The organism is Limnomicrobium aquaticum (genome assembly GCF_040545545.1).
Classification (GTDB): Bacteria; Pseudomonadota; Alphaproteobacteria; order Rhizobiales; family Rhizobiaceae; genus Ensifer_A; species Ensifer_A aquaticum.
In genome coordinates this window covers 333,147-444,337 of record NZ_JBEPMB010000002.1, presented here as the reverse complement: position 1 = coordinate 444,337, position 111,191 = coordinate 333,147, and the positions used below count along the sequence as shown (strand labels likewise).

At 61.4% G+C, this 111,191-nt stretch carries 111 protein-coding genes, 1 tRNA gene and 1 other RNA gene (2 of these 113 cut by a window edge); 47 read left to right on the top strand and 66 right to left on the bottom strand.

The features are described 5' to 3' along the window. A protein-coding gene (locus ABID16_RS10810) for an ABC transporter permease (protein WP_354556336.1) crosses the window boundary here: on the bottom strand, nt 1-587 show its 5' portion. 541 nt of this gene lie to the left of the window's left edge; only the first 587 of its 1,128 coding nucleotides appear in the window; the start codon lies at nt 585-587; its stop codon lies beyond the left edge, outside the window. Beyond that, nucleotides 584-2,119: an ABC transporter ATP-binding protein gene (locus ABID16_RS10805; RefSeq protein ID WP_354556335.1), complete on the bottom strand. Its 1,536-nt coding sequence runs from the start codon at nt 2,117-2,119 to the stop codon at nt 584-586. The genes ABID16_RS10810 and ABID16_RS10805 overlap by 4 nt, the downstream gene beginning before the upstream one ends. Before the next feature lie 115 nt (nt 2,120-2,234). Here ABID16_RS10805 and ABID16_RS10800 point away from each other — a divergent pair, with 115 nt between their 5' ends. Next, nucleotides 2,235-2,447: a SlyX family protein gene (locus tag ABID16_RS10800; protein WP_230827905.1), complete on the top strand. Its 213-nt coding sequence runs from the start codon at nt 2,235-2,237 to the stop codon at nt 2,445-2,447. Nucleotides 2,448-2,594: 147 nt separating this feature from the next. Here the strand turns inward: ABID16_RS10800 and ABID16_RS10795 are convergent, their stop codons facing one another. The 3 genes from ABID16_RS10795 to ABID16_RS10785 all read right to left on the bottom strand — a co-directional run bounded on the left by ABID16_RS10795 (nt 2,595) and on the right by ABID16_RS10785 (nt 4,876). Further along, the gene (locus ABID16_RS10795; RefSeq protein ID WP_354556334.1) at nt 2,595-3,587 is read right to left on the bottom strand and encodes a BMP family lipoprotein; all 993 of its coding nucleotides are present in this window, start codon (nt 3,585-3,587) and stop codon (nt 2,595-2,597) included. Between the two features lie 220 nt (nt 3,588-3,807). Then, entirely contained in the window at nt 3,808-4,458 is a 651-nt protein-coding gene (gene msrA / locus ABID16_RS10790) for a peptide-methionine (S)-S-oxide reductase MsrA (protein WP_354556333.1), read from the bottom strand. 100 nt (nt 4,459-4,558) lie between these two features. After that, a complete protein-coding gene (locus ABID16_RS10785; protein WP_354556332.1) occupies nt 4,559-4,876 on the bottom strand; it encodes a hypothetical protein in 318 nt (105 codons plus the stop codon). 350 nt (nt 4,877-5,226) lie between these two features. Between ABID16_RS10785 and ABID16_RS10780 the strand changes: the two genes are divergently transcribed. Further along, nucleotides 5,227-5,316, top strand: a tRNA-Ser gene (locus ABID16_RS10780). Between the two features lie 171 nt (nt 5,317-5,487). Here the strand turns inward: ABID16_RS10780 and ABID16_RS10775 are convergent. From ABID16_RS10775 to ABID16_RS10735, 9 genes are all read right to left on the bottom strand, one after another. Then, entirely contained in the window at nt 5,488-6,261 is a 774-nt protein-coding gene (locus ABID16_RS10775; RefSeq protein WP_354556331.1) for an ABC transporter ATP-binding protein, read from the bottom strand. Between the two features lie 61 nt (nt 6,262-6,322). Beyond that, a complete protein-coding gene (locus ABID16_RS10770) occupies nt 6,323-7,330 on the bottom strand; it encodes an ABC transporter substrate-binding protein (RefSeq protein ID WP_354556330.1) in 1,008 nt (335 codons plus the stop codon). Between the two features lie 38 nt (nt 7,331-7,368). After that, nucleotides 7,369-8,247: an ABC transporter permease gene (locus tag ABID16_RS10765; RefSeq protein ID WP_354556329.1), complete on the bottom strand. Its 879-nt coding sequence runs from the start codon at nt 8,245-8,247 to the stop codon at nt 7,369-7,371. Nucleotides 8,248-8,277: 30 nt separating this feature from the next. After that, a complete protein-coding gene (locus ABID16_RS10760; protein ID WP_354556328.1) occupies nt 8,278-9,630 on the bottom strand; it encodes an LLM class flavin-dependent oxidoreductase in 1,353 nt (450 codons plus the stop codon). An 85-nt stretch (nt 9,631-9,715) separates the two neighbouring features. Beyond that, nucleotides 9,716-10,336, bottom strand: a complete 621-nt coding sequence (gene msuE, locus ABID16_RS10755) for an FMN reductase (RefSeq protein ID WP_354556327.1) — start codon at nt 10,334-10,336, stop codon at nt 9,716-9,718. A 230-nt stretch (nt 10,337-10,566) separates the two neighbouring features. Beyond that, entirely contained in the window at nt 10,567-11,922 is a 1,356-nt protein-coding gene (locus ABID16_RS10750) for an FAD/NAD(P)-binding protein (RefSeq protein ID WP_354556326.1), read from the bottom strand. 40 nt (nt 11,923-11,962) lie between these two features. Further along, entirely contained in the window at nt 11,963-12,421 is a 459-nt protein-coding gene (locus ABID16_RS10745) for an RrF2 family transcriptional regulator (RefSeq protein WP_354556325.1), read from the bottom strand. Nucleotides 12,422-12,606: 185 nt separating this feature from the next. Further along, nucleotides 12,607-12,756 carry a hypothetical protein gene (locus ABID16_RS10740; RefSeq protein WP_354556324.1) on the bottom strand — a complete coding sequence of 50 codons (150 nt, stop codon included), beginning with the start codon at nt 12,754-12,756 and terminating at the stop codon, nt 12,607-12,609. Nucleotides 12,757-12,887: 131 nt separating this feature from the next. Further along, on the bottom strand, nt 12,888-13,352 hold the full coding sequence (locus ABID16_RS10735) for an Lrp/AsnC family transcriptional regulator (protein WP_494337801.1): 465 nt from the start codon (nt 13,350-13,352) through the stop codon (nt 12,888-12,890). Between the two features lie 769 nt (nt 13,353-14,121). On the opposite strand from ABID16_RS10735, the gene ABID16_RS10730 reads away from it, so the two are divergent. Then, nucleotides 14,122-14,580 carry a YbaK/EbsC family protein gene (locus tag ABID16_RS10730; RefSeq protein WP_354556322.1) on the top strand — a complete coding sequence of 153 codons (459 nt, stop codon included), beginning with the start codon at nt 14,122-14,124 and terminating at the stop codon, nt 14,578-14,580. A 24-nt stretch (nt 14,581-14,604) separates the two neighbouring features. Here the strand turns inward: ABID16_RS10730 and ABID16_RS10725 are convergent, their stop codons facing one another. From ABID16_RS10725 to ABID16_RS10715, 3 genes are all read right to left on the bottom strand, one after another. Continuing rightward, a complete protein-coding gene (locus tag ABID16_RS10725; protein WP_435532411.1) occupies nt 14,605-15,201 on the bottom strand; it encodes a sugar transferase in 597 nt (198 codons plus the stop codon). Between the two features lie 701 nt (nt 15,202-15,902). After that, nucleotides 15,903-17,729 (bottom strand): translation elongation factor 4, encoded by a 1,827-nt coding sequence (gene lepA, locus ABID16_RS10720; RefSeq protein WP_354556321.1) that lies wholly within the window; start codon nt 17,727-17,729, stop codon nt 15,903-15,905. An 81-nt stretch (nt 17,730-17,810) separates the two neighbouring features. Beyond that, complete coding sequence (locus tag ABID16_RS10715) at nt 17,811-18,197, bottom strand: DoxX family protein (RefSeq protein WP_354556320.1); 387 nt, start codon at nt 18,195-18,197, stop codon at nt 17,811-17,813. A 203-nt stretch (nt 18,198-18,400) separates the two neighbouring features. Between ABID16_RS10715 and ABID16_RS10710 the strand changes: the two genes are divergently transcribed. After that, nucleotides 18,401-18,766 carry a YciI family protein gene (locus ABID16_RS10710; protein WP_354556319.1) on the top strand — a complete coding sequence of 122 codons (366 nt, stop codon included), beginning with the start codon at nt 18,401-18,403 and terminating at the stop codon, nt 18,764-18,766. 7 nt (nt 18,767-18,773) lie between these two features. After that, nucleotides 18,774-20,006, top strand: a complete 1,233-nt coding sequence (locus tag ABID16_RS10705; protein ID WP_354556318.1) for an RNA polymerase sigma factor — start codon at nt 18,774-18,776, stop codon at nt 20,004-20,006. Here ABID16_RS10705 and ABID16_RS10700 read toward each other — a convergent pair. Both ABID16_RS10700 and ABID16_RS10695 read right to left on the bottom strand, forming a co-directional pair. After that, a complete protein-coding gene (locus tag ABID16_RS10700) occupies nt 19,967-20,872 on the bottom strand; it encodes a carbon-nitrogen hydrolase family protein (protein WP_354556317.1) in 906 nt (301 codons plus the stop codon). The two genes, ABID16_RS10705 and ABID16_RS10700, sit on opposite strands and share 40 nt — an antisense overlap. 4 nt (nt 20,873-20,876) lie before the next feature. Continuing rightward, a complete protein-coding gene (locus tag ABID16_RS10695) occupies nt 20,877-21,467 on the bottom strand; it encodes a GNAT family N-acetyltransferase (protein WP_354556316.1) in 591 nt (196 codons plus the stop codon). Nucleotides 21,468-21,588: 121 nt separating this feature from the next. Here ABID16_RS10695 and ABID16_RS10690 point away from each other — a divergent pair, with 121 nt between their 5' ends. Then, nucleotides 21,589-21,990: a ketosteroid isomerase-related protein gene (locus tag ABID16_RS10690; protein WP_354556315.1), complete on the top strand. Its 402-nt coding sequence runs from the start codon at nt 21,589-21,591 to the stop codon at nt 21,988-21,990. A 260-nt stretch (nt 21,991-22,250) separates the two neighbouring features. Here ABID16_RS10690 and ABID16_RS10685 read toward each other — a convergent pair whose 3' ends face one another. The 3 genes from ABID16_RS10685 to ABID16_RS10675 form a co-directional block, all read right to left on the bottom strand. Then, nucleotides 22,251-23,252: a 4-hydroxyproline epimerase gene (locus tag ABID16_RS10685; RefSeq protein WP_354556314.1), complete on the bottom strand. Its 1,002-nt coding sequence runs from the start codon at nt 23,250-23,252 to the stop codon at nt 22,251-22,253. 17 nt (nt 23,253-23,269) lie between these two features. Then, the gene (locus ABID16_RS10680; RefSeq protein WP_354556313.1) at nt 23,270-24,502 is read right to left on the bottom strand and encodes an NAD(P)/FAD-dependent oxidoreductase; all 1,233 of its coding nucleotides are present in this window, start codon (nt 24,500-24,502) and stop codon (nt 23,270-23,272) included. Nucleotides 24,503-24,606: 104 nt separating this feature from the next. Then, a complete protein-coding gene (locus ABID16_RS10675) occupies nt 24,607-26,013 on the bottom strand; it encodes a helix-turn-helix domain-containing protein (RefSeq protein ID WP_354556312.1) in 1,407 nt (468 codons plus the stop codon). 119 nt (nt 26,014-26,132) lie between these two features. On the opposite strand from ABID16_RS10675, the gene ABID16_RS10670 reads away from it, so the two are divergent. From ABID16_RS10670 to ABID16_RS10620, 11 genes are all read left to right on the top strand, one after another. Then, nucleotides 26,133-27,665 carry an acyl-CoA carboxylase subunit beta gene (locus ABID16_RS10670; protein ID WP_354556311.1) on the top strand — a complete coding sequence of 511 codons (1,533 nt, stop codon included), beginning with the start codon at nt 26,133-26,135 and terminating at the stop codon, nt 27,663-27,665. Between the two features lie 12 nt (nt 27,666-27,677). Next, entirely contained in the window at nt 27,678-28,550 is an 873-nt protein-coding gene (locus tag ABID16_RS10665) for a hypothetical protein (protein WP_354556310.1), read from the top strand. Nucleotides 28,551-28,591: 41 nt separating this feature from the next. Then, nucleotides 28,592-29,506: a glutathione-dependent disulfide-bond oxidoreductase gene (gene yghU / locus ABID16_RS10660; RefSeq protein WP_354556309.1), complete on the top strand. Its 915-nt coding sequence runs from the start codon at nt 28,592-28,594 to the stop codon at nt 29,504-29,506. 6 nt (nt 29,507-29,512) lie between these two features. Further along, nucleotides 29,513-29,890: a hypothetical protein gene (locus tag ABID16_RS10655; RefSeq protein WP_354556308.1), complete on the top strand. Its 378-nt coding sequence runs from the start codon at nt 29,513-29,515 to the stop codon at nt 29,888-29,890. Nucleotides 29,891-29,894: 4 nt separating this feature from the next. After that, nucleotides 29,895-30,599 (top strand): 7-cyano-7-deazaguanine synthase QueC, encoded by a 705-nt coding sequence (queC, locus tag ABID16_RS10650; RefSeq protein WP_354556307.1) that lies wholly within the window; start codon nt 29,895-29,897, stop codon nt 30,597-30,599. Between the two features lie 29 nt (nt 30,600-30,628). Further along, nucleotides 30,629-32,629 (top strand): acetyl-CoA carboxylase biotin carboxylase subunit, encoded by a 2,001-nt coding sequence (locus tag ABID16_RS10645; RefSeq protein WP_354556306.1) that lies wholly within the window; start codon nt 30,629-30,631, stop codon nt 32,627-32,629. Nucleotides 32,630-32,897: 268 nt separating this feature from the next. After that, nucleotides 32,898-35,036 carry a methylmalonyl-CoA mutase gene (gene scpA / locus ABID16_RS10640; RefSeq protein WP_354556305.1) on the top strand — a complete coding sequence of 713 codons (2,139 nt, stop codon included), beginning with the start codon at nt 32,898-32,900 and terminating at the stop codon, nt 35,034-35,036. Between the two features lie 302 nt (nt 35,037-35,338). Further along, nucleotides 35,339-35,914, top strand: a complete 576-nt coding sequence (locus ABID16_RS10635) for a helix-turn-helix domain-containing protein (protein ID WP_435532410.1) — start codon at nt 35,339-35,341, stop codon at nt 35,912-35,914. 2 nt (nt 35,915-35,916) lie between these two features. Then, a complete protein-coding gene (locus ABID16_RS10630; protein ID WP_354556303.1) occupies nt 35,917-36,444 on the top strand; it encodes a GNAT family N-acetyltransferase in 528 nt (175 codons plus the stop codon). A 366-nt stretch (nt 36,445-36,810) separates the two neighbouring features. Next, nucleotides 36,811-38,385, top strand: coding sequence for a Re/Si-specific NAD(P)(+) transhydrogenase subunit alpha (locus ABID16_RS10625; protein WP_354556302.1), 1,575 nt, complete (start codon nt 36,811-36,813; stop codon nt 38,383-38,385). A gap of 17 nt (nt 38,386-38,402) precedes the next feature. Beyond that, nucleotides 38,403-39,836, top strand: coding sequence for an NAD(P)(+) transhydrogenase (Re/Si-specific) subunit beta (locus ABID16_RS10620; protein WP_354556301.1), 1,434 nt, complete (start codon nt 38,403-38,405; stop codon nt 39,834-39,836). 194 nt (nt 39,837-40,030) lie between these two features. Here the strand turns inward: ABID16_RS10620 and ABID16_RS10615 are convergent, their stop codons facing one another. Beyond that, nucleotides 40,031-40,588: an NADPH-dependent FMN reductase gene (locus tag ABID16_RS10615; protein ID WP_354556300.1), complete on the bottom strand. Its 558-nt coding sequence runs from the start codon at nt 40,586-40,588 to the stop codon at nt 40,031-40,033. Nucleotides 40,589-40,720: 132 nt separating this feature from the next. Beyond that, entirely contained in the window at nt 40,721-41,257 is a 537-nt protein-coding gene (infC, locus tag ABID16_RS10610) for a translation initiation factor IF-3 (RefSeq protein WP_354556523.1), read from the bottom strand. 172 nt (nt 41,258-41,429) lie between these two features. Here infC and ABID16_RS10605 point away from each other — a divergent pair, with 172 nt between their 5' ends. Continuing rightward, nucleotides 41,430-42,221, top strand: a complete 792-nt coding sequence (locus ABID16_RS10605; RefSeq protein ID WP_354556299.1) for an alpha/beta hydrolase — start codon at nt 41,430-41,432, stop codon at nt 42,219-42,221. Between the two features lie 116 nt (nt 42,222-42,337). Continuing rightward, entirely contained in the window at nt 42,338-42,943 is a 606-nt protein-coding gene (locus tag ABID16_RS10600; protein WP_435532400.1) for a transglutaminase-like cysteine peptidase, read from the top strand. A gap of 75 nt (nt 42,944-43,018) precedes the next feature. Here the strand turns inward: ABID16_RS10600 and ABID16_RS10595 are convergent, their stop codons facing one another. After that, a complete protein-coding gene (locus tag ABID16_RS10595) occupies nt 43,019-44,407 on the bottom strand; it encodes an aminotransferase-like domain-containing protein (RefSeq protein ID WP_354556298.1) in 1,389 nt (462 codons plus the stop codon). A 118-nt stretch (nt 44,408-44,525) separates the two neighbouring features. Here ABID16_RS10595 and ABID16_RS10590 point away from each other — a divergent pair, with 118 nt between their 5' ends. Next, entirely contained in the window at nt 44,526-45,416 is an 891-nt protein-coding gene (locus tag ABID16_RS10590; protein ID WP_354556297.1) for a DMT family transporter, read from the top strand. Between the two features lie 23 nt (nt 45,417-45,439). Here ABID16_RS10590 and mbfA read toward each other — a convergent pair whose 3' ends face one another. Then, the gene (mbfA, locus tag ABID16_RS10585; RefSeq protein WP_354556296.1) at nt 45,440-46,426 is read right to left on the bottom strand and encodes an iron exporter MbfA; all 987 of its coding nucleotides are present in this window, start codon (nt 46,424-46,426) and stop codon (nt 45,440-45,442) included. A gap of 186 nt (nt 46,427-46,612) precedes the next feature. Between mbfA and ABID16_RS10580 the strand changes: the two genes are divergently transcribed. Continuing rightward, nucleotides 46,613-46,957 (top strand): type II toxin-antitoxin system RelE/ParE family toxin, encoded by a 345-nt coding sequence (locus ABID16_RS10580; RefSeq protein WP_354556295.1) that lies wholly within the window; start codon nt 46,613-46,615, stop codon nt 46,955-46,957. After that, entirely contained in the window at nt 46,954-47,286 is a 333-nt protein-coding gene (locus ABID16_RS10575) for a helix-turn-helix domain-containing protein (RefSeq protein WP_354556294.1), read from the top strand. The genes ABID16_RS10580 and ABID16_RS10575 overlap by 4 nt, the downstream gene beginning before the upstream one ends. 6 nt (nt 47,287-47,292) lie before the next feature. Here the strand turns inward: ABID16_RS10575 and ABID16_RS10570 are convergent, their stop codons facing one another. Both ABID16_RS10570 and recF read right to left on the bottom strand, forming a co-directional pair. Continuing rightward, nucleotides 47,293-48,075: a molybdopterin-synthase adenylyltransferase MoeB gene (locus ABID16_RS10570; protein WP_354556293.1), complete on the bottom strand. Its 783-nt coding sequence runs from the start codon at nt 48,073-48,075 to the stop codon at nt 47,293-47,295. Next, on the bottom strand, nt 48,072-49,214 hold the full coding sequence (gene recF, locus ABID16_RS10565) for a DNA replication/repair protein RecF (protein WP_354556292.1): 1,143 nt from the start codon (nt 49,212-49,214) through the stop codon (nt 48,072-48,074). Before recF ends, ABID16_RS10570 begins: the two co-directional genes overlap by 4 nt. 247 nt (nt 49,215-49,461) lie before the next feature. Between recF and rpmI the strand changes: the two genes are divergently transcribed. The 9 genes from rpmI (at nt 49,462) to ABID16_RS10520 (ending at nt 56,595) form a co-directional block, all read left to right on the top strand. Then, nucleotides 49,462-49,665 carry a 50S ribosomal protein L35 gene (rpmI, locus tag ABID16_RS10560; protein WP_109855865.1) on the top strand — a complete coding sequence of 68 codons (204 nt, stop codon included), beginning with the start codon at nt 49,462-49,464 and terminating at the stop codon, nt 49,663-49,665. A 39-nt stretch (nt 49,666-49,704) separates the two neighbouring features. Next, nucleotides 49,705-50,109, top strand: a complete 405-nt coding sequence (rplT, locus tag ABID16_RS10555) for a 50S ribosomal protein L20 (RefSeq protein ID WP_230827870.1) — start codon at nt 49,705-49,707, stop codon at nt 50,107-50,109. A 149-nt stretch (nt 50,110-50,258) separates the two neighbouring features. After that, nucleotides 50,259-51,341 (top strand): phenylalanine--tRNA ligase subunit alpha, encoded by a 1,083-nt coding sequence (gene pheS, locus ABID16_RS10550; protein WP_354556291.1) that lies wholly within the window; start codon nt 50,259-50,261, stop codon nt 51,339-51,341. Nucleotides 51,342-51,346: 5 nt separating this feature from the next. Continuing rightward, nucleotides 51,347-51,589 (top strand): DUF4160 domain-containing protein, encoded by a 243-nt coding sequence (locus ABID16_RS10545; protein ID WP_354556290.1) that lies wholly within the window; start codon nt 51,347-51,349, stop codon nt 51,587-51,589. Next, nucleotides 51,564-51,839, top strand: coding sequence for a DUF2442 domain-containing protein (locus ABID16_RS10540; RefSeq protein ID WP_354556289.1), 276 nt, complete (start codon nt 51,564-51,566; stop codon nt 51,837-51,839). The genes ABID16_RS10545 and ABID16_RS10540 overlap by 26 nt, the downstream gene beginning before the upstream one ends. 49 nt (nt 51,840-51,888) lie before the next feature. After that, nucleotides 51,889-54,468, top strand: coding sequence for a YtpR family tRNA-binding protein (ytpR, locus tag ABID16_RS10535; protein ID WP_354556288.1), 2,580 nt, complete (start codon nt 51,889-51,891; stop codon nt 54,466-54,468). Nucleotides 54,469-54,558: 90 nt separating this feature from the next. After that, the gene (locus ABID16_RS10530; RefSeq protein WP_354556287.1) at nt 54,559-55,593 is read left to right on the top strand and encodes a histone deacetylase family protein; all 1,035 of its coding nucleotides are present in this window, start codon (nt 54,559-54,561) and stop codon (nt 55,591-55,593) included. A gap of 39 nt (nt 55,594-55,632) precedes the next feature. Further along, on the top strand, nt 55,633-56,046 hold the full coding sequence (locus tag ABID16_RS10525) for an SRPBCC domain-containing protein (RefSeq protein ID WP_354556286.1): 414 nt from the start codon (nt 55,633-55,635) through the stop codon (nt 56,044-56,046). Nucleotides 56,047-56,178: 132 nt separating this feature from the next. Then, a complete protein-coding gene (locus tag ABID16_RS10520; protein WP_354556285.1) occupies nt 56,179-56,595 on the top strand; it encodes a hypothetical protein in 417 nt (138 codons plus the stop codon). 26 nt (nt 56,596-56,621) lie between these two features. Here ABID16_RS10520 and ABID16_RS10515 read toward each other — a convergent pair whose 3' ends face one another. The 5 genes from ABID16_RS10515 to ffs all read right to left on the bottom strand — a co-directional run bounded on the left by ABID16_RS10515 (nt 56,622) and on the right by ffs (nt 59,889). Next, on the bottom strand, nt 56,622-57,209 hold the full coding sequence (locus ABID16_RS10515) for a YdeI/OmpD-associated family protein (protein ID WP_354556284.1): 588 nt from the start codon (nt 57,207-57,209) through the stop codon (nt 56,622-56,624). Between the two features lie 66 nt (nt 57,210-57,275). Then, nucleotides 57,276-57,485 (bottom strand): ribbon-helix-helix domain-containing protein, encoded by a 210-nt coding sequence (locus tag ABID16_RS10510; RefSeq protein WP_354556283.1) that lies wholly within the window; start codon nt 57,483-57,485, stop codon nt 57,276-57,278. Between the two features lie 19 nt (nt 57,486-57,504). Beyond that, complete coding sequence (locus ABID16_RS10505) at nt 57,505-57,828, bottom strand: YbaB/EbfC family nucleoid-associated protein (RefSeq protein ID WP_354556282.1); 324 nt, start codon at nt 57,826-57,828, stop codon at nt 57,505-57,507. 28 nt (nt 57,829-57,856) lie between these two features. Continuing rightward, a complete protein-coding gene (locus ABID16_RS10500) occupies nt 57,857-59,737 on the bottom strand; it encodes a DNA polymerase III subunit gamma/tau (protein ID WP_435532399.1) in 1,881 nt (626 codons plus the stop codon). A gap of 54 nt (nt 59,738-59,791) precedes the next feature. Continuing rightward, nucleotides 59,792-59,889, bottom strand: an RNA gene (ffs, locus tag ABID16_RS10495) — signal recognition particle sRNA small type. 130 nt (nt 59,890-60,019) lie between these two features. Between ffs and ABID16_RS10490 the strand changes: the two genes are divergently transcribed. Continuing rightward, nucleotides 60,020-60,430, top strand: coding sequence for an HIT family protein (locus tag ABID16_RS10490; RefSeq protein WP_435532398.1), 411 nt, complete (start codon nt 60,020-60,022; stop codon nt 60,428-60,430). Next, nucleotides 60,427-61,389, top strand: coding sequence for an NAD(+) diphosphatase (gene nudC, locus ABID16_RS10485; RefSeq protein ID WP_354556280.1), 963 nt, complete (start codon nt 60,427-60,429; stop codon nt 61,387-61,389). The genes ABID16_RS10490 and nudC overlap by 4 nt, the downstream gene beginning before the upstream one ends. Before the next feature lie 9 nt (nt 61,390-61,398). Here the strand turns inward: nudC and galE are convergent, their stop codons facing one another. Then, on the bottom strand, nt 61,399-62,391 hold the full coding sequence (gene galE / locus ABID16_RS10480) for a UDP-glucose 4-epimerase GalE (protein WP_354556279.1): 993 nt from the start codon (nt 62,389-62,391) through the stop codon (nt 61,399-61,401). Nucleotides 62,392-62,675: 284 nt separating this feature from the next. Here galE and ABID16_RS10475 point away from each other — a divergent pair, with 284 nt between their 5' ends. After that, complete coding sequence (locus ABID16_RS10475; RefSeq protein ID WP_354556278.1) at nt 62,676-62,996, top strand: protein tyrosine phosphatase family protein; 321 nt, start codon at nt 62,676-62,678, stop codon at nt 62,994-62,996. A gap of 177 nt (nt 62,997-63,173) precedes the next feature. Continuing rightward, on the top strand, nt 63,174-64,271 hold the full coding sequence (locus ABID16_RS10470) for a hypothetical protein (protein WP_354556277.1): 1,098 nt from the start codon (nt 63,174-63,176) through the stop codon (nt 64,269-64,271). A 104-nt stretch (nt 64,272-64,375) separates the two neighbouring features. Here ABID16_RS10470 and ABID16_RS10465 read toward each other — a convergent pair whose 3' ends face one another. The 6 genes from ABID16_RS10465 to ABID16_RS10440 form a co-directional block, all read right to left on the bottom strand. Then, nucleotides 64,376-65,218, bottom strand: a complete 843-nt coding sequence (locus ABID16_RS10465; protein WP_354556276.1) for an NAD-dependent epimerase/dehydratase family protein — start codon at nt 65,216-65,218, stop codon at nt 64,376-64,378. Between the two features lie 184 nt (nt 65,219-65,402). Beyond that, nucleotides 65,403-66,569 carry a glycosyltransferase family A protein gene (locus ABID16_RS10460; RefSeq protein WP_354556275.1) on the bottom strand — a complete coding sequence of 389 codons (1,167 nt, stop codon included), beginning with the start codon at nt 66,567-66,569 and terminating at the stop codon, nt 65,403-65,405. Nucleotides 66,570-66,687: 118 nt separating this feature from the next. Next, nucleotides 66,688-67,917, bottom strand: a complete 1,230-nt coding sequence (locus ABID16_RS10455; protein ID WP_354556274.1) for a methyltransferase domain-containing protein — start codon at nt 67,915-67,917, stop codon at nt 66,688-66,690. Next, a complete protein-coding gene (locus ABID16_RS10450) occupies nt 67,914-68,489 on the bottom strand; it encodes a dTDP-4-dehydrorhamnose 3,5-epimerase family protein (protein ID WP_354556273.1) in 576 nt (191 codons plus the stop codon). The genes ABID16_RS10455 and ABID16_RS10450 overlap by 4 nt, the downstream gene beginning before the upstream one ends. Nucleotides 68,490-68,493: 4 nt before the next feature. After that, entirely contained in the window at nt 68,494-69,264 is a 771-nt protein-coding gene (gene rfbF / locus ABID16_RS10445; RefSeq protein WP_354556272.1) for a glucose-1-phosphate cytidylyltransferase, read from the bottom strand. Between the two features lie 134 nt (nt 69,265-69,398). Then, nucleotides 69,399-70,373, bottom strand: coding sequence for a nucleoside recognition domain-containing protein (locus tag ABID16_RS10440; RefSeq protein ID WP_354556271.1), 975 nt, complete (start codon nt 70,371-70,373; stop codon nt 69,399-69,401). A 118-nt stretch (nt 70,374-70,491) separates the two neighbouring features. Between ABID16_RS10440 and ABID16_RS10435 the strand changes: the two genes are divergently transcribed. Further along, nucleotides 70,492-70,944 (top strand): Lrp/AsnC family transcriptional regulator, encoded by a 453-nt coding sequence (locus ABID16_RS10435; protein ID WP_354556520.1) that lies wholly within the window; start codon nt 70,492-70,494, stop codon nt 70,942-70,944. An 89-nt stretch (nt 70,945-71,033) separates the two neighbouring features. After that, nucleotides 71,034-71,522, top strand: a complete 489-nt coding sequence (locus ABID16_RS10430) for a VOC family protein (protein ID WP_354556270.1) — start codon at nt 71,034-71,036, stop codon at nt 71,520-71,522. A gap of 10 nt (nt 71,523-71,532) precedes the next feature. Here the strand turns inward: ABID16_RS10430 and ABID16_RS10425 are convergent, their stop codons facing one another. Next, nucleotides 71,533-71,922: a nuclear transport factor 2 family protein gene (locus ABID16_RS10425; protein ID WP_354556269.1), complete on the bottom strand. Its 390-nt coding sequence runs from the start codon at nt 71,920-71,922 to the stop codon at nt 71,533-71,535. Next, nucleotides 71,919-72,365, bottom strand: a complete 447-nt coding sequence (locus ABID16_RS10420; RefSeq protein ID WP_354556268.1) for a VOC family protein — start codon at nt 72,363-72,365, stop codon at nt 71,919-71,921. Before ABID16_RS10420 ends, ABID16_RS10425 begins: the two co-directional genes overlap by 4 nt. A gap of 71 nt (nt 72,366-72,436) precedes the next feature. Here ABID16_RS10420 and ABID16_RS10415 point away from each other — a divergent pair, with 71 nt between their 5' ends. Further along, a complete protein-coding gene (locus ABID16_RS10415) occupies nt 72,437-73,024 on the top strand; it encodes a TetR-like C-terminal domain-containing protein (RefSeq protein WP_354556267.1) in 588 nt (195 codons plus the stop codon). A gap of 43 nt (nt 73,025-73,067) precedes the next feature. Here the strand turns inward: ABID16_RS10415 and ABID16_RS10410 are convergent, their stop codons facing one another. The 7 genes from ABID16_RS10410 to mscL form a co-directional block, all read right to left on the bottom strand. After that, a complete protein-coding gene (locus tag ABID16_RS10410) occupies nt 73,068-73,829 on the bottom strand; it encodes an ABC transporter ATP-binding protein (RefSeq protein WP_354556519.1) in 762 nt (253 codons plus the stop codon). An 8-nt stretch (nt 73,830-73,837) separates the two neighbouring features. Further along, nucleotides 73,838-74,611, bottom strand: a complete 774-nt coding sequence (locus tag ABID16_RS10405) for an ABC transporter ATP-binding protein (RefSeq protein WP_354556266.1) — start codon at nt 74,609-74,611, stop codon at nt 73,838-73,840. Nucleotides 74,612-74,616: 5 nt separating this feature from the next. Continuing rightward, the gene (locus tag ABID16_RS10400) at nt 74,617-75,768 is read right to left on the bottom strand and encodes a branched-chain amino acid ABC transporter permease (protein ID WP_354556265.1); all 1,152 of its coding nucleotides are present in this window, start codon (nt 75,766-75,768) and stop codon (nt 74,617-74,619) included. 3 nt (nt 75,769-75,771) lie between these two features. Next, nucleotides 75,772-76,797, bottom strand: a complete 1,026-nt coding sequence (locus tag ABID16_RS10395) for a branched-chain amino acid ABC transporter permease (RefSeq protein ID WP_354556264.1) — start codon at nt 76,795-76,797, stop codon at nt 75,772-75,774. A gap of 181 nt (nt 76,798-76,978) precedes the next feature. Continuing rightward, nucleotides 76,979-78,328, bottom strand: a complete 1,350-nt coding sequence (locus tag ABID16_RS10390; RefSeq protein ID WP_435532397.1) for a substrate-binding protein — start codon at nt 78,326-78,328, stop codon at nt 76,979-76,981. A gap of 155 nt (nt 78,329-78,483) precedes the next feature. Beyond that, nucleotides 78,484-79,650 carry a pyridoxal phosphate-dependent aminotransferase gene (locus ABID16_RS10385; protein ID WP_354556263.1) on the bottom strand — a complete coding sequence of 389 codons (1,167 nt, stop codon included), beginning with the start codon at nt 79,648-79,650 and terminating at the stop codon, nt 78,484-78,486. Nucleotides 79,651-79,824: 174 nt separating this feature from the next. After that, the gene (gene mscL, locus ABID16_RS10380; RefSeq protein ID WP_354556262.1) at nt 79,825-80,244 is read right to left on the bottom strand and encodes a large conductance mechanosensitive channel protein MscL; all 420 of its coding nucleotides are present in this window, start codon (nt 80,242-80,244) and stop codon (nt 79,825-79,827) included. Between the two features lie 220 nt (nt 80,245-80,464). On the opposite strand from mscL, the gene ABID16_RS10375 reads away from it, so the two are divergent. Then, entirely contained in the window at nt 80,465-83,959 is a 3,495-nt protein-coding gene (locus ABID16_RS10375; RefSeq protein WP_354556517.1) for a PAS domain-containing hybrid sensor histidine kinase/response regulator, read from the top strand. Nucleotide 83,960: 1 nt separating this feature from the next. Here ABID16_RS10375 and ABID16_RS10370 read toward each other — a convergent pair whose 3' ends face one another. From ABID16_RS10370 to ABID16_RS10345, 6 genes are all read right to left on the bottom strand, one after another. Next, nucleotides 83,961-84,191 (bottom strand): hypothetical protein, encoded by a 231-nt coding sequence (locus tag ABID16_RS10370; RefSeq protein ID WP_354556261.1) that lies wholly within the window; start codon nt 84,189-84,191, stop codon nt 83,961-83,963. A 321-nt stretch (nt 84,192-84,512) separates the two neighbouring features. Next, the gene (locus ABID16_RS10365; protein ID WP_354556260.1) at nt 84,513-84,779 is read right to left on the bottom strand and encodes a hypothetical protein; all 267 of its coding nucleotides are present in this window, start codon (nt 84,777-84,779) and stop codon (nt 84,513-84,515) included. Nucleotides 84,780-85,104: 325 nt separating this feature from the next. Further along, nucleotides 85,105-85,536: a hypothetical protein gene (locus ABID16_RS10360; protein WP_354556259.1), complete on the bottom strand. Its 432-nt coding sequence runs from the start codon at nt 85,534-85,536 to the stop codon at nt 85,105-85,107. A gap of 455 nt (nt 85,537-85,991) precedes the next feature. After that, nucleotides 85,992-88,205: a 3-hydroxyacyl-CoA dehydrogenase NAD-binding domain-containing protein gene (locus ABID16_RS10355; protein WP_354556258.1), complete on the bottom strand. Its 2,214-nt coding sequence runs from the start codon at nt 88,203-88,205 to the stop codon at nt 85,992-85,994. 18 nt (nt 88,206-88,223) lie between these two features. Continuing rightward, nucleotides 88,224-89,432, bottom strand: coding sequence for an acetyl-CoA C-acetyltransferase (locus ABID16_RS10350; protein WP_354556257.1), 1,209 nt, complete (start codon nt 89,430-89,432; stop codon nt 88,224-88,226). Between the two features lie 155 nt (nt 89,433-89,587). Continuing rightward, entirely contained in the window at nt 89,588-91,384 is a 1,797-nt protein-coding gene (locus ABID16_RS10345; protein WP_354556256.1) for an acyl-CoA dehydrogenase C-terminal domain-containing protein, read from the bottom strand. Nucleotides 91,385-91,756: 372 nt separating this feature from the next. Between ABID16_RS10345 and ABID16_RS10340 the strand changes: the two genes are divergently transcribed. The 3 genes from ABID16_RS10340 to ABID16_RS10330 all read left to right on the top strand — a co-directional run bounded on the left by ABID16_RS10340 (nt 91,757) and on the right by ABID16_RS10330 (nt 97,398). Next, nucleotides 91,757-95,440: a peptidoglycan-binding protein gene (locus ABID16_RS10340; protein ID WP_354556255.1), complete on the top strand. Its 3,684-nt coding sequence runs from the start codon at nt 91,757-91,759 to the stop codon at nt 95,438-95,440. A gap of 228 nt (nt 95,441-95,668) precedes the next feature. Beyond that, nucleotides 95,669-96,592 carry a sulfite exporter TauE/SafE family protein gene (locus ABID16_RS10335; protein WP_354556254.1) on the top strand — a complete coding sequence of 308 codons (924 nt, stop codon included), beginning with the start codon at nt 95,669-95,671 and terminating at the stop codon, nt 96,590-96,592. After that, nucleotides 96,589-97,398, top strand: coding sequence for a TIGR02186 family protein (locus ABID16_RS10330; RefSeq protein ID WP_354556253.1), 810 nt, complete (start codon nt 96,589-96,591; stop codon nt 97,396-97,398). The genes ABID16_RS10335 and ABID16_RS10330 overlap by 4 nt, the downstream gene beginning before the upstream one ends. Here ABID16_RS10330 and pdeM read toward each other — a convergent pair whose 3' ends face one another. The 7 genes from pdeM to ABID16_RS10295 all read right to left on the bottom strand — a co-directional run bounded on the left by pdeM (nt 97,399) and on the right by ABID16_RS10295 (nt 103,953). Next, nucleotides 97,399-98,094 (bottom strand): ligase-associated DNA damage response endonuclease PdeM, encoded by a 696-nt coding sequence (gene pdeM, locus ABID16_RS10325; RefSeq protein WP_354556516.1) that lies wholly within the window; start codon nt 98,092-98,094, stop codon nt 97,399-97,401. 48 nt (nt 98,095-98,142) lie between these two features. After that, a complete protein-coding gene (locus ABID16_RS10320; RefSeq protein WP_354556252.1) occupies nt 98,143-100,662 on the bottom strand; it encodes a ligase-associated DNA damage response DEXH box helicase in 2,520 nt (839 codons plus the stop codon). Nucleotides 100,663-100,692: 30 nt separating this feature from the next. Next, nucleotides 100,693-101,106: a tellurite resistance TerB family protein gene (locus ABID16_RS10315; protein WP_354556251.1), complete on the bottom strand. Its 414-nt coding sequence runs from the start codon at nt 101,104-101,106 to the stop codon at nt 100,693-100,695. A 119-nt stretch (nt 101,107-101,225) separates the two neighbouring features. Further along, nucleotides 101,226-101,966: a thermonuclease family protein gene (locus tag ABID16_RS10310; RefSeq protein ID WP_354556250.1), complete on the bottom strand. Its 741-nt coding sequence runs from the start codon at nt 101,964-101,966 to the stop codon at nt 101,226-101,228. Between the two features lie 11 nt (nt 101,967-101,977). Then, nucleotides 101,978-102,640: a S24 family peptidase gene (locus ABID16_RS10305; protein WP_354556249.1), complete on the bottom strand. Its 663-nt coding sequence runs from the start codon at nt 102,638-102,640 to the stop codon at nt 101,978-101,980. A gap of 149 nt (nt 102,641-102,789) precedes the next feature. Then, entirely contained in the window at nt 102,790-103,443 is a 654-nt protein-coding gene (locus ABID16_RS10300; protein ID WP_354556248.1) for a response regulator, read from the bottom strand. Between the two features lie 87 nt (nt 103,444-103,530). After that, a complete protein-coding gene (locus ABID16_RS10295; RefSeq protein ID WP_354556247.1) occupies nt 103,531-103,953 on the bottom strand; it encodes a hypothetical protein in 423 nt (140 codons plus the stop codon). 75 nt (nt 103,954-104,028) lie between these two features. Here ABID16_RS10295 and ABID16_RS10290 point away from each other — a divergent pair, with 75 nt between their 5' ends. Together ABID16_RS10290 and ABID16_RS10285 are read left to right on the top strand one after the other, a co-directional pair. Further along, complete coding sequence (locus ABID16_RS10290) at nt 104,029-104,376, top strand: DUF952 domain-containing protein (RefSeq protein WP_354556246.1); 348 nt, start codon at nt 104,029-104,031, stop codon at nt 104,374-104,376. Beyond that, entirely contained in the window at nt 104,373-105,464 is a 1,092-nt protein-coding gene (locus tag ABID16_RS10285) for a quinone-dependent dihydroorotate dehydrogenase (protein ID WP_354556245.1), read from the top strand. The genes ABID16_RS10290 and ABID16_RS10285 overlap by 4 nt, the downstream gene beginning before the upstream one ends. Before the next feature lie 30 nt (nt 105,465-105,494). On the opposite strand, the gene ABID16_RS10280 is transcribed toward ABID16_RS10285, so the two are convergent. The 3 genes from ABID16_RS10280 to ABID16_RS10270 form a co-directional block, all read right to left on the bottom strand. Next, complete coding sequence (locus ABID16_RS10280; protein ID WP_354556244.1) at nt 105,495-106,829, bottom strand: MATE family efflux transporter; 1,335 nt, start codon at nt 106,827-106,829, stop codon at nt 105,495-105,497. 260 nt (nt 106,830-107,089) lie between these two features. Further along, nucleotides 107,090-107,593 (bottom strand): CAP domain-containing protein, encoded by a 504-nt coding sequence (locus tag ABID16_RS10275; protein WP_354556243.1) that lies wholly within the window; start codon nt 107,591-107,593, stop codon nt 107,090-107,092. After that, on the bottom strand, nt 107,593-107,859 hold the full coding sequence (locus ABID16_RS10270; protein WP_354556242.1) for a DUF6460 domain-containing protein: 267 nt from the start codon (nt 107,857-107,859) through the stop codon (nt 107,593-107,595). Before ABID16_RS10270 ends, ABID16_RS10275 begins: the two co-directional genes overlap by 1 nt. A gap of 159 nt (nt 107,860-108,018) precedes the next feature. Between ABID16_RS10270 and ABID16_RS10265 the strand changes: the two genes are divergently transcribed. The 3 genes from ABID16_RS10265 to ABID16_RS10255 all read left to right on the top strand — a co-directional run bounded on the left by ABID16_RS10265 (nt 108,019) and on the right by ABID16_RS10255 (nt 110,396). After that, complete coding sequence (locus ABID16_RS10265; RefSeq protein WP_354556241.1) at nt 108,019-108,966, top strand: class I SAM-dependent methyltransferase; 948 nt, start codon at nt 108,019-108,021, stop codon at nt 108,964-108,966. Between the two features lie 124 nt (nt 108,967-109,090). Then, nucleotides 109,091-109,729, top strand: a complete 639-nt coding sequence (locus ABID16_RS10260; RefSeq protein WP_354556240.1) for a DUF6198 family protein — start codon at nt 109,091-109,093, stop codon at nt 109,727-109,729. A 22-nt stretch (nt 109,730-109,751) separates the two neighbouring features. Then, a complete protein-coding gene (locus ABID16_RS10255) occupies nt 109,752-110,396 on the top strand; it encodes a YitT family protein (protein ID WP_354556239.1) in 645 nt (214 codons plus the stop codon). A gap of 19 nt (nt 110,397-110,415) precedes the next feature. Here the strand turns inward: ABID16_RS10255 and ABID16_RS10250 are convergent, their stop codons facing one another. Beyond that, on the bottom strand, nt 110,416-111,191 hold the 3' portion of the coding sequence (locus ABID16_RS10250) for a transporter substrate-binding domain-containing protein (protein WP_354556238.1). The gene runs 19 nt beyond the window's last position; only the last 776 of its 795 coding nucleotides appear in the window; its start codon lies off the right edge, out of view — the gene reads right to left on this strand; it ends in the stop codon at nt 110,416-110,418.

Sequence of the window (111,191 nt, the reverse complement as noted above, 5' to 3'; positions counted from 1 at the left end):
ATCGACAGCAACCCGCCGAGCTTTGGCAATTGCCCGCCCTCCTCGAAGGTGCGCGATTGCGCGGCCATCTGGCCGAGGGGCTTGAAGACGTTCAAGAGCATGTAGAGCATCAGGTTCGATGCGATGTAGTTGAACATGATCGTGGTGATCACGATATGGCTGCCGCGATAGGCCTGCAGCCAGGCCGGGATGAGCGCCCAGAGAGCACCGAAAAGCATCGAACCGAGGCTCGCCAGCACGAAGACGAGATACCAGGGCATGGTGTGGTCGAAGGTCAGGCAGGCCGCGGCGACACCGATCCCGCCGACATAGGCCTGACCTTCCGCACCGATATTGAACAGCCCGGCATGAAAGGCGACCGCCACCGAAAGGCCCGTGAGAATGAAATAGGTCGCATAGTAGAGCGTGAAGCCGATGCCCTCGCCCGAGCCGAACGCGCCGGTGACCATGATGCGCGCAGCTTCCAGCGGGTTTTCACCCACGAAGACCACGACGATACCGGCCACGAGGAAGGCGACGGCGAGGTTGACGAGCGGGATCAGGGCGTATTCGACCCAACCGGGAAGTTTGGCGAAAGGGGTGCTCATTCGGCGGCCTCCAGCTTCTGTTCCACACCGGCCATCAACAGGCCGAGTTCGCCTTCGGAGGCATCCGGATTGCGCTCGCCGGCGATGCGGCCGGCAAACATGACGATGATACGGTCGGCGAGCGAGCGGATTTCGTCCAGCTCCACCGAGACGAGCAGGATCGCCTTGCCCTGATCGCGCATTTCGATGATGCGCTTGTGGATGAATTCGATCGCTCCGACGTCCACCCCGCGCGTCGGCTGGCCGATGATCAGCACTTCGGGGTTGCGTTCCATCTCGCGCGCCAGAACGATCTTCTGCTGGTTGCCGCCGGAGAAATTGGCGGTCTTGAGCCGCGGGTTCGGCGGGCGGATGTCGTATTGCTCGATCTTCTCCATCGCGTCCTTGCGGACGGCTTCGACATCGAGAAGGAAGGATTGGCCGAATTTCCGGTCGCCGTGATAGCCGAGCATCGCGTTCTCGGCTTCCTCGAATTTCAGCACGAGGCCGGTGTGGTGGCGGTCTTCCGGGACATGGGCGAGACCGCGACGGCGCATGTCGGCCGGGTCGCCGGGGCCGGTGACATCCACCGGCTGTCCGCTGAGCGTGACTGTGCCGCTCGTGGCCGAGCGCATGCCCGCGATGGCTTCCAGAAGCTCGGACTGGCCGTTGCCTGCGACGCCCGCAATGCCAACGATTTCGCCGGCGCGAACGTCGAAGGAGACGTTGTCGACCATGGTCACGCCGCGGCTGTCACGGACGGTCAGGTTGCGGACCGAAAGCTTGACTTCGCCCGGCTTTGCCTCGCCCTTTTCGACATGCAGGAGAACGCGGCGGCCGACCATCAACTCGGCGAGTTCCTCGACACTGGTCTCCGACGTCTTGCGGGTCGCGACCATTTCGCCGCGGCGCATGACGGAGACTTCGTCGGTGATCGCCATGATTTCCCGCAGCTTGTGGGTGATGAGAATGACCGTCTTTCCCTGCTCCTTCAGCTGCGCGAGGATGCGGAAAAGGTGATCGGCCTCGGCGGGCGTCAGCACACCCGTCGGCTCGTCGAGGATGAGGATATCGGCCTTGCGATAGATGGCTTTCAGGATTTCGACGCGCTGCTGCACGCCGACGGGAAGCTCCTCGATGATCGCATCGGGATCGACTTCCATCTCATACTGCTCTTCGAGCCGCTTCAACTCGGCGCGCGCCTTGGTGATGCCCTTGGTCAGGATCGCGCTTTCCTCGGCACCCAGCATGATGTTTTCCAGCACGGAGAAATTCTCGACGAGCATGAAATGCTGGTGGACCATGCCGATGCCGGCAGAGATCGCAGCCTTGGAATCCTTGATATTGGCCTTCTGGCCGGAAATGAAAATCTCGCCGCTATCGGCCTGATAGAAGCCATAAAGAATGGACATCAACGTCGACTTGCCGGCACCGTTTTCGCCGATAATGCCGTGGATCGTCCCCTTGGCGACCTGGAGATTGATGTTCTTGTTGGCATGGACGGCGCCGAAACGCTTGTCGATGCCCTTGAGTTCTATCGCAAAATCGCTCATGTCAAACCGTTTTCAGATGATGACCGGCCCCAACGGCATTGCTGTCAACGTTGACTGGCAAATTGCCGCTTGTAAAGCCCGGCCCGAAACCCGGGCACTCTGGAGGACGACAAAGATGAGCCAGACAGAAGACGACCGCATTGCCCGACTTGAGGAACATGCGGCACATCAGGCAAGAATGATCGAGGAGCTGTCGGGCGAAGTGGCCCGCCAGTGGAAAATCATCAATGCGATGCAGGTGAAACTCGACCGCCTGGCCGAGCGCTTCATGGCGCTGGAAGAGGCATCCATCGAGGCCCATCCGGTGAGCCGCCCACCGCATTTCTGACCGGATCGAGGCTTCGCCTCACCGCCAATGGCCTTCGCCCGCCGATGAGCGCAAAATCCGCATTCCCCAGCCGTCTTGCTTTTCTTATCCGGCAAAAAAGAGACCGCTCCCGGATGAGCCGGGAGCGGTCCTGATATCGTCAACCGATCAATAGGGGCACTTTTCGTCCGACATGTAGTCGTGGACCTGCACCTTGCCGGATTCGATGTCAGCGCGCGCCTTCTTGACGGCGGCTTCCATTTCCGGGGTCACGAGCTTCTTGTTGTTGTCGTCCATGGCAACATCAACGCCCTTTTCCTTCAGGCCGAGCACGTCGATGCCAGGTTTGAACGTGCCGTCCTTGCCGGCCTTGAACGAGTCATAGACGGCAACGTCCACGCGCTTCATCATCGAGGTCAGAACCTTGCCCGGCTGCAGGCCGTTCTGGTTGCTATCAACACCGATGCCCAGCTTGCCAGCGTCTGCGGCAGCCTGGAGAACGCCAACGCCGGTGCCGCCGGCAGCGTGGTAAACCACGTCAGCGCCCTGCGAGATCTGCGACTTGGTGATTTCGCCGCCCTTGACCGGGTCGTTCCATGCCGACGGGTCAGAACCCGTGTAGGCCTGCAGAACCTTCGCGTCAGCCTTGACCGACTTCACGCCGCCGGCATAGCCGCAGGCGAAACGGTGGATGAGCGGGATGTCCATGCCGCCGACGAAGCCGACGGTGCCGGACTTGGCAGCCATGGCAGCCATGACGCCGGCGAGGTAGGAGCCTTCCTGTTCCTTGAAGAGGATCGACTTGACGTTCGGCGCCTTCACGACGGTGTCGATGACGACGAAGTTGGTCTTCGGGAATTCAGCCGCGACCTTGGTCATGGCTTCCGTCCACATGAAGCCCGCGGTCACGATCGGGTTGTCGCCATCCTTGGCGAATTTGCGCAGCGCCTGTTCGCGCTGGGCTTCATTGGAGATTTCGAATTCGCGGAACTTGGTTCCGGTTTCCTTGGTGAACTTCTCAGCGCCATGGAAGGCAGCTTCGTTGAACGACTTGTCGAACTTGCCGCCAAGGTCGTAGATGATGGCCGGCTTGGCGTCTGCGGCCAGCACGGGAGCGGCCATGGCCGCCGTGGCCAGGAGACTGAGAACGAATTTCTTCATTTTTGAAAGCCCTGTTTTCTGATGTTTTCGGGTCTTTCCGCTGCCCTTCCACTGCAAGGCCGCGGAACGCCGGCCTCCCCTCTAGAAGGACCAAGCTTGAGGCATCCTTGCATGCCGAAAAAGAAAATTCATCAAAAATTTCTCAACCGGTCAAAAAAGATTGGGTACGGATGCGGCCCGCAAAAGCCGCAACCGTACCCATGTTCGAATTAGCAAACCTTCAATCAATAGCGCATGTTACGCCCGTTCCGCGCAGGCCGCAGTAGCCGCCGGGATTCTTCGCCAGATATTGCTGGTGATAGTCCTCCGCCAGATAGACCGGACCGGCCGGCGCAATCTCCGTCGTGATCTCGGCCCGAACACCGCTTTCCTTCAATGCTTTCTGGAAGGCATCGCGTGCTGCAAACGCCGCCTTCAGGTCGGCATCGTCATACGTGTAGATGGTCGAGCGATAGGTCGTACCGACATCATTGCCCTGTCGCATGCCCTGCGTCGGATCATGCGCCTCGAAGAAGGATTTCAGCAGAGCGTTCAGGCTCACGACCTTGGGATCGTAGACCACCAGCACGACTTCCGCATGGCCCGTCAGGCCCGTCACCGTTTCCTGGTAGGTCGGGTTGGGCGTGAAGCCGCCGGCATAGCCGGCCGCCGTAACCCAGACGCCGGGAATCTTCCAGAAGTGGCGTTCTGCGCCCCAGAAGCAGCCCATACCGAGCAGAATGCGCTTCATGCCGTCCGGATAGGGACCGGCCAGCGGGCGTCCGTTGACGAAATGCGTTTCCGAGGTCGGAATCGGTTCAGGACGACCGGGCAGCGCGCGCGCCGGATCGGGCATGACGGTCTTCTTGTTCATCAGATCGGTCAGGAACATGGTCATCTCCTTATACACGAGGGAACGGGATTACGCCTTCCGAAGCATGGCAGATCGGTCGGGCGGCATGCGAGGCGGATCAAAGAGTGTCGCGGTCAGCTCAGGCCGAAAAGCGGCCAGCGGGCTTCTTGCGCTTGTAGCCGAGGACCCAGAAGATCAGGGCCAACCCGAGGAACAGCGCGAAGGCCGGCTGGTTGAACACGCTCAGCAGCATGTTCTGTAGCTGCGCGCCATCCGGCAGGCCGCCGACATAGGCTTCGGCCTTTTCAAGGGCCTTCGGTGCTACAAACTCCACGACGGTCAAACCGGGCGTCATCACCGGCCCATCGGCGGCGAAGGACTGGATCGTGTCTGCCGTGCCGGCAACGACGGCGGCGGCCAAAAAGAACACGCTGAACAAGCGCAGCAGGAAGCGCATGACCCTCTATCTCATTCACTATGGCTGTTGACGAACGATCCCGCCCGAGCGGCCCCAAAACCGGTTTCATGTCCTGCCGGCCACACGCTCAAGTCGGTCCACTTTATCGACTTGTGCCATAAATAGAAAGCCGGGAAGGTGAGAACAATGGTCCCCTCATCACGTCTTCGTCATCAGGCCGTCACAAGCGGCAACTTTTTCGGAAGAAAGCAGTTGATCCTTTCGATTTGATCGGTATATATCCGCCCGGCCTGCCGACAAAAAGCAAATTGACGGCGCAAAGATCAGGGAATTACCAATACGGCAATCTCCCCGCGGCCGCCGATGAAAACCACGGCGGATCAAGGCATGGACAGGTGGCCGAGTGGTTTAAGGCGCACGCCTGGAACGCGTGTGTACGTGAAAGCGTACCGAGGGTTCGAATCCCTCTCTGTCCGCCATTTTTCTCTAAAATTCTACATGTGAACGATTGCACGCTGCCCGGCACGCGTTGCTGGCGCAACCGCTGTATGTACCTGCGCATTGGCTGATCGTCTTTCCAAAAACGCAAAATCCCCGCAAGTGCGGGGATAAGCGCATGCGACGGGGAAGGGTTTCGGAACGTGCTGCCTTCAATGCAGCCCAAACTCCCCCAGCAACTCCTCTCTCAACTTCACGAAGCCGCCCTCGCTGCGGTTGCGGGGCCGCGGGAGGTCCACCTCGATCTCACGGATGCGACCGCCCTTGTCCTTTGGCAGCACCAGCACGCGGTCGGCGAGATAGATGGCTTCTTCCAGATCGTGCGTGACGATGATCATCGTCACCTTTTCCTCGCGCCAGATGCGGGAGAGTTCTTCCTGCATGGTGAGCTTGGTCATGGCATCCAGCGCGCCCAGCGGTTCATCGAGGAGGAGAATTTCAGGCTGGATGGCGAGTGCGCGGGCAATGCCGACACGCTGGGCCATGCCGCCGGAGAGCTGCGACGGATAGGCTTCGACGAAATCGGCGAGCCCGACGAGCTGGACATGGTGGCGGGCGCGCTGGCGGGCTTCGTCGCGGGAGAGGCCGCGCACTTCGAGCGGGAAGGCGACGTTTTCGATCACAGTGCGCCAGGGCAAGAGTCGCGGTTCCTGGAAGATCACCGCACGCTCCGTGCCCACGCCGTGGACAGGCTCGCCGTCAATCAACACGCGGCCTTCGTCGGCCTCCTCCAGCCCCGCAAGCACACGCAGCAGCGTGGTCTTGCCCGAGCCGCTGGCGCCGACGATGGCGAGGCATTCGCCGCCGCGGATATGGAGGTTGACGCCTTTCAGCACGTTCAGCGCGCGGCCGTTGATGTTGAAGGTCTTGGAAAGATCGCGGATCGTGACCTCGCCCCGGAGCGTTTCGGGTGCAGTCGTCGTCATGTCAAACCTCACTTCCTGGGACGGAAGGCCGGGGCCCAATGCACCGGCCTTTCACTGACGGTCAGTTGCTGGCGAAGCGCTCGGGCGTGTAGAGCACGTTCTCGACCTTGATCTGGTCCTTCTTGATCTGCCCGCCGCGCACGAGGATATCGATCCAGAACTGGATGTCGCGGTCGGTTGCCTTGGCGCCGGGACGCAGGCCGTAGCCGGTGAAATATTGGGCGATATCGCCGTTTCCGCCGCGCGCGGTCAGCACTTTGGCGATGATCTTCTTCGTTTCTTCCGGATGGTTCTGGGCGTAGTCGAGCGCGCGCTGCGACTGTTCGACGAAGATCTGCGCGGCCTTGGGATGCGCCTTGATCCAGTCGCGGCGAAGCACCACGAAGCCGCCGGCGATTTCGCCGAGAACATCCGTATCGCCGAAAATCTTCTGGAGGCCGCCATTCTTCAGCGCGGCACCTTCAAACGTCTTCTGCCAGTAGCCGAAGGCAGCCACGTCCACCTGTTTCGAGCGCAGAACCTGCTCCAGCTGCGGGCCGGGCACGGTGACGAGCTTGGCGGCGTTTTCCGGCAGGCCGACGGAGTGCAGCGCCTCGCGCACCGTGTAGTCGAGATGGGCGCCGAGCGTGTTGACGGCAATCGTCTTGCCCGCAAGGTCCTTGATCGACTTGATCGGGCTTCCATCCAGCGAATAGAAGATGCTTTCCGTCTTCTGATTGATGCCGTTGGACGGATAGGCCGCAACGAAATCATTGCCGCCGGCAATCGAGTTGAGCACGGCCGATGTTGCGGCGCTGCCGAGTTCGACATTGCCGGAGGCCAGTGCGAAGAGCGAAGCCGGGCCACCCTGGGCATAGCCGACATTTTCTATTGTGATGCCGGTGCCATCGAAATAGCCGAGTGCGGCGGCAAGTTCATGGCCGGACAGACCGCCCTGATCGGCGAGGTAGCGGATCTTGACCTCTTCGGGACCGGCGGCAAAGGCAAAGCCCATGGGCGTCGAGAGGAAGAGGCTGGCGGACAGGGCCGCGAGCGCATTGAAACGGCGGCGGTTGATGTTGGTGGTCATGGTGTTCTCTCCTTGATTAATGGGTGTGGTGCGACTGTTCAGGGCTTTGCGGGCGCCCAGCGGCACAGTCGTTTCTGAAGGGTTTCGAGAATGGCGTTGGCGACGAGGCCAAGGGCTGCAAGCAGCAGGATCGCGCCGAACATCAGCGGGATCTGGAAATTGTATTGCGCGTTCATCACCTGGAATCCGAGGCCGCTATTGGCGCCGATCATTTCGGCGGCAATGAGCAGCAGGAGCGCGGTGGTGGCGCTGAGGCGCAGGCCGACAAATATCTGCGGCAGGGCGCCCGGCAGCACGACGCTGCGGAAGATATGCGAGCGGCGGGCGCCATAGACGCGGGCCATTTCGATGAGCTTGGGGTCGGCCTGTTTCACACCGCCGATGGTGGCGAGCAGGATCGGGAAGAGCGTGGCCCAGAAGATCACGAAGACCTTCGAGGTTTCACCCAGGCCCAGCAACAGGATGAAGACCGGATAGAGCGCCAGCGCCGAGGTCTGGCGCAGTAGCTGCAGGATCGGATCAAGCGCACGCTCGATGATGCGGATCTCGCCCATGAAGAGGCCGAGCGGAATGCCAAGCGCGACCGCTGCCGCAAAGGCGATGCCGGCGCGCTGGAGGCTGATGGCGACATCGCGCCAGAGCGGGCCGGAGATGAAGCCGTTCGTCACCGCCTCGAAGATACGGTCCAGCGGCGGGATGACCGCCGGATTGACCCACCCGGCGGTTGCCGACACCTGCCAGAGGACGGCGAGCGCGATGATCGAACCGTAGCGGACGACCGCACCCTGAACGCTGCCCCGGACAAGCCGGCCAATCGCGCCCGTGGAGAAGGCGGGGCCGGCCTGTCGGGACCTCAGTCCGCCCGTCTTCGACGGGGCGGAGTTCAGCGGATAGGACTGTTCGATATCGAGCGCCATGGGAATGTCCTCTGATCTGGTGTCTGTCGGTTATTCGGCGGCCTGGACAGCGCCTTGCGCCAGAGTCCAGCGGTTCTGCGGGAACGGCAGGCCGAGATTTTCGCGCAGCGTCCTGCCCTCGTATTCCGTGCGGAACAGGCCGCGGCGCTGCAGTTCCGGAATGACCAGATCGACGAAGTCGTTGAGGCCGGTCGGCAGCCACGGCGGCAGGATGTTGAAGCCATCGGCGGCCTCGTTCTCGAACCATTCCTGCAGCGTGTCGGCAATCGTCGCCGGCGTGCCGACGAGGGTGAAATGGCCGCGAGCAGAGGCTACCCACTGATAGAGCTGGCGGATGGTGAAATTGTTTTCGTCGGCGATCTGGCGGATGAGCGCCTGGCGGCTCTTCATGCCCTCGGTCGGCGGGGCGGGCGGCAACGGGCCGTCGAGATCGGCGCCGGTGAGGTCAAGCTCGCCGCCGGTCAGGCCCTTGATCAGGGCGAGGCCGTCTTCTTCGAGGATGAGGCTCGTCAGGCGCTCGTATTTTTCCTTCGCTTCGTCCAGTGTGTGGCCGACGAAGGGCGAGACGCCGGGCATGATGAGAACATGATCCGGATTGCGGCCTAGACCACGAGCGCGCGCCTTGATGTCGCGGTAGAATTCCTGCGCCGTCTCGATGTGCTGGTGGGCCGTGAAGATGACTTCCGCCGTCTGGGCGGCTAGGCCGCGACCGTCATCCGATTGACCGGCCTGCACGATGACCGGGTGGCCCTGGCGTGAGCGCGAAACATTCAGCGGACCGCGCACCTTGAAATGCTCTCCGCGATGGTTGGTGTAGTGCACCTTCGTGGGATCGAAGAAGCGGCCGGTCTCGCGGTCGCGGATGAAGGCGTCGTCCTCGAAACTGTCCCACAGTTTCTTCACCACTTCGACGAATTCGCCGGCACGGCGATAGCGGAAGGCATGCGGGTGCTGATGGTCGAGGTTGAAGTTCTGCGCGGCGGATTCGGTCGCCGTCGTCACCACGTTCCAGCCGGCGCGACCATCGGAAATGAGATCGAGCGAGGCGAACTTGCGGGCAAGATTGTAGGGCTCCTCATAGGTCGTGGAGGCGGTGGCGATGAAGCCGAGATGGGTGGTGAACGGGGCGAGCGCCGAGAAGAGCGTCACCGGCTCGAAGCCCGCCACCTTGGCATTGCCACCCTCGATGCCGCCGCCAAAGGCAATCGCCAAGCCGTCGGCGAGGAAGTAGGCGTCGAACAGGCCGCGCTCGGCCGTCAGAGCCAGCTGCTTGTGAAATTCGAAGCTGGTTGCGCCGTCTGCCGGCTGGTCGGGGTGACGCCAGGCTGCGATGTGCTGGCCGCCGCCGGGAAGGAATGCACCTAGTCTGATCTTGCGTGTCATGATCGTGATCTCCGTGGAGTTAAGGGTCTCGGCACGCCTCGCCTCTCCGCGCGGACGCCGCTTCTCGGATGTTGTTTTCGGGTGTTCAGAAACCTGCCGCGACCGCTTCCTGATGAAGCCGCAAATGGCTCACCGGCGCCAAGCTTCGCTCCTGTTGGCGGTATTGCGGAAGGTAGGGAGCAAGCTGCTCGACGGCACGATCAAGGCGTTCGAGAACGGCCTTGTTGGCAAGCCTGCCCTCGATGAAATCGCGTTCGGACACATAGACGCCGGTGGCCAGCGTCTGGGCTTCGAAGAAGGCAAAGAGCGGGCGCAGCTGGTGCTCGATGATGAGTGCGTGCTTTTCGCCGCCGCCGGTTGCGGCAAGCAGGATCGGCTTGCCGGCAAGCCAGGTCGGGTCGATGAGATCGAAGAGATGCTTGAAGAGGCCCGGATAGCTGCCCTTGTAGACGGGGCTTGCGATGACGACCGCCTTGGCCTGAACAATGCGATCAACGATGCGGCGGGCTTCCTCGCCGAGATCGTTGAAGCTGCGGGCAAGGCCCAGCTCCGGCCCGAACTGGCCGAGGTCGTAGACTTCGGAAGCGTGGTCAAACCGATCGGCGGCGCGGCGAACAGCTTCCTCAGCCAGCCCGCGGGTCTTGGAGGGAGAGCTGAAGCTGCCGGAAAGGCCGACGATTCCAGGCTTGGACGGGTGGGCGGACATGTGCATCTCCTTCGCGTTATTGTCTATCTTATAAATAGACTAATCTCACGAACGCATTTCCGTCCATTCCATATTGAGGCGCAGAAAGAGATGCGGTGATCTCTCTTGCACGGCCCCAGCGATAGAATTTCTCTCCGCGATTTTCTCAGAGATTTTGCGCAAAGATTTCGGGGCCAGAATCCCGCTCCGGATCCTGACCCCGATGATTTTATGCTCTGTCCGGTGCGGTCTTACGGCAGGCGGGCAACGGAACCGCGAGCAGCCAAACGACCGCCCGAGGCAATGCGTTCGGCGATCTGGCGGGCCTGCTCACGGATATCGGGAACGGCGATCGATTCCCAGAAGGTGCCGAGCGTCACCGGGCCGATGCCGAAGATGCGGGAAGATGGTTCGCCCTGGCCATTGATAAGCGCGCAGCTGCGGTCGAATTCCAGGCCGAGGCCCAGCTTTTCCAGCCGCGCGGCACCGCTTTGAACGAGAGCGCCGGCAAAACCCGGCATATCCTGATCCGCACGGCGACGAACGCCCCGGCAGTCATAGATCACATCGGCCTTGAACGGCCCCGGCTCGTCCCAGCCGGGACGCAGGATTTCGGCAAACAGCCGGTCGCCGCGCCGCTCCGCAGAGAGGAAGCGGCCCTTGACGATCTCGAGCTGACCGCTTTCCAGCACCGCCGAGATGCGCTCGGCCTGGGCCGGCGGCATGCGGTGACGGTGCACGTCCCAGAAGGCGGCGGCATGGCGCAGGAAACGCGCGCGCGATTCCGTCGGCAGATATCGCCAGACCGTCTGGATATGCGGGCGCATGCCGTCCATGACATCGCGCCAGTCGCCGCCGTTGTTGACATGCGCGCGCACCAGATCGGTCAGCCAGCGGCTGAGATAGTGCACGCTGGCACCGAGCGGAATGTCGGCCGTGGAAAGCTGGAGGGGCCGATGCAACGCGTGGCGCTGCGGCAGGAGCCCGCGCCGCGACACGGCAACGATTTTCCCGCGGTGGCCGTTGTCGAGTAGCGACAGAACCGTATCCACCATGGTCAGGCCCGTGCCGACGATCAGCACGCGGGCCTCGCTGTTTTCCGGAGGCAGCGCTGTCCAGGGATTGGACAGAAGTCCTTCACTCTTGTCCTGCACGCCAAAGCCGGTCGCCACGATGGCGAAATGGGCGGGAAGCGATGAGCCATCGGCCAAAGTCACCTCAACGCCATGTTCCAGCTCGCGCATGCCGACGCACGCCTGCGGCAGGATGCGCAACTTGCCCACGGGGGCCGTTTCCCGGAGCGCCGCCTCCAGATACTCTCTATAGACGCCACGCGGAACGAACGGGCCGTTGCGCGTGAACTCCGGATGATGGATCGCCAGCCAGCGATCGAAATGGTCGGGCGTGCCGGAAAAGGCGCTGAGTTGCGCCGAACGGACATTGAAGAGATGCGAGGGATTGGTGGTCGAATAGGCGGGCCCCTTTCCGACCTCGCCGCTCGCCTCGACGAGCGTGACGCGCAGCGCGCCATTGCCAAGCCGGAAGAGATTGGCCGCCATGATGGCTCCACTGGCTCCGCCGCCTGCAATTACGATGTGATGCGTCATCTCCGCCTCCCGGGTTGGAGCGGAAGCCGCTTGGCACCGCTCAGGATATTTCCAGAAACTCGTCTTTCTCGAGGCTCGCTGCCTCGACCATCGACCGCATATCGGCCAGTGATTTCGTATCGAGAACCGAAGCGATAGCCTCGCGCACTTCGAGCATCGAGAGGCGCACCGCGCATGTTGCCTCGTCGGCGCAATCGCTGCAGCGCTGATAGGCCGTCCGGCTGGCGCAGCTGATCGGTGCCAGCGGCCCGTCGAGGACCCGCAAGGCATGGCCGACCATGATCTCTTCGGGACGATGGGCCAGACGGTAGCCGCCGCTCCTGCCCTTGCGCGTTTCGACGAAGCCGCCATTGCGCAGATCGGCAAGGATCGCGTCGAGAAACTTCTTCGACATGCCGTAAGTCTCGGCGATCTCCACCGACTGGGCCACGGTGCCTTCCGGGATGCCCGACAGATAGTGAAGCGCCTTCAAACCATATTTGCCCTTCATCGTGAGCATCGGTCTGCATATCCTCATCACTGAAGGGCCACGGGCGTGATGTACACGTCCGATCATCGCCCTTAGTCACTCTCGTCTCGAACTCGTGCATCGCAGGTCTCCGCCGATTGTCGCGGCCGCCAGGCGATGTTGCGGTTTGCGGAACGATCACGGCCTTCGGAAGCCCTGCGCCCCGCCTCTGCCCGTCAGAAAAACGCTCCGGGCTTCAGAACTAGAACCGCAACCACGCCATAGGCAGCCAGGAATGCAATCCAGCCCAGAGCACGCGTCAACGCGGCTCCGCTGAAAGTCTGACTCATCTTGATATGCGAATTCGTCGTCTGTCTTGTTGTCACGGCAACCTCCCGTTCTGGGCTGAATGCTGACTTGAACACGAGATAGTCTAGTACACTTATAGACTTTGTAAATTCTCTTTCTGCCGCGATTAGGAGAAAATTCATCTCCTTTGAGGCGAAAACGCGGCGGGTCACCTGGTGAGGGTGTCGACCGGATAGGCTGTCGTGCTCTTGATCCGCTCCATGGCGAAGTGCGAGGTCACGTTTTTCAGGGCCACAGCTTCCGTCAACCGACGATAGAAGGCGTCGAAGGATGCCATGTCGGCCACCGCGACTTTCAGCATGTAGTCGATCTCGCCGGCCATGCGGTGAATCTCCATCACCTCCGGCATGGAGCCAATCGTTTCCGAGAAATTGTCGCGCCAGGCGGGGCTGTGATCGGCCGCCTCGATGGCGACAAAGACCGTCAGGCCGAGGCCCACCGCCTCCGGTGACACGAGCGCGACGCGGCGCAGGATAACACCGCTCTGCTCCAGCTTCTGTATCCGCTTCCAGCACGGCGTTTGCGACAGGGCGACCTGCTCGGCAATCTGCGCGACGGAGAGTGTGGCATCGTTCTGAAGTGCGGCGACGATCTTTCGGTCGATCAGGTCCATAGGTGTCATGATGGGCGTCTCCCGGCTTTTCTGACTTGGGGCACCGCCCCCCTTGGCGCAGATCATAAACCTATTGTCTACTGTTTTTGTAGACTAATTTAATTCGGAATTTGCCACCGTGGTGAAATTTCCATCTCCTGAGAGAGGGCATTTTGAGAACACGTCGTTCCTCGGGAGCGAGCGTGGAGGCCGATGAAGAATATGCAAGAGTCGTCGTCGCCTATTCTTCGCAGCCGCAGCAAAGATGGGCGCAACAGTCCCTTCCTTTTGCCATTAACCATTCGTTAACAAGTCAAAAAGGCCCATATCATGGTTATTACCCTTCAGAAGACACGCAAGCTACAGACAAGCGACCCGAAATATTGTCGAAGTGCAAAATGACAATGATGTCATCAAAGGAATGAGCAATGATTGTTCTTGGAATGAGCGCGACGCTTATCGCCACCTTCACCCTGGCAGCGTTCTCCCTACTTGTGTCCCTCGATAGCGACAGAAAGGCACCGGTCGATCCCGTGTTCTGATTGACGCCGAAGAGGAGCGATTGTGGAGAACGGATCGATCCAGACGGGATCGATGCGGCCAGCAATGCACCTCGGTCCACCACTCCTCTCCCGCCGCGAAACGGTCGGAGACGGATCATGAACCGACGCAACTGCGATGCGCCGGTTCAACGATTGGCGCATCGCGTCGCGCCGTTGTCGCATTGACTTGAGAGCCTCTACCCGGAAAGATTGGCGCCGACACTTTCGGCAAGGCAAGTTTCCATCCCATGAGCATTCAGTCCGTCAAAGATTTCTTCGCAGCCCACGCACCCGACATTTCCGTCATAGAACTTGAGACAAGCACCGCGACCGTTGCGCTGGCTGCAGAGGCACACGGCGTCGAGCCGGGCCAGATCGCCAAGACACTTGCCTTCAGAACCGATGACGGCGTGATCCTCATCGTGGCCCGCGGCGATGCCCGCATCGACAACAAGAAGTTCAAGGGGATGTTCAGCGGCAAGCCGCGCATGCTGCCGCTGGACGAGGTGGAGGCCGAAACGTCCCATCCTGTCGGGGGCGTATGCCCTTTTGGACTGCCCCACCCCATCCCGGTCTATTGTGATGTTTCGCTGCAGAGCTTTGCAGAAGTGGTACCCGCCGCCGGGGCCATCAATGCCGCAGTCAGGATTGCGCCTCAACGCATGGCAGACCTCACCGCAGCACAATGGGTCGATGTCTGCCAGTGAACCTGTTTATGGTTATGGGGAGCGTCAGAAGCCGGAGCCACCGAAGGCTTCGTCGCGAAGTGTGCGGTAGAGGATACGGATATCGAGCATGAGAGAATAGTTCTCGACATAAAAGAGATCCGCTGCAACGCGCGCACGCGACTTGCTGGCGAGCAACGTAGGTCCTCTGAGCCCGCGCATCTGCGCAAGCCCGGTAATGCCCGGTCGAACACGATGACGCTTGTGGTACTCGGGCACCAGATCCTCATAAAGCATGCCGGCTGCCTGCATGCCGATGGCATGCGGGCGCGGCCCCACGAGCGACATGTCACCCTTCAGCACATTGATCAGCTGCGGCAGTTCGTCGAGATTGGTTTTGCGAAGCACGGCGCCCAGGGGCGTGATGCGGCTATCGCCGGCCCGCGTCTGAACGACGCCCGTCTGATCCCCGCGATCGGCATACATTGAACGGAACTTGTAGACCTTGATCTTTTCGCAGTTCCGGCCCCAGCGCAACTGGGTGAACAGCGCCGGCCCCGGACTTGTCAGCCGGATCGCAATCGCAATGAGGATCAGGACGGGAAGAAGCACCCAGAGTGCGATCGAGGCAAGGACGATATCCATCGCCCGTTTCAGCCCCATCTGGACGGGCTTTTCATCGACAGATCTGGATGCACAACGCTCGGCCCACACCTCACTCATCGCCCGCGCGGGCGTCATGGACTCAACCGATTCATGACGAGCAAATTCAAGTTCCTTGAACGCCATCTGAAAATTCCTGACTAAAATCAGAACTCATACGCAATCATTCGCAGCCAAATACCGGCCGCATAAAGGAACCATAGCGAAAAGACTGCCCAGCTTGCAATGATTTTTACGGCTGGCTAACCTTATTCTTGGAGAATTGGAAACGAGACCTGCCTGAATTAGAATTCAACTCTCGGAATTCGGACCACTCAAGATAATATATTTTTTGTTTTCGCTTAATATTTCCAAGCCAAACAAATAAAAACAAAAAATACTGGAAAATTATCCAGTTGCTCAGACGCAGAAATCTGTAAATACCGTCTGATACGCATGCTGCGATGCAAAAAGTGACATGCGGTTACAATCGCGCCGCAGACGAGACATAATCAAAGATGCAATTTCAGCGCTTACTTATTGTTGCCTTCTACTGAAGACATCAACGCCTACATTGCGCCGAGGCACGGTCATGGACAGCGCGGGTCGGCACTCGCTGTTTCGTTTTGTCATGGCAGCCGCGCGCTCCGCGCATGGCTCGTCCACGCAACCCTGTCAAAGCTTGCTGTTTCGTTATGCGAGATCGGCTGAGAGAGGGTTTCTCAGTTCTCTTCCATCTTGAGCGCCGCAATAAACGCTTCCTGCGGAATTTCGACCTTGCCGAACTGCCGCATGCGCTTCTTGCCTTCCTTCTGTTTTTCCAGAAGCTTGCGCTTGCGGGTGGCATCGCCGCCGTAGCACTTGGCGGTCACGTCCTTGCGCAGTGCGCGTACCGTTTCACGCGCAATCACCTTGCCGCCGATGGCGGCCTGGATCGGGATCTGGAACATGTGCGGCGGGATGAGTTCCTTGAGCTTCTCGCACATGGCGCGGCCGCGGCGGTCTGCCGCCGAGCGGTGAACGAGGATCGAGAGCGCATCGACCGGGTCGCCGTTGACCAGGATATTGAGCTTGACGAGATCGCCTTCGCGATAGTCCGCGAGATTGTAGTCGAAGGAGGCATAGCCCTTGGAGATCGACTTCAGCCGGTCATAGAAGTCGAAGACGACTTCGTTGAGCGGCAGTTCGTAGGACACCATGGCGCGGCTACCGACATAGGACAGGTCCGTCTGGATGCCACGGCGGTCCTGGCAAAGCTTGAGGATCGAGCCGAGATACTCATCCGGTGTCATGATCGTCGCCTTGATCCAGGGCTCGTGGATTTCGTCGATCTTGACGACATCGGGCATGTCGGCCGGATTGTGCAGCTCGCGCTCGGTGCCGTCCGTGAGCCTGATCTTGTAGACAACCGAGGGGGCGGTTGCGACGAGATCGAGATTGAACTCGCGCTCGAGGCGCTCCTGGATGATTTCCAGATGCAGCAGTCCGAGGAAGCCGCAGCGGAAGCCGAAGCCGAGGGCCGCCGACGATTCCATTTCGAAGGAGAAGGACGCATCGTTGAGGCGCAGCTTGCCCATGGCGGCGCGCAGGTCTTCGAAATCGGCCGCATCGACCGGGAACAGACCGCAGAAGACCACAGGCTGGGCCGGCTTGAAGCCCGGCAGGGCCTTGTCGGTCGGGCGCTTGTCTTCCGTGATCGTATCGCCGACGCGGGTGTCGGCCACTTCCTTGATCGAGGCGGTGATGAAGCCGATCTCGCCGGGGCCGAGTTCTTCGACATTGACCATCTTCGGCGTGATCACGCCGACGCGCTCAATGCCGTATTTCGCATCCGTGCCCATCATGCGGATGGTCATGCCCTTGCGCAGCACGCCGTCGAGAATGCGCACCAGAACGATGACGCCGAGATAGGTGTCGTACCAGCTATCGACCAGCAGGGCCTTGAGCGGCGCGTCTGCGCCCTTCTCGCTCTTCGGCGCGGGCAGCTTGTGCACGATGGCTTCGAGAACGTCGGGAATGCCGAGACCCGTCTTGGCCGAAATCAGCACCGCCTCGGAGGCGTCGATGCCGATCACTTCCTCGATCTGTTCCTTCACACGGTCCGGCTCTGCCGCCGGCAGGTCAACCTTGTTGAGGACGGTGACGATCTCATGGTTGTTGTCGATCGCCTGGTAGACGTTGGCGAGCGTCTGGGCTTCAACGCCCTGAGAGGCATCGACCACCAGAAGCGAGCCTTCGCAGGCCGACAGCGAGCGTGAGACTTCGTAGGTGAAGTCGACATGGCCGGGCGTGTCGATGAGGTTCAGCACGTAATCCTCGCCATTGTTGGCCTTGTAGTTCAGACGCACCGTCTGGGCCTTGATGGTGATGCCGCGCTCCTTCTCGATATCCATGTTATCGAGAACCTGTTCCGACATCTCGCGCAACTCCAGCCCGCCGCAGGTCTGGATCAGGCGGTCGGCCAGCGTCGATTTGCCATGGTCGATATGCGCGACGATGGAGAAGTTGCGGATATGGTCGAGGGGGATGCGGGTCGAATCTGTGCTCATGGTCCGGGCATATAGCAGCGGCACAAGCCCCGGAAAAGCGGAATTATAAGGGTTTGCGTGGTTAATGACCGCGCGGCGCGCTCAATTTTCGCCCGTCATACGCCGAAACGGCAGAATGGAGCGGATGCGGGCATCGCGCAGCCACAGCCCGCCCCACATGAAGGCGGCCAGATAGAAGCTGAAGAGGATATGCGAGAAGAGCGGGCTTTCCGCCCTCACCTGCGTTGCAATCGCGCCGCCGAAGAGGCCGGTCATAATAATCGCGCCGAGCAGACTGGTGGCGGGGATGATGTAGAGCACGGTGCCGGCAAGCTCGATCAAGCCGATCATCAGCGCATAGCCGTGCGGCCAGCCGAGTGCGGCCAACGTCTGCTCCGCCACGGCCATGCCCAGCAGCTTTGGCGCCACGGAGGCGCCCAGCATAAAGAGTACGAAGAAAACGCTCAAAACGCGCCCGGTCCAGATCATCCAAGGTCTATCCTGCAAGCCTAGGTCCCCGCTCTTATATTGTTGACATCAACATTAAGCGGAGATCTCGGGCTTGGACAAGTCCGAGACAGGCGATTGCATTTTTTTCACGGGTGATGTCGATTCCGCTTCGGGCCGTGCGTCTCTTTGTCGACGGTGCCGATGGGCGGGGCCGGAACGAGCCTCAAGGAGGGGCGGAATTCATGCAGTACATGCTTCTGATCTATGAGAACGAAGAGATTTTCGGCGGACCCGAGAAAAGCGGGCCGATCATGGCAGAGGTCGGGCCCAAGCATTTCGCTTTCATCGGCGAGATGGGTGCCGCCCGCCTCGGCGGCGCTGGCCTGAAGGGCACGGCCTTCGCGACGACCGTGCGGACCGAGAACGGCCAGCAGACCATTCATGACGGCCCCTTTGCCGAAACGAAGGAGCAGCTGGGCGGCTACTACCTTATCGAGGCTCCCGATCTCGACGCGGCGATCGCGCTGGCGAAGAAGGTGCCGCTGGGGCGCGACGGCGCGATCGAAATCCGGCCGCTGATCCCGATGCCGCCGGGCATGACGCGGTAAGGTCGCGATGGGCGGCGAAGCTCTTGAGGCTGCGTTTCGGGAGGCGGGCGCGCGGATCGTTGCCGCACTCGCCGCCCGGTTCCGTGACCTCGACATCGCCGAGGAGGCCTTTGCCGAGGCCTGTTCACGGGCGGCAAAGGCTTGGCCGGCGTCCGGCACGCCCGATGCGCCCTCTGCCTGGCTCTACCGCACCTCCGAGCGCGCCGCTCTCGACATGGTCCGGCGACGGAAGGTTCGAAAGACGCTGATCCCTGAGCCGCCGGAGCCGGACGCCACTGCAGAGGATCTGATGAGTTCCGACAGCGCCATCATCCCGGAAGAGCGGCTGCGGCTCATCTTCATCTGCTGCCATCCGGCGGTTGCCCCCGACAGCCGGGCGGCGCTGACGCTCAGGCTGGTTTGCGGACTGGAGGTCGCCGAGATTGCGCGAGTGTTCCTCACGAATGATGTCGCGCTTCAGCAGCGGCTGGTGCGGGCCAAGCGCAAGATCCGCGAGGCCGGCGTGAGCTTCGAGGTGCCGGGGCCGGAGCACTGGCCGGAGCGGCTGAGCGCCGTTCTCTCGACGCTCGAGGTCGCCTATTCGAAGGCGCATGAGGATGCTGCCGGCTCCGGCCGCCACGCCGGCTTCGCTGCCGAGATGATGGCCCTCACAGCGCTTCTGGCTTCAATGATGCCGGACGAGGCGGAGGTGCAGGCGCTGGCCGCCATCATCCGCTTCGCCGAAGCCCGTCGGCCGGCAAGGCTCGCCGCCGATGGCAGCATGATCCCGCTGTCCGAACAGGATCCTGCGCGCTGGTCTGCAGACCTGATTGCCGATGCGCGACGCTATTGCGGAAGGGCGCTGTCGATCGGCTCGCCGGCGCCGCGCATTCTCAACATGATGATCCATGCGCTGTGGTGCGGCCGCAAGAGCCTCGATGACCCACCGCCGTGGAAGGCCGTGCTGGGTGCGTATGACGTGCTGTGCGACTTGCAGGACAACCCCATCGTGACCATCAACCGTGCCGTCGCGTTAGCCGAGGTCGAAGGTCCGGAGCCGGCACTGGCGACAATCGCTAAGTTGGAGCCGGAGCGCTTTGCAAACTTCCTGCCCTTTCACGCGCTTGTGGCTGATCTCTTGGCTCGCACCGGCAATGTGGCAGGGGCGCAAGCGGCCTTCGACCGTGCTCTGGCGCTAGGCCCCGGCGAAGCAGAGCGGCGCTATCTTGCGGCGCGGCGGGCCGCACTTTCCGGCGCGTGATCCAGGAACTGCTCCGGCCAGTCGCGGCGGGTTGCGACCTGCCCTTCCTTGCGAAGCCGGATAACCTCTTCGAGGTCGATCTCCGTCACCAGCCAGCTGGAGCTTGCCACGTCCTCTTTTGGGCTTTCGGCGAAGACGCCGGAGGGCGGCATGCCGTAATCCGGCGGCACATAGAGGGCGGCGCGGCCCTTGTTCTCGTCCATGGCGTGCGACCAGGGCGCACTGCCGGCGGTCGGGGAGGCAAGCACGGCGATCTGGTTTTCGAGCGCTCTTGCCTGAGCCCCGATACGGACGCGGTAGCTGCCGGCGAGCGTGTCGGTACAGGAGGGCGCGAGGATGAGGTCGGCGCCGTCTTCGGCGAGATTGCGGGCGAGGATCGGGAATTCGTTGTCGTAGCAGATGAGAATGCCGAGCTTTCCGATCGGCGTCTCGAAGGTCCTCAAGCCATGAACGCCTGCCGCGATGAACCACTTCTCGCGCTCGAAGCGTGTCATGATCTGCTTGTCCTGCACGCCGATCAGGCCTTGCGGGCCGAAGAGGAAGGCGCGGTTGCGGTATTTGCCGTCTGTATCCAGAACCGGGGCCGAGCCAGGCGAGAACAGGATGTTGTGGTTGGCGGCGATCTCGGCGCAAAGCTCGACCCAGCGCGGGATCAGCGGCTGGATGCTGGCAATGGAGCCATGGAGGTCGGAGCGGCTCCCGGCATCCAGCTGGCCTGCCAGCACCATGGCGGCATATTCCGGCAACAGCGCCAGTTCCGCCCCCTGCCGCGCCGCCTCACCGACGAGTGTCGTCAGGTGGTGGGCGTAGGCGTCCCAGGTCTCGATGAGGTCGATGGCATATTGGCAGGCGGCGAGTTTCACCATTCCGTCAGAGTTCCTTGATCCAGAAGGACATGGGCTTGGGGCTTTCCTGCGTCTCGTCGAGATCCTGCCAGTTGAACGTGGTGCGCAGATCCGGGCGGGGCAGATAGCCGCGATTGCGCCAGAACTCGTCGAGCGGCACATAATCGGCAGGCCGGCGCGGGTGGTCGTCCGGGCGCTCGACGGCACAGAAGGTGCAATGGGTCATGCCGCCGAGGTTCTTCGCATGATCTTCGCGCTCCTCGATGAAGCGCACGCCGATGCCCCTGCCGCGATAGCTGGAGCGGAGAATGGATTCGCCGAAATAGAAGATCGCATCGGTGTTGAAGCCCCCGACGACGAAGGGCGCCTTCACCTCACGGGTTTCGCCTTTCATCGGCGTGCCGGTCGCGGCCCCCACAACTTCGTCACCGTCGAAGGCAAGCACGAAGATGGAGCCGGGCGAGCGGGCATAGGTGGAGAGATATTTCCGCTCGTAGTCCGCCGAGCCCTCGTAGAGATAGGGAAATGCGCGGAAGACCTCGATGCGCAGACGCGCCACGTCATCGAAATACGGCACGGCAGATGGACCGGAGAACGTCTTGATCGTCAGTGTCATGGCATATCCCCTCCAGAACGGTTCAGTCTCTTTTCTTGCCCCATCCCAACGCGAAACCGGTTTTCAGGTTCGCCGAATTTGCTCTATATCGCAACCAGTCTCATGACCCCGGAGTTTATTCATGCCAGCCGCAGACCTCATTGCCGCCTATTACGACGCCTTCAACGCCGGCGACATGGACCGCTTCCTGTCGCTGCTCACCGACGATGTCGCCCATGACATCAACCAGGGCGAACGCCAGACCGGCAGACAAGCCTTCGCCGATTTCATGGCGCACATGAACCGCTGCTACAAGGAACACCTGACGGACATGGTGATCATGACAAGCCCTGATGGCAAGCGGGCATCGGCGGAATTTATCGTCAATGGTCAATATCTTGCCACCGACGAGGGCCTGCCGGAAGCGAACGGCCAGACCTACACGCTTCCCGCCGGGGCCTTCTTCGACATTCGCGACGGCAAGGTGGCGCGGGTGACGAATTACTACAATCTCAACGACTGGATTTCGCAGGTGGGTGGGTGAGGCTTCTCCGTCGCGACAAGCGGTCTAAGACCCCTCCCCAACCCTCCCCACAAGGGGGAGGGAGAGTGACCGTTGTGCCCCCTCACCTTCGGGAGCAGCCAGGTCGAGCTTAGATTGAGCATGTGACATGCGCCACGAGTCGTCTCCCCCCTTGTGGGGGAGATGGCCGGCAGGCCAGAGGGGGAGTCAAGCCCGCAGCGGTTGCCATAGAACACCTCATCCGGCCCTTCGGGCCACCTTCTCCCCTGGGGGAGAAGGGGTCAGATCACCGTGAACCCATGCGCATAGGGGTCGCGATCGTCGATGAAGATCGTGTTGAAACCGGTCTGGCGGGCCCAGCCGCCGACGGAGGGGATGATGCCATCGCGGTTGCCGACTTTGACCGCCGCCTCGACGCGGCCCTTGAAGAGCGAGCCGATGATGCTTTCATGGATGAAATCGTCACCGACCTTGAGCTTGCCTTTGGCGGCCCATTGCGCCATGCGGGCTGACGTGCCGGTGCCGCAGGGCGAGCGGTCGATGGCCTTTTCGCCGTAGAAGACCGCGTTGCGGGCGGTGGCTTCCGGATGCTTCGGCGCGCCTGCCCACAGGATGTGGCGCAGGCCGTTGATCTCCGGGTTTTCCGGATGGACGAACTTGTATTTCTCGTTCAGTGCCTTGCGCAGCTTCGGTGAATAGCCGACCAGTTCGCCGGCCGTATAATCGGCGATATCGCGGAAACACGCTTGAGGATCGACGATGGCGTAGAAATTGCCGCCATAGGCAACGTCCACCTTGACCTCGCCCAGGCCCTCGACTTCGGCGGTGAGGCCCTCTTCATAGAGGAAGGAGGCGACATTGGTGAGGCGCACTTCCTCGACGAAGCGGCCTTCCTGCCTGTAGTTGGCGACCACGAGGCCGGCGGGCGTGTCGAGGCGCAGCACACCCGGCTCCTTCGGCGTCACCAGCCCGTTTTCGATCGCCATCGTCACGGTACCGATCGTGCCGTGGCCGCACATGGGCAGGCAGCCGGACGTCTCGATGAAGAGCACGGCGACATCGCAATCGGGGCGCGTCGGCGGATAGAGGATCGAGCCGGACATCATGTCGTGGCCGCGCGGCTCGAACATGAGGCCGGTGCGGATCCAGTCATATTCAGCGAGGAAATGCGCGCGCTTCTCGATCATGTTGGCGCCTTCGAGGCGCGGGCCGCCCCCTGCCACCAGCCGGACCGGATTGCCGCAGGTGTGGCCGTCGATGCATTGGAACGTGTGGTTGGCCATGATGTCCTCGCGAAAGTTCAGAAGCGCTGGGCGCGGAAGGGTTTCATGTCGATGGCGGGTGCCTTGCCCTCGACCAGATCGGCCGCCAGTTCCGCCGTGCCCGCCGATTGGGTGAGGCCCAGATGGCCGTGGCCGAAGGCGTAGACGATCGCCGGCGTTGCCGACGAGGGCGAGATGACCGGCAGGCTGTCGGGCATGGAGGGGCGGAAACCCATCCACTGCTTCCCGCCCTCGGTCTTCAGAGCCGGCAGGAAGGCTTTTGCCTTCGATAGCAGGAATTCGGCGCGCTTCATATTGGGCGCAAGCTTCAGCCCGCCAAGTTCCACCGCCCCGCCCACACGGACGCCATCGCCGATGCGGCTGACCACGAAGGCGTGGTTCGAGAAGGTGACATGGGTCTTCAGGTCGAAGGCGCCGGCCGGAAGCGTCGTATTGTAACCGCGCTCGGTTTCCAGCGGCACGGCATCGCCGAGTTCGCGGGTGAGCGCTTTCGACCACGCGCCGCCGGCAATAACGGCGCGGTCATAAATCCCGTCAATGCGCCCGCCCTCGATCCAGACACCACCTTCTGCGGGGCGCACGGCCTGCACGGTTGCGATCTCGATGCGGCCGCCGGCAGCACGAAAGCGTGTTGCCAGTTCCTCGACCCAGCATTTCGGATCGGTGACATTCGACCAGTCGGGCGTGAAGCCCGCATGGGTGAAGCGCGGCGCGATGCCCGGCTGGATTTCGGCAATCTCGGCCGGGCTTTTGAGGAAATGGAAGCGCACGCCATGGCGCTCACGCTCCCGCCATTCCGGTTGCGAGGCCTCGAACTGGGCAGCACCCTCATAGAGCTGCAGCTGGCCTTCGCGGCGCAGATGCGCCTCCATGCCGTGCTCCACCGCGAGACGTTCGAGCGCATTGCGCGATTGGCTCATGAGCGCAGATTGCGCGGCCAGCGACGCCTCGTAGCGATCCGTCCGGCTGGCGCGCCAGAAGCGCAGCAGCCAGGGTGCGATATTGAGCGCATAGGCCGGCGGAATGGAGAGCGGCCCCAGCGGATCGAGCAGCCATTTCGGCGCCTTGCGCATGACGCCGGGCGTGGCAAGGGGAATGACATCGGTGAACGCAAAGGCGCCCGCATTTCCTTGAGAGGTGGCGGAGGCAACGCCCTCGCGGTCGAAGATCGTCACATCGTGCCCGCGCACGGCCAGTTGCAGGCCGGTAGAGACCCCGATGACGCCAGCTCCGATGATCGCGATTTTCATGATGGCCTGCTACCGAATGCCTAAGAGACTTCCTGTATATTTTTTGTCGACAACGTTTTCAAGAGGAGAGATAGGCTGCCTGCCAGCGGCTACTTCATTCCCACTCACAGAAAATCATACGGGATAAACCCGCGATCGTTCGGCTCGATGACCAGCTTGCGCTTCAGCGGCGGCACGGCGCGCTGGTGGCAGTCGCGGCGTTCGCAGATGCGGCAGGAGATCCCGATGGGCTCGAAGGCCTCCGCGCGGGCGATGTCGAGATCGTCGGCATAGACGAGTTCGCCGGCATATTCGATCTGGCATCCGAGCGCGAGCGCGTGGCGCTGCACCGGTGCGCGGAAGCCGCCGGAGCGTTTGGAGACGGTCATGGCGAGGCAGAGATAGCGCGCGCCATCCGGTGTTTCGGCCAGTTGCCGGATGATGCGGTCGGGCGTCTCGAAGGCGCGGTGGACGTTCCACAAGGGACAGGCCGAGCCGAAGCGGGCAAATTGCAGGCGCGTGGCGCTGTGGCGCTTGGTGATCGTGCCGGCCTGATCGACGCGGGCGAAGAAGAAAGGCACGCCTTTCGCGCCCGGCCGCTGGAGCGTGGACAAGCGGTGGCAGACCTGTTCAAGGCTCGCGCCGAAGCGGTCGCAGAGGAGTTCGAGATCGTAGCGCAATTCCTTCGCCGCCGCTGCAAATGCACCGTAGGGCAGCATGACCGCGCCGGCGAAATAGTTCGCCAATCCGATGCGACAGATCGCGCCGGCGTCAGCTGAGCGAAATTCCGCCTTGGAAATAATGCCGTCGATGATCTTCTGGTGCTCGATCAGCGCGATCTGGTGGGCGATCTGGAAGGCATTCGTCGCATTGTCGGTGCGCGGGTTGAGCGTCAGGACGCGGCCGACGGGATCGTAGCGGCGCACCGCATTGCCCTGCCCGCCCATGACGACGCGGACGCGATGCTTCTTCTCGATCGTGTCGGCCATCTGGCGCACGCGGTTGCGCGGGCTTTCGCCCATGCCGCTCGCGAGCTTTTCGGCGGCGACGTCCAGTTCGTGGATGTAGTTGTCGATATAGTGGAAGAAATCGCGCACCTCTTCATAGGGCGTCGGCTCGGTGGCGGCGGCCCGCGCAATCGTATCGTCCAGTTCGGCCAGCTGCTCGCCGGCGCGGCGCAGCGCGCGATGCATGGAGAGGAAGGCATGTGCCACGTCCGGCGCGCTCTGGATGACGAGTTTCAGGTCCTGCACGGAGGGCTGCGCGCCGGAAAACAGCGGATCGGCGAAGGCCTCGCCGAGATCGGCGATCAGCCGGTCGCTATCGTCCTGCGAGAGGCTGGCGATATCGAGCGCGAATTGCGAGGCGAGCGCCAGCAGCACCGGCGCGGTGACATGCCGCTGGTTCGTTTCCAGCTGCGACAGGTAGCTCACCGAAATCCCGAGCTTGCCGGCAAAGCCTGCCTGGGTCAGGCCCGCCTCCTGGCGGATATCGCGCAGTTTCCGGCCAATGAAGAGTTTTTGAGCGCGCATGGCTTCACAATTTCGCAATTTGCAGATTTTTAATTTGATACTTTCACAACGCCGCCTTTTCAATCCTTCCGATAGGCGTAATTTACCGCTACCCAAGAGAGACAGATGGAGGAGCAGACATGCAGGACATCCTTGAGAAGCTTGAAGCGCGGCGTGCGGAAGCCCGGCTTGGCGGCGGCCAGAAGCGGATCGATGCGCAGCATGGCAAGGGCAAGCTGACGGCGCGCGAGCGGCTGGATGTGCTGCTGGATGAAGGCTCCTTCGAAGAATACGACATGTACAAGGCGCATCGCTGCACCGATTTCGGCATGGCCGAGCAGCGCTTTCCGGGCGATGGCGTCATCACCGGCTGGGGCACGATCAATGGCCGCCCGGTTTACGTCTTCTCCCAGGACTTCACCGTCTTCGGCGGCTCGCTCTCCGAGACGCATGCCGAAAAGATCTGCAAGATCATGGATCTCGCCGTCCAGAACGGCGCGCCGGTGATCGGCCTCAACGATTCCGGCGGCGCGCGTATCCAGGAAGGTGTCGCCTCGCTGGGCGGCTATGCGGAAGTGTTCTGGCGCAATGTACAGGCCTCCGGCGTCATCCCGCAGATTTCCGTCATCATGGGCCCCTGCGCCGGCGGCGCGGTCTATTCGCCGGCCATGACCGACTTCATTTATATGGTGAAGGACACATCCTACATGTTCGTGACCGGGCCGGATGTGGTGAAGACGGTCACCAACGAGATCGTCTCGGCGGAGGAGCTGGGCGGCGCCTCGACGCATGCGAAGAAGTCCTCCGTTGCGGACGGCGCTTTTGAAAATGACGTCGAGGCGCTTCTTGAAATCCGCCGCATGTTCGACTTCCTGCCGCTGTCGAGCCGCGAGAAGCCGCCTGTGCTGCCGACTGCCGATAAGGCCGATCGTCTGGAAATGGCGCTGGACACGATCATTCCGGACAATCCGAACAAGCCCTACGACATGCACGAGGTGATCGCCCGCATTGCCGACGAGGCGGATTTCTTCGAGGTGCAGAAGGATCACGCCAAGAACATTCTCTGCGGCTTTGTCCGGTTGAACGGTTCGACCGTTGGGGTTGTCGCCAACCAGCCGATGGTGCTGGCCGGCTGCCTCGATATCGACAGCGCCAAGAAGGCCGCCCGCTTCGTGCGCTTCTGCGACGCCTTCAACATCCCGATCCTGACGCTGGTCGATGTTCCGGGCTTCCTGCCCGGCACCGCCCAGGAATATGGCGGCATCATCAAGCATGGCGCGAAGCTGCTCTTCGCCTATGCCGAGGCCACCGTGCCGAAGGTGACCGTCATCACCCGCAAGGCCTATGGCGGGGCCTATGACGTGATGTCGTCCAAGCATATCCGCGCCGACGTCAACTATGCCTGGCCGACCGCCCAGATCGCCGTCATGGGCGCGAAGGGCGCCACCGAAATCCTCTACCGCTCGGAACTGGGCGACGCTGACAAGATCGCCGCCCGCACCAAGGAATACGAAGACAATTTCGCCAATCCGTTCAAGGCAGCGGAGCGCGGCTTCATCGACGAGGTCATCATGCCGCATTCGACGCGGCGGCGCGTGATCCGGGCGTTTGAAATGCTGAAGACCAAAGAAGTGGCGCAGCCGAAGCGGAAGCACGACAATATTCCGCTGTGAGGGAAAGTGGCAATGCAGGATTCGGATCTCAAAAGCCTCTACCAAGATATATACATATATCTTAATTCACACGTCTCAAATCTCCTCTATGTCGCTGTAGCATCGGTTGTTCTTGTTGCTCTAATGCAAGCTTTAGTGGGCCGCATGTATGCAACTCTCCGCCTCAGTGTGCTTTCACCTGTGGAGCGTCGAAAATCGCTGGAAATCGAGGAGGTTGAGGCGCTAAGGCGTAAGATTGAGAACGAAAAAGATAAGGAGAAAAAGCTCGAATTGGAGGCGTTAAGGGCCAGCCTGAAATCGCAGTTTGAAGAAAATCTAAAAGACTCATTGAGATACAAAGATGGCCAGCCAACCAGCAATTGGAAAGAGGTTCTGATTCAATCAAGGTCAAGATTAATTGAAGAAGAAGATCGCCTTTCATCAAGATCGTCTACCAATCTAATTTATGGAATTATTTTCTCTGCATTTTCCTTAATAATTATATTTGTTATATTAGTGATTTTTCCCGCAAGCAAAATTCCAGAGAACTGGTACGAATTTGCAGCATATTACGGTTCTAGATTTACGTTTATAATAATTAGCCAGATTTTGGCCTCATTCTTTCTGAAAATGTATGTCTCCAATGAAAAAGATATATTGAAGAACAAGAATGAAATTACGAATATAGAATTGAGATTGACCGCTGGTCTTATGGCTTCCGATAAAGATAGCCAGTTAAATGCCGTTTCCGCAGCTCTATCTAAAGAGGAGCGAAACTTTATAATTGGAAAAGGCGAAAAAATCGCTCCTGATTTCAATAAAGAAACGACAACAATGGTAATAGAAATTGTCGAAGCGATACTGAAACATCTACCCAACAGCGGTAGAGCAGCAAAGGACGACTAATTTTAGCACCGTCCCCGACTGAGAGAAATGGAAGATGCACCATGACCGACGAAACCAAATTCCCGCCCGAGAAGAACTTTCCCGCCGGCTATCAGCCGCCCAAGGTCTGGACCTGGGAAAAGGGCAATGGCGGCGCGTTTGCCAGCATCAACCGGCCAATTGCCGGTCCCACGCATGAGAAGGAATTGCCGGTCGGCAAGCATCCGCTGCAGCTTTATTCGCTCGGAACGCCGAACGGCGTGAAGGTGACGATCCTGCTGGAAGAATTGCTCGCCGCCGGTCATTCGGGCGCGGAATATGATGCCTGGCTGATCAGGATCAACGATGGCGACCAGTTCGGTTCGGGCTTTGTCGAAGTCAATCCGAATTCCAAGATCCCGGCGATGATGGACCATGCGCCTGTGGACGGCGGTGCGCCGATCCGGCTCTTCGAGTCCGCCTCGATGATGACCTATCTTGCCGACAAGTTCGGCGCGTTTCTGCCGAAGGATGCGCGGAAGCGCGCCGAAGTGATGAACTGGCTGTTCTGGCAGATGGGTTCCGCGCCCTTCCTCGGCGGCGGTTTCGGCCATTTCTACGAATATGCGCCGATCAAGATCCAGTATGCCATCGACCGCTACGCCATGGAGGTGAAGCGCCAGCTCGATGTGCTCAACCGTCAGCTCGCCGACCATGAATTCATCGCCGGCGAAGACTATTCCATCGCCGATATGGCGATCCTGCCCTGGTATGGGCGTCTGGCCGCCAAGGCTGCGTATAGCGATGCCGGCGATTTCCTGTCGGTGGACGAGTACGAGCATGTGCAGCGCTGGCGCAAGCAGCTCTTCGCCCGTCCCGCCGTCGAGCGCGGCTCCATGGTCAATCGCGTCTTCGGCGAACCGTCGATGCAGCTGCATGAGCGCCACGACGCCTCGGATTTCGAGACGAAGACGCAAGACAAGATCGGGAAGGCTTGAGACAACATGGGCAAGCTTCCTGAAATGACCAAGCATCGCGGTTTCCCGTCAGGCCTGACGGGAACCGGCTGGCAATTCACCATCCGCCGCGCCAATCCGCGCGGCGTCACCAAGCTCTTCGAAAAGCCGCGCCCGATGACCGCCGACAAGACGGAGCCCTTAGCGGACGCCGCCTTTCTCCACGCGCTCTGGCACCATTTCGGTGAAGAGCCCTTCGAGCGCGGCAATCTGGATGCCGGCCGCCTCTCGCGCCTTTTCAAGCGCGAGATCGTGCCGGCCGAGCACCCGTTCGACCCGGAATCCTACACCGCCCTTCTCAAGATCAACATGAACGTCGCGCGGGCCAATTTCCCGCAGTCGTTCGACGATGTGTTCGAGGTGTGAGGCGATGATGGAGGGCAAGGCGCTTGTGCTGTTTTCCGGCGGGCAGGATTCCGCGACCTGCCTTGCCTGGGCGCTGGAGACATTCGAGGCCGTCGAGACGATCGGCTTCGACTACCGGCAGAAGCACAGCGTCGAGCTGGAGGTGCGGCTGCACTTCTTGACAGAGCTGAAGGCAAAGTTTCCGCACTGGGCGGCGAAGCTCGGCGAGGACCATATGGTCGATATGGGCCTGCTCGGCGCGATTTCGGAAACCGCGCTGACCCGCGACATGGAAATCGAAATGGACGAGGCGGGCCTGCCGAACACATTCGTTCCGGGCCGCAACCTCCTCTTTTTCACAGCCGCCGCCGCACTCGCCTATCGGCGCAATGCGAAACATCTCGTCGGCGGCATGTGCGAGACGGATTATTCCGGCTATCCGGACTGCCGCGACGACACGCTGAAAAGCCTGCAGGTGACGCTCTCGCTGGGGCTCGACCGACGGCAGGTCATCCACACGCCGCTGATGTGGCTGACCAAGGCTCAGACCTGGCGGATGGCCGAGGCGCTGGGCGGTAAGCCGCTGGTCGATCTCATTCTGGAGGAAAGCCATAGCTGCTATCGCGGCGACCGCTCGACGCGGCAGGCCTGGGGCTATGGCTGCGGAACCTGCCCGGCCTGTGAGCTCAGGCAGGCAGGCTACGAACAATATCGCGCCGAGCGTCTGTGATCGGCGATCAAGGGTAGGAAACAAACGGCATGTTCAAGAAGATCCTCATTGCCAATCGCGGCGAAATCGCCTGCCGCGTCATGAAGTCCGCGAAGAAGATGGGCATTGCGACGGTGGCGGTCTATTCCGACGCCGACCGGGATGCCGAGCATGTGAAGATGGCGGATGAGGCCGTGCATATCGGCGCGCCGCCGGCGGCACAGAGCTACCTTCTGGCCGACAGGATCATCGCGGCCTGCAAGAAGACCGGAGCGGAAGCCGTCCACCCCGGCTATGGCTTCCTCTCCGAACGCGCCTCCTTCTGCGAGGCGCTGGAGAGCCAAGGCATCGTCTTCATCGGCCCGAAGGTGAAGGCCATCGAGGCGATGGGCGACAAGATCACCTCCAAGAAGATCGCGGCCGAAGCCGGCGTTTCGACCGTGCCCGGCTATATGGGCCTGATCGACGATGCCGAACATGCGGTGAAGATTTCCAGAGAAATCGGCTATCCGGCGATGATCAAGGCCTCTGCCGGCGGTGGCGGCAAGGGCATGCGCATTGCCTGGAACGACGACGAGGCCCGCGAGGGCTTCGCCCGCTCGAAGTCGGAAGCGGCCTCCTCCTTCGGCGATGACCGCATCTTCATCGAGAAATTCATCGTCGAGCCGCGCCATATCGAAATCCAGCTGCTCGGCGACGCGCATGGCAATGTGCTTTATCTCAACGAACGCGAATGTTCGGTACAGCGGCGAAACCAGAAGGTCGTGGAAGAGGCCCCCTCGCCCTTCCTCGATGAAAAGACGCGGCGCGCCATGGGTGAGCAGTCGGTGGCACTCGCCAAGGCCGTCGACTACCAGAGCGCCGGCACGGTCGAATTCATCGTCGACAAGGACCGCAATTTCTACTTCCTCGAAATGAACACCCGCCTGCAGGTGGAGCATCCCGTCACCGAACTGATCACCGGGCTCGATCTGGTCGAACTGATGATCCGGGTTGCCGCCGGCGAGGCGCTGCCGATTGGCCAAAAGGATGTGAAGATCAATGGCTGGGCGGTGGAAAGCCGGCTCTATGCCGAAGACCCCTATCGCAACTTCCTGCCCTCCATCGGCCGGCTGACGCGCTACCGTCCGCCGCAGGAAGAGACGAAGGGCGGCATCACCGTGCGCAACGACACGGGCGTCACCGAAGGTTCGGAAATCTCGATGTATTACGACCCGATGATTGCCAAGCTCTGCACCCATGCACCGACGCGGCTTGAGGCCGTGGACGCCATGGCGGATGCGCTGGACCGCTTCGAGGTCGAAGGCATCGGCCATAACCTGCCCTTCCTCTCCGCCCTCATGCAGCATCCGCGCTGGCGCGAGGGGCGGCTTTCGACGGGCTTCATTGCGGAGGAATATCCGGAAGGCTTCGGCCCGGTCGCGCCGGATGAGGCAAGCGCCCACAGCTTTGCGGCGGCGGCCCTCGTGCTCTCGCGGATCGCCAGCGAGCGCAATGCCAAGATCTCCGGCAGCCGCTTTTCGGTCGGCGTCGGCAATGGCCATGAGAAGATCGTGCTGGTCGCGGGTCATACGACCAAGACCGAGATCTCGCATCTTTCCACCGGCTTCGGCGTCAGCCTCGAAGGCGGGCCGGTGCTGCAGGTCGAAACGACATGGCTGCCGGGCCATCCGCTGGCCGAAGTGCTGATCGAGGGCAAGGCAATCGCCTTCAAGGTCCAGCCGGCCCCCGGCGGTTTCCGCATGCGCCGGCGCGGCATGGATGTGAAGGTTCAGGTTCTCTCGCCCCGCGTCGCGGAACTGGCCGCGCTGATGCCCGCAAAGGCCCCGCCGGACACGTCTAATCTCCTCCTCTGCCCCATGCCCGGCCTGATCACCTCCGTGCTGGTGAAGGAGGGTGACGAAGTGCAGGAAGGCCAGGCGCTGGCCATCGTCGAGGCGATGAAGATGGAAAACATGCTGCGGGCGGAAAAGCGGGCACGCGTGTCGAAGGTGCTGGCGAAGCCGGGCGCGAGCCTCGCGGTCGATGATGTGATCATGGAGTTTGCTTGAGGCACCCGTCCTCTCCCCTTGTGGGAGAGGATAGCCTGCCCCAAGAGGCGTAGCCGATTGGCTAGGCAGGCTTGGTGAGGGGTGAATTGCGGCGGTGCCAAGGGGAGAACCCCTCACCTGCGATTTCTAACACTTAGCTGAAGCTAAGATGTTGAAATCGCTTCCTCTCCCACAAGGGGAGAGGAGGGACCGCGGCTTACCTCCCCACAAAGGGGAGATAGGCGGCGCGCGTTGATGAACGAACCCGAGGATCGAGGAGACGCCTCAAATGACGAAGACGATCAATTCCGCATGGCTCCCTCTCGCCTCGAAGGAACTGAAGGGCGCGGACCCTTCGACGCTCAACAAGGACATGCCTGAAGGCATCACCCTGAAGCCGCTCTACACGGCGGACGACCTCCCCGCCGAGGCCGCCACCGCCCTTCCCGGTATTGCCCCGTTCACGCGCGGCGTGCGCGCCACCATGTATGCGGGCCAGCCCTGGACGATCCGGCAATATGCGGGGTTCTCCACGGCGGAAGAGTCCAACGCCTTCTACCGCAAGAACCTCGCGGCCGGGCAGAAGGGCCTGTCGGTTGCCTTCGACCTTGCAACACACCGCGGCTATGACAGCGACCATCCCCGCGTCGTCGGCGATGTCGGCAAGGCGGGCGTGGCGATCGATAGCGTCGAGGACATGAAGATCCTGTTCGACGGGATTCCGCTCGGCGAGATGAGCGTGTCCATGACCATGAACGGCGCGATCATTCCGGTGCTTGCCATGTTCATCGTGGCCGGCGAGGAGCAGGGCGTGCCGCGCGCCAGGCTCACCGGCACGGTCCAGAACGACATTCTCAAGGAGTTCATGGTCCGCAACACCTATATCTATCCTCCGGAACCCTCGATGCGGATCGTGGCCGATATCATCGAGTTTACGGCGAAGGAGATGCCGAAGTTCAATTCCATCTCCATTTCCGGCTATCACATGCAGGAAGCCGGTGCGACGCTCTCCCAGGAACTGGCCTATACGCTGGCCGACGGCATGGAATATGTGCGTGCGGCGATGAAGAAGGGCCTCGATGTCGACGACTTCGCCGGCCGGCTCTCGTTCTTCTTCTGCATCGGCATGAATATCTTCATGGAAGCGGCCAAGCTGCGCGCCGCGCGCCAGCTCTGGTCGAAGATCATGACGGATTTCGGCGCGAAGTCCGAGCGCTCGAAGATGCTGCGCACGCATTGTCAGACGTCAGGCGTGTCGCTGACCGAGCAGGACCCGTATAACAACGTCGTCCGCACGGCCTATGAGGCGCTGGCCGCCGTCCTTGGCGGCACGCAGTCGCTGCACACCAATTCCTTCGATGAGGCGATTGCGCTGCCGACGGAGTTTTCCGCCCGCATTGCCCGCAATACGCAGCTGATCCTGCAACACGAAACGGGTGTGACGAATGTCGTCGATCCGCTCGGCGGCTCCTATTATGTCGAGGCGCTGACGGCGCAGCTCGCGGAAGAGGCCTGGAGCATGATCCAGGAGGTCGAAAGCCTGGGCGGCATGACGAAGGCGGTCGAGCAGGGCCTGCCGAAGATGCGCATCGAGGAGGCGGCCACGCGCAAGCAGGCCCGCATCGACCGGGGTGAAGACGTCATCGTCGGCGTCAACAAGTTCCGGCTGGAAAACGAAGCGCCGGTCGACATTCTCGAAATCGACAATGCCAAGGTGCGCCTGAGCCAGATCGCGCGGCTCACCCGCATGCGCGAAACCCGCGATGGCAAGGCCGTCGATGCAGCCCTGAAGGCACTCGAAAAGGTCGCGGCAACCGGCCAGGGCAATCTTCTGTCGGCTGCCGTGGATGCGGCCCGCGCCCGCGCCTCGCTCGGCGAAATTTCGGACGCGATGGAGCGCGCCTTCTCGCGCCACCATGCCTCAACGCGCGTCATTTCCGGCGTCTATGCCGATGCCTATCAGGAAGATGCGGAATACAAGGCGATCCGCGCCAAGATCGAGGCCTTCAAGGCCGAGCGCGGCACCGATCCCTCCATCCTCGTCGCCAAGATGGGCCAGGACGGCCATGATCGCGGCGCAAAGGTCATTGCCACCGCCTTTGCCGACATGGGCTTTCGCGTGGAACTGACCGACATGTTCGAGACGCCGGCGGAAGTTGCCGACAAGGCGGTGGCCAAAAGGGTCGATGTCATCGGCGTCTCGTCGCTGGCCGCCGGTCACAAGACGCTGATCCCGGAACTCATTGCAAAGCTCAAGGAAAAGGGTGCCGACGACATCATCGTGGTGGCCGGCGGCGTCATCCCGGAGCAGGACTATCAGTTCCTGCGCGATGCCGGCGTGGCCGAAATCTTCGGCCCCGGCTCGAATGTCATGGCGGCGGCCAATGCGGTTCTGGGGGATATCGTGGGCTTACGGCGCAACCGGTGAGGGTTTGCTTGCCGTCACCAAGCCTTCGGTCGTACAGGGTTTATTGCTTGCCGTGCGACGCGGTCCATACGCTGAAAGGATGGAATAGCGAGCAGAGCCTTCCCCACCTCTTTCGCGCTTTGGAGCAATTCCAGCGAAAGTGGAAACCGGCTTCGCGTCCGGAGTTACGTAAGAACAAAGAGATAGATCGATTCAGCGTTTCAAGGAGAGATTAAAACGATCTAGGCGTGCGGCCTTCTTCGCACGCTTAAAATCTCCTCCACGATGCGCTTGACTCCACTATAGGAACTATTCATTCTCCTATAATGGAAGACTCAAACGGCGACCTCGAGAAGAACATCGGCTCATCGCTAAAGGCGCTGCGGATTGCGCGCGCGATGACACTGGACCAGTTGGCCTCCGCATCCGGCGTCAGCCGGGCGATGATCTCCAAGATCGAACGCGGGGAGGCAAGCCCGACGGCAGTGCTGCTGGCACGGCTGCTGACGCCTCTCGACGAGACGCTGTCGGGGTTTTTCTCCAATACGAACGAGACCCTCCGGCCGCTCTCGAGGCGGTCGGAACAGCCGGTCTGGCGTGACCCCGAAACGGGCTATGTCCGCCGAGCGGTATCGCCGCGCGGCCATCCTATCAATGTCGATCTGGTTGAGGTCGACTTGCCGGCGGGCGCGAGGGTTGCCCTGCCGCCCATGCAATTCAATCCGCCGCAGATGCAATATGTGTGGCTGCTGGAAGGTGCGCTGAGCATGGAATGCGACGGCGCGAGCCATGACCTCAATATTGGCGACTGCCTCTTCATGGGGCTCGAAAGCGGCATCACCTTTCACAATCGCTCCTCGCAACCCTGCCGCTATGCGGTCGTTCTCAAGAAGGGCTGATCATGACCACCATTCGCCAATTGACCGAAGACGAGACGCTGACCGCCATTCCGCAACTGACCCGTCTGTTTCGCGATACGGTCGCTGCGGGCGCATCGCTCGGTTACATGTGGCCGTTTCCGCCGGAGGAGGCGGAAGGCTTCTGGCGAGATGTGGCGGGTGCCGTTGGCCGCGGGGATACGATTCTATTGGTTGCGGAGATCGACGGGCTGATCGAGGGGACGGTGCAACTTGGCCTGAAGCTTCCGCCGAACCAGCCGCATCGCGGCGATATCAAGAAGCTGATGGTTCACCCGGATGCGCGCGGGCGCGGCTTGTCGCGGCGTCTCATGGAAGCCGCCGAAGCGGCAGCGCGGGCGCGCGGGCGGAGCCTTCTGGTGCTGGATACGGCGACCGGCGAGCCGGCGGAGGATATCTATCGGCACCTCGGATGGAGGGAAGCGGGCACCATTCCGGGCTACGCCCTCTTCCCGGACGGCCGCCCCTGCGACACAAGCGTCTACTACAAAACGCTTCGGACAGTCTCATAACTGAATTCCGGATAATCGTGATTTATAATCTAAATCGAATTAAAACTTGCCTCCGGAATTCTATCAGAAAATTTTTGGCCGAGCTTGCGACATTTTTTGCTGCATCTGCGGCCTGAAGTGTCGCCGAACATGGCTTCTACTAAATATTTCAAACTTAAAATAAATTCCTGATGGCGGCAAGCCGCTGGCGGTTCAGCGAACGATCTCGCGGTTAGGTTTACGGCGGTCAAGAGTACCGGAATCGCCTCGCGCGCAGTTGCACGAACGCCTGTTCCCTGCTTAAACGAAGACGAACTGCGTTCAAAAATTTAAAGACGGCGGGGGTGCCGTCTCCTAATATGTGCCAACGCAGGCAGGAGGACAAAGATGCTGATCGGTTCGCCACGGGAACGGCTTGAGGGAGAGGCGCGCGTCGCGATGACGCCGGACAGCGCCACCCAGCTGCAGAAACTCGGATATCAATGTGTCATCGAAGCGGGCGCGGGCAAGCTTGCCGGCTTTTCCGATGACCTTTATCGCGCCGCCGGGGTGACGGTGGTGGACACGGTCGATGCGCTCTATGCGCAGGCCGACGTGATCGCCAAGGTGCGCCCGCCGCTGGCAGACGAGGTCTCCAAACTCGCCCCCGGCAAGACGCTGATCTCCTTCTTCTATCCCGCGCAGAACAAGGACCTGCTGGAGCAGGCCAAGGGCACGGGCGCGAATGTGATCGCCATGGACATGGTGCCGCGCATTTCTCGCGCCCAGAAGATGGATGCGCTGTCTTCGATGGCCAACATCGCCGGCTACCGCGCGGTGATCGAGGCCGGCAACAATTTCGGCCGCTTCTTCACCGGCCAGGTGACAGCCGCCGGCAAGATCCCGCCGGCCAAGGTGCTGGTCATTGGCGCTGGCGTCGCGGGCCTTGCCGCTGTCGGCACCTCCGTGTCGCTCGGCGCGATCACCTATGCCTTCGACGTCCGCCCGGAAGTGGCCGAGCAGATCGAATCCATGGGCGCGAATTTCGTGTTCCTCGATTTTGCCGGCCCCGCACAGGATGGCGCGGCGACGGGCGGCTATGCGGCCCCCTCCTCGCCGGAGTTCCGCGAGGCGCAGCTGAAGAAGTTCCGCGAGATCGCCCCCGATATCGACATCGTGATCTCGACCGCGCTGATCCCGGGCCGCGATGCACCGAAGCTCTGGCTTGCCGACATGGTCGCCATGATGAAGCCGGGCTCGGTCATCGTCGACCTCGCCGCCGAACGCGGCGGCAATTGCGATCTCACGGTTCCGGACCAGAAGATCGTCACCGACAATGGCGTGACCATTGTCGGCTACACGGACTTCCCGAGCCGCATGGCCGCGCAGTCCTCGACACTCTATTCGACCAACATCCGCCACATGATGACGGACCTGACGCCGAAGAAGGATGGCGCGCTCTTCCACAACATGGAAGACGACGTGATCCGTGGCGCAACCGTCACCTATCAAGGCGAGATAACCTTCCCGCCGCCGCCGCCGAAGATCCAGGCGATTGCGGCGCAGAAGCCGAAGGAAAAAGCCAAGGAACTGACGCCGGAAGAAAAGCGGGCTGCGGAAGCCGCCGCCTTCAAGGCGCAGACGAAGCAGCAGGTCGGCCTGCTGGTTATCGGCGGGGCGCTGATCCTGCTTGCCGGCTTCTTTGCACCGGCCAGCTTCATGTCGCATTTCATCGTCTTCGTGCTCTCCTGTTTCGTCGGCTTCCAGGTCATCTGGAATGTGTCGCATTCGCTGCACACGCCGCTGATGGCGGTCACGAACGCGATCTCCTCCATCATCATTCTCGGCGCACTGATGCAGATCGGCTCCGGGAGCTTCCTGGTGACGGCGCTCGCCGCTCTCTCCGTCTTCATGGCGGGGATCAATATTTTCGGTGGCTTCATGGTCACCCGGCGCATGCTTGCCATGTTCCAGAAGTCGTGATCGGGGGAGACTGAAACATGGAATATGGATTTACCACGGCGGCCTATGTGGTCGCGGCCGTCCTCTTCATTCAGTCGCTGGGCGGACTTTCGGGCCAGGAAAGCGCCAAGCGCGCGGTCTGGTACGGCATTGTCGGCATGGCGCTCGCGGTCCTTGCGACGCTTTACGGCCCCGGAGCCGGCAACTGGCTGATTTCGCTGGTGATGATCGTCATCGGCGGCGCCATTGGCTGGGTCGTTGCCCAGCGCGTACAGATGACCGAAATGCCGCAGCTTGTTGCCGCCATGCATTCGCTGGTCGGTCTGGCGGCGGTGCTCATCGGCTTCAACACGCATATCGAGATGATCCGGCTTGCCGGCATGGATGAGGCGGCGCGTCATGCGCTGACCGGCTTTGCCGCCGTGATTGCGCACAAGAGCCCGGTCGAGATCAACATCCTGCGCGTCGAGACCTTCCTCGGCATCTTCATCGGGGCCGTGACCTTCACCGGTTCGGTTATTGCCTTCGGCAAGCTGGCCGGCAAGGTGGATGGCAAGGCGAAGAAGCTGCCGGGCGGCCATGTGCTGAACGCAGCCGCCGCGCTCATCTCGCTCGTCTTTCTCTTCGTCTATCTCTCCTCCGGTTCGACGCTTGCCATCGTCATCATGACGCTGGCAGCCCTCTTCATCGGCTACCACCTGATCATGGGCATCGGCGGCGCGGACATGCCGGTCGTGGTCTCCATGCTCAACTCCTATTCGGGCTGGGCAGCGGCGGCCATCGGCTTCTCGCTGTCGAACGACCTGCTGATCGTCGTCGGCGCGCTGGTCGGTTCTTCGGGCGCGATCCTCTCCTACATCATGTGCAAGGCGATGAACCGCTCCTTCGTGTCGGTCATCCTCGGCGGCTTTGGCGGAACGTCAGGTCCGGCGATGGCCGTCGAAGGCGAGCAGATCGCCATCGATACGGAAGGTGTCGCGGCAGCGCTCAATGATGCGGACTCGGTCATCATCGTGCCGGGCTACGGCATGGCGGTGGCGCAGGCGCAAGGGGCGGTGTCGGAACTGACCCGCAAGCTGCGCGCCGCGGGCAAGGAAGTCCGCTTCGCGATCCACCCGGTCGCCGGCCGTCTGCCCGGGCACATGAACGTGCTGCTGGCCGAAGCCAAGGTGCCCTACGACATCGTTCTGGAAATGGACGAGATCAACGAGGACTTCCCGAACACCGACGTCGTCATCGTCATCGGCTCCAACGACATCGTCAACCCGGCAGCGCAGGAAGACCCGAACTCGCCGATTGCCGGCATGCCGGTTCTGGAAGTCTGGAAGGCGAAGCAGGTGTTCGTCTCCAAGCGCGGCCAGGGCACGGGATACTCGGGCATCGAGAACCCGCTGTTCTACAAGGACAATACGCGGATGTATTACGGCGACGCGAAGGACTCGATCAACAAGCTGCTGCCGTTGATAAATTGAGGTGTCACTTCCTCTCCCCTTGTGGGAGAGGAAGTGATTTCAACACCTTAGCTTTAGCTAAGTGTTAGAAATCGCAGGTGAGGGGTCAGCTTTCCCAGACGGCTCCGATACACCCCTCACCAAGCCTGCCAAACCAATCGCCTGCGGCTCTTGGGGCAGGCTATCCTCTCCCACAAGGGGAGAGGACGAGGGTGCTATTTCCGCCCCGCCACATGCTCCGCAAAACCCTTCAGGAACCCGGCGAGCTGTTCCTTCACCTTGTCATCGCCAAGGTTCCCCTCGCCGTCGAACACCTTGTCGGCATGCGACACCATGAGCCGTCCGCCCATCCAGAGGTCGGCGCCGAAGGTGCGCATGATGGGGAGCCAGGCGTTTTGGGAGAGGATCGTGCCGAAGCCGCCGGGCGAGGCGCCGATGATGGCGATGGGCTTGTTGCGGAAGGCGATGCTGGCGCCGCCGGGGCCGCGCGAGAGCCAGTCTATGGCATTCTTGAAAACGCCGGGAATGGAATTGTTGTATTCGGGCGTGACGAGAAGCAGGCCGTCGGCTGCGATGATCTTCTCCTTCAGCACGGTGACGGCTTCGGGAATGCCGCTTTCTGCCTCAACGTCGCCGTCATAAAGCGGGATGCCGCGGATCGTGCCGATCTCCAGTTCAACGCCTTCCGGCACGAGGCCGGCGGCGGCGCGCAGCAGGGCCGAATTGAGCGAGCCCTTGCGCAGGCTTCCCGAAATCCCGATCAGTTTCGTCATCGTTTTTCTCTCTCCTTGGAATGACCGACCGAAGCATAACACGCGAAATGCGTCGATTGCGCCAGTCGCGGACAACAAAAAAGCCGCCCCAACGGACGGCTTCTTTTCATCCACTGACGGATGGGTTCACGCTCACTTCGGCGCGAGGACCATCATCATCTGGCGGCCTTCGAGCTTCGGCTCGGCTTCGACCTTGGCGATGTTGACCGTGTCTTCCTTGACCTGCATGAGCAGTTTCATGCCGAGTTCCATATGCGCCATTTCGCGTCCGCGGAAGCGCAGGGTCACCTTGACCTTGTCGCCTTCTTCGAAGAAGCGGTTCATGGCCTTCATCTTCACCTCATAGTCATGGGTGTCGATATTGGGGCGCATCTTGATTTCCTTGATCTCGACGATCTTCTGCTTCTTGCGCGCTTCGGCCGCCTTCTTCTGGTTGGCGTATTTCAGCTTGCCGAGGTCGAGGATCTTGCAGACCGGCGGTTCGGAATTCGGCGAGATTTCGACGAGATCGAGCCCCGCCTCTTCCGCCATCTTCATTGCCTCGTCCGTGGGCACGATGCCCAGGTTCTCGCCTTCTTCATTGATGAGCTGAATGCGGGGCAGGCGAATTTCCCGGTTGGCGCGAGGCCCGTCCTTTACGGGGGCGTCGGCTTTGAATGGTCTGCGAATGGTCGTATTCTCCTCAAATTGTTTCCGAGAACGTGTGCGGGGATTTGTTTCCGCTGCAATGTGTGCTTTCACGCGTGCGAGTCAATAGCATGGTTCGCGGGAAAAATCACCATCTGTGCTTATTTCGTCGAATCTGTTGTAAGTCCGTCATAAATCCGACAGGAGAGGCGCAATGGCAGACGAAAAACCGCAATTCCTGACCGTGGGAACAGGCGCTGACACCCGCGACATCGCCTGGCGTCTCAGCCAAGGACCGAAGGACAGGCCGCTTCTCGTCTGGCTCGGCGGCTACCGATCCGACATGAAGGGGACGAAGGCACTGGAGCTGGAAGGCTTTGCCCACGACAAGGGGCTCGCCTGTCTCCGGCTCGACTATTCCGGCCATGGCGAGTCGGGCGGAGAATTTCGCGACGGCAGCATTTCGCGCTGGCTGGAAGAGGCGCTGGCGGTCATCGCGCATACGGCCTTCCAGCGGCTGATCCTCGTCGGCTCTTCGATGGGCGGCTGGATTGCGCTGCGCGCAGTGGCTGAACTGCGGAAGGCGAAGACAGCCGGCGTCGAGGGCATGGTGCTGATCGCACCCGCGCCGGACTTCACCATGGACCTGATCGAGCCATCGCTCGGCGAGACCGAGCGCAAGAGCCTCGCCGACAAGGGCTATTTCGAGGAACATTCGGAGTACTCACCAGAGCCGAACATCTTCACCGCCAAGCTGATGGACGACGGGCGGGCAAACCGGGTGTTGACCGGCATTATCGAAACCGGATGCCCCGTGCACATCCTGCAGGGCATGAACGATCCGGACGTGCCGTGGCGGCATGCGATGAAGCTGGTCGAACATCTGCCGGCCGACGATGTCGTGATCAGTCTCGTCAAGGATGGCGACCATCGCCTGTCGCGGCCGGAGGATCTGGCGCTGATGCGCCGGGCGCTGGCGGCGCTTCTACCGGGCGATCATGGTTAACAATTCGTTGCAATTTTAACCATGTCCGGAAGAATGCCGGGAGCGGCCAAGCCTTGTAATTGACTCTTCGTGCCCCAGGTTCTTAACTGTTTGTTAAGAATTGAAGGGTTCCCGTGATGGCATTCAGGCTTGGTTTTGCGTTTTTCGCCCTGGCAATGACAGTTGCGACGGCTGCCGATGCAGTTGGCGTTGCGCCCGCCGTCATGCGCACGGGCGCCGTCACGTCGCAGCCGATCGGCCATTACGAATTCTGCCAGAGCCATCAGGACGAGTGCAGCGTGAAGTCTTCCGACCAGACCGCCCCGAAGCTGACCAGCTTCGGCTGGCAGACAATCCGCGACATCAACTATCACGTCAATTCGACCATCGTGCCGATGACCGACATGGAACTCTACGGTCGCGACGAGGTCTGGGCCTATCCGGTCGATGCGGGCGACTGCGAGGATTTCGTTCTTCTCAAGCGCAAGATGCTGATCGAGAAGGGCTTCCCGGTCAACACGCTGCTGATCACCGTCGTTCGCAAGCCGGATGGCGAAGGCCACGCCGTGCTGACCGTGCGCACCGCGCAGGGCGATTATATTCTCGACAATCTGGACAACGAAGTGAAGCTCTGGACGGACACGCCCTACCACTACCTCAAGCGTCAATCGACGGCCAATTCCGGCCAGTGGGTGACGATCGAGAATGGCGGCGACGTCCTCGTCGGTTCGCTTCGGAAGTAACCGCAAATCGTAGCGTCCTTTTCTGGAGGGGGAAGGACGTGATGGAGGGCCGCCTGTGGGGACATGGCGGCCCTTTCACATTTCGCGAGCCTCAGACAGCGTTTGCCTCAACAGCCTGAAAACCTGACCGTTATCGGATTGCGCGACGTTGAAGCGCATGAGGCCGGCTGCATTGCCGGAATGGCTGAAGACATTGCCCGGAGCCAGCACGAGGCCATTGTCGAGCGCGACCTTTGACAGGGCTGCCGCATCCTGCCCACCCGGCAGGCGACACCAGAGAAAGAAGCCGCCCAGCGCCGGATTGAGAAGCTCGAAACCGAGCCCCTCAAGTTCGCGCGCCACGGCGTCGCCGCTTGCCATCAGCCGGTTGCGCAGGCCGTCGAGATGCCGGCGATAGGCGCTGTCCGAGAGCACCGCATGCACCAGCGCCTCCGCCATCTGGTTGCCGCCGAAACGGCTGGCGATGCGGAAATCGGTAAAATCCTCCACCCAGTCGGGCCTCATGGCGACATAGCCGGTGCGGAAGGCGGCCGAGAGCGTCTTGGAAAAGCTGCCGATGACGATGACCCGTTCCAGCCCGTCCATGGCCGCATAGCGCGGGGCAGGCTCGCCTTCGAGATCGCCGAAAATGTCATCCTCGATGATGAGAAGGTCGTGCCGCTCGGCAAGCTTCAGCACCTTGTGCGCGGTGACGGGCGAGAGCTTCCAGCCGGTCGGATTATGCAGGCCGGCATTGGTGAGATAAAGCCGCGGCCGCTCTGTCTCGGCCAGATGCGCGAAGGCCTCGACATCCGGACCGCCGGGGCCGAAAGGGACGGCGATGACCCGCAGCCGGTTTGCCCTGAGACCCGCCAGAAAGTTGAAATAACAGGGATCGTCGACGAGGATCGTGTCGCCGGGCTCGGTGAGAAAGCGCAGCACGAGATCGAGTGCCGCGGAGGCCGAATCGGCCAGCATGATCTCTTCCGCGCCGACGTTTATTTCGCGCGTTGCGAGCCGCCGGGCGATGAGTTGCCGCAGCGGCGCAAAGCCTTTCGGCTCGGAATAATCGGTCAGTTGCGCGCCGCCGCTGCGGGCGACATTGCGCAGTGCACGGGCGATGATCTCTTGCGGCATCCAGCTTTCCGGCAGCCAGCCGCAGCCGGGCGAGAGCATGCCGGGGCGCGGCTCCAGCGCCTGGCGCGACATCCAGAGCGGATCGACCGCACGCTCGACCGGCCGCGCTGTGGTCTTCAGAGAATGCGGAACCGGCTGGCTCCCAACATAGAAGCCAGCACCCCGACGCGGCTCGATGAGGCCGCTCGCCGCCAGCCTGTCATAGGCCTCGACCACGGTGGATTTGGAAATGCCGGTGGTCGCGGCGAGGCTGCGCACGGAGGGCAGCTTTTCGCCCGGCAGGAGCGCGCGGGCGGAGATACGCTCGCGGATCAGCGTCATGACCTTCTCGCATTGTCCGGACGCCATGGGCCTCGTCTCTCTCTGTATCGGATATCGTATCAGTACAGTTTTTCAAAACTGTCTTCAACTGTGTCTGTTCGTCATCTCAGCTTTCGGGCATTTCGGACAGACAAGGAGACAGACCATGACCGACATCGCCCTCACCGCCCCGCCCATCAGCGACAAGACAAAGGGCCTGATCTACGGCTTTCTGGGTGTCCTGGTCTTTTCCGGCTCATTGCCGGCAACGCGGGCAGCGGTCGCGGATTTCGACCCCATCTTCGTCACGGGCGCGCGGGCGGTGATTGCGGGCGTTCTGGGTGCTGCGATGCTTTTTGCGCTCAAGGCGAAGCGGCCGGAGAAACGCGATCTCCTGCCACTCATCGGCGTGACGCTGGGCGTTGTGGTCATCTGGCCCCTGATGATCGCCTTTTCGCTGAAGGTCGTGCCCTCGGCGCATGGGACGATGTTCATCGGGCTTTTGCCGCTGATGACCGCAATCTTCGGCGTGCTTCGTGGCGGTGAACGGCCGAAGCTGCGCTTCTGGCTCTTTGCGGTGGCCGGAAGCGCGCTGGTGGTCGGCTATGCGTTCTTCTCCAATGGCTTGTCGCTTTCCACACCGGATCTCTTCATGCTGATCGGCGTGACGGTGTGCGGCTATGGCTATGCCGAGGGAGCTCAACTGACGCGGCGGCTGGGCGGCTGGCAGGCGATTTCGTGGGCGCTGGTGTTCGGCATGCCGCTGATGCTGACGCTGTCGTTCTTCTATGCGCCAGCCGATTTTCATGCGGTGCATGCGGCATCGTGGCTCGGGCTGATCTATGCCGGGCTGATGGCCATGCTGGTCGGCTTCATCTTCTGGTATCGCGGGCTGGCGCTGGGCGGCACGGCCTCGGTCGGGCTGCTGCAACTGACGCAGCCATTCTTTTCCTTCGTCATCGCCTTCCTGTTTCTCGGCGAAGCGATCTCCGGCGCGATGATTGCCATCACCGTGGCCGTGGTGGCTTGTGTTGTGGCCGCGAGACGCAGCGCCTGAGAGCAGGCGCTGCGTAGTCCGCGTCAGGCGTTGCCAATGAGGATACCGGCTGCCAGAACCAACCCGCCGCCAACGACGACCTGAAGGGCGGCGCGCAGGAAGGGGGTGTCCATGTATTTGTTCTGGATGAAGGCAATGGCCCAGAGTTCGATGAACACGATGGCAATCGCGGTGACCGTCGCCGTCAGGAAGTTCGGGATCAGGTAAGGCAGCGTGTGGCCGAGACCACCGAGCGCCGTCATGATGCCCGAGGCGAGACCTCGCTTGATCGGCGAACCGCGACCCGACAGCTTGCCATCGTCATGGGCGGCTTCCGTGAAGCCCATGGAGATGCCCGCACCGACCGAGGCCGACAGGCCGACGAGGAAGGTCTGTGTCGTATCCTGCGTGGCAAAGGCGGCGGCGAAGATCGGGGCGAGCGTGGAGACGGAGCCGTCCATCAGGCCGGCAAGGCCCGGCTGGACATAGGTCAGCACGAATTGCCGGCGGGCAGTTTCATCCTCCTCCGAGCGGGCGTCGTCCGGCAGGTGCTTTTCTTCCAGCATGGAGGCGACATCGCTGTGGCCCTGTTCGGCAAGCGCCAGATCGCCCAGCAGCTTGCGGATGCCGGTGTCCTGCGCCTGCTTCTGCGCCTCGAGATAGAAGCGATAGGCGCCCTGTTCCATGCGCTCTGCCTCCTCGCGCATGTCGTCCAGCGTCTTCGTTTCCATCAACCAGTCCGGCGAGCGCTCATAAAAGCCGCGCACATGATCGCGTCGGATCAGCGGGATGCGCGTGCCGAAACGGCTCTCAAACATGTCGATCAGCATGCGGCGATGGGTGTTTTCCACCTCCGCCATGTCATCGAACACCTTGGCCGACTGCGGATACTGCGCCCGCAGCTTGTCGGCATAGGCGAGATAGATGCGCGCGTCGTCCTCTTCGGACGAGATGGCGAGCGCGAGGATTTCGGCTTCGCTCAGGCTGGAGAAGTCACGCTTCTTGGAGCGGTCAAAAAGTCGGGCAATCATGGGAGGTGTCCTTTTTAGAATGATTCTAAGTTAGACAGTCACGCAGACACAGTCAACCCGCTCGCGCGCCACGAAAGGTTTGGTTTCCAATTTTCCCAAACAGCCGCCAAGACCTTGCATTGCCAAACGGAATGTAGTCAAATATGACAAAATTCTCTTGTCGTCCGCTGTTGAACGTGAACCCGCATGGCCATCTTGAGAAAAATTTCATGGATCAAGGCAGCGCAGAAAGACTTTGAGAAGTTTCCGCGTGAAGCCCAGGAGCGCATGGCCGATGCGCTGGCGCTGGCGGCGCGGGGTGCCAAGGCCGAGATCGCCAAGCCCATGAAAGGGCTGGGAACCGGCGTCATGGAAATCGCCCTGCCTTTTCGAGGGGATGCCTTTCGTGTCGTCTATGCCGTGCAGATTGGCGATGACCTATGGGTGATCCACGCTTTTCAGAAGAAATCGACAAAGGGTATCGCCACCCCACAAAAAGACATCGAGCTGGTTCAAACCCGGCTAAAGCGCCTGAAGGAGATGCTGTCATGATGGAAGAAGACCTTGAAGTCGTTCGAGGCAGCGACAATGTCTTCGCCGATCTCGGATTTGCCGACGCCGAGACGCGCCAGATGAAGGCCCAGCTCGCGGCCGAAATCATCATCGCCCTCGACCGACGCAAGCTGACCGTCCGCGAGGCCGGAGAGCTGACGGGCATTGCTGCAGCTGACATATCGCGAATCCGCAACGCAGACCTTGGCAGATTTACGATCGACCGGCTGGTGAGAGTGCTGAGCCACCTCGACAGGAAGGTCGAACTGCGGGTGGTGAACGCGCAACGGGATCATGCCCCCGCGACGCTCAAGCGTGCGACGGCGTAGCCTCCCCTAGGCCTCGGTCGAGGCCGGTCGCTTGTAGCGCACGGTGTCGAACCGCGCTGACAGCCCGTCATAAAGCAGCAGCCGCCCGATCAAGGGCTCGCCCGCGCCGGTGACGAGCTTGATTACTTCCATCGCCATCAGCGTGCCGATGACGCCGGTGACAGCGCCGAGGACGCCGGCTTCGGCGCAGGTCGGCACCATGCCTTCCGGCGGCGGCTCCGGAAAGAGGTCACGATAGCCGGGTAACAAACGGCCATCAGCGCCCTTTTCATAGGGCTTCAAGACCGTCACAGAGCCGTCGAAGCGACCGACCGCGCCGGTCACGAGCGGGATGCGCGCCTTTTCCGCCATATCGGCGCAGAGGTAGCGGGTGGCGAAATTGTCGGAGCCGTCGGCCATGAGATCGTAGCCGGCCAGCAGGTCTGGCGCGTTTTCGGCGCTGAGGCGCAGGTTGTGGCGGATGACGTTGACATGCGGGTTCAGCGCAGCGACGGCAGCGGCGGCACTTTCCGTCTTCGGTACGCCGATGCGGTCCGTCGTGTGGATGATCTGGCGCTGGAGATTGGAGAGCGAGACGGCGTCGTCATCGCAGATGCCGATCGTGCCGATGCCGGCGGCGGCGAGATATTGAATGAGCGGCGCACCGAGGCCGCCGGCACCAATGACCAGCACGCGTGCGGCTTTCAGCTTCTGCTGGCCGGGGCCGCCGATTTCCGACAGCACGATATGGCGCGCATAGCGGCCAATCTCATCCCTTGAAAGGGGCTCTGTGCCCTCGCCTGTTGTCATGGCGCATCCTCCCGCGTGACCGTGCCGTTGCTGACGCGGAAGAATTCCGCGCGCTCGCCAAGGCTCTTGAACATTGCCGCATCCGTGCCGGTCATGAAAGCCTGCCCGCCGATATCGTGGACGAGATCGAACAGCGTGGCGCGGCGGTTTTCATCGAGATGCGCGGCGATTTCATCGAGCAGCAGGATGGGCGCGAAGCCGGTCATGCGGGCGGCAAGGCGCGCATGGGCCAGAACGAGGCCGACCAGCAGCGCCTTCTGTTCGCCGGTCGAGCAACGCTCGGCCTCGATATCCTTGGCGCGGTGGCGCACGAGAAGGTCGGTCTTGTGCGGACCTTCGAGTGTGCGGCCGGCGCTCGCATCGCGTGGACGGTCGCGGCCAAGCGCCAGGCGGTAATCGTCTTCGAGGTCGGCGGCCACGCGGCCTTCGCCATCCTCATCCATGAAACCGGCGAGCGACAGGGCGGGGACCGGGAAGGCCGTTTCGGGCGCGCCCTCTTCCACCAGACGCGCCAAAAGCCCCAGCATTTCGCGGCGCGCCAGCATGATGGCGACGCCCAGCCCCGCCATCTGCTCTTCAAGCCCGTCGAGCCAGGTCGTGTCCCAGCGGTTTTCCGTCAGCAGCCGGTTGCGGCTCTTCATGGCGCGCTCGAAATCGCTGGCGCGACGGCCATGCGTCGGGTCGATGGAGAGAACGAGACGGTCGAGGAAACGGCGGCGGTCGGAAGAACCGCCGGTGAAGAGGCCATCCATGGACGGCGTCAGCCAGAGAATGCGCAGGTGATCGAGCAGATCGTCTATGGCCGGCGCCGTGACACCATTGACGCGCAGCCGGCGCGAGACGCCCCCCTCCTGCCCCGCTTCCGTGCCCGTACCGATATCGGCCTCGCCATTCATGCCTTCGACGGCGGCAAAGACGGTGAAGCCGGCCTCCGCCCCGTTGCGCACGACATCCGGATAGGCCGCGCGGCGAAAGCCGCGGCCGGGCGAGAGAAAGGACACAGCTTCCATGAGATTAGTCTTGCCCGAACCATTATCGCCGGTCAGCACGACATGGCGGCCATCGAAACGCAGCGACGCGGCCGCATAGTTTCGAAAGTCGGTCAGCGCGAGGCGTTGGATGGCAGTCTTTTCGGGCATCTCTGTCAGGCGTTGTGTTAATGAGGAGCGACGGATATCAGGTGGACGCGGCCAAGGCAAAGGCCGCCGGGGACATAGAATCCGCCCCGCACAGAAGATTCCTTGCGCGACCGGTTGCGTATTTCGAGGACCGCGGTTATAAGCCCCCGTCCGAACGGTCCGGCAGGGCATGCCGTGGCCGTTCTAAATGCTTGTGAAAAGGCCTCATCAGCCATTTCCGAAAACACACCAAGAACGGAGTAGCAAAATGCCCAAGATGAAGACGAAATCGTCTGCCAAGAAGCGGTTCAAGATCACCGCGACGGGCAAGGTCAAGGCGGCTGCCGCCGGCAAGCGCCATGGCATGATCAAGCGGACCAACAAGTTCATTCGCGACGCACGCGGCACGATGGTGCTGGCCGAGCCGGATGGCAAGAAGGTCGTCAAGAATTACCTGCCCAACGGTCTCTGAGACTGAGCAGCGTTTTCAAAGCTTTAAGGAGATCATGACATGGCACGTGTAAAGAGAGGCGTCACCTCGCACGCCAAGCACAAAAAAGTACTCAAGCAGGCCAAGGGCTTCTACGGCCGCCGCAAGAATACGATCCGCACCGCAAAGGCTGCCGTCGATCGTTCCAAGCAGTGGGCCTACAAGGACCGCAAGATCAACAAGCGCAATTTCCGCGCTCTGTGGATTCAGCGTATCAACGCCGCTGTCCGCGAACAGGGTCTGACCTATGGCCGCTTCATGGACGGCCTGCACAAGGCTGGCATTGAAGTTGACCGCAAGGTTCTGTCCGACATGGCAATCCATGAGCCGGAAGCTTTTGCCGCTCTCGTTGCCGCCTCGAAGAAGGCCCTCGAATATCTCAAGACTGCCGGCACGACCGGTGAGTTTGAAGGCGCGGTACGTTAAGTTCCAGCGCTTCCCAAGCTTATTTGAGACAAATATTGGGAAACCCGCGCTGGCAGGGCTAGCGCGGGTTTTTCTTGTTTCAGGCGTCATGAAGCCGGGATATCCCCCGACACAATGAATTGATGCAAATATCAAAGACGGTGAGATGCATGTCCGATCTTGAAAGTCTGAAATCCACGCTGCTTGGCGAAATCGAAGCGGCGTCCGACGAAGCGGCAATCGAAGCCGTCCGCGTCAATGCGCTGGGCAAGAAGGGCTCGGTCTCCGAGCTTCTGAAGACGCTAGGCGCGATGAGCCCGGAAGAGCGCCAGACGCGCGGCGCTGCCATCAACCTGCTCAAGAACGAGGTCACCGAGCGGATCGCCGAGCGGAAATCGGCTCTCAAGGACGCCGCGATTGCCGCGCGCCTTGCCGCCGAAAGCGTCGACGTGTCGCTGCCGGTACGCACATCTCCCGCAGAGCTTGGCCGCATCCATCCGATCACGCAGATCGTCGACGAGATCAGCGCCATCTTCGGCGACATGGGCTTCTCGATTGCCGAAGGTCCGGATGTCGAGACGGACTATTATAATTTCACCGCACTGAATTTCCCCGTCGGCCATCCGGCGCGCGAAATGCACGACACATTCTTCTTCCCGCCGGATGAGAATGGCGAGCGCAAGGTGCTGCGCACGCATACATCGCCCGTGCAGATCCGCACGATGGAAGCGCAGAAGCCGCCAATCCGCATCATCATTCCCGGCAAGACCTATCGCCAGGATTCAGACGCGACGCATTCGCCGATGTTCCATCAGGTCGAAGGCCTTGTCATCGACAAGAAGGCTAATGTCGCCAATCTCCGCTGGGTGCTGGAAGAGTTCTGCAAGAGCTTCTTCGAAGTCGACAGCGTGACGATGCGTTTCCGCCCGTCCTTCTTCCCCTTCACGGAGCCGTCCTTCGAGGTGGATATCCAGTGCGACCGTTCGGGTCCCGTCGTGAAATTCGGCGAAGGCAAGGACTGGATGGAGATCCTCGGCTGCGGCATGGTGCATCCCAACGTGCTCCGCTTCGGCGGCATCGATCCGGACGAGTACCAGGGCTTCGCCTGGGGCATGGGCCTCGACCGCATCGCCATGCTGAAATACGGCATGCCGGACCTGCGCGACTTCTTCAACGCCGATATCCGCTGGATCAACCACTACGGGTTTAGACCGCTGGATATGCCGACGCTGTTCGGGGGCTTGAGCGCGTAAAGGCGATGCCGACGGTTCTGAGGAAATATGGGTTTCGTTTCCATTTCTACGGTTCGGACATGCACGAACCGGCCCATATTCATGTGACCGGAAATGGCGGCAAAGCGAAGATCTGGCTGAACCCAACTGACGTGGCCGAACAGCAAGGCTTCAAAACAAACGATCTGAAGCGTATTCTTGACGTGACGAGCGAAAACCGGGACCTTTTTCTGGAGGCGTGGAATGAATTCTTCAAATCCGTATCCTGAAAACGAGCGCCCCGTGGAAGCGTGGTGCGATCCGGTCAGCCTGCATGTCAAACTGGCGGACGGGCGTGAAGTGGTAACACCGCTCTGGTGGTATCCTCGCCTGTTCAAGGCATCGGCTTCCGAACGCAACAATGTGGAATTAATGCTGGACGGCGTTCATTGGCCGGACTTGGACGAAGATCTTTCCATCCGCGGGATGCTGAAGGGATGGAAATACCCCGATGCAGTTGCCCCGCGTGCCGTGGCCTGAAGCCTGCGGCGGCGCGACAAAACAGACATTGAATTGAAAGAACATAGTCATGAAATTCACACTCTCCTGGCTCAAGGATCACCTTGAAACCGACGCGACGCTGGAACAGATCTGCGAGAAGCTGACGGCCATCGGCCTTGAGGTCGAGGATGTCGACGATCGCGCGGTGTTCAAGCCGTTCACCATTGCCAAGATCGTGACGGCGGAAAAGCATCCGGAGGCCGACCGGCTGAAGGTGCTTTCCGTCGACAAGGGCGATGGCAAGCTGATCCAGATCGTCTGCGGCGCGCCCAATGCGCGGACGGGCCTGATCGGCGCGCTTGCGGAACCCGGCACTTACGTTCCGGGCATCGATGTCACGCTCGGCGTCGGCAAGATCCGGGGTGTCGAGAGCCACGGCATGATGTGCTCCGAGAAGGAACTGATGGTCTCGGAAGACCACAACGGCATTATCGACCTGCCGGCGGATGCGCCGCTCGGCACGTCCTACGCCGCCTATGCGGGTCTTGACGATCCGGTCATCGAGATCAACCTGACGCCGAACCGGCCGGATTGCACCGGCGTTTACGGCATCGCGCGCGATCTGGCGGCCGCCGGTCTCGGCACGCTCAAGGCCGCCAAGGCGCCCGCCTTCAAGGTCGAGGGCAAGACGCCGGTCGAGGTCAAGCTCGACTTTGCGGCTGACGACACGCATCTCTGCCCCGGCTTTGCGCTTCGCCTCGTGCGCGGCGTCAAGAACGGCCCCTCGCCCGCCTGGATGCAGAAGCGACTGAAGGCGATCGGGCTGCGCCCGATCAATGCGCTGGTCGATATCACCAATTACATGACCTTCGATCAGGCTCGCCCGCTGCATGTCTTCGATGCTGCCAAGGTGGCGGGCAATCTCGTCGTTCGCCGCGCGAAGCCTAAGCTTGAATGGGACACTGGACCTATTTCGGATGACCAATACGCTGAATTCACAGCAGCGGGCGGGCCGCCTTTCAGGTTGACTAGCGAATGGCGCATTGATCCAGCCTTAAACATTAAGATTGCGGATGCAGAGATCGGCCGTTGGGAAGAAGAGGTAATCTTAGCTCTCGATGGTCGCGAGTATCCACTAACCCAAAACAACGTTGTCATCGCCGACGACAAGGGCGTCGAATCCATCGCCGGCATCATGGGCGGCGAGCATTCGGGCTGCGACGAAAATACGGTCGATGTTCTCATCGAATCCGCTCTGTGGGACCCGTTGAACATCGCCAAGTCCGGTCGCGAACATGGCATCATCACCGATGCACGCTATCGCTTCGAGCGTGGCGTCGATCCGGATTATATGGTGGCCGGTCTTGAGCGCGCGACCGAACTGGTGCTGGAGCTTTGCGGCGGCGTCGCAGCCGAAGCCAATGTCGTCGGCTATGCCGGCTACAGGGCGAAGGTCGTTGATTTCCCGGTCTCCGAGGTCAAGCGCCTGACGGGCATCGACGTTCCGGCCTCGGAATCGCGTGAGATCCTCGTCAAGCTCGGCTTCGGGGTTGAAGGCTCGGGCGATGTGCTCCAGGTCTCGGTTCCGTCCTGGCGTCCGGATGTGGATGGCAAGGCCGATCTCGTTGAAGAGGTGCTGCGCATCCATGGCGTCGATCAGGTCAAGGCGCAGCCGCTGGACAGCCATGGTGCGGTCAACGGCAAGATCCTCACCACGCTGCAGATCCGCACCCGTGCGGCCAAGCGGGCGCTTGCCTCGCGCGGCATGGGCGAGGCCGTCACCTGGTCGTTCATTCCGAGCGAACATGCCGCCCTCTTCGGCGGCGGCAGTGCGGCGCTGAAGCTCTCGAACCCGATTGCCGCCGACATGTCGGACATGCGCCCCTCGCTGCTGCCCGGCCTGCTGTCTGCCGCCCAGCGCAATGCCGCGCGCGGCTATGGCGATGTCGCGCTGTTCGAAGTCTCAGGCACCTATGAAAGCGACCGGCCGGAAGGCCAGCGTCGCGTGGCGGGCGGCGTGCGCCGCGGGACTGCGACGCTCGCCGGTTCGGGCCGCATGTGGTCGAACGGCAAATCCGGCGGTGGCAAGCCGGCCGACGTGTTCGATGCAAAGGCCGATGCGCTGGCGGTACTCGAAGCCTGCGGCATGCCGATGGGCAATGTGCAGATCGAAAAGGGTGGGCCTGACTGGTATCACCCCGGCCGCTCCGGCACGATCAAGATGGGTCCGAAAGTGATCCTCGGTACGTTCGGCGAGTTCCATCCGAAGGCGCTGGACGCGCTGGACGTTGGCGGCGCGCTCTGCGGCTTCGAGGTCTATATCGACGCGATCCCCGAGCCTAAGAAGAAGGCCACCAAGACCAAGCCGGTTCTGGAGCTCTCGCCCTTCCAGGCTGTGCGCCGCGACTTCGCCTTCGTGGTCGACAAGTCGGTGGAAGCCGGCGCGATCATCCGCGCGGCAGCCTCTGCCGACCGCAAGCTGATCGGCGCGGTCAATGTCTTCGACATTTTCGAAGGCGCATCGCTGGGTGCGGACAAGAAGTCCGTCGCCATCGAAGTGACGATCCAGCCGGCCGAACGGACGCTGACGGACGAGGATTTCGACGGGCTGACCAAGCGCATCATCGCGAATGTCGAGAAGACGACGGGCGGGACGCTGCGGGCTTGATCCGCGCATGACTGTCGTGGTTGATTGGGGCGGCTTCGGCCGCCCTTTTTAATTCGACCGGTCGATATTCAGAGATAAATCGGAGCCGCCATGAAAATCATCTATTCAGAAAAGCACAAGCTGCGCGACGCCAAGACTGAACTGCATGGCGGCGAGCTCGTGAAGCCATTCGAGGGGCCGTTTCGGGCGGAGTGGATTCTGGAAGCGGTTCAGGCGGCTGGATTCAAGGATGTTTCTGCGCCGGCGGATCACGATCTCGACGTGGCGATGAAGGTGCATGATCGCGGCTATCTCGAGTTTTTGTCGACCGCCTGGGATCGCTGGGCGGCGGAAGGGTTTGCCGGCGAAGCCATTCCCGTAACCTTGCCCGTGCGGCGCACACAGATGGCGCGCGTGCCGCGCAATATCGACGGGGCGCTCGGCTACTATGCCAACTCGGTCGAAACCTCGATCAGCAAGGGCTCCTATGAGGCAGCGCTTGCGTCGCAATCCTGCGCGCTCGAGGGGGCGGACTGGCTGAACAAGGGCAACAGGAATGCCTTTGCGCTTTGCCGGCCGCCGGGCCACCATGCCGGCATCGACACCTATGGCGGCTATTGCTTCATCAACAATGCGGCCGTTGCCGCGCAGCGCCTGCTCGACCATGGCGCCAAACGCGTCGCGATCCTCGATGTCGACTTCCACCACGGCAACGGCACGCAGGACATCACCTATCGCCGCGACGACATCTTCTTCGCCTCGCTGCATGGCGATCCGGTGGATGCGTTCCCCTACTTTCTCGGCTATGCGGACGAGACCGGCGAAGGCCCAGGCGAAGGCTTCAATGCGAATTATCCCATGCCGCCGGGCACGCCGTGGAGCATCTGGTCGCAGGCGCTTTCCTATGCGCTTTCCCGCATCAAGGCCTATGGGGCGGAGGCGATCATCGTCTCGCTTGGCGTCGATACGTTCGAGAAGGACCCGATCAGCTTCTTCAAGCTGACAAGCCCGGATTTCATCAAGATGGGTGCAATGATTGCCGACAATGGCGTGCCCGTGCTGACGCTCATGGAAGGCGGCTATGGCGTGCCGGAGATCGGGCTGAATGTCGCGAATTTCCTGAAGGGCGTTGCCGACAAGGCCTAGCTCCTCTAGGTTGATATCAACAAGACGAGGAGAGAGCCGATGACCATCACCGTCGAAACGAAAGTTGCCGCTGACATTGCAACGGTGTGGCACGCCTACACGACGCCTGAGGACATCGTTGCCTGGAATGCGGCCTCCGACGACTGGCACACGACCAGAGCGACCGTCGAGCTGCATGAGGGCGGCCTGTTCTCCTCGCGCATGGAGGCGAAGGACGGCTCACAGGGCTTCGATTTTGCCGGCACCTATACGCGCATCGTGCCTTACGCGGTGATCGAATATGCGTTCGGCGAACGCAAGGCTCGCGTCGATTTTGTCGAGGACGCCGACGGGGTGACGGTCACCGTCGCCTTCGATTCGGATGGCCAGTTTCCGGAAGACATGCAGCGCGCCGGATGGCAGGCGATCCTCGACAATTTCAAGTGGCATGTGGAGTCCAAACGTAAGGGCTGATTGACCGAGGCGAATTTCGATGAGGATTTGTCGGGGCGATGGATCAAATCGCGTGCGAATCTGGTTTACTGTTTAAGAGGATTGGAAACGAACGCTTCCCTTCCCGATTTTCAAGCAGGATTGGAACCGGACATGCCGACACATTTGCTCAGAGCCTCCACTGTTATTGCCTGCGGCGTGCTGCTGGCCGCCTGCCAGACGGCCCAGAGCCCGAAGGCAGAAGGGCATCTCAGCCAGCGCTGGGAGGGAAAGCCGGTCGCGGAATTCGAGAAGCGGTTCGGCAAGCCAGCATCCGGTAGCGCCTCGGGCAAATTGGTCTGGAGTGTAATGCGAAACGACGTCACGCCGGCGCATGAACGCTCATTCGGCATCGGCGTCAGCGGTGTTGCGATCGGCGATCCGCTGAAGACAAAGGTCGAGGCCAGAACGGAGCGCAAGAGCTGCACCATCGAAGTAAGCGCCAGCAATGGCACGATCACACGCATCGATATCGTGAAGGACGACTCGACGCGCGAAGCCGCATCGCTCTGCCTGCAAAGCTTCGGTTGAAGCTCAGCCCGAAGCGGGCGTGAATATCAGTCATCCAGCCCTTTGCCGGCCATGATCTTCGGCCGGCATTTTTCAATGCGACTCTGGCGTGTTGCAGATTGCTTAGCCGACGAAAAATGCAAGAGATAGGCCCGCTGGCGGCCGGGCGTCAGCGCCTCAAAGGCGGACTTCAAGCCCGGATCGCCATCAAGGGCGGCGACGAATTCCTCCGGCATCGCAAATTCGGCCACGGTCTTGCGAACCACATTCAGCCCTGCCCTTTCCACCTCGATCGCATCGTGGATATAGGTCTTGAGCAGGTTCTGCATGCGTTGAATTTCGTCGAGACTGGTGAAACGAATCTGTCGGGCGGACTGCACGTTATCCGTCTGCTGGATAAGGATGCCTTCCGGGTCCTGCATCAGCGCGCCCTTGTGAAAGAGTAGCGCGCAATAGTCCTTGAAACCATGGATGAGCACAACATTCTTGCCGTCGAGCGTGTAGCAGGGCACGCCCCATTTCAGGTCTTCGGTGAGCGGACATTCGAGAAGAATTGCCCGCAGCGCCGCCCATTCCGCCCGCCAGCGATCAATGCGCTGCAGATAGGCATCGACCTTGGGATTTGTCGGATTCATGTTGCCCTCCGCTTACTTTCAGGAGAGCTTATATGGCACACGGACAGCTGGGAAGTTCCAGATTGGCTAATGCCACTCCCGTCGAATCTGCTCTTGAAACTCAAGCCCATCCGGGCTGTCAGGACCCCACACATTGAAGCATTTGGCGAAGCGTTCTTTCGTTCTTGCCTTCAACAAGGTCTCAATTGCCTCAAGCACCAGCGCCTCGCGAGAGACATTTTCCGTCTCCGCAAGGCGGTCCAGCGCTTCAATCTGCGCAGGGTCGAGGTCGAGCATGAACCGCACAGTACCTGCCTCAGAACGGGAACTTCATCCCCGGAGGAAGCGGCATGCCGGCGGTGATTTCGGCGAGCTTGGCCTGAGCCTGAGCCTCGCCCTTGTCTTTCGCAGCCTTGTGCGCGGCGACGATGAGGTCTTCAAGGATTTCGACGTCGTCTTCCTTGAACATGGATGGGTCTATCTTGATCGAGGTCATCACGCCCTTGCCGTCGAGATGGACCGTGACCATGCCGCCGCCGGCCTGACCTTCGATGTCCATGGCGGCAATTTCGGCCTGGACCTTTTCCATCTTGGACTGCATTTCCTTGACCTTGCCCATCATGCCCATGATGTCGCGCATAGCCAGCTCCTTATGTTATTGAATGAGATTAGAATTCCACGTCGTCGCCGGGGAGCACATCACCCTCTTCAGTGACGGCTGCGGCCGGCGCAGGCTGGTTTTCCTCGTCTTCCGTTTCATCCTTGCGGACACGAACGTCCATGATCTTTGCGCCGGGAAAACGCTCAAGAATCGCAACGATATCCGGATCGGAGCGGGCGTCGAGAAGATTGGTTTCCTTCTCCATCGCCTCCTGCTGGACCAGCGTCGGCTCGCCCTCGTCACGCGACAGGATGACCAGCCAGCGGATGCCGGTCCATTTCTCAAGACGGGTCTGCAGATCGTTGACCAGCGAGCGCGGAGCATCCGACCCCAGCCGGATTTCCAGCTTGCCGGGCTCGAGGCGCACCATATGAACGTGCTGGCGGAGCAGCGTCCGCAAGACGGGCTCGCGGTTCTTCGAGCAGAGCTCGACGATGTCCTTCAGCGAGCCGACATTGACCAGCATTTCTGGCGCGGCGCGTTCTTCGGCGCGCGGCGCTTCAGCGGGTTGCGGCTCGGTAACCGATTGCGGCGTGGAGACCGGGTCGGCTTTCGGTACGGCGCGCAGCATAGCAGTTGCGCCACCGTTAGAGCCGCGCGGGCTTGTAGACTGGCCGACCGCATTCACATTGCCGCCTCCTTGCATGGAGGCTCCGCCGCCGCCATTCGGGCGAGGCGCAGAAGGCGCATCGACGGCGCTGCCATTGGCGTAGTCGGCCAGACGTCTTGCGGCCTCCTCCGGCGAGGGAAGGTTGGCGGCATGCGCGATACGGATCAGCACCATTTCGGCAGCGGCCTGCTGGCGGGCGGCGCTTTCGGTTTCCGGGATGCCCTTGAGCAACATCTGCCATATGCGCGAGAGGGTCGAGACGGCAAGCGTCTTGGAGAACTCCGCGCCGCGCGTCCGCTCGGCTTCGCTCAGCGACGGGTCTTCGGCAGAGGCAGGCGCAAACTTGAAGCGCGTGACCAGATGGGTGAAATCGGCGAGATCGTTCAGCACGGCAACCGGGTTGGCGCCCGCCTCATACTGGCCGGCAAATTCCGTAAGCGCTGCGGCTGCGTCACCGCGCGCCAGTGTCTCGAAGAGGTCGACCACACGGGCGCGGTCGGCGAGACCCAGCATGGTGCGGACCTGTTCGGCAATGACGGCGCCGCCGCCATGGGCAATCGCCTGATCCATCAACGAAAGACCGTCGCGCGCCGAGCCTTCGGCCGCGCGCGCGATCATCGCCAGCGCTTCCGGCTCGGCTTCGATGCCTTCCTTGCCCGCAATCGTCGAGAAAAGATGCACGAGATCGGCCGCAGAGATGCGGCGGAGATCGAAGCGCTGGCAGCGCGACAGGACGGTAATCGGAACCTTACGGATTTCGGTCGTCGCGAAGATGAATTTCACATGTTCGGGCGGCTCTTCGAGCGTCTTCAACAAACCGTTGAAGGCCTGCGTGGAGAGCATGTGCACTTCGTCGATGATATAGACCTTGTAGCGTGCGGAAACCGGGCGGTAGCGCACCTGCTCAATGATCTCGCGGATATCGTCGATGCCGGTATGCGAGGCGGCGTCCATTTCAACGACGTCGAGATGGCGGCCTTCCATGATCGCCTGGCAATGGATGCCAAGCTCCTTCAGCTCGATCGTCGGCTTGTCGATCGTGTCGGTCTTGTAGTTGAGCGCGCGGGCGAGAATGCGGGCGGTGGTCGTCTTGCCGACACCGCGAACGCCCGTCAGCATATAGGCCTGCGCAATGCGCCCGCTCTCGAACGCATTCGTCAGCGTCTTGACCATCGGCTCCTGGCCGACCATCAGATCATTGAAATCCTTGGGACGATATTTGCGCGCGAGGACCCGGTAGCCAGTCTGCTCCGCAATGTCCTTTTCGCTGCCGCTCATGGCCCGTTGCCTTTGAATTTCGCCCGGCAACCGGGCTTTCATAGAACGTGAGAGGTGGGAGGCCAGCACGATGACCCGTGCCTGAACTCGTTAGGGCTGCTTCCTTCCGGACCTGACCCGGTTGGCGAGTGGTCCGTCCACCACCAGCCTCCCGACCTCCATATCGGCAATCTTCATGCGAAATGCAAGCAGAATGACGAAAATTCACCGTGTACTCTGCTTGAAGCGGGCGGCAATTCCCGCATACAGTCGCTTAAAAGAAAATCAGATGGGAGAGCAGGCTTGGAGAAATTCGAACCGGATATGCGGCTCACCCGCAATGCGCATCTCATTGCCAATCTGGGCCTTTGCCAATTGCGGCTCGTTGACGACAGCCGCTGGGCCTGGCTGACACTGGTGCCGCAAAGGCCTGATATTTCTGAAGTTTTCGAACTCACGCCGCTTGACCAGACGATGTTGACGTTCGAGACCAATCTGGTGGCCAGCGCCTTGAAAGGCGTGACACGCTGCACCAAGATCAATGTCGCTGCCATCGGCAATATTGTGCGGCAGCTGCATGTGCATGTCGTGGCGCGCAACGAGGGCGATGCCAACTGGCCTAACCCGATCTGGGGCCATGGCGACGCCCATCCCTATACCGAGGAGGCCCGTAAGCGCCTCGTTGAGACCTTGATGAAAGCGCTGCACGCATGAAAAGCCCGATTTTCGATATTGCCGCTCCGCATGCGGAGCCATCGAGCCTCACGGCCTTCTCCGAAAACGCGCTCATCCGCGATACGGAAAATCGCGACGACGACTGTCTGGAAAGGGCCTTCGCGACCGAGGGCGTCCATTGCTACGCAATCGCTGACGGCCGGATGATCCTGAAGCACGACCGGCAGGTGCTCGATCCTCTGTTTGCGCCTTATGAACTGGCCGCCCTCGATCCCGATCCGGACAATGCCGTGCTGCTGGGCCATCGCGAGACCGGCGAGCCGCGCATCGCCATGCCGGTGAAGATCGATCCGGAAAACCTGCCGGAGCTTTACAAGGCGGCGAGCGCGCGCGGCATCTATCGCGAGAACATTCTGGAAGGCGCGATGCTGGGCGAAGCGGCGCAGGCCTTTTCGCTCGTCCACTGGAACATGACGCATCGCTTCTGCGGCAAGTGCGGTAACGCGACACTTGCCAAGGCGGGCGGCTACAAGCGGGTCTGCGAGGCCTGCGGCAACATGCTGTTCCCGCGCACCGATCCCGTCGTCATCATGCTGGTGATCGATGAGGAGAACGACCGCTGCCTGCTCGGCCGCAATGTGCAGTTCCCCGACGGCATGTATTCCTGTCTCGCCGGTTTTGTCGAACCGGGCGAAACGATCGAGAATGCCGTGCGCCGCGAGACGTTCGAGGAAGCCGGCATCACGGTCGGGCAGATCCGCATCTATGCATCCCAGCCTTGGCCGGTGCCGCATTCACTGATGATCGGCTGTTTCGGCCGGGCGGAAAGCCGCGACATCACATTTGACGAGAAAGAGCTGGCGGATTGCCGCTGGTTCACGCGCGAAGAGACCGAGGCGATGCTGAAGCGGACCCTTGGGGAACCTGGCTCCGCACCACCGAAGGGCGCGATTGCACATCGACTGATGCGGGACTGGCTGGATTGGCCGGAGGCGTGAAGCCTCCGATCAATAGGAATTCTTCCGCCGCAGATGCTCTTCCCAGGCAAGCGCCGAGGAAATAATCTCTCCCAGATTGTCATGCACAGGCTGCCAGCCGAGCTCGCGCTTGGCCACAGCGGGATTGGCGACAATCAGCACCGCGTCACCGGCGCGGCGGGGACCGAAGCCTATGTTGAAGTCGCGGCCGACAACCCTCTTCATCGTCTCCAGAACCTCCAGAACCGAGAAGCCCCGGCCGTAGCCACAGTTGGCGACGAGCGAGCCACCTCCCTCGCGCATGCGCTGCAGCGCTTTCAGATGCGCATTCGCCAGATCGGTGACATGGATATAGTCGCGAACACAGGTGCCATCGGGTGTCGGATAGTCGGTGCCGAAGACGTCGATCTTCTCGCGCAGCCCTGTGACGACCTGGCTTGCGACCTTGATGAGGTGCGTGGCACCGGGCGTTGATTGGCCCGTGCGGCCCTTCGGATCGGCGCCGGCAACGTTGAAATAGCGCAGCGCCGTATAGGTGAAATCATGGGCAGCGGCGGTGTCGCGCAGCATGATCTCCGTCATCAGCTTGGAACTGCCGTAAGGCGATTCCGGCGAGAGCCGCGCGGTTTCAGAGACGGGGTCGGAGCCATCCGGCGTGCCATAGACGGCAGCCGTGGACGAGAAGACGAAATGCTTCACCCCCGTCTTCACGGCCCAGGCGATCAGCGCGCGCGACTTGACGGTGTTGTTTTCATAATAGCCAAGCGGGTCGGAAACCGATTCAGGAACAACGATGGAGCCGGCGAAATGAATGATCGCGTCGATCCTGTTCTCAGCCGCGATGCGGTCTAGAACGGCGGTGTCGGCAATGTCGCCCTCGTAGAATTTCGCTTCGGGCGCAATGGCCCAGCGGTGACCGGTCGAAAGACGGTCGATGACGACGACATCTTCATTAGCATCGATCAGCGCCCAGACCATGTGGCTACCGATATAGCCGGCGCCGCCCGTGACCAGAACCGCCATAGATATCTCCGCGTTCGATTCGACTGCGAGGCACGATAGCTTTTGAAATGCCCGGCGCAACTGCAATTTTGGTTCCGCGCCATAGGAACGGCTCGCCCCTGAAACCAGATCGTCCTCTCAAGCTGTCATACTTGAAACATATTTATTATTATATATATTTACCTATGTACTAAATGCCCCGCTTCGAAAGTTCCTACGTGATGACATCCGCCAATTCCCCATTGCAAGCCGGCATTCTCCGCCGGCTTCTTTCCGTTCTTTTTCAGAAAGGTTCGAAGGCATCCATGCGCCAGATCGATAGCAATTACTTCGTCGCCGGACAGATTTCAGCGGAGCAGGTGGCTGAGCTGAAGGCCGCAGGTTTCTCGGCCATCTGCTGCCTTCGCCCTGATGGAGAAGGTTTCGGCCAGCCGGCATTTGCGGAAATCGAGGCTGCGGCAAAGGCCGCGGGGCTTAAGGCCTACTACCTGCCGGTCTCGCCGGGCTCCATGCCGATGCAGCATGCGTCACGCCTGAAGGAGATCCTCCGAGAGGAGGAAGGCAAGATCCTTGGCTACTGCGCTTCGGGCAACCGGGCCACGATGCTTTATCAACTCGCCAAGTAAGCCCGTCGTTAGTTTCGCTCAAGCTAGCAGCCATAGACAGGGGATGTTCAGGCGCGCGCCGGAGCACGGGACAGGACCGCACCCTCCCCGCCATCCTGGCTGCGCGCCTGAACGGTTCGAACGGTTCGAACGGTTCCGGGCCACTTCCCTTTTTCGACGCCCGGCGCGGAGATGCCCATGCCCCGTCTGTCGGTCCTCATTGCGCCTGCACAAGCCTCCGAAAGCGGTCTTGGAACGCTTGTCGGCAGCCTTCTGGCCGACCCCTCGCTCGACCTTGAAATCATTACGACGGAGCAGGCGCACCTGCCCGCAACCGGCGATGCGCGATTGACTATCCTGCCGGCCATAACACCCGGCACGCCGCAACAGGCGATCTGGTCGGCCCTCGTCTCAGCCTCGCGCGGCGACTGGGTCACGCTGGTCAAGCCTGACGACATGCTCGAACCCGAGCTTGCCATAATGGTCGGCTTTCTCGCAGAGGCGAACCCCGCAGCCGATGCGCTGTCGTGGCATTCATTGCAAATCGACGCCAGCGACCCGCCGGAGCGGCGCTTTTCCGTCGGCGTGCCGAGCCAGTACGCCATCATCAATATCGACAAGACGGTGATGCTGAAGGCTTTCTTCATGTGGGAGAACAGCCTGAATGTTCCCCGCATGCCATTCGGCCTCTATCACGGCGCGCTCAAGCGTGAGCTGGCGCTTACGATTGTAGAAAGCCTCGCCGCTTCCGGCCGTGTCTCGCCGCTGCCCGCCAGCGAATGGTCGGCGCGGACCATCTTCATGGCGAATGAGATCGCCTTTTGCGAGCGGCCCATGTCGGTCATCGCCAAGGAACGCTTCACCTTCGATCCGGCCGGTATTCCAACACCGGGTTTTCCGTTTCACGCCGGCATCGGCGAGACCGCAGGCATTGCCGAAGTTCAGAATGCGGTCTTCATGGAAATGGGGGCGCCCTGGGGGCCCGGCGCGGAAGAAGCCTTCGTCCGTGCCGCCACGATCGATTGCCTGCTGGAAATCGACGAAGAGGCCTTTGCAGCGAAATGCGAAGCCTATGACCACGCCTTCCGCCTCTGGGATGGTGGACGCCACGCGCATCTCTTCCAGCCCTATTATGCCGGACCGCAGGTGCCCGACATCCGTCGTGGCCTGCATGGCAACATGCTGATGGTCGATCGCTTCATCGGAAAAGCTCGCACGGCGCAGGATTTCTACCGCGTCATGCGGTCATTCCTCGCGCCTGTTCGCCTCATCTGCGGCGCGGGCGCCGCGATTTAGACCCTCAACGCCTTATCATTGACCTGCCCTTCGCAATCCACTGCCCGGAACGGCACGCGGCATGCGGAGACGTAAGACAAGGCGGACGGCATTGATTGTGCCCATCATTGCGGGGCCTGCCAGTTGCAAACGCCGACGACCGCCGCCGGATCACCCGGCGGGACAGGTTCATTCGAGAAAATCAGGAGATCGCGACGGCCGTACATGTCTGCAATCCGTTCGGCAAAGAGACGAACGGTGGTAGGGCGGCCGGAGCAGATGTTGACCACACCCTGTTGCCCGGTCGCCGCGATCCCGGCAATCATGCGGCCTGCGTCGGCTACGTGGAGGAAATCGCGGAGTTGCGTTCCGCCGGCGAGCCTCACATGTTCGCCCCGGGAGAGGCAATCGTGGATGCGGGGCGCAAGCCGGCCCGGCTGCTCGAACTCTCCGTGGAGATAGAAGAGGCGGGCCCAGGTGAACCGCTGATCGGCCAAAGCGGCATGCCGTCTCAGCGCGAAATAGGCCGCCAGCTTGGCAGCGGAATGGATCGTCGTGGGCCCGAGCGGGGCATCCGGCTGGATGCGTGTCGAGGGCAGACGATATTCCATGCAGGTGCCAAGACCGATGACATGGCCGACGCCGGCCCGTGCTGCCGCGCGCGCCATCACGATGCTGCCCACCGTGCAAATGAAATTGAAGCGGGAGTGCTGGCAGGTTTTCGAATCGGCAAACCAGGCGGCGTGGATCAGTGTGTCATGCCCGCTCAGCGCCCGTGTCCACCAGTCTTCGCGCTCGGCGAAAAGGTCGCGGGTCAGGACAACGTTGATGTCGCTGGTGGACAGCCCCGCACGGAGCATGCTGCCAGGACGCACGGCCACCGTCACCTCGTGCCCGTCGGCGAGCAGATGCTTGAGGATCTGCCGCCCCACAAAGCCGCTTGCACCGGTCAGGAAAACCTTGCTCATGCGCATTTGCCGACCGGATTGAAGGATGCCGGTGACGGCTTGCTCTCGTTGTGGCGCTGCCCCTTCCAGCCCATTCTGCTCCGTTTCCGCAACATGCCGCGCGAGGCGTTTCGCCGGCTTGCCCATCGCGCTCAAATGCGTAGCCGACCTGTCTTGCCCGAGACTGGCAGCCACCGAGCGCGTTTCATAGAGGGACTGGAATCTCCCTGGCTGGCGTCATCATGCCGGCTGCGGCATCGTAAAGCTCGCGCGGTGTCGCCGCCCCCGCGAAGCGCTCGCCCAGATGAACGAGAAGCGGGGTAATGCCCGTGAAGACAGCGCCAGCGGCCTCACCGGGTTCGGTATAGACCGGGCTGAACGCGGACAGAAAGCGACCGTCCTTCCACACCCGGAAGCCGGCCTCGTAGCGCGCCCGGCTTATTTCGAAATCCGCGCGCGATGCTGCCGATTCGCAATCGATCGCGCAGGACCGGGCAAAGTTTTCTTCCCAGCCGTCATGCTTCAATCCGTAAGTCTTTCTGAACCAGTGCTGACTGGCGCCAATGGCGGCCGCTACCCCATAGGCGGAGGGAAAGGGGAAGTCCGCAAGAACCGCGTCCTGATCCATGTTGCGCCCCAGATCGGCCATGAACTCGGCGTGGCGGCGGGCATTGTCGTCAACCCTACCCATCGCCGCCGAATTGCTGGTCGGGCAGGCCCCCAGAACCGAGAAGGGCCGCTCGGAAAAGACGAAGCGCCGGGCCGTCGAGATGATCTTGAACGCGCTGTCCTGATCGACCACAGGATGCTCGAAATAGCGATTGCCGAAACGGGATCGGTTTTCTTCGACCAGGGCGCGTCGAACGGTTGCGTGGTAGGCCGAAAACATGAAGTTCGGCACGCGGCCGGCGCCCTCCCAGCCGAAGGTCTTGCGCATCAGGTCGTCGCGCGCGACTTCCACGATCCTGCAGCCGGTGGGAATTGAGGTCTGCATCTCATGCGGTCGCGCACCGGGCCAGTGAAACGTCAGCCTGTTCCATGCGATGGCATCGACATCGGGCACGCGCGCCTCGATGGCCGCAATGAGATCAGCGAGATCGGGATCCATGTAGTCATCATCGCCGATGAAGGCGACCCAGCGGCCTGTTGCCGCTGCCATGGTGCGTTCCCAGTTGTCGACCATGGAGAGCTGTTTTTCCGGCGAGGCCAGGAAGCGGATGCGCGCATCCGCGGCAAGCCCGGAAACGAAAGCCGGCATGATCGTCGCATCGTCGGAATTGTCGGCGAAGACAAATTCCAGATCGGACCGCGTGGACGCGATCAGCGCGCGGATCGTTTCCTGAAAATAGATCTGCCGGTTGCGCGAGGGCACGCAGATGGAGAGGAAGGGCGCGCTGGTCAGGCCGGAAGCTCCACCGCGATCTCGGTCTGCTGGTCGCGACGCTTTCGCTCGCGCACCGTCACGGGCTTTGCCGGCGCTGCGACCTTCGTCAATCGTGGATCGTCAGTGTGGGGATTGCCGTCACGAATTTCCCACCCCAGTCTCTGATAGAGGAAAGCTGACGCATGATCTCGTCCTTGAGATTCCATGGCAGTATCACAACCCTTTCCGGACGCAACGCCATCAGCGTCTGTTCGTCCACGATGCGGATGCGGCTTCCGGGCATGAAATGCCCCTGCTTAGCCGGATTCTTGTCGGCAACGGCGGCGACAAGGTCCGGTTTCACGCCCGCGAAATTCAGCAGCGTGTTGCCCTTGGCCGCCGCGCCATAGGCCGCCACGCGCAGCCCCTTGCGGCGCGCATCGATGAGGAAGGCGAGGAAGGCGTCACGGACTTCAAGCGCGCCACCCTGCATGGCGGCGTAGGTTTCGGCTCGGTCGAGCCCCGCCGCCTGCTCCTCATCGAGCACGGTCTTTACATTAGCGCTCAAAGCGTGCGCGGCGCTTGCGGCGCGACAGGCAAAGACACGCAGCGAACCACCATGCCAGGGTGTCTTTTCGACATCGAAGACGCGAAGACCATTGGCCGCGAAGATGCGGGCCACGGCCAGAAGCGAGAGATAGGAGAAATGCTCATGATAAGCGGTATCGAACTGGTTCTCGGCGATCATGTTGAGGATATGCGGGAATTCGAATGTCGCCACGCCGTCAGGCTTCAGGAGGCGCGTGAAGCCGCCGACGAAGTCGTTGACGTCGGGCACATGAGCGAGAACATTGTTGGCCGCGATCAGGTCGGCCTGCCTGCCTGCAGCAACCAGTCTTTCGGCCAGCGAAATGCCGAAAAACTCCTCGACGATCTCGATGCCCTTGGCACGCGCCGCCGTTGCCGTGCTCTTCGTCGGCTCGACGCCGAGGCAGGCGATGCCCCGCGCCTTGACATATTGCAGGAGATAGCCGTCATTGGCGGCGATCTCGACCACATGCGACTGCGGCCCCAGGCCAAAGCGCGTGACCATGTCGGCGACGTAACGCTCCGCATGCGAGAGCCAGCTCTGCGAGAAGGAAGAAAAATAAGCATAGCTCTCGGAGAAGAAGGTCTCGCGGCCGGCGAAGTCTTCCGTCTGCACGAGAAGGCATTCGCGACAGACGCGGATGACCAGCGGATACCAGAGTTCGGGCTTGGCCAGCTCGGCCTCAGCCAGATAGGAATTCGACGGCGGGGCCGTTCCGAGGTCGAGGAAGGGGGCAAAATGCGATCCCCCGCAATGCCGGCATTTCATGGAGTCAGTCCTTCAAAACCGGAGGCGATGCGGGGCAGCGCCTCGTCGCGCGGCGAACGGTTGATCACCGGCAGCGGCCAGTGAAGCCTCAGCGCCGGATCGAGCGCATCAATCCCGCCCTCATACGCGGCGGCATAAGGTGCGGTGTGGAGATAGATCATCCGCACATCATCCGTCAGCGCCTGGAAACCATGGGCGCAGCCTTCCGGAATCAGGAGCGCGCGACCGTTTTCGGCTGAAAGTTCCACGGCGGCGGACCGCAAATAGGTTGGCGATAACTTACGTAAATCGACGGCGACGTCATGGATGCTGCCCGCAACGCAGGAAACGAGCTTCATTTCCGCATGGGGCGGTGTCTGATAGTGCAGGCCACGCACCGTGCCGGCACGCGCCGTTCCCGTCTCGTTGATCTGGGCGATGGGGCCGCGCCAGCCTGCCAGCGCCAGTTCTTCGGGCTCGAAGAGGCGCGAGAGGAAACCCCGCTCATCGGCAAGCTTTCGCCGCGTCACGGTATAGACGCCTGCAATTGCGGTCGGCTCAATGAGGAAACGGTTGCCCGAAACAGAGGACATGCGCCTACCATTTCTTCCAGGGCGGGTTGCCGCTTTCCCACATGGCCTCGAGCTGGATCTTGTCGCGCAACGTGTCCATCGGTTGCCAGAAACCGCTGTGGAAAAAGGCCTTGAGCTGACCATCCTGCGCGAGACCGGACAGCGGCTCACCCTCCCATGACGTCTGATCGTCGGCAATGCGGGACAGCACCTTCGTGGAAAGAACGAAAAAGCCGCCATTGATATAGCCGCCCTCGCCCTCCGGCTTTTCTACAAAGCCCTTCACATCGTCGCCTTCGAACTTCAGCGCGCCGAAGCGGGCGGGCGGGCGCACGGCGGTCACGGTTGCATCGCGGCCGTGGGACTTGTGAAAGCGGATCGTTTCGGCGACATCGACATCGGCGACACCGTCACCATAGGTGAAGCAGAAGTCCTTCTCACCCTCGAGATAGGAGGCAACGCGCTTGAGGCGGCCGCCCGTCATCGAGCTCTCTCCGGTGTCGACCAGGGTCACGCGCCAGTTCTCGGCACTCTGGCGGTGGAAGAAGAGGCGGTTTTCCGACAGGTCAAACGTGATGTCGGACATGTGCAGGCCGTAATTGGCGAAATATTCCTTGATCACATAGCCCTTGAAGCCGCAGCAGATGATGAAATCGCGGATGCCGTGAGCGTAATATATCTTCATGATGTGCCAGAGGATCGGCTTGCCGCCGATCTCGATCATCGGCTTCGGCTTCAGATGGGTCTCCTCGGCAATTCGCGAGCCGAGCCCGCCTGCCAAAATCACCGCTTTCATCCGATCCCCCGAGCCAAGGCACTGCATGTCAGGACTGCCAGAGCAGCCTGATTCGCAATCTTGCGCCGAACGCGGGCAAGCGAAACCGCTAAAGCTCGGTTTTGCACTGGTAAAGCGGCGGCGCTCGCGCGCCTTTATTCGGTGGACCCGCCCACCGGCGCCCGATAAAAGCGCGCACGGAACCGTTCATCCGACATGCGGCTCAGGATGGCCGCAATCACCGCCGTTGCAGCAACGGCAAAAACTACACGGCCGACCAGCACACCCCAGGCATTCGCGCCGACCGACATGACAACCAGCGTGTCCTCGATGATGCTATGGGCGAAGCCCATGAAGACACAGGCCAGGAAGACTTGGCGGGGCGAAACCAGCCCCGTCTGTGCTTCGCGGATCAGCAGGCCGCCGCCATAGGAAATGCCGAGGAAGAGGCCAACCGCCGTCAGATGCCCAGCCTCGCCCCTGATGCCGGCAAGTCGAAGCAGCGGCGAAAGCAGTTTCATCATAAGGGCCAGAATGCCGCTCACTTTCAGGAGATCGAGCCCGATGGTCAGCGCGAAGAGGATGACCAGCATCCATAGCATGGTCTCGCCAAGGCCCCAGAGATAGCTCGCCCAATCGGGCGTCGCTGCAATCGGGATCCAGGCAGGATTGACGGGGGCAGACATCCAGCCGGTCACGGTCAGGATATGATGCAGGATGAAGGCATAGAGCAGCCCGCCGCCTACGCGAAGCAGCGTCGTGACCAGCATACCGGGGCCCGCCTTTTCGATGATCTTCTGTTCGATCGGCAAGCCATGGGCAAAAAGGATGAGGGCGGAGAAGATGGTCACATCGGCAACGCTGAGCGACGAGACCGGAACCAGCGTGAAGATCAGGGGCACCGCGCCCCAGATGCCGACCAGCATGGCGGTCAGCCAGGCAAGCCCCAGCTCCGGCGGCAGGCCGACCAGGTGCATCACCGGCGCGAAGACCGGGGCGATCGCCTTGATCAGACCAAGGCGGGAAAGGAGTTCCGTGCCGATTGCAATGGGAACCGTGATCTTCACGAGCACCCAATAGATCGCCAGCGTTTCCTTCATTTTCCGGGTGATGACATCCATGACCTGCATTGCCGGGCTCCGTTTTAGGTGCGGTCTTACTAGCAGGAAGCGCTTCGCATTTTTGGTCAAAGATTGCATCCATATGCAATTTTATTGCAATTTGATGCAGCCCCTCTATCGTCTCCATATGGACAAAATCGACCGCAAACTCTTGAACCTCATGCAGCGCGACGCCTCGCGGACCAATGTCGACATGGCCGACGAGGTGGGCCTGTCGCCTTCCAGCTGCCTGCGCCGCATCCAGCGTCTGCGCGCCTCCGGTATCATCGAGCGCGTGGTGGCGATCCTCAATCCGGCGAGGGCCGGACGCGGGATCAAGGCGTTCGTGACGGTGGAGTTGAAGCTGCATGGCGAGGCGCACATGCGTCGCTTCCTCGATCTCGCCAGCGCCGAAGAGGCCGTGTCCCAGGCCTATGCCGTGACCGGTGAAAGCGACGTCGTACTGATGCTGCGCCTGAAGGACATGGAGGAGTTTGCCGAACTCTGCGACCGGCTTTTCCGCGACCAGACGAATGTGGCGCGGTTCTTCACGATGATGGTGATCAAGACGGCGAAAGAGGAGACGGCGGTGAGGGTCTGAAGCGGAGCAAGTTCGGCACTTGACGCAACCGGGAGTTTCCGCTGAAGCTGCCGCAGAACCAGAAACACACAGCTTCAAGGAACCTCTCCATGACGACGATGCCGGCCATTCTGGGTCTCTACGAGGCGCATCTGACCGTGGCAAATCTGGAAAGGTCAATAGAGTTTTATCGAGACATCGTCGGTCTCGAATTTGCGAAATTGATCCCGGAAAGGGGTATCGCCTTCTTCTGGATCGATGATAAGAAGACCGGAATGCTGGGTCTTTGGTATGCGGGCTCCGGGCCTTTGCGGATACGCCTTCACATCGCCTTGCGTATGAGCCTGGACGGCGTTTTGGCATCCGCTGCCCATTTATCTGCCGCAGGCGTGACGCCGCTGGATTTTTACGGAAACCCTTCCAGCGAACCAGTCGTCATTGGATGGATGCCGGCCGTCTCGCAGTATTTTGCAGATCCTGACGGGCATTCCATCGAGTTTATCTGTGTTCTCGACGAAGCACCCGACGACAACTTTGGTATGCAACCCTATTCGAAATGGCTGGAACGCCATCCGGGCGGCGCGACTGCTCGCGCATAAGGTCCAAGATTCAGCCTGCGGGCCTTGGAGCATAGGCCGGGGTGAGGTGCGTGAGTTCGCACCGCCATTCCCCCTCAATTCGCCGATAGATATCGGTGATCCATTCATCCGCCTCTATCGGGTCGGAGCGAAACCAGCCGGTATTCTGGCCGCGTCCCGTGACATAGGCCAGGTCTTTGCCGACGCGGATCAGCCGCTCCTGTTTGGCCATGGTGTAGTGGCCAAGAACGCCGCTGGAGATCGCGGCAAGCACCGCTTCGGCGCTGATCGGTCCGCGCTCCGGCGTCACCAGCATCCAGTCCTCAGTGATGCAGGCGCGGATTCTGGCGACATCATTGCTGATCATGGCGTCGTTGAACGCCTCTTCCGCTTCGCGGAGCAATTGCGCGTCATCGGTCATGCGCCTGTCTCCTCGTTCCAGCGCCTCTGCATTTCGTCCGGCGTGACCTGCTCGATCGGCTGCGAAAGCATCCAGCGATGGCCGAAAGGATCAATCACGAGCGCATTGCGTTCTCCGAAACTCTGGTTTGCCGGATGGCGCAGCACGGTCGCCCCTGCAAGCCTTGCGCGTTCGAGATCGGCATCGACGCTTCCAGTGGCAAGATGAAATGTCACCGGTGTCCCGCCAATCGTATCCGGGCTTACAGCACCAAAATCCGGATATTCATCGGCGAGCATAACAATCGTCGATCCAAAGCGAAGTTCGGCATGACCGATCCGGCCATCCGCGGGGTCAGTCATGCGAAAGACTTCGCTTGCGCCGAAGGCTTCGCGGTAGAATTTGATCGCCGCCTCTGCGCCTTTGACTATGATGTAGGGTGTTGCTGATGTGATCCCGGACATGGCAGACCTCTTGCCTGAACTCTATATTTACGTTACGAAACGTAAAGTAAATTGTCAAGGAGCGGAATCTGATGAAGGCGCGAGGACGACCGCCGAGCGAGGAGGCGAAGCGCAAGGCATTGCGCGCGGCCTATGAAATCCTGATGAGCGAGGGGTTCGGCCGGCTGACGATCGAGGCGGTGTCGCTGCGCTCCGGCGTTGGCAAGCCGACCATCTACCGCAATTGGGCCAATGCAAGCGAATTGGCGATGGCGGCGTTGTTTGCGGACACGCAAGACGACGCGCCGGCTGCGGCCCCGCGCCTCGGCCCTGCCTTGCGGGCGCATCTGCGCGCACTCGTCACGGCGTTCGCTACCACGCGCGGCCGCCAGATTGCCATGGCGCTTGCCGCCGCAGATCCTGAAAGCGAAATGACCAAGGCGTTCCGAAACCGGATTCTCCTGTCAAGCCGGGAAGTGGGGCGGTCGCTTCTGCAGTCCGCCCAGGATAGAGCGGAGATCGAGCCGCCGGAGACAATCGACCTGATCCTCGACATGATCTACGCGCCGATCTTCTATCGGCTGCTCATAGGCCATCTGCCGCTGGACAGCGACTTTGCAGACGGGATTGCGGATCAGGCGATGAAGCTAATGACGCCTAGCCGGCAGGTCGAACCTTGATCCCGCTAGCGCTCTTGACGCGATCGCATCACTTCTCAGCCTATCAAATCGCCAGATAATCGTGCCTGAGCTGCTCGTTCTCCAGCACTTCCTTGGCCGTACCGCTGAACACGACTTCGCCCGTGTCCATGATCACCGCGCGGTCGGAGAGGCGGAGTGCGGCCACGGCATTCTGCTCGACAATGATCGTGGTGATGCCGAGGTCGCGGATCTGGTGGACGATCTTTTCGATTTCCTGGACGATGACCGGGGCGAGGCCTTCATAGGGTTCGTCGAGGAAGAGGATCTTCAGGTCGCGGGCCAGTGCACGAGCGACGGCGAGCATCTGCTGTTCGCCGCCGGACATGGTGACTGCTTCCTGGTTACGGCGTTCGGCGAGGCGCGGGAAGTGGTCGTAGATCTTCTCGATCGTCCAGCCCTTCTGGCCAGAGACCTGGGCGAGAACCAAGTTCTCCTCGACCGTCAGGCCGCCGATGATGCGGCGGTCTTCCGGCACGAGTTGGATGCCGGCTTGTGCTGCCTGAAACGCCTTCATCTTGTGGACGGGCTGGCCGTCGAGCCAGATTTCGCCGCTCTTCAGGACTGGGTTCGACGCACGGGCCAATGTGCGCAGCGTCGATGTCTTGCCGGCCCCGTTACGGCCGAGAAGGGAGAGAACTTCCCCCTTCTTCACCTCGAAGGAAACGCCCTGGACGATATAGGATTCGCCATACCAGGCATGAATGTCGCGGACGCTGAAAAACGCCTTTTCGCTCGGGTTCACCACGGTATCGATCTCTCCCCTGAATTCCATTTGTCCGGCCATCACGTTCATCAATGCGCCTCCCCAAGATAGGCTTCCTTGACGCGCGGATTGCCCCGAACCTCCTCCGGAAGACCTTCTGCGATAACGGTTCCTTGCGCAAGCACGCTGATCTTGTCGGCGAGCGAAAAGACGACGTGCATGTCATGCTCGATGATGACCTTGGTCATGCCGCGCGCCTTGATGCGTTTCAGCAATTCGATGGTCATGTTGGTGTCGTGGCGGGCCATGCCGGCGGTCGGCTCGTCGAGCAGCAGAAGCTTGGGCTTCTGGATCAGACACATGCCCAGCTCCAGCCGGCGCTTGTCACCGCGCGAGAGCGAGCCTGCGAGATGCGTGCGGCGTTCGTAGAGGCCGACATCGTGCAGGATTTCCTCAGCCTCTTCCCGCAACTCCTTCTCCGCGCTGACGGCACGGATCGCGTTGAAGGTGAAGGCGCCGTCACGCTTGGCGAAGGCCGGGATCATGACGTTTTCGAGCAGGTTCAGGTCGGCGAAGATTTCTGGCGTCTGGAAGACGCGCGAAACGCCGAGCTGGTTGATCTCGTGCGGCTGGTGCCGGTCGAGTGTTTCGCCGTTGAAGACGACATGGCCGTTATCGGGCTTGATGCGGCCGATGCAGACATTGAGCAGCGTCGACTTGCCGGCACCGTTGGGACCGATGATAGCGTGGACCTTGCCCTCCTCCACCTGGAGATTGACGTTGGTCAGCGCGCGAAGCCCGCCGAAGCTCTTGTTGACGCCGGATACGTCGAGAACAATGTTTGGCTTGTTCGTTGCAGTCATGAGCCTCACTCCGCCGGTTGCGCGTGGCCGCTGACGGCCGGTTTGTTGCCATTGCCGCCCTTTTTGAAGAGCGAGGCGATGAGGCGGACGCCTTCCATGATGCCGCCGGGCAGGAAGATGACGATGGCCATGAAGACGAGACCGAGCGTCAGGCTCCAGCCTTCACCCACGAAGAGCGAAAGCAGCTTGACGATGGGTTCGCGCAGCGTGTGGGGCAGGAAGCTGAAAACGCTGTTCAGCGCGGTTTCGTTGAAGCCCGAGAAGATGTTTTCGAAATACTTGATGATGGCAGCACCGATGACCGGGCCAATCAGCGTGCCGACACCGCCCAGGATCGTCATCAGCACCACTTCGCCCGAAGCCGTCCATTGCATGCGCTCAGGCCCGGCCAGCGGATCGACCGCCGCCATCAGCGAGCCGGCGAGCCCGGCATAGATGCCGGAAATGACGAAGGCCGCCATCAGATAGGGCCTTGTGTTGAAGCCGGTGTAGCGCATGCGGTTCTGGTTGGACTTGATCGCCTTCAGCATCAGGCCGAAAGGCGAGCGGAAGATGCGCATGGAGACGTAGAAGCCGATGATGAGGGCGGCGGCCGTGAAATAGAAGCCACCAAGGCCGCCGCCGCTGATTTCCAGGCCGAAGAGCGTGGAGCGCGGCAGGCCGGTGCCGGGCGTGATGAACATGGCGTCGACAATGCGCGGGTCCTTCAGCGTCAGCTGCAGGCCGGTTTCGCCGTTCGTCAGCGGCGTCAGCACGGAATAGGCCATGTTGTAGCTCATCTGCGCGAAGGCGAGCGTCAGGATCGAGAAATAGATGCCCGAGCGACGCAGGCTGACATAGCCGATCACAAAGGCAAAGATGCCGGCGAAGATGATCGACATGGCAATGGCCGGGATGACGTTCATCGTGAAGAGCTTGAACGACCAGACCGCCGCATAGGAGCCTATGCCGAGAAAGGCCGCGTGGCCGAAGGAGAGGTAGCCGGTGAGCCCGAAGAGAATGTTGAAGCCGATGGCGAAGAGCCCGAAAATGCAGAACTTTTCGAGGATCGCCGGATAGGCCGCGCCAATCGGCTGGAAGAGGATGGGGGCGAGCAAGACCACAGCCGAAAAGCCGAGGAACATGACCCAGTCTTGTCTTGAAAGATTGCCGAACATTGATCAGTCCTCCATCACGCCTTTGCGACCCATCAGCCCGCGCGGCATCGTCAGAAGAATGACGACGGCGACGAGATAGATGATGATCTGGTCGATACCCGGGATGATGCTCTTGATTTCATTCATGGATGCGAAGGATTGCAGGATGCCGAGCAGGAAGCCGGCCGCAACCGCGCCGCCCAGCGACCCCATGCCGCCGACGACGACAACGACGAAGGAGAGGACCAGGAAGTCCATGCCCATGTGATAGTCGGGTGGCAGAACCGGCGTGTACATGACGCCGGCAAGGCCAGCGACGACGGCAGCGATGCCGAAGACGACGGTGAAGCGGCGCTCGATGTCGATACCGAGCAGGCCGACCGTTTCACGATCCCGCATCCCGGCGCGCACCACCATGCCGTAAGTGGTGAATTGCAGGAAGGCGAAGACGATGCCGATAATGGCGAGCGAGAAGAGGAGGTAGATCAGCCGCCACCACGGATAGGGAATGGCATCGCCCAGTCCTAAGAGCATGCCGACCTGTGCCGTGCCGGAAAAGGCGGCGGGGGCGGCCTGCGGGATCGGGTTTGCACCATAGAAGTGCTTGATGATTTCCTGCAGCACGATCGCAAGGCCGAAGGTCACGAGGATCTGGTCGGCATGCGGGCGCTTGTAGAAATGGCGGATCAGGCCGCGCTCCATGACGATGCCGATGATCAGCATGACTGGAATGGCCACGATGATCGAAACCGGAACCGAGTAGTTGACCAGAACCTTGCCGAACTCGCCAAGCCAGGCTTCCACCAGCGAGGTCTTGATCTCGGCCGGCGTCCCCCAGGGGGTCAGCTGCGTCGGGTCGACCGTGACCTTCTCGAGCGTCAAGAGCTTGTTGAACGTGACGGCGCAAAAGGCACCGAGCATGAAGAGCGCACCATGCGCAAAGTTCACCACGCCGAGCGTGCCAAAGACGAGCGTGAGACCAAGCGCTATCAGCGCATAGGCGCCGCCCTTGTCCAGCCCGTTCAGGATTTGCAGGATTATCGCATCCATCTGCCGTCACCCTTGTTGCAAGGCGCATGGGTTCGCTGCCGGAACTTAGCCGGCGAAGAACACGAGACGCATTGACTGAGACATTTGTCGCCGAGGGATGCATCCCCGCATCCTCACACGGCCTTTCATCATTCATGAGCGGCGCGGACGCTCTGGCCTCCGCGCCGGAATAAAGCGCGGATCAGCCGCAGGTCTTGGCGTCGGCCGGACCCAGATCGCCGCCGAAAATGGCCGGATCGTAGGTCACGTCCTTGGCAGCGACGGTCTTCTTGACTTCGAGAAGGTCGAACTTATCCTTCGGCTTTTCCTTACCCTGCACGACCAGCACATCCTTGAAGCACTGGTGGTCGCTGCCGCGGTAAAGCGTCTTGCCGTTGCCGAGACCGTCGAATTCGAAGTCTTCCAGCGCCTTGATCACGGCCGGCGCGAAGAAAGTGCCGGCGCGCGCGCAGGCATCCGCATAGAGGATCGCCTGGGCATAAGCCGTCTGAGCGGCCTGCGACGGCGGCGTACCATATTCCTTGCCGAAGGATTTGACGAAGGCTTTGGTGCCGTCGTTGTCCAGTTTCCAGTCCCAGTTCGCGGTGCCGTAAATGCCCTTGATGGCGTCGCCGGCGCCCTGCGCCATGAGTTCGGAGAAGAGTGGAACAACGATTTCGAAGTTCTTGCCGCCCACCTGCTTCTGGCGCATGCCGAACTGCACGGCCTGCGTCAGCGAGTTGACCATGTCCTTGCCGTAGTGGTTGAGGATGAGCACGTCTGCGCCGGAGCTGAGAACCGGCGTCAGGTACTGCGAGAAGTCACCGGCGCCGAGCGGGGTGCGAACGGCGTTGACCGTCTTCCAGCCTTGCGCCTCGGTGGACTTCTTCATGGACTCTTCCTGTGTCCAGCCCCAGGTGTAGTCGGCGGTCAGGTGGTAGGCCTTGCGGTCCTTGCCATAGGCTTCGGCGAGAACCGGGCCGAGAGCGACGCCCGACATGTAGGCGTTGAAGAAGTGGCGGAAGCCATACCGCTTCTTGTCCTTGCCGGTCGTGTCGTTGGAATGCGTCAGGCAGGACATGAAGATCACGCCCATGTCCTGGCAGAGGCTCTGCACCGCGACGGCTTCGGCCGAAGAGGAGCCGCCCGTGATCATGATCGCCTTTTCCTTTTCGATCATGCGCTTGGCGCTGTCACGCGCGGCGTCGGCCTTGGTCTGCGTGTCTCCGCTGACGAAGGTGACCTTCTTGCCGAGAATGCCGTTGCCCTTCAGCGCCTTGGACGAGAAGGTGGAGAGCATGCCGCCATCGCCTTCGCCGTTCAGATGCTTGACGGCGAGCTGATAGGCCTTGAGTTCGTCGGCGCCTTCGTCGGCATAGGGGCCGGAAAGCGGAACGTTGAAGCCGAAGACGACATTTGCGCCGGTCGGCATGTTGCAAGACTGGTCGGCCGCATAAGCGCCGCGGATGAAATGCATCGGCGTCGACAGTGCCAGGCCGCCCACCGCGCCGGCCTTCAAGAGACCACGGCGGTTTATGATTAGTTTAGACATCGGAATCCTCCCAGACGATGTGTCCCAACGTCCCTCCTCCGGAACGTGGAACAGATGCTAGCAGCGAGGCAATTATCCGCAATTGTCCTTAAGTGATAAGACAAAAGTCTTAAAAGCGGCGCAATATTGAAACAGTGCGCCGCAGCATTACACTATCAGAGACTTGCAATGTATTTTGCAAGCCGGTCTGCGGCGACTTCCATCTGCGCCGGATCGCGCAGAAAACAGGCGCGGATGAAGGCGCTGCCGCCGGAGCCGAAGGCGGTGCCGGGCGCGAGCCCCACCAGCGCCTTGTCGACGATGTCGAGTGCGGTCACACGACTATCCTTCACGCCGTCAATCTTCAGGAAGGCATAGAAGGCACCGTCCGGTTTCAGCGTTTCGACGCGGTTCGTGGCAATCAGCGCATCGCAGAGAATATCGCGACTTCTCGCGGCCTTGGCGAAGTTTTCCCTGATGACGCTGTCGCCTTCGTTCAGCGCCACGGTCGCGCCCCGCTGCATAAACTGGGCCACGCCAGAGGTGGAATACTGGATGAGGTTTTCCGTCACCTGCCCCAGTTCTTCAGGGATGACGACCCAGCCGATACGCCAGCCGGTCATCGACCAGTTCTTGGAGAAGGAATTGACGAAGATGATGCGGTCGTCGGCCTGCATGACATCGAGGAAGGAAGCGGCGCGACCGCCGGCATAGTGGAAATGCGCATAGATCTCGTCGGCCATGATCCAGAGGTTCTTGCGCCGCGCGATGTCGAGAATGGCGCGCATATCATCGAGGCTTGCCGTCCAGCCGGTCGGGTTGGAGGGCGTGTTGACGAAGATGCCGCGCGTTTTCGGGCCGATGGCGCTTTCGAGCCTGTTGAGATCGAGCTTCCAGCCGCCGCCGGCGAATTCCAGTTCCAGCGGCGTGGCAATCGCGCCGGAGACTTCGAGTGCTGCGGAAATGTTCGGCCAGGAGGGCGTCAAATAGATCATCTCGTCGCCGGGTGCGGCGATCATCTCGGCGGCGATCTTGATCGCATGCATGCCGGACGCGGTGACGATGAAGTTTTCGGAACTCAGCGAGGTGCCGAAATGGCGGGTATAGTACTCTGCCAGCGCCTGACGCAGCTCCGGGATGCCGCGCTGCCATGTATAGAAGGTCTCACCGGCAAGGAGCGCATCGGCTGCCGCCCGGCTGATGAAATCCGGCGTCGGACTATCGCCCTCGCCTGCCCAGAGTGGGATCAGCCCCTCGCGCCCGCGTCCGTAGTTGAACACCTCGACAATCCCGCTTTCCGGTGCGTTGGCGGAACGGGGGCTCAGGGTTTCGATCAGGCGCATGGGGTTCTCCGGCTGTTATCCGCCGAAGAATAATGGGGATTCGGGTTGAAAGCCCAATGATAAATTATGCGGGCCGATCAAAGGGGATGATGGGTGGGGATCTCACTTGGAGCAAAATCCCCCTCTGGCTGCCGCCATCTCCCCCACAAGGGGGGAGACGGAATGAGGCACCCGTTACCCCCTGCTCTTCAGCAGATCGCGGATTTCCGTCAGCAGCGCGATATCGGCCGGCGGGGCGGCGGGGGCAGAGGGCTTGGCCTCTTCCTTGACGCGCAGGCGGTTGATGGCTTTGACCATGAGGAAGATGATCCAGGCGAGGATCAGGAACTGGATGACGACCGTTATGAAGCTGCCATAGGCGAGCACGGCACCCTGCTTCTTCGCCTCGACCAGGTTCGTCGCCGTGACGGCGGAACTCAGACGAATGAAATAGTTCGAGAAATCGATGCCGCCGGTCAGCGCACCGATGATCGGCATGATGAGGTCATCGACGAGCGACGACACGATCTTTCCGAATGCGCCGCCGATGATGACACCGACCGCCAGATCCATGACATTGCCGCGCGCGATAAACGCCTTGAACTCGTCTAACATGTTTCCCCCTGCTGCAACTGTTGGCACTGAAACCATATTTTAACCTTGTCGCCTGCGGACATTAGCACATTCTTTTTGTGTCGGAAGACTGAAACGGAGGTCGGCCACACAAGTTCCGCAGACCTCGGCGCCTTGGCCTTTCGCCTCACTTCAAATGCGATCTGACTTGACCTATGCTCGTTGAGGGAATGGGAGGACGAGCGAGATGGGGACGCAGGCCATGCTGCCAGGCTGGGTGGTGTTCGCCGCAGCGATCGGTTACCTGCTCACGCTTTTTGCCGTTGCCAGTTTTGGCGACCGCCTGTCGAAACGGCGGAGCCCGGCCAAGGGGCGGCCCGTCGTCTATGCACTCAGTCTCGCCATCTATTGCACGTCCTGGACCTATTTCGGCGGCGTCGGGCTTGCCTCCCAGAGAGGGCTCGAATTTGCGGCGATCTATATCGGGCCGATTCTCATCTTCACGCTTGGACTACCGCTGCTTCGCCGGATCATCACGCTGGCGAAGTCGGAGAAGATCGTTTCCCCCGCCGACTTTGTCGCGGCCCGCTATGGCAAGAACCCCACGGTTGCGGCCTTTGTCGCGCTGATCTCACTCATCGGAGCCATCCCCTACATCGCGCTGCAGCTGAAGGCGATATCCAGTTCTGTCTCAGCCATGGTCGGTACAAGCGCCTTTGCCGGAACCGACGGAGGCTTTTCCTTTGCCTCGCTGCCGCTTCTCGTCACCGCCTTTCTCGCCTTCTTCGCCGTCATCTTCGGCACGCGCCATACAGACGCGACGGAGCATCAGGACGGGCTGATTCTTGCGATTGCAACCGAGTCCGTCGTCAAGCTCGTCGCCTTCTGCACGGCGGGCATTTTCATCACCTTCTTCGTATTCGATGGGCCGACCGCGCTTTTCAAGGCGGCGGAGGCGAGTGTGGAGGCGAAGGCGGCGCTGCACTACCAGACCTCGCTCGGGCGCTGGCTGCTCCTGGTCCTGCTCTCGGCCTTCGCCATCATCATGCTACCGCGACAGTTTCATGTGACAGTCGTTGAAAACCGCACGGCGGGCGAATTGCGCATGGCCGGGGTTCTTTTCCCCGTCTATCTGATCGCCATCAACATCTTCGTCATTCCGATCGCGATTGCCGGCGTCCTGCTGCTCGGCAAGGCGGGCAATCCGGATCTGTATATCCTGAACCTGCCGCTTCAGGCGGGCGCGCATGCCGTATCGCTGATCACGCTCATCGGCGGTTTCTCGGCGGCAACCGCGATGGTGATCGTGGAGACGGTGGCACTCGCGATCATGGTGTCCAACGATATCGTCATGCCGGTCATCCTGCGCCGGCGGCTGGTGACGCCGAGCCTGCAGAACACCGACTATACGCAATTCCTGCTCAGGGTTCGGCGCACGGCGATCTTCGCTGTACTTTTGGCCGGCTATGCCTATTACACGTCGATAGACAGCGCGGCGGCGCTTTCGGCCATCGGTCTCCTCTCCTTTGCAGCGGTGGCCCAAATCGCGCCGTCGCTGTTCGGCGGGCTCATCTGGTCGCGGGCCAATGCGCGCGGCGCCATCGCCGGCATGTCCGGCGGCTTCTTCATGTGGCTCTATTTCCTCTTCTTGCCAAGCTTCGGGCTGTCCCAGAACGATGTGCTGGCCGGCCGCATCCTCGCCTTCCTATTTCCCGGCACCGAACTCTTCAACGGACCGGGCGCCGACAATCTGGTCAACGCGACGCTGCTCTCGTTGATGGTCAACACCGCCCTCTTCATCGTCGGATCGCTGACGCGGCATTCGAAGCCGCTGGAACGCATACAGGCCGGCGTTTTCATGTCGACGGGCGACGGGCGCAGCACGCAGTGGCGGGGCGGCAAGACGCGGGTTTCGGTCGGCGATCTAAAGTCCGTGCTGGCGCGCTATCTCGGCGAGGAGCGCATGCAGCGCTCCTTCAAGACGCATGAGCGACAGATCGGCTTTGCGCTGGTCGATGCGCAGCCTGCCGACATGGGGCTCGTGCAATTTTCCGAACAATTGCTGGCCAGCGCCATCGGCTCTTCGTCGGCGCGGCTTGTCTTCTCGCTGCTCCTGCAGCGCATGGAGGAGCCCTCTTCCGAGACCGCGCGCCTCCTCGATCAGGCTTCGGAAGCCTTGCAATACAACCAGGACATGCTGCATACCGCGCTTTCGCAGATGGATCAGGGCATCGCCGTCTTCGACACGTCCAACGGTCTCACCATCTGGAACCGGCGCTTCCGCAAGCTGCTCGATCTGCCGGAACATGTCGGGGAAGTGGGTTTCCCGCTTTCCGGCATCGTGGCGATTCTGGAAGACCGAGGGGATGTCAGCTCATCCGGGCGCGGCGACATGCTGGCGGATTTCAAGACGCTCGACAAACCCTTCTCGCTGGCACTGAAAAGCGGCCGCATCATCGAGGTGCGCTCCAACCCTATGCCGAGCAAGGGCATGGTGACGACCTATACCGATATCACCCATCAGGTGGAGGCCGACAAGGCGCTGAAACAGGCGAACGAAACGCTGGAACAGCGGGTGATTGCCCGCACAGGCGAACTCATCCGCGTCAACCGCGAACTTGGTCTCGCGCGCGCGGCAGCCGAAGAGGCGAATATCGGCAAGACACGGTTCTTTGCCGCCGCCGGCCACGATATCCTGCAACCGCTGAATGCCGCCCGGCTTTATTCATCAACATTGGTTGAAAGGTTCGAAGGGACGCCGGATCGCGATATCGTGCGAAACATCGATTCCTCGCTGGAATCGGTGGAGACGATCCTCGGGGCCGTTCTGGACATTTCGCGGCTCGATACGGGCGCGATGAAGCCGCGCTTTTCCGCCGTTCCGCTCGGTGACTTTCTGCAGCGTATTGCGACCGATTTTCAACCGATTGCGCGGGAAAAGGGGCTGGAGCTTCGTGTCCTGCCAACCAAGCTCACCGTCCGATCCGACCCCACGCTGCTGCGCCGGCTGGTGCAGAATCTGGTCTCCAATGCCATCAAATACACACCCTCCGGCAAGGTTCTGGTGGGGGCGAGACGGGCGGGCGAGACGGCCGTGATCCAGGTGGTTGATTCCGGCATCGGCATTCCACAGTCGAAATTCACCACGGTGTTCCAGGAGTTCGTGCGGCTCGACGAAGGCGCGCGGGCAGCGTCGGGCCTGGGGCTTGGTCTTTCCATCGTTGACCGTATCGCTCGTGTTCTGGAACATCCGGTCGAACTGAAAAGTCGCGAAGGGCATGGCACGGATTTCCGTGTCGTCATTCCGCTTGCTGAGGCGGTCGAGGCTCAGACCGAAATCGTGCCTGCGGCCACCGAGGTGCGGCAGACCGCCCTTGCCGGGCTCTGCGTGCTCTGTATCGACAATGAGCGGACGATCCTGGACGGTATGAGCCTGCTACTGGAGGGTTGGGGATGTACCGTCGCAACGGGCCTCTCCGCCGCTGACGCACTTGACCGGGCTCGGGCCATGCCACCCGATATCATCATTGCGGACTATCATCTGGATGACGGAACGGGGATTGAAGCCGTGAGACGCGTCAGGGCCCTTGTCGGCACTGCCATACCCGCCCTTCTGGTCACGGCCGACCGAACCCCGGAGGTCCGTGGTGAAGCCGAGCTGCACGCAATTACCGTCATGCATAAGCCGATCAAGCCGGCATCGCTGCGGGCGTTTCTGGCGCGCACGGCTGCCATGGCACGCTCGGCCGCCGAGTAGTTCAATCTTCGTACTTCTTCTCGTAGGGAAGCATCATGATTGCGGTGGACATGGACGCACCGCCCAGAAGCAGCGAAAGCGGCCCTGCGACCAGCAGGATTGCAATTGCCGGCATGGTCGAATGGTGGACGCGTGTCAGGAAGTCACCGATGTTGAAATAAAGAAGCGCTGCGGTGAGAACGAGGCCGATAAAGATGCCAAATGCGGCATTCATGGCCAGGAAACGCAACATTTCGCGATGATCCTTGCGGGCCTCGGCGGGAGTCATTTTAGGTTTTTGGGTCATGGCGGTCAGGTCTGGAAGCAGGAACCCGCAGACTATAGGCCGGCCGCGACATTTGATGCAATGCGGCAAACGTTCGCAGCGCAGCATTCCGGAGCATTTCCAGGAAAAGCGAGAACCGGTTTGCCGTTGGGGGATGCGTTAAAACAAGAGACAGATCGCTTTGGGGGGGGGCGCTGCGATCCGCTGGAGTGGGTCCAGGCGCAAGAATCAGGAAGCCCCGCAGCAGGGTGCTGCAGGGCCTCCGGGGTCATCAATAATGCGAGGCGATCAACGGACCTCTTCGACCGTCGACTTGTGAGCGGCCTTGGCCTTCTCAACCTTCGACAGCGTGCCTGCCTTGTAGCCATAGCCATAGCCCGTGGCGGTGTGGTTGGTTGCGGCCGGAGCCTGGTCATACGTGTTGTCGCGGACCATCTGCGCGAAAGCAGAGTTTTCGTTTTCCGAGGACGAGCCGTCGTCAGCCGAAGCCTGGAAAGCGAAGAGAGCGGTCGTTGCCATGATGCCAGCTGCGGCAAATGCAGTAAACTTGTTCATTTTAATCTCCATTAGGTTAGGCGGTAAACACCGCCGGTTTTCAATTGTCGTATTCACACTTGACTGCGCCATCAGCAGCGCATGACCCTATAATGCGCCACATTTGGATTTGTTTCGGGCAAACTTCATTAAATTCCGGTCAGAAAGGCTCTTCTGGATTAAATATCGGAAACAAATGCCCAACATTACAGGATTTTAATGTTGCGGTTTTGGCTATTTTATTTCCGATAAGCTCTAATGACGTTGCCCATAGAGAATTTCTATTTACTTTTCCCGACCTCGCAGCGAACCGCGAGGTCGAACAACACCCTATCTCAACCGCCGCTTAGCGGATGATGTAGGTCGTCGAACCGTCGGCCGCACGCACAGAGCCGATGACGTTCTTGAGGTTCACGTTACTGTCCTGAAGACCACGAAGGACGTCTGCATTTTGTGCAACTTCGGTCTGGAGAGCCTTGACTGCGGACGGGTCGGCCTTGGCGCGGTCGAGAAAGCTGGCCTTGTCTGCCTGCGAGAGCTCGCTGACGTAACGGATGCTGACGTTGCTGGAATGCGAAGCCTTCGCGAGAAAGCCGGGCTGGTAGCCGTAGCCTACAGCGCTGTTGTCCGAAGCAGCCGGGCTCGTGGTCTGGTAGGTGTTTTCGCGAACCATCTGCGCGAAGGCAGAGTTTTCGTTATCGTCGGCTGCAGCCTGACCAGCGATCAGAGCGGAAACAGACAGGACGCCAGCAGCGGCGAAAGCAACAAACTTGTTCATTTTAGTCTCCATTTCAAATAGCGGTTCCTTAAGTGGACCGGACCGCGGGGGTTTTGGTTTCCCGCTATTCAATCGCGCACTACACAGTGCGCGACTGAATGGCGGGGCCGGGTGAAAGGTTCCGATCGATTGCCTTGAAGGCGATCCCAATATCGTTGCCTGACAGGATTGAATATGGGTGACCGAACCGTTCGGTTCAATCTGAAAATTGGAAACGTATTGTTTCCAATTTCGAGACTTGAAACTGGAAATCAGACTAATAAGCCTTTCTTATTAAAATTTATTTTTCCGCTCTTTATCTTTGTTTTTCAAATACTTATTAAATTCTCTATCGAGAAATTCGCTTATCCGAGCAACGATTTTTTGGCGGCTTTCGCCCCATTCTGAACGTATTTGGGCAAGGAAAAGGCCGCTCAAGGCGGCCTTCTTTATGCGTTTTGGTAGTTTTTTCAGGCTCAGGCAGCCTGTTTTTTCTCGCCGTACGGGTTGAAGCGGGCATAGAACGTGTCGCCTGTCTTCGCCATTTCGAGAAGAAGCGGCGTCGGCTTGAAATGCGGGCCGTAGCTTGCGGCGAGCTTTTCGGCCAGTTCGACAAATTTCTTCACGCCCATGCCGTCGATGTAGGAGATCGCACCGCCCGTGTAAGGCGCGAAACCGAAGCCCAGGATCGAGCCGATATCGGCTTCGCGCGGATCGGTGACAATGCCCTCTTCCATGGTACGGGCTGCTTCAAGAGCGATGGTGACGAGGAAGCGCTGCTTGATCGTCGTGACATCGATCTTGTCGGGGTCCTGCTGCGGGAAGAGATCCTTGAGGCCGGGCCACATGGACTTCTTGGCGGGCTTGGCCGGATAGTCGTAGAAGCCCTTGCCGGCCTTGCGACCGAGGCGGCCTTCCTTTTCGACCATATGGGTGATCAGCGACATATGGCGCGGATCGACCGACTTCTCACCGAGATCGGCAATCATCGCCTTCATGATCTTGTAGGAGAGGTCGACAGCCGTTTCGTCGTTCAGCGCCAGCGGGCCGACGGGCATGCCCGCCATCTTGGCCACGTTGTCGATCATGACGGCCGGGATGCCCTCGACGAGCATGTTGTAGGCCTCGTTCATGTAGCGCAGCACGCAACGGTTTACGTAGAAGCCGCGTGTGTCGTTGACGACGATGGGCGTCTTCTTGATGGCGGCGACATAGTCGAGCGCCACGGCCAGCGCCTTGTCGCCGGTCTTTTCTCCCATGATGACTTCCGTCAGCATCATCTTGTGCACCGGCGAGAAGAAGTGGATGCCGATGAACTGTTCCGGACGCTTGGAGTTTTCGGCAAGGCCGGTGATCGGCAGCGTCGAGGTGTTGGAGGCGAAGATCGCGCCGGGCTTCAGCACGGCTTCGACCTGCTCCGTCACGGCCTTCTTGATGCCGCGATCCTCGAACACGGCCTCGATGACGAGGTCGCAATCGGCGATATCGGCATAGTCCGCTGTCGGCGTGATGAGGGAGAGAAGCTTCTCGCCCTCTTCCTTGCCGAGCTTGCCCTTCTTCTGCGCCTCGGTGACGAGACCTTCGGAGGTTGCCTTGCCCTTGTTGGCGGCTTCCATATCGCGGTCGATCAGAACGACCTGAATGCCGGCGGCAGCCGTCACATAGCCGATGGAGGCACCCATGAAGCCGGCACCGACGATGCCGACCTTCTTGATCTCGCTCTTTTCGACGCCAGCCGGACGGCGGGCGCCCTTGTTCAGTTCCTGAAGCGAAACGAACAGCGAGCGGATCATCGAGAAGGCTTCGGTGGTCTGCAGGATGTTGGTGAAGTAGCGCTGCTCGATGCGCAGGCCGGTATCGATCGGAACCTGCAGGCCTTCATAGACGCATTTCACGATGGCGAGCGCTGCCGGATAGTTGCCGGCGGTTTCGCGGCGCAGGATGCCGTTGGCGGCGGAGAAGAGCTGGATGCCGTTCGGCGTCCAGACGGCACCGCCCGGAGCCTTGAAGCCCTTCTTGTCCCAGGGCGCGACCGGATCGACGCCCTTCTTGAGCAGTTCCTTGGCGGCCGAGACGAGGTTTTCCGGCTCAACGACTTCGGCCACGAGGCCGAGCGCCTTGGCGCGGGAGGCGGAGAAGGACGAGCCCGTCGTCATGGCCTGCAGCGCATCCTGCGCGTTGATGAGACGCGGCAGGCGCTGCGTGCCGCCGGCACCGGGGAATATCCCCACTTTCACTTCCGGCAGGCCGATCTTGACCGACGGAGAATTGGACGCGACGCGGGCATGGCAGGCGAGCGACAGTTCGGTTGCGCCACCCATGCAGGTGCCGTTGATGGCCGAGACCCACGGCTTGCCGTTGGTTTCGATCTTGCGATAGAGCCAGGTCATGCGGCCGGCTGCATCGAAGAGCTTCTGGGCAGCACCAGCCGGATCGGCGGCGCGCTCGCGCTCGATCGTCTCGAACATGCCCTTGAGCATGGTCAGATCCGCACCGCCGGAGAAGGCGTTCTTGCCGGACGTGAAGACGACGCCCTTGACGTTGGCATCGGCAACAGTGGCGTCAATGATCTTGTCGAGTTCGTCCATCACTTCGACCGTGAAGACATTCATCGACTTGCCGGGCATGTCCCAGGTGACGAGCGCAATGCCGTCGGCGTCGGTTTCGACCTTGAAGTTTACGTAAGACATTCTTCTCTCTCCCAAACCTTAGACGCGCTCGATGATGGTGGCCGTGCCCATGCCCGCACCGATGCAGAGCGTGACGAGCGCGGTGTTCAGATCGCGGCGTTCCATTTCGTCCAACGCCTGGCCGAGGATCATCGCGCCGGTGGCGCCCAGCGGATGGCCGAGCGCGATCGCGCCGCCGGTGACGTTCATCTTGTCATGCGAGACATCGAAGGCCTGCATGAAGCGGAGCACGACGGCCGCGAAGGCTTCGTTCAGCTCGAACAGATCGATATCGTTGATCGTCATGCCGGCGCGCTTCAGGAGCTTCTCGGTAACGTCCACCGGGCCGGTCAGCATGAGCGCCGGTTCGGAGCCGATATTGGCGAAGGCGCGGATGCGGGCGCGGGGCTTGAGGCCCATGGCCTGACCGCCGGCCTTGGAGCCGAGCAGGACGGCGGCAGCGCCGTCGACGATGCCCGACGAGTTGCCGGCATGGTGGACATAGTTGATGCGCTCGACATCCGGATGCGCATGCAGGCCGACAGCTTCAAAGCCGCCCATTTCGCCCGGCATCTGGAAGGAGGGGTTGAGCGAACCGAGCGACTGCATCGTCGTTTCGGGACGCATGTGCTCGTCCTTCGCGAGAATCGTCAGGCCGTTGATGTCCTTCACGGCGATGACGGACTTGTCGAAATAGCCCTTTTCCCAGGAGTTCGCAGCGCGCTTCTGGCTCTCGACGGCGTAGGCATCAACGTCTTCGCGGGAGAAGCCATACTTGGTGGCGATGAGGTCGGCGGAGACACCCTGCGGCATGAAATAGCCGGGGAAGGCAACGGAGGGATCGACCGGCCAGGAACCGCCGGCCATGCCCATGCCGACGCGCGACATGGATTCCACGCCACCGGCAATGACGATGTCATCCGCACCGAAGGCAATCTTGGAGGCGGCGAGGTTCACGGCGTCGAGGCCGGAGGCGCAGAAGCGCGAGATCTGCACGCCCGGCGCCTTGAAGTCATAGCCCGCTTCAAAGGCTGCGGAACGCGGAATGACCGCGCCGGCTTCCATCACCGGATCGACGCAGCCGAAGATGATGTCGTCAACGGTTGCGGTGTCGAGGCCGTTGCGGTCGCGGATGGCTTCGAGCGTCAGAGCGGCGAGACGCGGTGTGGGCACTTCGTGCAGCGCGCCGTCCTTCTTGCCGCGACCGCGCGGCGTGCGCACGGTGTCATAGATAAAGGCTTCGGTCATGATGTCTTCTCCCTTTGGAGCATTTCCAGGAAAAGTGCGATGCGGTTTTCCGTTCGGAAATGCGTAAAACAATTATGGGAGCGGCCGTGCCGCTCAGTCCTCGACATGCGGAAAGGCCCTTGTCTGCAAGGGCCTTTCAATTCGTCTCCCGGAACTCAGAACGCCTCTGCGGCCAGTTCCATCATCGTGTCAGCGCCGGTCTCGATGCGGGTCTTGCGCAGTGCCGTTTCCGGCATGACCTTGTCCATGTAGAAGCGCGCCGTGATCAGCTTGTTCTTAAGGTAGTCTTCGCGCGGAGAATTGCCAGCGGCAAGCTCTGCCTCAGCGACCTTCGCCATCCTGGCCCACATGTAGCCAATGACGACGATGCCGAACATGTGCATGTAGTCGTAGGAGCCGGCGCCGGCATTGTCGGGCTTGGCCATGGCGTTCTGCATGAACCACATGGTCGAGGCCTGCAGGTCGTTGAGACCCTTCTTCAGCACCTTGGTGAAGCCGGAGAGCGCCTCGTTCGAACGGTTTTCCTCGCAGAAGGCACCGATTTCATTAAACAGCGCCATGACGGCACGGCCGCCATTGGCCGGGAGCTTGCGGCCGACGAGGTCGAGCGCCTGGATGCCGTTGGCGCCTTCATAGATCATGGCGATACGGGCATCGCGAACATACTGGCTCATGCCCCATTCCTCGATATAGCCGTGGCCGCCATAGACCTGCTGCGCCATGACGGCATGGTCGAAGCCCTTGTCGGTCATCACGCCCTTGAGTATCGGCGTCATCAGGCCGAGAAGATCGGAGGCCGTTTCGCGGGCCTTGGCGTCATCGGAGCGATGCGCGATGTCGGACTGCAGCGCGGTCCAGAGCGCAAAGGCGCGGCCACCCTCGTTGAAGGCGCGCATGGTCATCAGCGCACGGCGGATGTCCGGATGCACGATGATCGGGTCGGCCTTGAGGTTCGGCGCCTTCGGACCGGAGAGCGAACGGCCCTGAATGCGCTCGCGGGCATATTGCGCGGCGTTCTGGTAGGCAATTTCGCCTATGGAGAGGCCCTGAAGACCAACGCCAAGGCGAGCTTCATTCATCATGACGAACATGGCGGCAAGGCCCTTGTTCTCCCCGCCAATGAGATAGCCGGTGGCGTCGTCATAATTCATGACGCAGGTGGCGTTGCCGTGAATGCCCATCTTGTGTTCGAGCGCACCGCAGGACACGCCGTTGCGTGCACCGAGCGAACCATCTTCATTGACCATGAACTTCGGAACGATGAAGAGCGAAATGCCCTTCGTGCCTTCCGGCGCGCCCTCGATACGGGCCAGCACCAGATGGATGATGTTGTCCGACATGTCGTGTTCGCCGGCGGAGATGAAGATCTTCTGGCCGGAAATCTTGTAGGAACCGTCCCCTTGAGGAACTGCCTTCGTGCGCAGCAGACCGAGGTCGGTGCCGCAATGGGGCTCGGTGAGGTTCATCGTGCCGGTCCATGTGCCAGCGACCATGTTCGGGACATAGGTCTGCTTCTGCGCATCCGAACCGTGCTCGAGGATGGCGGCAATCGCGCCCTGCGTCAGGCCGGGATACATCATCAGCGCCATGTTGGCGGAGATCAGATATTCGGAGACCGCGCTGTGCAGCGTGTAGGGCAGGCCCTGACCGCCGAATTCTTCCGGCATGGAAAGGCCGAGCCAGCCGCCCTGACAATATTGGTCGAACGCGGCCTTGAAGCCCTTCGGCGCCTTCACACTGGCGTCATGGTTGCGAACGCATCCTTCCTGGTCACCCGACAGGTTGACCGGGAACATCACTTCTTCGGCAACCTTGGCAGCTTCGGCCGTAATGGCTTCAAGAAGGTCTGGACCAACATCGGCAAAGCCGGGCATGTTGGCGTAGCGCTCGATGCCGAGGACATCGTTGAGCACGAACAGGGTGTCTTGTACGGGGGCCTTGAACACGGGCATGGCAGTCTCCTCGCCTTCCATTGGTCTTCATTGCAACCGTCATACAAAATTTTGACGTTTGCGTAAACGTCAAAATCGCTACACGCGAAAATTTTGCGGCTCCAGCTTGCCGCAAGTCTCATCAAGGCAAATGGTTAACGAAATATCTGGGGTGATTCTGCGCGAAACCGCATTTTTAATCTTGGGACATCGGTTAACAGGCTGTTAACGCAGCCTCATCAAATGTAATCATCACATCAGGTGATTTGCGCCGATCCGGGATTTTTGAGGTCTTTCGTAGCCGGGAACATTCGCAGTTTCGCCATGACGGGCAGAGCGGGAAATTTCCGTACCCGAAGTGGATCAACGCCAGACGCAATTGAAGCGAGTGGAATGATGAACAGATCAAAATCCGATACGCCTCGTCAGGGAGACCGGACCGCGAGCGCGCCGGCAGCATCTTTGACCGAGACGGCCGCCAGCCGTGTTGAGGAAGCGCGTAGCTCGCTGCTTCGCTCTCCGCGGCCCGACGACGCCGGCCGGCTGGCACGTTCCACGCAGATTTCAGAAATTCTCGACAGGCAGAAGCTTCTGTCGCGCAACCGGCCGCCACCGCCGGCCGCTGCGAACCTTTCGCTGGCCGACCAGATCCGTGAGCGCCTGCGCTCGCCGGCGGCTCCGGTCTCGAGCGGCATCAGCGCGCCCCGCACCAGCGATCTGCGACCGAGCGATTACAGAGCCAGCGACTACAGGACGAGCGAGTACCGCCAGCCCGCCGCTGAACATGCAGCCTTCGACATTTCCGAAGCGCTGGCCAAGCTCCGCTCTGATCTGAAGCAGGATCTCGCCGCCAGCTTCGCGCAGGAAATCTCCAACCTGCGCAGCGAAATCAGGGATATCGGCGCCGCCGTTGCAGAAAACGGCTATCCGCAGGATCTCTATGCCGACCTTCAGCGGCTCGCCGAAGGTATGGAATATATCGGTGAAGCCGCCGAAAACGCCGTCACCAACAGCATGCGCACCGAGCTGGACTCGATCCGCGCCATGGTCAGCGGCATGGCACGCCAGGACGATCTGGCCGTCATCGTCGAGCATTTCGAAGCGCTGCGCCAGCAGATGGCCGAAACGGAAACGCAGACACAGACCCGCAGCCTCGACACCAAGATCGGCAGTCTGGCCGATGCGATCGAAATGCTCGTGTCGCAGATGTCCAATGCCGATCGCGATCTCAACAGCCAGATGCATACGCTGGACGAGCGGCTTGCTGAAATCGTCGCCGCTATTGACGCGAATGCTCAGGTAACGGCCGAGCTTTCCGGCGATGCCGGCCTCGGCTCTCTCGAATCCCGCATTGCGCGGCTTGTCGAGGAACTCGACGGCGTCAACGTGCAGCAGCGTGACAATATCGTTGCCGAGCGCATCGAAGGCCTTGCTGTCCGCATGGAAGAGCTTGCCAAGCTGCAGGCAACCGAACATCTCGACCGCCGCTTCGACGAGCTGGCGGCCCTTCTCGCACAGGGCGGCGCTATACCGGCTGGCGAAGACCTCTCGGCCATCGTGTCCGACATCTCACGCAAGATAGACGACATGGCGCGCGGCACTGTCAGCAGCGAGCTCGTCAATCGCTTCGACGATCTTGCCAACCGCATCGACAGCCTCAACATCGCCGGTGCGACGGGCGGCCTGAGCGAGGAAATCCTCACCTGGCTGGAAGGCCGGATGAACGATATCGCTGCTCGCATCGACAGCAACGTAGAAGCCAAGGGCAATCCAGCCGCCGACCTCGGCGCCCTGGAGGAGCAGATCGCCGCACTCACGAAGCTGCTCAGCGAGCCACGCGTCGCCGACGACATCGGCTCCGCGCAGATGACCAGCCGCATGTCGGCGCTCGAAGACTACATGTCGACGAACGACGAATACATTGTCGAAGCTGCCCGCCAGGCGGCCGAGACGGCGCTGGAAGCCTATGTCCGCAATTTCGCCGGCCAGCAGAGCAGCGGTAGCGTCTCGCAGGCTGACATCTCGACGATTTCTGACCTTGCTTCCGACCTGCATGCGCTGGAAGAACTGACCCGCTCGGGCGAGCAGCGGAACCAGCAGACGTTCGAAACCCTGCAGCAGACGCTCATGCAGATTGCCGAGCGCCTCGACAAGCTGGGGACATCGACCGAAGCCGCTGCCGCTCCCGCCGTTTCGAAGGCTGCCGTCTCGAGCCGTCCGCGCCAGCGCACCGGTACTGACACGGAAATGTTCAGCAGCGATTTCGACGACGACCTGTTCGATGACGATATCGCAGTGGACAATACCACGACGCGCGAACCCGGCGAAAAGCCGTTCAAGGGCCTTCTGTCCTCGATCGGCAAGCGCTTCCGTCCCAATGCACAGGACCAGAAGGCCGAAGAACCGCGCCGTACGGTCGATGCCGCTCCGGCAATCGATGCCGCCGACGATATCAGCCCAGACATCGCCAACCAGCTGCTCGAGCCGGGCTCTGGCGCACCGGACATCCGCCAGATCCTGGAAAAGGTTCGCTCGGTTCAGGACGGCAAGCCAGTCAGGAAGGACGGCCTAACGGCCCGAGACGACGACAATAGCGATTATATCGCCGTTGCCCGTCGTGCAGCCCAGGCCGCCGCAGCCGAAGTCGGAACGGCTGAAGCTGCAGGCGAAGCAGCCGAAGCGTCCACGAGCGTCGTCGGCAAGTACCGTCGTCCGCTGCTGCTTGGCACCGGTCTCGTTCTGCTGGCAGTCATGTCCTGGCCACTCGTCACGACAATGTTCAGTGGCCCGAATTCGGCGCCCGCTCAACAGGCTGCGGTGACGCCGTCTGCCGATGCAGCCGCTGCGGACAAGGCTGCGGCCGAGAAGCTGGCTGCGGACAAGGCCGCCGCTGACAAGGCTCTGGCGGATCAGGCTGCTGCTGAGAAGCAGATCGCGGACAAGGCCGCCGCCGACGCGAACGCTGCCGCCCCTGTCGCAAGCGATGTCGTGACGGCTCCCGCCGCTGGCGCCGAAAGCGCCCCGGCAGCAGTATCCAACAAGGTGATGGAACCGGCTGCCGCGACGCAGCCTGCTGCCGCTCAAAATACCGCTGCACCCACCGAAGCGACCCCGGCCGCGGCTGCCACTCCGGCAACTGACGCGAAGCCGGAAGCTCAGGCCGCAACGGTCACCGCGCCCGCCGGCACCGCTCCGGCTGCCACGCCCTCCGCCGCAAGCGCACTGACAGTTCCCACGGGTATCGAACCGCAGGCACTTGTCGACGCGGCAAACGGCGGCGACGCACTCGCGGTTTACGAAGTCGGCAACCGCATCTTCGACGGTCGCGGCGTCGCCGCCAACCCGGCATCGTCCCTTGCCTGGTATTCCAAGGCCGCCTCGATGGGCTTTGCCCCGGCGGAATATCGCCTTGGCAGCCTTTATGAAAAGGGCGTCGGCGTCGGCCTCGATCCCGCCAAGGCGGTCGAGCATTATTCGACGGCTGCAAAGGCCGGCAACATCAGCGCCATGCATAACCTCGCCGTTCTCTTCGCGACGGGCACGCTCGGCGCTCCGGACTTCGGCTCTGCTGCGAAGTGGTTCACCGAAGCCGCCAATCACGGCGTTCGTGACAGCCAGTTCAACCTCGCGATCCTTTATGCCAAGGGTAGCGGCGTCGCTCAGGATCTGGTGCAGTCCTACAAGTGGTTCGGTATTGCCGCCAAGGACGGCGACACCGACGCCGCCCAGAAGCGCGACGAGGTGGGCAAGGTTCTCTCTCCCGACCAGTTGACCAAGGCGAAGGCAGAGGTGGACGGCTGGAAGGCTGCTACGGCGGATGACAAGGCGAATGCCACGATCATCCCCGACGCCTGGGCAGGCAAGGCCCAGAAGACCAACAGCGTCGATATGAAAAAGGCCATCACCTACATCCAGGCCATGCTGAACAAGAACGGCTTCGATGTCGGCAAGCCGGATGGTGTCATGGGTGCCAAGACGGTCGCCGCGATCAAGCAGTTCCAGTCTTCGGTCGGCCAGCAGGCCACGGGCGAGATCAACGACGCACTCGTCAAGGAACTGATCGCCCGCAGCAAGTAGGCGAATTTGCTGTAGGCGGTCCAAATTGGAACGGAATGAATTGACACCCTTCGCCACCGGCGCAAGGGTGTCTTTTCATTTTGGGACATTGACACCTGCCACTGCCCAGCGGTTTTTGTCCGCAACCGCGGGATGACAAGGCGCCTGCCATAGAAATGAAATGTTCACATGGGACGGGTTATTGATACTCCTCCCGCTGCAATTCGAGTCTTTAGTCCGAGGTCCTCGGTGACGATCTACCTGCCCATCGCCGAAATGTCGGTGAACATTCTGGTCATCCTCGGGATGGGTGCCGCCGTGGGCTTTCTCTCCGGCATGTTCGGTGTGGGCGGCGGATTTCTGATCACGCCACTGCTCATCTTCTACAATGTACCGCCGGCGATCGCCGTGGCAACCGGGGCCTGCCTCGTCGTCGCCTCCTCCGTCTCGGGCGCGATCAGCCATTTCCGACGCGGCACGCTGGATCTCAAGCTCGGAACCCTGCTGCTTGTCAGCGGTCTCGCGGGGTCCACAGCCGGTATCGGCGTCTTCGCGCTGCTGCGCAGTCTCGGCCTGCTCGACCTCTTCATTTCGCTCGCATATGTGCTCCTGCTCGGCACCGTCGGCTCGCTGATGCTGATCGAGAGCCTGCGCGCCATCCGCCGTGTGGCCAAGAACAAGGCAGCGTCGCTGAACAAGCCGGGACAGCACAATTGGGTGCATCGCCTGCCATTCAAGGTCCGGTTCAAGAAGTCGAAAATCTATCTGAGCGTACTGCCCATCGTCACCATCGGCTTTCTGCTGGGTGTGCTGACCTCCGTGATGGGCATCGGTGGCGGCTTTATCATGGTTCCAGCCATGATCTACTTCCTGCGCGTTCCGACCGGCGTCGTCATCGGGACATCGCTGTTCCAGATCGTGTTCGTGACCGCCTATACGACGATGATCCAGGCGACCCTGAACCACACGGTTGATATCATTCTCGCACTGCAATTGATGATCGCAGGCGTCATCGGTGCGCAATATGGCGTGCGCGTCGGCCAGAGGCTGCGTGCCGAGCAGTTGCGCGCGCTGCTGGCGCTGCTGGTGCTGGCCGTGGGCTTGCGTCTGGCGATTGATCTCGTCCTGACGCCGAAGGATATCTATTCGATCGTGACGGGAGGCCACGCATGAGCCGCCGCAGCCGCACGCTCGCCTCTCTCCTTCTCTGCCTGACGCTCGCCGCCGGCGGACTGGCAGCCGCCGAGAAGCCTAATGACAAGGTGCGCCCGCCGGAGGGCATCGAAATCGGCATGTCGACCAACGAAATCGCCATCACCTCCGATTTCGCCGGCGCCGACCTGACCATCTTCGGCACGCTGACCAATGTGGATGACTATCTGCAGCAGATCGGCCAGTACGACATCATCGTCACCCTGGAAGGCCCGCGCATCGACACAACGATCCGCCGCAAGGAACGTGTCTTCGGCATCTGGATCAATACCGAGCAGATGACATTCTCGGCGGTGCCGAAGTCCTATTCGATGACCAGTACGCGTGTGATCAAGGACATCACAACGCAGCAGGAGCTCGCCGCACTTAATGTCGGCATCGACCATATCCGCCTCTTCGCCGCCAACTATTTTGGCGATATCGCCGCGCTCGACGATTTCCGCCTGGCCTTCAGGCGGCAGATGCTGGATAGCGGCCTTTACCAGACCAATCCCGGCGGTATCCGCTTCGTCAGCCCCAGCCTTTTCCGAGCCACGCTGAAGCTGCCCGCCGACGTGCCGAACGGCGTGCATATGGTGCATGCCTATCTCTTCAAGAGCGGCGATTTCCTGATGGAAACGAAACTGCCGCTGCGCGTCGTCAAGACCGGCATCGAACAATCGCTGACGGAAGCAGCCTACGGCAATTCCTTCCTCTACGGCCTTTCCGCCGTCATCATCGCGCTCACCATCGGCTGGGCCGGATCGGTGATCTTCCGGAAGGATTGATCAGCCCTTGAGGCCGGAATAGCTCACCGGATAGACACGCTCCTTGCCGATCATGTGAGCGATCAGCCGCGAGTGGTCGAAAAGGCCGCGAAAGGCCACATGCGCCAGATCAAGACCGCCGGTCATGACGCCGAAGGACGGCATGATGAGACGGTCGCCATCGGCGGCGAAACAGGGACGGCGGACGGATTTTTCGCGGCGGCGGAGTGTTGCCGCCGGATGGAGATGGCCGGCGACCTCGCCCTTTTCGGCTCCCTTTGCAGGCTCATGCCGGAAGGTCAGGCCGGCGAAACCGAGGCTTTCGGCGACGGTGCCGGGAAGTCCGCTGACGCCATCGGGATCGTGATTGCCGGTAATCCAGATCCAGTCGCGGCCTCGGGCCATCTCCACGATCAACGCCCGACAATCCTGCGGCATCAGCGCGGAACCGACGCGATCATGAAAATTATCGCCGAGCGAGACAACCAGCTTCGGCCGGTACCGATCCATGACGCGGGCGAGCAGCTTCAGCGTCGCATGTGTGTCATAGGGGGGCAGCAACTGGCCGCGCCGCGCGAACGCCGCGCCTTTTTCAAGATGCAGGTCTGAGACGACGAGAAGCCCATCGGCTTCGCAATAAAGCGCGCCCATGGGGTCGCAGACGAATTCGACGCCGGCAACGGTCGTCACCGAAGCCCCGATCTCTTCATCCCCCATGCCTGCCAGCGCCAGTCTCGCCAATTCCGTTCCTTACAATTCCCGCCATCACACCTGCATTGCATCGCGGATCAGGTCTTCCGCCGCTTCCGCCAGCAGGCTCTCCGATGCGTTGCCCGCGACCGGCTCCTTGCCGATTTCCAAGAGGATCGGCACAGCGAGCGGCGATACCCTATCGAGCGGGCGATGCAGGATATGGCCCCTGATTCGCCTCAGCATAGCGCCAAGGCGCTGAATGTCCAAAAGCCCGGCTGCGGCTTCCTGCCGCGTTGCCTGCAGCAGAATATGGTCGGGCTCATGGCTGCGCAGTACGTCATAAATAAGATCGGCGGAAACCGTGACCTGCCGGCCGGTCTTTTCCTGGCCCGGATGGCGGCGCTCGATGAGGCCGGCGATCACAGCGCAATTGCGGAACGTGCGCTTGAGCATGAAGCTCTCATTGAGCCAGGCCTCCAGATCGTCGCCCAGCATGTCCTCATCAAAGAGCGCCTGAAGGTCGAGCCTCCCGCTGGCGATCTGCTCGCCCATGTCATCCAGCCCCCAGATGCCGAGCGAATAGTCGGTCGCAACAAAGCCTAGGGGGCGGGCCCCCATGCGATCGAGCCGGCGGGTGAGCAGCATGCCGAGCGTCTGGTGCGCCAACCGCCCTTCGAAGGGATAGGCGACCATGAAAAAGCGGGAGCCACGCGGGAAGGTCTCGATCAGCATCTGGTCGCGACGTGGCAGCACGGAGACTTCGCGCTGGATTTCCAGCCAGTCACGCACCTGATCCGGCAGGCGATGCCATTCGGCGCGGTCGGCCAGAAGCCCGCGCACACCCTCCGCCAGATAGGTGGAGAGCGGAAATTTGCCGCCGGCATAGGCGGGTATTTTCGGGTCCATGGAAAAGGCCTGGCTCGCCAGCGCCTCGTTCTCGCGAATGCCTTCGAAGCGCAGCACCTTCCCGCCGAAGAGGAATGTGTCGCCCTGGGTGAGGCCTTCGAGAAAATATTCCTCGATCTTGCCGAGCACCGGCCCGCCGCGCCCCAGCGAGCCGAGCTTGTTTTTCTTCACCATGCGCACGTTCAGCATCGGCATTTCGACGATCGTGCCGATGTTCAGCCGGTATTGCTGGGCGGTTTGCGGGTTGGAAACGCGCCAGAGCCCGTCCTGCCGCTGGCGGATCTTCGCATAACGGTCATAGCTTTTGAGCGCATAGCCGCCGGTTGCGGCAAAATCGAGCACGCGGTCAAAAGTCTCGCGCGGCAGATCCGCGTAGGGCAGCGCCGAGCGCACTTCCTGAAAGAGTTCGTCGCCGGAAAAGGGCGCGGCACAGGCCATGCCTAGCACATGCTGGGCCAGCACATCCAGCGCGCCATTACCCGAGGGCGGCGTATCCTGCGCATTGATATAGTTGGCATCGAGTGCGGCCTGGCATTCCAGCACCTCGAAACGGTTGGCAGGGACCAGAATGGCGCGGCTCGGCTCGTCCATGCGGTGATTGGCGCGGCCGATGCGCTGGGCAAGGCGGCTTGCCCCCTTTGGCGCGCCGACATGGATGACGAGATCGACATCGCCCCAGTCGATGCCGAGATCGAGGGTTGACGTCGCCACCACCGCCCGCAGCTTGTTTTCTGCCATGGCCGCTTCCACCCTGCGGCGCTGGCCGGCGTCGAGCGAGCCATGATGGAGGGCAATCGGCAGGCTGTCGTCGTTGACGGTCCAGAGTTCCTGAAAGACGAGTTCGGCCTGCGAGCGGGTGTTGACGAAGACGAGCGTCGTCTTGTGGGCCTTGATTTCCTCGTAGACCGCCGGGATGGCATAGCGCGCGACATGGCCGGACCACGGAATGCGATCCTCACTTTGAAGGATGGTGATCAGCGGCCGCGCGCCGCCCGGAGCGACAACGATATCGGCCGCCGCCTCGCCTGCCGACTGGCTGACGAGCCATTTTCGAAGATCAAACGGATCGGCCACCGTTGCCGAAAGGCCAATGGCCTGCATGTTCGGCGCGAGCTGCCGCAGCCGCGCCAAACCCAGCGCCAGAAGATGGCCGCGCTTGGAAGTGACCAGCGAATGCAATTCGTCGAAAACGACATAACGAAGATCAGCGAAGAAGCGCTCCGCCTCGCCATTGGCGATCAGCAGCGCCAACTGCTCGGGCGTGGTGAGCAAGATGTCGGGGGGCTTAAGCTTCTGCCGCTGGCGCTTGCCCTGCGGCGTGTCGCCAGTGCGCGTCTCGATGTTGAGCGGCAGGCCCATTTCGCCGACGGGCTTCATCAGGTTGCGCTCGATATCGACGGCGAGCGCCTTGAGCGGCGAGATGTAGAGTGTGTGGACGCCCTGAAATGCCGTGCCCGGCTTCTTGCGGCCACGATCTGCCAGTTCGGTCAGCGATGGCATGAAGCCGGCCAGCGTCTTGCCGGCCCCAGTGGGGGCGATCAGCAGGACAGATTTGTTGGCGCGCGCCTTTTCCAGCAAGGAAAGCTGGTGCGCGCGCGGCTGCCAGCCCTTGGTCGCAAACCAGCGCTGGAACGCGGCGGGGAGCAGGTCGATGCCGGAGGGTTCGCCGTCAATCCGCGTCTCCATCGGCGTTCCCCTCCTCGCCGATCCCGCCCGTCAGGCCGTACGGAAGCGGGCGATGGCGCCGCGTTCGATGGCCGCGCAGGTCAGCTTGTCGAGGCCGAGGCGGTCGCGGATCAAGGCAAGCACGCGCAGCTCTTCCGGCGCCACAGAGAGGTCGGCCGCAGCGATTTCGACGCAAAGCGCATAGGCTGTGTCATAAAGCTTGTGCGGCAGCGTGTCGCGGATGACTTCGAGCACGATGTCGAGTCCTTCCGGCAGCTGCAGCAGCGCAGAGCAATCGCGGGCGACGCCAATCAGCGCTTCCTCATCAAAGCCCTTGAACACGGGCAGGAAATGGGTGAGCCGACCGATGCGCGCCATTTCGGCGTCCGTCATGTTGCTGTCGGAGGCGGAAACCAGGATCATGCCGTAGATCAGGGCTTCGTGGGTGGTAATCTTCTTGGCCATCAGGTCCTCTTCATTGCATCGGTCAGGCACGGAGGGCCGCCCGCGCCGGTGTCATATGTCGGCTGTTTGTGTAGGATTTCCAGTCTCGTTCGGCAAGCGTTCCCGCATGAATAGTCCGCTCACGGATGGCGCGGATCGGGGCTGAAAACGCCACGCTTGCCCGCCTCTGCCTCCTGACCGGCCTTTTCATACGTCGAGCCGGGTGCTGGTCGCACCCAGCCGTTCTCGACGAGCCATGCGGCCACGTCCTCCTTGCCGAGCGTGCAGCGCGCCGTCACCTCACCCTGCCATGCCGGATCAGCGATGTCGCAATTGACCGAACGGCCGCGCAGGAACCGGCGCAATTGCGTCAGCGCAAGCTGGCCACAAGGCCATTGCGAGGCGCCCTGGCCACAGCGCATCGCAGGATCAAGCGGCGTGATGTCCTTCAACGTCACGCGGCCGCGGGTCGTCTCCAGAATTCCAGCGGCAACAACCGCGGGCTTGGCAACAATCTGAAAGGCAGGGGCCGAAGGTTCGGGCGTTTTCGGGGCGGGAGGTTTCGCCGCGGCCGCGACATCGGGTGCTGGCGCTGGCTGCTGCACTGCTGCAACGCTCTGCTGGTCTGCCGGCAGGGCAGCCGACGAGTTCGCAGCAACAGCATTGGCGGGCAGGCGCTCCATGGGCGGCGGCACGGCGGGCGTGGGCAATGTTCCAGTGGTTCCAGTGACACCGCCGCCGGTCTGCACGGTTGCTGTCGTTGCCGGCGCAGTCGATGCGGGAATTGTCTCGGCTGCAATCCGTGCCTGGCCCTTTTGCATCAGGACCACGGCGAGGAGAATGCCGGCAATCGTCAGAAGCGCAAGGAACAGGAAGCGCAAGGCAAATTTTCCTATTGGCTGGCCCAGATGATCCGCGCGACCCATTCGATCTCATTGAGGTCGAAGGAGCGGTTTGGATGATCGGGATTGAGAGACAGGAGTTCGATGTTGCGCGAGGTCTGGCGCTGGAGCACCTTGGCCATCACCTCGCCCTCGCGGGTCTTGACGACGACGCGGTCGCCGCGGCGCACCTGCGCGCCGGGCTCGACGATCAGCACATCGCCATCGCGATAAAGCGGCATCATGCTCTCGCCCTGCACTTCCAGCGCATAGCAGCCGGCCTTGCGGTCAGGTGCTGCCGGGAAGTCGACAACATCCCAACCCTGGCCCGCCGGGAAACCGCCATCGTCAAAGAACCCGCCGGCACCGGCCTGCGCGAACCCGAGCAGCGGAATGGCCGATTGCTGCGGCGGAAACTGCCCAACCGGCAATCCCATGGCGGCGCCGGGGTTCAACAGGCCCATGAATTCGTCTAGCGTGGCGCCGGTCGCCTCCAGAACCTTCGATAGCGATTCCGTCGAGGGCCAGCGCAGACGGCCATCGGAGCTTAACCGTTTCGACTTGTTGAACGACGTGGGATCAAGACCCGCCTTGCGCGCAAGGCCGGAAGGAGACAGATCGTATTTTTCCGCAAGGGCGTCGATCGCGCCCCAGATCGCGTCGTGTGAAATCATGGCCATATCGCTCGGATATCAACCGCGCCCGGCCTTGCGCCGCGCCGGCGGTCAAGGCCCCTTCAGGCGCCTTGACGCGACCTTAGCCAATACACACGCGCGAGTAAAGCGAGTGAGGAATAAAATCCCAATTCCACTGACACAAGATGTCAGACGGGCTGCAATTGACCGAGCTTGGAGAGCTGGATGACTGCCTGGGTGCGGCTATCGACATTCAGTTTCAGGAGGACCGCGGAGACATGCGCCTTCACCGTCGCCTCGGAAACGCCGAGCTCATAGGCGATCTGCTTGTTGAGAAGTCCTTCGGACAGCATGTTCAGCACGCGTACCTGCTGGGGCGTCAGCGTCTGCAGCCGGTTGAGCAGATCGCTGACCTCGGCATCCGTATCGCCGCTGCGCGGATCGTAGCCATCCGGCTCGGCAACGCCGCCTTCGGCCACCTTGCGCACGGCGTCGCGGATCTGGTCGGCGCCCGAGGATTTGGGAATAAAGCCGGACGCGCCGAGTTCGAACACGCGACGCATGGTCTGCTGGTCTTCGCTTGCCGAGCAGACGACGATGGCAAGGCCGGGAAACTCCGCACGCAGCGACATGAGGCCAGTCAGCCCGTTCATGCCCGGCATGGAGAGATCGAGAAGCAGCATGTCGATATCGAGATTTTCGGCCGCGGACTTGCGGGCGCTTTCGAAATCGCCGGCTTCGAGGATTTGCGGCGCAGGTTGCATGCCGCAAACGGCCTGGCGAAGCGCGCCGCGAAACAGCGGATGGTCATCCGCAATCAAGATCGTCAAGGCTGACGTCATTCCCAACCCCTCCCGGGTCATGGTTCTGATGGCCCCTACCGCTCTCTCCCCGGCAGGCCTCCTTTTTTAGAACCATTATATACATGTTCAGGTCTTTTGCGGAAGAGCGTTCGACCCTTGGTTTTGCTGATCCAGATCCTTCGCGATGCCCATGAAGCGGCGCATGAACTTTTCCATGATCGAGAGGCTGCGGTCGACCTCTGCGTCCGTGGGCAGATCCGACCCCTTGCTGCCGGTTGCCAACTGACGTTCCAGCGCATCGATGCGGGCCTTCAGCGCTGCAACATCGGCCACCGCAGGGGAGGTCGTCGTCGTTGCGCTCGCAGACGGCGCGCAGGCGAGCTTGCCGGCATCGGCCTTGCAGAGCGTCATCTCGCCGGTTGCCGTATCAAGCCGAACAACGCCGCCCTCAACGGGTTGCAACTGGAAGCGGCCGGCCGGCGCTTCATCGGCAAGCGCGAGAAATGGTATGAATGTCAAAAGGCCTGCGGCCAAAAAACGGCTGGTCATGTCAAACTCCCCTTGCGTTTGCGGCCGGCTTCGCGCCAAGAGGGTTGAAGGAACCCAAGCCCGCGGAATTGTCCCATGGAAAAAGCAGTCTACAAGATCGTCGCCTCCGAAATATGGCAGGCCGCGCATGAGAAAGGCGTTTTCGAGGGGGCGGGCATCGATCTCAACGATGGCTTCATCCACCTCTCGACCGCCGCGCAATCGGTGAAGACGGCAGAGCTTTATTTCGCGGGACAGGATGGGCTGGTGCTGGTTGCGGTCGATACAGCCAAGCTTGGCGACGCGCTGGTGTTCGAGCCTTCGCGAGACAATGCGCTCTTCCCGCATCTCTATGGAACGCTGCCGCTCTCGGCGGTGATCTGGGCGAAGCCCTTGCCGATCGGCGCGGACGGCAAGCATGTCTTCCCGGAGTTCGTCGCATGAGCTTCCTTTCCCGTCTCGGCCGGCAGGCGCTTTTCACCTTCGATCCGGAAACGGCGCATGGGCTTTCAATAGCCGCGCTGAAAACCGGGCTGCTCCCCGCCTGCCGTGTCGCGCCCGATGCGCGGTTGAAGCAGACGATTGCGGGGCTGACCTTCGACAATCCGCTCGGTATGGCGGCCGGCTATGACAAGAATGCCGAAGTGCCGGCAGAGCTTGTCCGCCTTGGCTTCGGCTTTGCCGAGGTTGGCACGCTGACGCCGCGCCCGCAGGCCGGCAATCCGAAGCCGCGCCTGTTCCGGCTTGTCGCAGACCGCGCCGTGATCAACCGGATGGGCTTCAATAACGAAGGCCATGCTGCGGCATTCGAACGTCTCAAGCGCCTGCCCAAGACGCTGATGGTCGGGGTCAATATCGGCGCGAACAAGGATAGCGAGGATCGGATCGCCGACTATGTGGCGGGCATTCGCAGCTTCTATTCGGTCGCGCGCTACTTCACCGCCAATGTCTCCTCACCCAATACGCCGGGCCTGCGCAACCTGCAGGACCGTGAAAGCCTTGATGCGCTGCTTATGGCCGTGCTTGCAGCCCGAGATGAAGAAGCGGCGAAGGCCGGCGGGGCGAAGGTGCCTGTCTTCCTCAAGATCGCGCCGGACATGAGCGAAGGCGGGCTGGATGATATCGCCGAGGTTTCGCTCAAGCGCGGGCTCGACGGGCTGATCGTCTCCAATACGACCATCGGCCGGACGGGCTTGAGCGATCAGCGGCAAGCCGGCGAGGCCGGTGGCCTTTCAGGGCGGCCGTTGTTTGCGGTTTCGACCACGGTTCTCGCCAAGATGCGCCAGCGCGTTGGTGCGACGTTCCCTCTCATCGGCGCAGGCGGCGTGGAATCGGCAGAGACGGCCGCGGAGAAGATCCGCGCCGGGGCCGATCTCGTGCAGCTCTATTCCTGCATGGTCTATGAAGGGCCAGAACTGGCAAGCCGTATCGTCAAGGGCCTGTCCGGCCTTTGCGACCGGGAGAAGCTTGGTTCGATCCGCGACTTGCGTGACAGCCGCGTCGCGCATTGGGCGAGCCAGCCGCTTGGCTGACCGCTTCCTCTCCCTGTGGGAGAGGACACCTCACCCAAACATCTTTCTCGCCTTGCCCGGCAGGATCGCGGCGAGGGTGATGCCGCGCATCAGCAGGAAGAGGTTGAGTGCGGCCCAGAGGCCGTGATTGCCGAAATAGGGCGGCAGCGCGAAGACGGCGACGAGATAGGCAATGAACGACAGGATCATCATGTTGCGCATCTCGACCGACCAGGCAGTACCCATGAAGACGCCGTCCATCTGGAAGGCGAGCGCGCCGGTCATCGCGGTGAGCGCCATCCAGAACAGGTAGAGCCCCGCTTCTGTCCGCACATCCGCCGCACTCGTGAGGAAGGCAATGACTTGATGGCCGACGAGCATGGTCGCGACGGCCAGCAGCGCCGAAAGCCCCAGCGACCAGACGAGGGTCAGCCGAACCGCGTCGCGGAAGGCCTGACGATCGCCGGCACCCAGCGAGCGGCCGCAGATCTGCTCGGCGGCGGCAGCCATGCCGTCGAGGAAGAAGGCAGTGACCATGAAGAAATTCATGAGGATGCCATTGGCGGCAAGCGTCACCGTGCCGAGTTCCGCACCGATGCGGGCCATGATCAGGAATGACCCTGTCAACAACAGATTGCGGATAACGATATCGCGGTTGACGGCGAAGAGCGTCTTCAGCTTGGCAAGCGCGAAGACGGCGCGCCAGTCGGTTCCGCTGCTCACGCGCCGGAAACCGGAAAAGGCGAAGGCGAGGCCTGCGAGTGCGGTGACCACTTCCGCCGAGAATGTCGCCCAGGCGACACCCGACACGCCGTAGCCAAACCAGAGGCCAAGCGTGATCGAGAGCGCGATATTGATCCCGTTCAGCAGCGTTTGCAGAAAGAGGCCGACGCCTGCCCTGCCCCGGCCGAGCACGAAGCCGAGAAGACAGTCGTTGATGAGGCGCGCCGGCGCCGAGAGGATGCGGATGGCGAAATAGGTCGCGGCCACCTCGGCAGCTGCCGGTTCCGGCGACAGGATAGCGAGACCGGCAGCAAGGATCGGCGACGCGAGCGCCAGCAGAAGGAAACCGGCAACGAGGCTGGTGGCGGCGGCGCGGAAGAAGACGGCGCGCTCTTCCGCGGCATCCATCCGCCCATAGGCCTGGGCAGTCAGCGCCGTGGTCGAAGTGCGGAAAAAGCCGGTGAAGGAAAAGAGGAAATCGAAGAGCACGGCGGCAATGCCAATCCCTGCCAGATCGGCCGCGACACCTGTCTGCCCGACGACCGCCGTATCGGTGAGGCCCAATAGCGGCGTCGAGACAAAGCCGAGCGTCATCGGTACGGCGATCGACAGGACGAGGCGATGGGTGACGCGGAAGGCGCGGTCGTGCGTATCGAGGGTCATGCGGGGGTCCGGCGGGGATGCGTTGCGGCGATTCGAGACCGGAGAGTAGCACGCGCTTTGGGTTTTGCGCCCTTCGCGGACGATCTTGCCGGGCTTCTTCTCTGAAGATTGGCCGGCGCGGCTACCGCGTATCGTCTCCCCCCTTGTGGGGGAGATGGCGGCAGCCAGAGGGGGTCTTTGTCGCAAATACAGAGCAGGCGGGAAAGACCCCTCCCCAACCCTCCCCACAAGGGGGAGGGAGAGCGAGCGCCGAGACCACCTTAGTTCGACAAAATCATGGACCAGAAGGGGCGGTTATCGGAAGCGCTATTTTGCGAAACCGCAACGCCGAGGCCCTTGTAGGGGCCGAGCATGTTCTTCAGATGCTTGGGCGAGTGTACCCAGGCCTGAAAGGCGCGCTCGGCGGTGTCCTGGCCGGTGGCGATGTTTTCCGCCGCCTGCAGGCGCACGCCCATACGGTTCATGCGCGAGGTGAAATCGTCCTCGGACTTCAGTTCATGGTTCATCTCGCCGGCTTTCGCCATGCGGTTTGCCTGATCGGTCGCAGCGGCCACCGCTGCCTTGTCCTCGACGAGCGGCGGCAGCTTCTTGGACGCACGCAGTTTGTTGATCAGCGGCAGAACGGTCTTTGTGTGGTCGTCCGAATTTCCCGGCTCCGGCTGCAGAACCGCCACGGTGGTGCAGCCGGACAATAGCGTCAGGCCGAGGCCGGCCAGTGCTGCGCGGCGGGTGAGCTGGGGAAGGTCGAAACTGTTGGCAGACATCAGCGGCGGTAGCTCATCAGGCGCAGAATGATAAAGGCGGGAATGACGACGACCGCGCCGAGGAGGAAGTAATCGCCGACCTCGCCGAAGGCGCGGAAGCCGGTGCGCCACAGATTGGCGAGGAAATCGCGGATCCAATGCACGATATCCATCGGATACCAGCCGAAGGAGCGCATGACAAAGCCGACAATGACCGAAACGACGACCAGCTTGACGATGAGGCGGCCGGGGCTGTCGCCCAGCATCCGGTTCATGGATTCGCTCATCTCGTTTGCTCCTTTTGCCGGTCCGGCAACGCCGATTCTGGCGCTTCTCGCCAGAGATAGGGTCCGAATCATGGCGGCGGCAAGAGGCATTGCAAAATTCGCTTGATCGCCCCGGTGCAAAAGCAATATTGCGCGCGATCTCAACTGGAAACGCCTGACATGACTGCGATGGACCTCACCTCGGGCGACCTGATCGCCGACCGGCGCGCCGACTATGCGCGCATGCTGGCGACTGGTGGCGACGTCGGTGCGGCAGCCGAGCTGATGGAGCAGGCGCTGGAACTGGCTCCCTCATGGAGCGCCGGCTGGTTTCTGCTGGGGGAATACCGCGAGAAGGCGGGGCTTGGGGACGCAGCCATTGAGGCCTACCGCCGGGTTCTCGAACTTCATGAAGACGACGTCTTCGGCGCGGGGCTCAAGCTTTCCATTCTGGGCGATCGGGCGCAGCCGGCAACGCCGCCGGTCGCCTATGTCGAGCAGCTTTTCGATGACTATGCCGACCGCTTCGAGACGGCATTGGTCGAGAAGCTCGACTACAAGGTGCCAGGTCGGCTTGCGGCGCTGATCGAGGCCAAGGGACGGGCGCACTACGCCCGCGCCATCGATCTTGGCTGCGGAACGGGGCTCATGGGCGTCGAACTGCGCACGCGTGTCGATCGTCTGGAAGGCTATGATTTGTCCGCCAACATGCTGGCGAAGGCGGAAGACAAGGGGACTTACGATCATCTCGATCAGGCCGATCTGTCACGCGGAACTGCTGAGGCGCGATTGATCAATGCGGATCTGGCTTCAGGCAGGGCCGATCTCGTCGCGGCAGCCGATGTGCTCATGTATCTCGGCGATCTCGAGCCGGTCTTAGGACTGGCTGCCACGCTGCTAACCGATGACGGACACTTCGCCTTTTCGGTCGAGCACCTGATGGACGGGAACGGCGATTTCCGTCTGCAGCCGTCACTGAGATATGCCCATTCGCCGGCTTACATCGAGAGGCTTCTGGGGAGCCACGGCTTTACCCTTCTCGGATCGGAAAAGCTCGTCATCCGCATGGATGGAGGGCACCCCGTGAACGGAATTCTGTTCATTGCCGAAAAGGGTTCGTCGACGTAATTTTATTGCGTCGCAGCATGAAAATAGGTCAGTAATGCTTACATATTTTTGTTGCGAAAATTGAGCCATTTGAGACAATCGCTTACAGGGAGGACAGGCAAAAGATTTCGCGATGGAGAGCGGCGTGGCGAATATTTCCGATGTGTTTTCGCAGTTGAGCGGACGCCCTGACCGGCATTCGATTTTCGAGGATGCACAGGGCATTCTCGCCGGCGTGCTGATCGCCTCTCTTGGCCTCTTCTTCATGGGCAAGGCACATCTGGTAACGAGCGGCATGGCTGGCGCGGCCTTTCTCCTGCACTATGCTTCGGGCCTTTCCTTTGGTCTTCTCTTCTTCCTCATCAACCTGCCCTTCTACATTCTCTCCTTCCTGCGCATGGGCCTTGCCTTCACGCTGAAGAGCTTTGCGGCGGTCGCCATTACCTCGGCGCTGGTCGACGTGCAGAGCCGGTATCTCACCATTGGCGAGATCAATCCGGTCTGGGCGGCGCTCATTGGCGGACTGCTTCTCGGCTTCGGCCTGCTGGCGCTCTACCGTCACCGCGCCAGCCTTGGCGGGATCGGCATTCTGGCTGTTTATGTGCAGGACCGTACGCGCTTTCGCGCCGGACAGGTGCAGATGGCGTTTGATGCGATCGTGCTGACCTTCGCCTTTCTGGCCGCTCCCCTGCCGATCGTTCTTGCCTCGGTGCTTGGTGCCGTCATATTGAATGTCTTCGTGATGGTGAACCACCGCTCCGACCGCTACAGCGTGCTCCGGTAGGCGGACAACGAGCGGGCCACGGATGAATACGGCAACTCCCGGCAAGACATTTTCCGACTATCTGAAATCGACGAGCGAGAAGCATTCGCTGCTCGAAGATGCGCAAGGGGTGGCCTCCGGCGCCATGCTGGCTTCGCTCGGCGTGCTGCTGCTATCGTCGGCAGGGCTGCTGACGGGCGGTACGGCCGGTGTCGCGTTTCTTCTTCACTACGCGACCGGTTATTCCTTCGGCGTGATCTATTTCGTCATCAACCTGCCGTTCTACTATCTGGCATGGACTCGGCTCGGTGCCGCGTTCACGCTGAAAACCTTCGCAACGGTCGCCGCGACTTCGGGGCTGTCCATCGCCCTGCCCCGGCTCATCCCGATTGGCCAGATCGATCCACTGGCAGGCGCGCTGTTCGGCGGACTTCTGGTCGGAACCGCCATGCTGGCGCTTTTCCGCCATCGTGCCAGCCTCGGCGGCTTCGGGGTTCTGGCGCTCTATCTCCAGGAGAAACTCGGCTGGAAGGCGGGGCTGGTTCAGCTCGGGTTCGATTTCTGCGTGCTCTTCTTCTCGTTCTTCATCGCCACGCCCTTCATCATCGTCTGCTCGATCATCGGTGCGCTGGTGCTCAATCTGGTTCTCGCCATCAACCACCGGCGAGACCGCTACGTTGCGATGTGAAAGACGGCCCTGTGACCAGTCAGAAGAGCCCCGGCGGGAAATACTTCACGAAAAGTTCGTTGAGGATACCCTTGCGCGCCAGTTCGAGAAGGCCGTGATCGAAGGCCGCCGTCAGCGGCTCACCGGACCGCGTCATGATGGTCATGCCCTCGCCCAGAAAATCACCGGAATAGAACGGTCCGCCGCGAAAGGCGCAGCAATTGTCCGCCTCGCCGCTCGCAGACCAGAAAGCAAGCGCCAGCCCCTCCCCGAAGACCGTGTCCACCTCGCCCGCCTTCAGGGCCTTCAGCATGGCGGCGCGATCGTCATAAAGCTGCGGGGTCACATTCGGGAAATAGGCCTTGAGCATGGCCTGGTGCGCCGTGTCCCTGACAACCCCGATCCTGGCGGAGGCAAGCTTCATGGGGGTGATTGCCTCGCCCGCTGTCTTCTTCGACGCGAGGAACCGCGCTGGCAACTGCAGATAGGGTCTCGAAAAATCGAATTTTTCCCGAAGCGCCGCCGTCACGCCGATACCGGCAATGACCGCATCGCCCGTGCGGTTTTCGAGAGCGGCCTGCAATTCGTCAAAGGGGAGCGCCTGGATCTGACATTTCGCCTGGATCTCCAGCGTGTCGCACAGTTCCCGCGCCAGATCGATGTTAAAACCGGACAGCCGTCCCTCCGCATCAAGAAATTCGAAGGGCGGAAAGTCGAGCGTGGTCAGGAACCGGATGCGCGGGACCGTGCTGATATCCGGCATGGCCCGATGCTCGCGCTTGTCGAAAGTGAGAAGCGGGCCCTGGGCATCAACCG

What these genes read in the sequence shown, in the direction of transcription:
- ABID16_RS10805 (WP_354556335.1), bottom strand. Translation starts at nt 2,119, where the DNA reads ATGAGCGATTTTGCGATAGAACTCAAGGGCATCGACAAGCGTTTCGGC.
- ABID16_RS10800 (WP_230827905.1), top strand. Translation starts at nt 2,235, where the DNA reads ATGAGCCAGACAGAAGACGACCGCATTGCCCGACTTGAGGAACATGCG.
- ABID16_RS10795 (WP_354556334.1), bottom strand. Translation starts at nt 3,587, where the DNA reads ATGAAGAAATTCGTTCTCAGTCTCCTGGCCACGGCGGCCATGGCCGCT.
- msrA (WP_354556333.1), bottom strand. Translation starts at nt 4,458, where the DNA reads ATGTTCCTGACCGATCTGATGAACAAGAAGACCGTCATGCCCGATCCG.
- ABID16_RS10785 (WP_354556332.1), bottom strand. Translation starts at nt 4,876, where the DNA reads ATGCGCTTCCTGCTGCGCTTGTTCAGCGTGTTCTTTTTGGCCGCCGCC.
- ABID16_RS10775 (WP_354556331.1), bottom strand. Translation starts at nt 6,261, where the DNA reads ATGACGACGACTGCACCCGAAACGCTCCGGGGCGAGGTCACGATCCGC.
- ABID16_RS10770 (WP_354556330.1), bottom strand. Translation starts at nt 7,330, where the DNA reads ATGACCACCAACATCAACCGCCGCCGTTTCAATGCGCTCGCGGCCCTG.
- ABID16_RS10765 (WP_354556329.1), bottom strand. Translation starts at nt 8,247, where the DNA reads ATGGCGCTCGATATCGAACAGTCCTATCCGCTGAACTCCGCCCCGTCG.
- ABID16_RS10760 (WP_354556328.1), bottom strand. Translation starts at nt 9,630, where the DNA reads ATGACACGCAAGATCAGACTAGGTGCATTCCTTCCCGGCGGCGGCCAG.
- msuE (WP_354556327.1), bottom strand. Translation starts at nt 10,336, where the DNA reads ATGTCCGCCCACCCGTCCAAGCCTGGAATCGTCGGCCTTTCCGGCAGC.
- ABID16_RS10750 (WP_354556326.1), bottom strand. Translation starts at nt 11,922, where the DNA reads ATGACGCATCACATCGTAATTGCAGGCGGCGGAGCCAGTGGAGCCATC.
- ABID16_RS10745 (WP_354556325.1), bottom strand. Translation starts at nt 12,421, where the DNA reads ATGCTCACGATGAAGGGCAAATATGGTTTGAAGGCGCTTCACTATCTG.
- ABID16_RS10735 (WP_494337801.1), bottom strand. Translation starts at nt 13,352, where the DNA reads ATGGACCTGATCGACCGAAAGATCGTCGCCGCACTTCAGAACGATGCC.
- ABID16_RS10730 (WP_354556322.1), top strand. Translation starts at nt 14,122, where the DNA reads ATGAGCATTCAGTCCGTCAAAGATTTCTTCGCAGCCCACGCACCCGAC.
- ABID16_RS10725 (WP_435532411.1), bottom strand. Translation starts at nt 15,201, where the DNA reads ATGGGGCTGAAACGGGCGATGGATATCGTCCTTGCCTCGATCGCACTC.
- lepA (WP_354556321.1), bottom strand. Translation starts at nt 17,729, where the DNA reads ATGAGCACAGATTCGACCCGCATCCCCCTCGACCATATCCGCAACTTC.
- ABID16_RS10715 (WP_354556320.1), bottom strand. Translation starts at nt 18,197, where the DNA reads ATGATCTGGACCGGGCGCGTTTTGAGCGTTTTCTTCGTACTCTTTATG.
- ABID16_RS10710 (WP_354556319.1), top strand. Translation starts at nt 18,401, where the DNA reads ATGCAGTACATGCTTCTGATCTATGAGAACGAAGAGATTTTCGGCGGA.
- ABID16_RS10705 (WP_354556318.1), top strand. Translation starts at nt 18,774, where the DNA reads ATGGGCGGCGAAGCTCTTGAGGCTGCGTTTCGGGAGGCGGGCGCGCGG.
- ABID16_RS10700 (WP_354556317.1), bottom strand. Translation starts at nt 20,872, where the DNA reads ATGGTGAAACTCGCCGCCTGCCAATATGCCATCGACCTCATCGAGACC.
- ABID16_RS10695 (WP_354556316.1), bottom strand. Translation starts at nt 21,467, where the DNA reads ATGACACTGACGATCAAGACGTTCTCCGGTCCATCTGCCGTGCCGTAT.
- ABID16_RS10690 (WP_354556315.1), top strand. Translation starts at nt 21,589, where the DNA reads ATGCCAGCCGCAGACCTCATTGCCGCCTATTACGACGCCTTCAACGCC.
- ABID16_RS10685 (WP_354556314.1), bottom strand. Translation starts at nt 23,252, where the DNA reads ATGGCCAACCACACGTTCCAATGCATCGACGGCCACACCTGCGGCAAT.
- ABID16_RS10680 (WP_354556313.1), bottom strand. Translation starts at nt 24,502, where the DNA reads ATGAAAATCGCGATCATCGGAGCTGGCGTCATCGGGGTCTCTACCGGC.
- ABID16_RS10675 (WP_354556312.1), bottom strand. Translation starts at nt 26,013, where the DNA reads ATGCGCGCTCAAAAACTCTTCATTGGCCGGAAACTGCGCGATATCCGC.
- ABID16_RS10670 (WP_354556311.1), top strand. Translation starts at nt 26,133, where the DNA reads ATGCAGGACATCCTTGAGAAGCTTGAAGCGCGGCGTGCGGAAGCCCGG.
- ABID16_RS10665 (WP_354556310.1), top strand. Translation starts at nt 27,678, where the DNA reads ATGCAGGATTCGGATCTCAAAAGCCTCTACCAAGATATATACATATAT.
- yghU (WP_354556309.1), top strand. Translation starts at nt 28,592, where the DNA reads ATGACCGACGAAACCAAATTCCCGCCCGAGAAGAACTTTCCCGCCGGC.
- ABID16_RS10655 (WP_354556308.1), top strand. Translation starts at nt 29,513, where the DNA reads ATGGGCAAGCTTCCTGAAATGACCAAGCATCGCGGTTTCCCGTCAGGC.
- queC (WP_354556307.1), top strand. Translation starts at nt 29,895, where the DNA reads ATGATGGAGGGCAAGGCGCTTGTGCTGTTTTCCGGCGGGCAGGATTCC.
- ABID16_RS10645 (WP_354556306.1), top strand. Translation starts at nt 30,629, where the DNA reads ATGTTCAAGAAGATCCTCATTGCCAATCGCGGCGAAATCGCCTGCCGC.
- scpA (WP_354556305.1), top strand. Translation starts at nt 32,898, where the DNA reads ATGACGAAGACGATCAATTCCGCATGGCTCCCTCTCGCCTCGAAGGAA.
- ABID16_RS10630 (WP_354556303.1), top strand. Translation starts at nt 35,917, where the DNA reads ATGACCACCATTCGCCAATTGACCGAAGACGAGACGCTGACCGCCATT.
- ABID16_RS10625 (WP_354556302.1), top strand. Translation starts at nt 36,811, where the DNA reads ATGCTGATCGGTTCGCCACGGGAACGGCTTGAGGGAGAGGCGCGCGTC.
- ABID16_RS10620 (WP_354556301.1), top strand. Translation starts at nt 38,403, where the DNA reads ATGGAATATGGATTTACCACGGCGGCCTATGTGGTCGCGGCCGTCCTC.
- ABID16_RS10615 (WP_354556300.1), bottom strand. Translation starts at nt 40,588, where the DNA reads ATGACGAAACTGATCGGGATTTCGGGAAGCCTGCGCAAGGGCTCGCTC.
- ABID16_RS10605 (WP_354556299.1), top strand. Translation starts at nt 41,430, where the DNA reads ATGGCAGACGAAAAACCGCAATTCCTGACCGTGGGAACAGGCGCTGAC.
- ABID16_RS10600 (WP_435532400.1), top strand. Translation starts at nt 42,338, where the DNA reads ATGGCATTCAGGCTTGGTTTTGCGTTTTTCGCCCTGGCAATGACAGTT.
- ABID16_RS10595 (WP_354556298.1), bottom strand. Translation starts at nt 44,407, where the DNA reads ATGGCGTCCGGACAATGCGAGAAGGTCATGACGCTGATCCGCGAGCGT.
- ABID16_RS10590 (WP_354556297.1), top strand. Translation starts at nt 44,526, where the DNA reads ATGACCGACATCGCCCTCACCGCCCCGCCCATCAGCGACAAGACAAAG.
- mbfA (WP_354556296.1), bottom strand. Translation starts at nt 46,426, where the DNA reads ATGATTGCCCGACTTTTTGACCGCTCCAAGAAGCGTGACTTCTCCAGC.
- ABID16_RS10580 (WP_354556295.1), top strand. Translation starts at nt 46,613, where the DNA reads ATGGCCATCTTGAGAAAAATTTCATGGATCAAGGCAGCGCAGAAAGAC.
- ABID16_RS10575 (WP_354556294.1), top strand. Translation starts at nt 46,954, where the DNA reads ATGATGGAAGAAGACCTTGAAGTCGTTCGAGGCAGCGACAATGTCTTC.
- ABID16_RS10570 (WP_354556293.1), bottom strand. Translation starts at nt 48,075, where the DNA reads ATGACAACAGGCGAGGGCACAGAGCCCCTTTCAAGGGATGAGATTGGC.
- recF (WP_354556292.1), bottom strand. Translation starts at nt 49,214, where the DNA reads ATGCCCGAAAAGACTGCCATCCAACGCCTCGCGCTGACCGACTTTCGA.
- rpmI (WP_109855865.1), top strand. Translation starts at nt 49,462, where the DNA reads ATGCCCAAGATGAAGACGAAATCGTCTGCCAAGAAGCGGTTCAAGATC.
- rplT (WP_230827870.1), top strand. Translation starts at nt 49,705, where the DNA reads ATGGCACGTGTAAAGAGAGGCGTCACCTCGCACGCCAAGCACAAAAAA.
- pheS (WP_354556291.1), top strand. Translation starts at nt 50,259, where the DNA reads ATGTCCGATCTTGAAAGTCTGAAATCCACGCTGCTTGGCGAAATCGAA.
- ABID16_RS10545 (WP_354556290.1), top strand. Translation starts at nt 51,347, where the DNA reads ATGCCGACGGTTCTGAGGAAATATGGGTTTCGTTTCCATTTCTACGGT.
- ABID16_RS10540 (WP_354556289.1), top strand. Translation starts at nt 51,564, where the DNA reads ATGAATTCTTCAAATCCGTATCCTGAAAACGAGCGCCCCGTGGAAGCG.
- ytpR (WP_354556288.1), top strand. Translation starts at nt 51,889, where the DNA reads ATGAAATTCACACTCTCCTGGCTCAAGGATCACCTTGAAACCGACGCG.
- ABID16_RS10530 (WP_354556287.1), top strand. Translation starts at nt 54,559, where the DNA reads ATGAAAATCATCTATTCAGAAAAGCACAAGCTGCGCGACGCCAAGACT.
- ABID16_RS10525 (WP_354556286.1), top strand. Translation starts at nt 55,633, where the DNA reads ATGACCATCACCGTCGAAACGAAAGTTGCCGCTGACATTGCAACGGTG.
- ABID16_RS10520 (WP_354556285.1), top strand. Translation starts at nt 56,179, where the DNA reads ATGCCGACACATTTGCTCAGAGCCTCCACTGTTATTGCCTGCGGCGTG.
- ABID16_RS10515 (WP_354556284.1), bottom strand. Translation starts at nt 57,209, where the DNA reads ATGAATCCGACAAATCCCAAGGTCGATGCCTATCTGCAGCGCATTGAT.
- ABID16_RS10510 (WP_354556283.1), bottom strand. Translation starts at nt 57,485, where the DNA reads ATGCTCGACCTCGACCCTGCGCAGATTGAAGCGCTGGACCGCCTTGCG.
- ABID16_RS10505 (WP_354556282.1), bottom strand. Translation starts at nt 57,828, where the DNA reads ATGCGCGACATCATGGGCATGATGGGCAAGGTCAAGGAAATGCAGTCC.
- ABID16_RS10500 (WP_435532399.1), bottom strand. Translation starts at nt 59,737, where the DNA reads ATGAGCGGCAGCGAAAAGGACATTGCGGAGCAGACTGGCTACCGGGTC.
- nudC (WP_354556280.1), top strand. Translation starts at nt 60,427, where the DNA reads ATGAAAAGCCCGATTTTCGATATTGCCGCTCCGCATGCGGAGCCATCG.
- galE (WP_354556279.1), bottom strand. Translation starts at nt 62,391, where the DNA reads ATGGCGGTTCTGGTCACGGGCGGCGCCGGCTATATCGGTAGCCACATG.
- ABID16_RS10475 (WP_354556278.1), top strand. Translation starts at nt 62,676, where the DNA reads ATGCGCCAGATCGATAGCAATTACTTCGTCGCCGGACAGATTTCAGCG.
- ABID16_RS10470 (WP_354556277.1), top strand. Translation starts at nt 63,174, where the DNA reads ATGCCCCGTCTGTCGGTCCTCATTGCGCCTGCACAAGCCTCCGAAAGC.
- ABID16_RS10465 (WP_354556276.1), bottom strand. Translation starts at nt 65,218, where the DNA reads ATGAGCAAGGTTTTCCTGACCGGTGCAAGCGGCTTTGTGGGGCGGCAG.
- ABID16_RS10455 (WP_354556274.1), bottom strand. Translation starts at nt 67,917, where the DNA reads ATGAAATGCCGGCATTGCGGGGGATCGCATTTTGCCCCCTTCCTCGAC.
- ABID16_RS10450 (WP_354556273.1), bottom strand. Translation starts at nt 68,489, where the DNA reads ATGTCCTCTGTTTCGGGCAACCGTTTCCTCATTGAGCCGACCGCAATT.
- rfbF (WP_354556272.1), bottom strand. Translation starts at nt 69,264, where the DNA reads ATGAAAGCGGTGATTTTGGCAGGCGGGCTCGGCTCGCGAATTGCCGAG.
- ABID16_RS10440 (WP_354556271.1), bottom strand. Translation starts at nt 70,373, where the DNA reads ATGCAGGTCATGGATGTCATCACCCGGAAAATGAAGGAAACGCTGGCG.
- ABID16_RS10435 (WP_354556520.1), top strand. Translation starts at nt 70,492, where the DNA reads ATGGACAAAATCGACCGCAAACTCTTGAACCTCATGCAGCGCGACGCC.
- ABID16_RS10430 (WP_354556270.1), top strand. Translation starts at nt 71,034, where the DNA reads ATGACGACGATGCCGGCCATTCTGGGTCTCTACGAGGCGCATCTGACC.
- ABID16_RS10425 (WP_354556269.1), bottom strand. Translation starts at nt 71,922, where the DNA reads ATGACCGATGACGCGCAATTGCTCCGCGAAGCGGAAGAGGCGTTCAAC.
- ABID16_RS10420 (WP_354556268.1), bottom strand. Translation starts at nt 72,365, where the DNA reads ATGTCCGGGATCACATCAGCAACACCCTACATCATAGTCAAAGGCGCA.
- ABID16_RS10415 (WP_354556267.1), top strand. Translation starts at nt 72,437, where the DNA reads ATGAAGGCGCGAGGACGACCGCCGAGCGAGGAGGCGAAGCGCAAGGCA.
- ABID16_RS10410 (WP_354556519.1), bottom strand. Translation starts at nt 73,829, where the DNA reads ATGGCCGGACAAATGGAATTCAGGGGAGAGATCGATACCGTGGTGAAC.
- ABID16_RS10405 (WP_354556266.1), bottom strand. Translation starts at nt 74,611, where the DNA reads ATGACTGCAACGAACAAGCCAAACATTGTTCTCGACGTATCCGGCGTC.
- ABID16_RS10400 (WP_354556265.1), bottom strand. Translation starts at nt 75,768, where the DNA reads ATGTTCGGCAATCTTTCAAGACAAGACTGGGTCATGTTCCTCGGCTTT.
- ABID16_RS10395 (WP_354556264.1), bottom strand. Translation starts at nt 76,797, where the DNA reads ATGGATGCGATAATCCTGCAAATCCTGAACGGGCTGGACAAGGGCGGC.
- ABID16_RS10390 (WP_435532397.1), bottom strand. Translation starts at nt 78,328, where the DNA reads ATGTCTAAACTAATCATAAACCGCCGTGGTCTCTTGAAGGCCGGCGCG.
- ABID16_RS10385 (WP_354556263.1), bottom strand. Translation starts at nt 79,650, where the DNA reads ATGCGCCTGATCGAAACCCTGAGCCCCCGTTCCGCCAACGCACCGGAA.
- mscL (WP_354556262.1), bottom strand. Translation starts at nt 80,244, where the DNA reads ATGTTAGACGAGTTCAAGGCGTTTATCGCGCGCGGCAATGTCATGGAT.
- ABID16_RS10375 (WP_354556517.1), top strand. Translation starts at nt 80,465, where the DNA reads ATGCTGCCAGGCTGGGTGGTGTTCGCCGCAGCGATCGGTTACCTGCTC.
- ABID16_RS10370 (WP_354556261.1), bottom strand. Translation starts at nt 84,191, where the DNA reads ATGTTGCGTTTCCTGGCCATGAATGCCGCATTTGGCATCTTTATCGGC.
- ABID16_RS10365 (WP_354556260.1), bottom strand. Translation starts at nt 84,779, where the DNA reads ATGAACAAGTTTACTGCATTTGCCGCAGCTGGCATCATGGCAACGACC.
- ABID16_RS10360 (WP_354556259.1), bottom strand. Translation starts at nt 85,536, where the DNA reads ATGAACAAGTTTGTTGCTTTCGCCGCTGCTGGCGTCCTGTCTGTTTCC.
- ABID16_RS10355 (WP_354556258.1), bottom strand. Translation starts at nt 88,205, where the DNA reads ATGTCTTACGTAAACTTCAAGGTCGAAACCGACGCCGACGGCATTGCG.
- ABID16_RS10350 (WP_354556257.1), bottom strand. Translation starts at nt 89,432, where the DNA reads ATGACCGAAGCCTTTATCTATGACACCGTGCGCACGCCGCGCGGTCGC.
- ABID16_RS10345 (WP_354556256.1), bottom strand. Translation starts at nt 91,384, where the DNA reads ATGCCCGTGTTCAAGGCCCCCGTACAAGACACCCTGTTCGTGCTCAAC.
- ABID16_RS10340 (WP_354556255.1), top strand. Translation starts at nt 91,757, where the DNA reads ATGATGAACAGATCAAAATCCGATACGCCTCGTCAGGGAGACCGGACC.
- ABID16_RS10330 (WP_354556253.1), top strand. Translation starts at nt 96,589, where the DNA reads ATGAGCCGCCGCAGCCGCACGCTCGCCTCTCTCCTTCTCTGCCTGACG.
- pdeM (WP_354556516.1), bottom strand. Translation starts at nt 98,094, where the DNA reads ATGGGGGATGAAGAGATCGGGGCTTCGGTGACGACCGTTGCCGGCGTC.
- ABID16_RS10320 (WP_354556252.1), bottom strand. Translation starts at nt 100,662, where the DNA reads ATGGAGACGCGGATTGACGGCGAACCCTCCGGCATCGACCTGCTCCCC.
- ABID16_RS10315 (WP_354556251.1), bottom strand. Translation starts at nt 101,106, where the DNA reads ATGGCCAAGAAGATTACCACCCACGAAGCCCTGATCTACGGCATGATC.
- ABID16_RS10305 (WP_354556249.1), bottom strand. Translation starts at nt 102,640, where the DNA reads ATGATTTCACACGACGCGATCTGGGGCGCGATCGACGCCCTTGCGGAA.
- ABID16_RS10300 (WP_354556248.1), bottom strand. Translation starts at nt 103,443, where the DNA reads ATGACGTCAGCCTTGACGATCTTGATTGCGGATGACCATCCGCTGTTT.
- ABID16_RS10295 (WP_354556247.1), bottom strand. Translation starts at nt 103,953, where the DNA reads ATGACCAGCCGTTTTTTGGCCGCAGGCCTTTTGACATTCATACCATTT.
- ABID16_RS10290 (WP_354556246.1), top strand. Translation starts at nt 104,029, where the DNA reads ATGGAAAAAGCAGTCTACAAGATCGTCGCCTCCGAAATATGGCAGGCC.
- ABID16_RS10285 (WP_354556245.1), top strand. Translation starts at nt 104,373, where the DNA reads ATGAGCTTCCTTTCCCGTCTCGGCCGGCAGGCGCTTTTCACCTTCGAT.
- ABID16_RS10280 (WP_354556244.1), bottom strand. Translation starts at nt 106,829, where the DNA reads ATGACCCTCGATACGCACGACCGCGCCTTCCGCGTCACCCATCGCCTC.
- ABID16_RS10275 (WP_354556243.1), bottom strand. Translation starts at nt 107,593, where the DNA reads ATGTCTGCCAACAGTTTCGACCTTCCCCAGCTCACCCGCCGCGCAGCA.
- ABID16_RS10270 (WP_354556242.1), bottom strand. Translation starts at nt 107,859, where the DNA reads ATGAGCGAATCCATGAACCGGATGCTGGGCGACAGCCCCGGCCGCCTC.
- ABID16_RS10265 (WP_354556241.1), top strand. Translation starts at nt 108,019, where the DNA reads ATGACTGCGATGGACCTCACCTCGGGCGACCTGATCGCCGACCGGCGC.
- ABID16_RS10255 (WP_354556239.1), top strand. Translation starts at nt 109,752, where the DNA reads ATGAATACGGCAACTCCCGGCAAGACATTTTCCGACTATCTGAAATCG.